The sequence below is a fragment of the Hylemonella gracilis str. Niagara R genome (assembly GCF_000600295.1).
Lineage (GTDB): Bacteria > Pseudomonadota > Gammaproteobacteria > Burkholderiales > Burkholderiaceae_C > Hylemonella > Hylemonella gracilis_A.
Genome location: NZ_JEMG01000001.1, coordinates 2,618,352 through 2,730,962, shown reverse-complemented (window position 1 = coordinate 2,730,962; position 112,611 = coordinate 2,618,352). Strand labels below are relative to the sequence as shown.

The 112,611-nt window shown below is 64.7% G+C and carries 107 protein-coding genes; 64 read left to right on the top strand and 43 right to left on the bottom strand.

The window, feature by feature from the left end:
• The first annotated feature begins 72 nt into the window (after positions 1–72).
• The 7 genes from AZ34_RS12580 (at position 73) to AZ34_RS12555 (ending at position 15,328) form a co-directional block, all read left to right on the top strand.
• On the top strand, positions 73–4,887 hold the full coding sequence (locus tag AZ34_RS12580; RefSeq protein WP_231495526.1) for a beta strand repeat-containing protein: 4,815 nt from the start codon (positions 73–75) through the stop codon (positions 4,885–4,887).
• Positions 4,888–4,970: 83 nt separating this feature from the next.
• The gene (locus AZ34_RS12575) at positions 4,971–5,528 is read left to right on the top strand and encodes a hypothetical protein (protein ID WP_155831811.1); all 558 of its coding nucleotides are present in this window, start codon (positions 4,971–4,973) and stop codon (positions 5,526–5,528) included.
• Between the two features lie 109 nt (positions 5,529–5,637).
• Positions 5,638–6,537 carry an adenylate/guanylate cyclase domain-containing protein gene (locus AZ34_RS12570; RefSeq protein ID WP_051509784.1) on the top strand — a complete coding sequence of 300 codons (900 nt, stop codon included), beginning with the start codon at positions 5,638–5,640 and terminating at the stop codon, positions 6,535–6,537.
• A 17-nt stretch (positions 6,538–6,554) separates the two neighbouring features.
• Positions 6,555–7,367: a PP2C family protein-serine/threonine phosphatase gene (locus tag AZ34_RS12565; RefSeq protein WP_051509783.1), complete on the top strand. Its 813-nt coding sequence runs from the start codon at positions 6,555–6,557 to the stop codon at positions 7,365–7,367.
• A gap of 32 nt (positions 7,368–7,399) precedes the next feature.
• On the top strand, positions 7,400–11,812 hold the full coding sequence (locus tag AZ34_RS12560; protein WP_035608565.1) for a protein kinase domain-containing protein: 4,413 nt from the start codon (positions 7,400–7,402) through the stop codon (positions 11,810–11,812).
• A 26-nt stretch (positions 11,813–11,838) separates the two neighbouring features.
• Positions 11,839–12,012, top strand: a complete 174-nt coding sequence (locus AZ34_RS18400) for a hypothetical protein (protein ID WP_155831810.1) — start codon at positions 11,839–11,841, stop codon at positions 12,010–12,012.
• A gap of 121 nt (positions 12,013–12,133) precedes the next feature.
• Positions 12,134–15,328, top strand: a complete 3,195-nt coding sequence (locus tag AZ34_RS12555) for an efflux RND transporter permease subunit (RefSeq protein ID WP_035608564.1) — start codon at positions 12,134–12,136, stop codon at positions 15,326–15,328.
• Positions 15,329–15,344: 16 nt separating this feature from the next.
• Here AZ34_RS12555 and AZ34_RS17660 read toward each other — a convergent pair whose 3' ends face one another.
• Positions 15,345–16,646: a winged helix-turn-helix domain-containing protein gene (locus AZ34_RS17660; RefSeq protein ID WP_051509781.1), complete on the bottom strand. Its 1,302-nt coding sequence runs from the start codon at positions 16,644–16,646 to the stop codon at positions 15,345–15,347.
• Positions 16,647–16,851: 205 nt separating this feature from the next.
• Entirely contained in the window at positions 16,852–17,817 is a 966-nt protein-coding gene (locus AZ34_RS12545) for a hypothetical protein (protein ID WP_155831809.1), read from the bottom strand.
• Between the two features lie 345 nt (positions 17,818–18,162).
• Here AZ34_RS12545 and AZ34_RS12540 point away from each other — a divergent pair, with 345 nt between their 5' ends.
• The 4 genes from AZ34_RS12540 to ppk1 all read left to right on the top strand — a co-directional run bounded on the left by AZ34_RS12540 (position 18,163) and on the right by ppk1 (position 23,037).
• A complete protein-coding gene (locus tag AZ34_RS12540) occupies positions 18,163–18,846 on the top strand; it encodes a LysE family transporter (RefSeq protein WP_035608560.1) in 684 nt (227 codons plus the stop codon).
• Between the two features lie 203 nt (positions 18,847–19,049).
• Positions 19,050–19,955: a GNAT family N-acetyltransferase gene (locus AZ34_RS12535; RefSeq protein ID WP_035611658.1), complete on the top strand. Its 906-nt coding sequence runs from the start codon at positions 19,050–19,052 to the stop codon at positions 19,953–19,955.
• Between the two features lie 26 nt (positions 19,956–19,981).
• A complete protein-coding gene (locus AZ34_RS12530) occupies positions 19,982–20,878 on the top strand; it encodes a UDP-2,3-diacylglucosamine diphosphatase (protein ID WP_231495587.1) in 897 nt (298 codons plus the stop codon).
• Entirely contained in the window at positions 20,875–23,037 is a 2,163-nt protein-coding gene (gene ppk1, locus AZ34_RS12525; RefSeq protein WP_035608558.1) for a polyphosphate kinase 1, read from the top strand. The genes AZ34_RS12530 and ppk1 overlap by 4 nt, the downstream gene beginning before the upstream one ends.
• Positions 23,038–23,049: 12 nt before the next feature.
• Here ppk1 and AZ34_RS18395 read toward each other — a convergent pair whose 3' ends face one another.
• Positions 23,050–23,613, bottom strand: a complete 564-nt coding sequence (locus AZ34_RS18395; RefSeq protein WP_155831808.1) for a hypothetical protein — start codon at positions 23,611–23,613, stop codon at positions 23,050–23,052.
• Between the two features lie 139 nt (positions 23,614–23,752).
• Here AZ34_RS18395 and AZ34_RS12515 point away from each other — a divergent pair, with 139 nt between their 5' ends.
• Both AZ34_RS12515 and lplT read left to right on the top strand, forming a co-directional pair.
• Positions 23,753–25,654, top strand: coding sequence for a GGDEF domain-containing protein (locus tag AZ34_RS12515; RefSeq protein WP_081767200.1), 1,902 nt, complete (start codon positions 23,753–23,755; stop codon positions 25,652–25,654).
• 26 nt (positions 25,655–25,680) lie between these two features.
• Positions 25,681–27,054 carry a lysophospholipid transporter LplT gene (gene lplT / locus AZ34_RS12510; protein WP_231495525.1) on the top strand — a complete coding sequence of 458 codons (1,374 nt, stop codon included), beginning with the start codon at positions 25,681–25,683 and terminating at the stop codon, positions 27,052–27,054.
• Positions 27,055–27,126: 72 nt separating this feature from the next.
• Here the strand turns inward: lplT and AZ34_RS12505 are convergent, their stop codons facing one another.
• Positions 27,127–28,470 (bottom strand): glycosyltransferase family 4 protein, encoded by a 1,344-nt coding sequence (locus AZ34_RS12505; RefSeq protein ID WP_231495524.1) that lies wholly within the window; start codon positions 28,468–28,470, stop codon positions 27,127–27,129.
• 269 nt (positions 28,471–28,739) lie between these two features.
• On the opposite strand from AZ34_RS12505, the gene AZ34_RS12500 reads away from it, so the two are divergent.
• Positions 28,740–29,381: a hypothetical protein gene (locus AZ34_RS12500; RefSeq protein WP_035608557.1), complete on the top strand. Its 642-nt coding sequence runs from the start codon at positions 28,740–28,742 to the stop codon at positions 29,379–29,381.
• A 128-nt stretch (positions 29,382–29,509) separates the two neighbouring features.
• On the opposite strand, the gene AZ34_RS12495 is transcribed toward AZ34_RS12500, so the two are convergent.
• Positions 29,510–31,204 carry an aminotransferase class III-fold pyridoxal phosphate-dependent enzyme gene (locus AZ34_RS12495; protein WP_035608556.1) on the bottom strand — a complete coding sequence of 565 codons (1,695 nt, stop codon included), beginning with the start codon at positions 31,202–31,204 and terminating at the stop codon, positions 29,510–29,512.
• Positions 31,205–31,335: 131 nt separating this feature from the next.
• Between AZ34_RS12495 and asd the strand changes: the two genes are divergently transcribed.
• The 10 genes from asd (at position 31,336) to AZ34_RS12445 (ending at position 37,843) form a co-directional block, all read left to right on the top strand.
• Positions 31,336–32,202, top strand: a complete 867-nt coding sequence (gene asd / locus AZ34_RS12490) for an archaetidylserine decarboxylase (RefSeq protein WP_035608554.1) — start codon at positions 31,336–31,338, stop codon at positions 32,200–32,202.
• Between the two features lie 309 nt (positions 32,203–32,511).
• Positions 32,512–33,372, top strand: a complete 861-nt coding sequence (locus AZ34_RS12485) for a hypothetical protein (RefSeq protein ID WP_035608548.1) — start codon at positions 32,512–32,514, stop codon at positions 33,370–33,372.
• 31 nt (positions 33,373–33,403) lie between these two features.
• Entirely contained in the window at positions 33,404–33,961 is a 558-nt protein-coding gene (locus AZ34_RS12480; protein ID WP_035608546.1) for a chlorite dismutase family protein, read from the top strand.
• Positions 33,962–34,076: 115 nt separating this feature from the next.
• On the top strand, positions 34,077–34,496 hold the full coding sequence (locus tag AZ34_RS12475; protein WP_035608544.1) for a hypothetical protein: 420 nt from the start codon (positions 34,077–34,079) through the stop codon (positions 34,494–34,496).
• A gap of 73 nt (positions 34,497–34,569) precedes the next feature.
• On the top strand, positions 34,570–35,055 hold the full coding sequence (locus AZ34_RS12470; RefSeq protein ID WP_035608541.1) for an arsinothricin resistance N-acetyltransferase ArsN1 family B: 486 nt from the start codon (positions 34,570–34,572) through the stop codon (positions 35,053–35,055).
• A gap of 14 nt (positions 35,056–35,069) precedes the next feature.
• Positions 35,070–35,534 (top strand): group II truncated hemoglobin, encoded by a 465-nt coding sequence (locus AZ34_RS12465; protein WP_035608539.1) that lies wholly within the window; start codon positions 35,070–35,072, stop codon positions 35,532–35,534.
• Positions 35,535–35,667: 133 nt separating this feature from the next.
• Entirely contained in the window at positions 35,668–36,096 is a 429-nt protein-coding gene (locus tag AZ34_RS12460) for a GFA family protein (protein ID WP_035608536.1), read from the top strand.
• 13 nt (positions 36,097–36,109) lie between these two features.
• On the top strand, positions 36,110–36,592 hold the full coding sequence (locus AZ34_RS12455) for a DUF4188 domain-containing protein (protein WP_035608533.1): 483 nt from the start codon (positions 36,110–36,112) through the stop codon (positions 36,590–36,592).
• A 59-nt stretch (positions 36,593–36,651) separates the two neighbouring features.
• A complete protein-coding gene (locus tag AZ34_RS12450; RefSeq protein ID WP_035608530.1) occupies positions 36,652–37,440 on the top strand; it encodes a helix-turn-helix domain-containing protein in 789 nt (262 codons plus the stop codon).
• 22 nt (positions 37,441–37,462) lie between these two features.
• Positions 37,463–37,843, top strand: a complete 381-nt coding sequence (locus AZ34_RS12445) for a VOC family protein (RefSeq protein WP_035608527.1) — start codon at positions 37,463–37,465, stop codon at positions 37,841–37,843.
• A 77-nt stretch (positions 37,844–37,920) separates the two neighbouring features.
• On the opposite strand, the gene AZ34_RS12440 is transcribed toward AZ34_RS12445, so the two are convergent.
• Both AZ34_RS12440 and AZ34_RS18390 read right to left on the bottom strand, forming a co-directional pair.
• Positions 37,921–38,223 carry a DUF6958 family protein gene (locus tag AZ34_RS12440; protein WP_035608524.1) on the bottom strand — a complete coding sequence of 101 codons (303 nt, stop codon included), beginning with the start codon at positions 38,221–38,223 and terminating at the stop codon, positions 37,921–37,923.
• A complete protein-coding gene (locus AZ34_RS18390) occupies positions 38,213–38,353 on the bottom strand; it encodes a hypothetical protein (protein WP_155831807.1) in 141 nt (46 codons plus the stop codon). The genes AZ34_RS12440 and AZ34_RS18390 overlap by 11 nt, the downstream gene beginning before the upstream one ends.
• Positions 38,354–38,490: 137 nt before the next feature.
• On the opposite strand from AZ34_RS18390, the gene AZ34_RS12435 reads away from it, so the two are divergent.
• From AZ34_RS12435 to AZ34_RS12405, 8 genes are all read left to right on the top strand, one after another.
• On the top strand, positions 38,491–38,904 hold the full coding sequence (locus AZ34_RS12435) for a class I SAM-dependent methyltransferase (protein WP_197026545.1): 414 nt from the start codon (positions 38,491–38,493) through the stop codon (positions 38,902–38,904).
• 7 nt (positions 38,905–38,911) lie between these two features.
• The gene (locus AZ34_RS18000) at positions 38,912–39,304 is read left to right on the top strand and encodes a TfoX/Sxy family protein (RefSeq protein WP_197026544.1); all 393 of its coding nucleotides are present in this window, start codon (positions 38,912–38,914) and stop codon (positions 39,302–39,304) included.
• Positions 39,305–39,429: 125 nt separating this feature from the next.
• Complete coding sequence (locus AZ34_RS12430; RefSeq protein WP_035608521.1) at positions 39,430–39,834, top strand: hypothetical protein; 405 nt, start codon at positions 39,430–39,432, stop codon at positions 39,832–39,834.
• Positions 39,835–39,945: 111 nt separating this feature from the next.
• Positions 39,946–40,401 carry a DUF1772 domain-containing protein gene (locus AZ34_RS12425; RefSeq protein WP_231495523.1) on the top strand — a complete coding sequence of 152 codons (456 nt, stop codon included), beginning with the start codon at positions 39,946–39,948 and terminating at the stop codon, positions 40,399–40,401.
• Between the two features lie 27 nt (positions 40,402–40,428).
• A complete protein-coding gene (locus AZ34_RS12420; RefSeq protein ID WP_035608519.1) occupies positions 40,429–40,806 on the top strand; it encodes a nuclear transport factor 2 family protein in 378 nt (125 codons plus the stop codon).
• Positions 40,807–40,850: 44 nt separating this feature from the next.
• Positions 40,851–41,375: a GNAT family N-acetyltransferase gene (locus AZ34_RS12415; RefSeq protein WP_035608517.1), complete on the top strand. Its 525-nt coding sequence runs from the start codon at positions 40,851–40,853 to the stop codon at positions 41,373–41,375.
• A 31-nt stretch (positions 41,376–41,406) separates the two neighbouring features.
• Positions 41,407–41,931 carry a Rossmann fold nucleotide-binding protein gene (locus AZ34_RS12410; RefSeq protein WP_051509777.1) on the top strand — a complete coding sequence of 175 codons (525 nt, stop codon included), beginning with the start codon at positions 41,407–41,409 and terminating at the stop codon, positions 41,929–41,931.
• Positions 41,932–42,025: 94 nt separating this feature from the next.
• On the top strand, positions 42,026–42,391 hold the full coding sequence (locus AZ34_RS12405) for a hypothetical protein (RefSeq protein ID WP_035608515.1): 366 nt from the start codon (positions 42,026–42,028) through the stop codon (positions 42,389–42,391).
• Positions 42,392–42,522: 131 nt separating this feature from the next.
• Here AZ34_RS12405 and AZ34_RS12400 read toward each other — a convergent pair whose 3' ends face one another.
• From AZ34_RS12400 to AZ34_RS12370, 7 genes are all read right to left on the bottom strand, one after another.
• On the bottom strand, positions 42,523–43,833 hold the full coding sequence (locus tag AZ34_RS12400; RefSeq protein WP_035608512.1) for a citrate synthase: 1,311 nt from the start codon (positions 43,831–43,833) through the stop codon (positions 42,523–42,525).
• An 18-nt stretch (positions 43,834–43,851) separates the two neighbouring features.
• A complete protein-coding gene (locus tag AZ34_RS12395; protein WP_035608509.1) occupies positions 43,852–44,142 on the bottom strand; it encodes a succinate dehydrogenase assembly factor 2 in 291 nt (96 codons plus the stop codon).
• Positions 44,143–44,182: 40 nt separating this feature from the next.
• Positions 44,183–44,887, bottom strand: coding sequence for a succinate dehydrogenase iron-sulfur subunit (locus AZ34_RS12390; RefSeq protein ID WP_035608507.1), 705 nt, complete (start codon positions 44,885–44,887; stop codon positions 44,183–44,185).
• A gap of 32 nt (positions 44,888–44,919) precedes the next feature.
• On the bottom strand, positions 44,920–46,728 hold the full coding sequence (gene sdhA / locus AZ34_RS12385) for a succinate dehydrogenase flavoprotein subunit (RefSeq protein WP_035608504.1): 1,809 nt from the start codon (positions 46,726–46,728) through the stop codon (positions 44,920–44,922).
• Positions 46,729–46,731: 3 nt separating this feature from the next.
• Complete coding sequence (gene sdhD, locus AZ34_RS12380; protein ID WP_035608502.1) at positions 46,732–47,097, bottom strand: succinate dehydrogenase, hydrophobic membrane anchor protein; 366 nt, start codon at positions 47,095–47,097, stop codon at positions 46,732–46,734.
• Between the two features lie 20 nt (positions 47,098–47,117).
• Entirely contained in the window at positions 47,118–47,561 is a 444-nt protein-coding gene (gene sdhC, locus AZ34_RS12375) for a succinate dehydrogenase, cytochrome b556 subunit (RefSeq protein WP_035608499.1), read from the bottom strand.
• A gap of 195 nt (positions 47,562–47,756) precedes the next feature.
• On the bottom strand, positions 47,757–48,521 hold the full coding sequence (locus tag AZ34_RS12370; RefSeq protein WP_155831883.1) for a GntR family transcriptional regulator: 765 nt from the start codon (positions 48,519–48,521) through the stop codon (positions 47,757–47,759).
• Positions 48,522–48,815: 294 nt separating this feature from the next.
• Here AZ34_RS12370 and AZ34_RS12365 point away from each other — a divergent pair, with 294 nt between their 5' ends.
• Genes AZ34_RS12365 through acnB form a run of 3 tightly spaced genes read left to right on the top strand, consistent with a single transcriptional unit; the run spans position 48,816 to position 53,439 of the window.
• Positions 48,816–49,802 (top strand): malate dehydrogenase, encoded by a 987-nt coding sequence (locus AZ34_RS12365; RefSeq protein ID WP_035608493.1) that lies wholly within the window; start codon positions 48,816–48,818, stop codon positions 49,800–49,802.
• A 27-nt stretch (positions 49,803–49,829) separates the two neighbouring features.
• Positions 49,830–50,822, top strand: coding sequence for an HpcH/HpaI aldolase/citrate lyase family protein (locus AZ34_RS12360; protein WP_035608490.1), 993 nt, complete (start codon positions 49,830–49,832; stop codon positions 50,820–50,822).
• A 22-nt stretch (positions 50,823–50,844) separates the two neighbouring features.
• A complete protein-coding gene (acnB, locus tag AZ34_RS12355) occupies positions 50,845–53,439 on the top strand; it encodes a bifunctional aconitate hydratase 2/2-methylisocitrate dehydratase (protein WP_035608488.1) in 2,595 nt (864 codons plus the stop codon).
• Positions 53,440–53,593: 154 nt separating this feature from the next.
• On the opposite strand, the gene AZ34_RS12350 is transcribed toward acnB, so the two are convergent.
• Positions 53,594–54,019: a hypothetical protein gene (locus AZ34_RS12350; protein ID WP_155831806.1), complete on the bottom strand. Its 426-nt coding sequence runs from the start codon at positions 54,017–54,019 to the stop codon at positions 53,594–53,596.
• Positions 54,020–54,140: 121 nt separating this feature from the next.
• Positions 54,141–55,991: a zinc-dependent metalloprotease family protein gene (locus AZ34_RS12345; RefSeq protein WP_081767198.1), complete on the bottom strand. Its 1,851-nt coding sequence runs from the start codon at positions 55,989–55,991 to the stop codon at positions 54,141–54,143.
• Positions 55,992–56,282: 291 nt separating this feature from the next.
• Here AZ34_RS12345 and AZ34_RS12340 point away from each other — a divergent pair, with 291 nt between their 5' ends.
• The 4 genes from AZ34_RS12340 to AZ34_RS12325 all read left to right on the top strand — a co-directional run bounded on the left by AZ34_RS12340 (position 56,283) and on the right by AZ34_RS12325 (position 58,959).
• Positions 56,283–56,651 carry a DMT family protein gene (locus AZ34_RS12340; protein WP_035608484.1) on the top strand — a complete coding sequence of 123 codons (369 nt, stop codon included), beginning with the start codon at positions 56,283–56,285 and terminating at the stop codon, positions 56,649–56,651.
• Positions 56,652–56,749: 98 nt separating this feature from the next.
• Positions 56,750–57,397 (top strand): DUF47 domain-containing protein, encoded by a 648-nt coding sequence (locus AZ34_RS12335; RefSeq protein WP_035608482.1) that lies wholly within the window; start codon positions 56,750–56,752, stop codon positions 57,395–57,397.
• 10 nt (positions 57,398–57,407) lie between these two features.
• Positions 57,408–58,430, top strand: a complete 1,023-nt coding sequence (locus AZ34_RS12330; RefSeq protein WP_035608479.1) for an inorganic phosphate transporter — start codon at positions 57,408–57,410, stop codon at positions 58,428–58,430.
• 58 nt (positions 58,431–58,488) lie between these two features.
• Positions 58,489–58,959 carry a Crp/Fnr family transcriptional regulator gene (locus tag AZ34_RS12325; RefSeq protein WP_035608474.1) on the top strand — a complete coding sequence of 157 codons (471 nt, stop codon included), beginning with the start codon at positions 58,489–58,491 and terminating at the stop codon, positions 58,957–58,959.
• 83 nt (positions 58,960–59,042) lie between these two features.
• On the opposite strand, the gene AZ34_RS12320 is transcribed toward AZ34_RS12325, so the two are convergent.
• Positions 59,043–59,492, bottom strand: coding sequence for an NINE protein (locus AZ34_RS12320; protein WP_035608472.1), 450 nt, complete (start codon positions 59,490–59,492; stop codon positions 59,043–59,045).
• Positions 59,493–59,688: 196 nt separating this feature from the next.
• Here AZ34_RS12320 and rpsP point away from each other — a divergent pair, with 196 nt between their 5' ends.
• From rpsP to ampE, 6 genes are all read left to right on the top strand, one after another.
• Positions 59,689–59,940 carry a 30S ribosomal protein S16 gene (gene rpsP / locus AZ34_RS12315; protein ID WP_035608470.1) on the top strand — a complete coding sequence of 84 codons (252 nt, stop codon included), beginning with the start codon at positions 59,689–59,691 and terminating at the stop codon, positions 59,938–59,940.
• 100 nt (positions 59,941–60,040) lie between these two features.
• The gene (rimM, locus tag AZ34_RS12310; RefSeq protein ID WP_035608467.1) at positions 60,041–60,622 is read left to right on the top strand and encodes a ribosome maturation factor RimM; all 582 of its coding nucleotides are present in this window, start codon (positions 60,041–60,043) and stop codon (positions 60,620–60,622) included.
• Positions 60,623–60,674: 52 nt separating this feature from the next.
• Complete coding sequence (trmD, locus tag AZ34_RS12305; protein WP_035608465.1) at positions 60,675–61,457, top strand: tRNA (guanosine(37)-N1)-methyltransferase TrmD; 783 nt, start codon at positions 60,675–60,677, stop codon at positions 61,455–61,457.
• Positions 61,458–61,578: 121 nt separating this feature from the next.
• Positions 61,579–61,971, top strand: coding sequence for a 50S ribosomal protein L19 (gene rplS / locus AZ34_RS12300; protein WP_035608462.1), 393 nt, complete (start codon positions 61,579–61,581; stop codon positions 61,969–61,971).
• 155 nt (positions 61,972–62,126) lie between these two features.
• The gene (locus AZ34_RS12295) at positions 62,127–62,846 is read left to right on the top strand and encodes a CoA pyrophosphatase (RefSeq protein WP_035608460.1); all 720 of its coding nucleotides are present in this window, start codon (positions 62,127–62,129) and stop codon (positions 62,844–62,846) included.
• Between the two features lie 71 nt (positions 62,847–62,917).
• A complete protein-coding gene (gene ampE, locus AZ34_RS12290; RefSeq protein ID WP_035611638.1) occupies positions 62,918–63,973 on the top strand; it encodes a regulatory signaling modulator protein AmpE in 1,056 nt (351 codons plus the stop codon).
• 24 nt (positions 63,974–63,997) lie between these two features.
• On the opposite strand, the gene AZ34_RS12285 is transcribed toward ampE, so the two are convergent.
• Genes AZ34_RS12285 through AZ34_RS18385 form a run of 3 tightly spaced genes read right to left on the bottom strand, consistent with a single transcriptional unit; the run spans position 63,998 to position 67,464 of the window.
• Positions 63,998–66,463: an ATP-binding protein gene (locus tag AZ34_RS12285; RefSeq protein ID WP_051509772.1), complete on the bottom strand. Its 2,466-nt coding sequence runs from the start codon at positions 66,461–66,463 to the stop codon at positions 63,998–64,000.
• The gene (locus tag AZ34_RS12280) at positions 66,460–67,281 is read right to left on the bottom strand and encodes a DNA-binding response regulator (RefSeq protein ID WP_035608457.1); all 822 of its coding nucleotides are present in this window, start codon (positions 67,279–67,281) and stop codon (positions 66,460–66,462) included. Before AZ34_RS12280 ends, AZ34_RS12285 begins: the two co-directional genes overlap by 4 nt.
• A 3-nt stretch (positions 67,282–67,284) precedes the next feature.
• Positions 67,285–67,464 carry a hypothetical protein gene (locus AZ34_RS18385; protein ID WP_155831805.1) on the bottom strand — a complete coding sequence of 60 codons (180 nt, stop codon included), beginning with the start codon at positions 67,462–67,464 and terminating at the stop codon, positions 67,285–67,287.
• Between AZ34_RS18385 and AZ34_RS12275 the strand changes: the two genes are divergently transcribed.
• Positions 67,463–68,200 (top strand): hypothetical protein, encoded by a 738-nt coding sequence (locus tag AZ34_RS12275; RefSeq protein ID WP_155831804.1) that lies wholly within the window; start codon positions 67,463–67,465, stop codon positions 68,198–68,200. The genes AZ34_RS18385 and AZ34_RS12275 overlap by 2 nt on opposite strands.
• A gap of 34 nt (positions 68,201–68,234) precedes the next feature.
• Here the strand turns inward: AZ34_RS12275 and rsgA are convergent, their stop codons facing one another.
• Both rsgA and AZ34_RS12265 read right to left on the bottom strand, forming a co-directional pair.
• Entirely contained in the window at positions 68,235–69,263 is a 1,029-nt protein-coding gene (rsgA, locus tag AZ34_RS12270; protein WP_035611634.1) for a ribosome small subunit-dependent GTPase A, read from the bottom strand.
• Between the two features lie 17 nt (positions 69,264–69,280).
• On the bottom strand, positions 69,281–70,654 hold the full coding sequence (locus tag AZ34_RS12265; RefSeq protein WP_035608453.1) for a M48 family metallopeptidase: 1,374 nt from the start codon (positions 70,652–70,654) through the stop codon (positions 69,281–69,283).
• Positions 70,655–70,690: 36 nt separating this feature from the next.
• Between AZ34_RS12265 and orn the strand changes: the two genes are divergently transcribed.
• Both orn and AZ34_RS12255 read left to right on the top strand, forming a co-directional pair.
• Entirely contained in the window at positions 70,691–71,278 is a 588-nt protein-coding gene (orn, locus tag AZ34_RS12260) for an oligoribonuclease (RefSeq protein WP_051509771.1), read from the top strand.
• A 260-nt stretch (positions 71,279–71,538) separates the two neighbouring features.
• Complete coding sequence (locus AZ34_RS12255; protein ID WP_035608447.1) at positions 71,539–73,245, top strand: DEAD/DEAH box helicase; 1,707 nt, start codon at positions 71,539–71,541, stop codon at positions 73,243–73,245.
• A gap of 94 nt (positions 73,246–73,339) precedes the next feature.
• Here the strand turns inward: AZ34_RS12255 and AZ34_RS12250 are convergent, their stop codons facing one another.
• The gene (locus AZ34_RS12250) at positions 73,340–73,870 is read right to left on the bottom strand and encodes a hypothetical protein (RefSeq protein WP_035608445.1); all 531 of its coding nucleotides are present in this window, start codon (positions 73,868–73,870) and stop codon (positions 73,340–73,342) included.
• Positions 73,871–73,914: 44 nt separating this feature from the next.
• Positions 73,915–74,361, bottom strand: a complete 447-nt coding sequence (locus AZ34_RS12245) for a helix-turn-helix transcriptional regulator (RefSeq protein ID WP_035608443.1) — start codon at positions 74,359–74,361, stop codon at positions 73,915–73,917.
• 340 nt (positions 74,362–74,701) lie between these two features.
• Here AZ34_RS12245 and AZ34_RS12240 point away from each other — a divergent pair, with 340 nt between their 5' ends.
• On the top strand, positions 74,702–75,226 hold the full coding sequence (locus AZ34_RS12240; protein WP_035608442.1) for a gamma carbonic anhydrase family protein: 525 nt from the start codon (positions 74,702–74,704) through the stop codon (positions 75,224–75,226).
• Between the two features lie 54 nt (positions 75,227–75,280).
• Positions 75,281–76,285: an Hsp33 family molecular chaperone HslO gene (locus AZ34_RS12235; protein ID WP_035608440.1), complete on the top strand. Its 1,005-nt coding sequence runs from the start codon at positions 75,281–75,283 to the stop codon at positions 76,283–76,285.
• Here AZ34_RS12235 and AZ34_RS12230 read toward each other — a convergent pair.
• The 4 genes from AZ34_RS12230 to AZ34_RS12215 form a co-directional block, all read right to left on the bottom strand.
• Positions 76,239–76,733 (bottom strand): ATP-binding protein, encoded by a 495-nt coding sequence (locus tag AZ34_RS12230; RefSeq protein WP_035608437.1) that lies wholly within the window; start codon positions 76,731–76,733, stop codon positions 76,239–76,241. The two genes, AZ34_RS12235 and AZ34_RS12230, sit on opposite strands and share 47 nt — an antisense overlap.
• Positions 76,734–76,762: 29 nt before the next feature.
• On the bottom strand, positions 76,763–77,053 hold the full coding sequence (locus AZ34_RS12225) for a septum formation initiator family protein (protein WP_035608434.1): 291 nt from the start codon (positions 77,051–77,053) through the stop codon (positions 76,763–76,765).
• Positions 77,054–77,122: 69 nt separating this feature from the next.
• Positions 77,123–78,409, bottom strand: a complete 1,287-nt coding sequence (gene eno, locus AZ34_RS12220) for a phosphopyruvate hydratase (RefSeq protein ID WP_035608430.1) — start codon at positions 78,407–78,409, stop codon at positions 77,123–77,125.
• An 82-nt stretch (positions 78,410–78,491) separates the two neighbouring features.
• Positions 78,492–80,177, bottom strand: a complete 1,686-nt coding sequence (locus AZ34_RS12215) for a CTP synthase (RefSeq protein ID WP_035608427.1) — start codon at positions 80,175–80,177, stop codon at positions 78,492–78,494.
• 388 nt (positions 80,178–80,565) lie between these two features.
• Here AZ34_RS12215 and coaBC point away from each other — a divergent pair, with 388 nt between their 5' ends.
• Genes coaBC through AZ34_RS12200 form a run of 3 tightly spaced genes read left to right on the top strand, consistent with a single transcriptional unit; the run spans position 80,566 to position 82,728 of the window.
• Positions 80,566–81,792 carry a bifunctional phosphopantothenoylcysteine decarboxylase/phosphopantothenate--cysteine ligase CoaBC gene (gene coaBC / locus AZ34_RS12210; RefSeq protein WP_035608424.1) on the top strand — a complete coding sequence of 409 codons (1,227 nt, stop codon included), beginning with the start codon at positions 80,566–80,568 and terminating at the stop codon, positions 81,790–81,792.
• An 18-nt stretch (positions 81,793–81,810) separates the two neighbouring features.
• Positions 81,811–82,260 carry a dUTP diphosphatase gene (gene dut / locus AZ34_RS12205; protein ID WP_035608422.1) on the top strand — a complete coding sequence of 150 codons (450 nt, stop codon included), beginning with the start codon at positions 81,811–81,813 and terminating at the stop codon, positions 82,258–82,260.
• Positions 82,261–82,290: 30 nt separating this feature from the next.
• Positions 82,291–82,728 carry a GNAT family N-acetyltransferase gene (locus AZ34_RS12200; protein ID WP_035608419.1) on the top strand — a complete coding sequence of 146 codons (438 nt, stop codon included), beginning with the start codon at positions 82,291–82,293 and terminating at the stop codon, positions 82,726–82,728.
• Positions 82,729–82,760: 32 nt separating this feature from the next.
• Here AZ34_RS12200 and AZ34_RS12195 read toward each other — a convergent pair whose 3' ends face one another.
• A complete protein-coding gene (locus tag AZ34_RS12195; RefSeq protein WP_035608417.1) occupies positions 82,761–84,416 on the bottom strand; it encodes a glucan biosynthesis protein in 1,656 nt (551 codons plus the stop codon).
• A 27-nt stretch (positions 84,417–84,443) separates the two neighbouring features.
• Positions 84,444–85,010, bottom strand: coding sequence for an FKBP-type peptidyl-prolyl cis-trans isomerase (locus tag AZ34_RS12190; protein ID WP_051509769.1), 567 nt, complete (start codon positions 85,008–85,010; stop codon positions 84,444–84,446).
• 53 nt (positions 85,011–85,063) lie between these two features.
• Here AZ34_RS12190 and AZ34_RS12185 point away from each other — a divergent pair, with 53 nt between their 5' ends.
• Together AZ34_RS12185 and AZ34_RS19040 are read left to right on the top strand one after the other, a co-directional pair.
• On the top strand, positions 85,064–86,248 hold the full coding sequence (locus tag AZ34_RS12185) for a JmjC domain-containing protein (RefSeq protein WP_035608413.1): 1,185 nt from the start codon (positions 85,064–85,066) through the stop codon (positions 86,246–86,248).
• Positions 86,249–86,600: 352 nt separating this feature from the next.
• A complete protein-coding gene (locus tag AZ34_RS19040) occupies positions 86,601–86,807 on the top strand; it encodes a hypothetical protein (protein ID WP_035608411.1) in 207 nt (68 codons plus the stop codon).
• A gap of 119 nt (positions 86,808–86,926) precedes the next feature.
• Here AZ34_RS19040 and AZ34_RS12175 read toward each other — a convergent pair whose 3' ends face one another.
• The 7 genes from AZ34_RS12175 to AZ34_RS12150 all read right to left on the bottom strand — a co-directional run bounded on the left by AZ34_RS12175 (position 86,927) and on the right by AZ34_RS12150 (position 92,946).
• On the bottom strand, positions 86,927–87,781 hold the full coding sequence (locus AZ34_RS12175; RefSeq protein ID WP_081767197.1) for a MipA/OmpV family protein: 855 nt from the start codon (positions 87,779–87,781) through the stop codon (positions 86,927–86,929).
• 20 nt (positions 87,782–87,801) lie between these two features.
• Positions 87,802–88,974, bottom strand: a complete 1,173-nt coding sequence (gene bamC / locus AZ34_RS12170; RefSeq protein WP_231495521.1) for an outer membrane protein assembly factor BamC — start codon at positions 88,972–88,974, stop codon at positions 87,802–87,804.
• 64 nt (positions 88,975–89,038) lie between these two features.
• Positions 89,039–89,950, bottom strand: a complete 912-nt coding sequence (gene dapA / locus AZ34_RS12165; RefSeq protein ID WP_035608405.1) for a 4-hydroxy-tetrahydrodipicolinate synthase — start codon at positions 89,948–89,950, stop codon at positions 89,039–89,041.
• A 104-nt stretch (positions 89,951–90,054) separates the two neighbouring features.
• Positions 90,055–90,633, bottom strand: a complete 579-nt coding sequence (locus AZ34_RS12160; RefSeq protein ID WP_051510165.1) for a class I SAM-dependent methyltransferase — start codon at positions 90,631–90,633, stop codon at positions 90,055–90,057.
• A 26-nt stretch (positions 90,634–90,659) separates the two neighbouring features.
• Positions 90,660–91,472, bottom strand: a complete 813-nt coding sequence (locus tag AZ34_RS12155) for an SDR family oxidoreductase (protein WP_035608403.1) — start codon at positions 91,470–91,472, stop codon at positions 90,660–90,662.
• Between the two features lie 111 nt (positions 91,473–91,583).
• On the bottom strand, positions 91,584–91,709 hold the full coding sequence (locus AZ34_RS18920; protein ID WP_269320445.1) for a hypothetical protein: 126 nt from the start codon (positions 91,707–91,709) through the stop codon (positions 91,584–91,586).
• Position 91,710: 1 nt separating this feature from the next.
• Positions 91,711–92,946 carry an MFS transporter gene (locus AZ34_RS12150; RefSeq protein WP_035608400.1) on the bottom strand — a complete coding sequence of 412 codons (1,236 nt, stop codon included), beginning with the start codon at positions 92,944–92,946 and terminating at the stop codon, positions 91,711–91,713.
• A gap of 250 nt (positions 92,947–93,196) precedes the next feature.
• Between AZ34_RS12150 and AZ34_RS12145 the strand changes: the two genes are divergently transcribed.
• Genes AZ34_RS12145 through AZ34_RS12135 form a run of 3 tightly spaced genes read left to right on the top strand, consistent with a single transcriptional unit; the run spans position 93,197 to position 98,810 of the window.
• A complete protein-coding gene (locus AZ34_RS12145; protein WP_035608397.1) occupies positions 93,197–95,179 on the top strand; it encodes a DNA topoisomerase IV subunit B in 1,983 nt (660 codons plus the stop codon).
• A gap of 11 nt (positions 95,180–95,190) precedes the next feature.
• The gene (gene parC, locus AZ34_RS12140; protein ID WP_035608394.1) at positions 95,191–97,569 is read left to right on the top strand and encodes a DNA topoisomerase IV subunit A; all 2,379 of its coding nucleotides are present in this window, start codon (positions 95,191–95,193) and stop codon (positions 97,567–97,569) included.
• Positions 97,570–97,616: 47 nt separating this feature from the next.
• Positions 97,617–98,810 (top strand): FAD-dependent monooxygenase, encoded by a 1,194-nt coding sequence (locus AZ34_RS12135; protein ID WP_035608391.1) that lies wholly within the window; start codon positions 97,617–97,619, stop codon positions 98,808–98,810.
• Between the two features lie 26 nt (positions 98,811–98,836).
• Here the strand turns inward: AZ34_RS12135 and AZ34_RS12130 are convergent, their stop codons facing one another.
• From AZ34_RS12130 to AZ34_RS12110, 5 genes are all read right to left on the bottom strand, one after another.
• Entirely contained in the window at positions 98,837–99,247 is a 411-nt protein-coding gene (locus tag AZ34_RS12130; RefSeq protein WP_035608387.1) for an ExbD/TolR family protein, read from the bottom strand.
• A 38-nt stretch (positions 99,248–99,285) separates the two neighbouring features.
• Complete coding sequence (locus tag AZ34_RS12125; protein ID WP_035608384.1) at positions 99,286–100,014, bottom strand: MotA/TolQ/ExbB proton channel family protein; 729 nt, start codon at positions 100,012–100,014, stop codon at positions 99,286–99,288.
• Between the two features lie 38 nt (positions 100,015–100,052).
• Complete coding sequence (locus AZ34_RS18915; protein WP_051509767.1) at positions 100,053–100,730, bottom strand: energy transducer TonB; 678 nt, start codon at positions 100,728–100,730, stop codon at positions 100,053–100,055.
• A gap of 320 nt (positions 100,731–101,050) precedes the next feature.
• Positions 101,051–102,796 carry a phytase gene (locus AZ34_RS12115; RefSeq protein WP_051509765.1) on the bottom strand — a complete coding sequence of 582 codons (1,746 nt, stop codon included), beginning with the start codon at positions 102,794–102,796 and terminating at the stop codon, positions 101,051–101,053.
• A gap of 61 nt (positions 102,797–102,857) precedes the next feature.
• Positions 102,858–105,149 carry a TonB-dependent receptor plug domain-containing protein gene (locus tag AZ34_RS12110; RefSeq protein ID WP_051509763.1) on the bottom strand — a complete coding sequence of 764 codons (2,292 nt, stop codon included), beginning with the start codon at positions 105,147–105,149 and terminating at the stop codon, positions 102,858–102,860.
• 463 nt (positions 105,150–105,612) lie between these two features.
• Between AZ34_RS12110 and AZ34_RS12105 the strand changes: the two genes are divergently transcribed.
• Both AZ34_RS12105 and AZ34_RS12100 read left to right on the top strand, forming a co-directional pair.
• The gene (locus tag AZ34_RS12105; protein WP_081767196.1) at positions 105,613–106,560 is read left to right on the top strand and encodes a GGDEF domain-containing protein; all 948 of its coding nucleotides are present in this window, start codon (positions 105,613–105,615) and stop codon (positions 106,558–106,560) included.
• Positions 106,561–106,585: 25 nt separating this feature from the next.
• Positions 106,586–107,653, top strand: a complete 1,068-nt coding sequence (locus AZ34_RS12100) for an AraC family transcriptional regulator (protein WP_035608382.1) — start codon at positions 106,586–106,588, stop codon at positions 107,651–107,653.
• A 44-nt stretch (positions 107,654–107,697) separates the two neighbouring features.
• On the opposite strand, the gene AZ34_RS12095 is transcribed toward AZ34_RS12100, so the two are convergent.
• Entirely contained in the window at positions 107,698–108,531 is an 834-nt protein-coding gene (locus tag AZ34_RS12095; protein WP_035608379.1) for a pyruvate, water dikinase regulatory protein, read from the bottom strand.
• Positions 108,532–108,737: 206 nt separating this feature from the next.
• Here AZ34_RS12095 and ppsA point away from each other — a divergent pair, with 206 nt between their 5' ends.
• From ppsA to AZ34_RS18560, 4 genes are all read left to right on the top strand, one after another.
• Positions 108,738–111,140 carry a phosphoenolpyruvate synthase gene (gene ppsA / locus AZ34_RS12090; protein ID WP_035608377.1) on the top strand — a complete coding sequence of 801 codons (2,403 nt, stop codon included), beginning with the start codon at positions 108,738–108,740 and terminating at the stop codon, positions 111,138–111,140.
• A 242-nt stretch (positions 111,141–111,382) separates the two neighbouring features.
• Positions 111,383–111,679 (top strand): hypothetical protein, encoded by a 297-nt coding sequence (locus AZ34_RS12085; RefSeq protein ID WP_035608375.1) that lies wholly within the window; start codon positions 111,383–111,385, stop codon positions 111,677–111,679.
• Positions 111,676–112,257 (top strand): tetratricopeptide repeat protein, encoded by a 582-nt coding sequence (locus AZ34_RS12080; RefSeq protein ID WP_035608374.1) that lies wholly within the window; start codon positions 111,676–111,678, stop codon positions 112,255–112,257. The genes AZ34_RS12085 and AZ34_RS12080 overlap by 4 nt, the downstream gene beginning before the upstream one ends.
• Before the next feature lie 170 nt (positions 112,258–112,427).
• A partial coding sequence (locus AZ34_RS18560) for a DUF4212 domain-containing protein (RefSeq protein WP_035608371.1) occupies positions 112,428–112,611 on the top strand: 184 nt, incomplete at its 3' end.

Sequence of the window (112,611 nt, the reverse complement as noted above, 5' to 3'; positions counted from 1 at the left end):
GGCAACGTGGATCTCCGTGCCGATACGCAAATCACCGCCGCCGGCAACATCAGCGCCGTGAATGGTACGGTCATGTTGTCGGCATCCACGGCCGGTGCTGGGATCTTGCTGGGCAATTTGCCGGCATTCAGTCAGATCCACGCGAATACCCTGCAGATCGGGCGTTCTGGTCAAACGGGCTTGATTTCCCTGGGTGGAAACTTCTCGGCCCACAGCAATCTGACCAATCTCACGTTCGCACAGGCGGTGAGGTTGACGACGGATGTCACGCTGAACACCAGTACAGGCAACGGCAACATCACCTTCAATTCCACGGTGGATGGCACCGTGGCGGGGCAGCAGGGGTTGACGCTCAATGCCGGGTCCGGCGATATCGCCGTGGCGGGTGACATTGGCAACGGAACCCAGCTTGAGTACCTGAGAGTCACTCAGGCCCACGACGCCACTTTCTCGTCGCAGATCAAACTGTCCGGAGATTTCACGCAAACGGCCGGCTCCGGCACCACGGCGCTGGAAGGCGCCTTGACGGTGGGCAGCATAGACCTCAAGGTCAGTCGCTTGACACTGGATAACGTCGCGTTGAACACCACCGGAAATGGTGACATCACCCTCCAGGTGGACGAGATTTTGACGGTGAGTGGCAGCACGAGTTTTAACGCGGGCACGGGCACGGTCACTCTGGCACCCTTCACCAAGAACCGCACGGTGCACATATGCAATAGCAATGTGGCGGGCTCGTGTGGCGGCACGTATGACACCACCTATGACCTGGGCAGCTTGGCCATCACAGCAGGGACCATCGGTTTCGGCGCGGCCGATCATGCCAACGACATTACCCTCGAAGGTATTACCTTCAACTACGGCCTGCAGGTACGCAACAACGCTGACATTATCGTGACCGGTGACCTTACGGGAACGACGGGCAGTTCGTTGACGCTAAATCCGGGCGCCGGCATTACTCGCTTGCAGGGCGGCTCCATCACAACCCAGGGGAATCAGACATTCAATTCCAATGTGCGGTTGAACGGTGATTTTGTTTTGACGGCCACGAATGGCGGCGACGTCAGTTTCAACGGCACCTTGACCGAGTCGACGACTTCCAGTCTGACCATCGCGCAAGCTGAGCACGTGACGCTCGGTGGCAGCGTTACCCTGACCGGCGATTTCGAGGTCACCCAAGCCAGTGGTACCTTGACCCTCAGTGATGGCCTGCAACTGAAAGCCGGTTCGATTCACTTGAACGCCAATGAAATCGACCGTGGGGCGGGCAGCTCACAGATCACGTTGGATACGTCGGACGGCAATGGCGGAACCGGTGGTGACGTGGCGTTGATCACCGACAACCTGACCATCACCAACCTCGATATCCAGGCGGGCAATGGAACCATCACCTTGGCGCCGCAGAACGCCAGCACGGATATGAATGTGTGCAGCAGTGATGCCAGTTCCTGCGGTGGCCCCTTCAATCCCGGTGACGCCGTGTATGACTTGGGCAACACCTTCACCTTCAATTCGGCCGCCACGCTCCAGCTGGGGCAAACCAGCCACAGTGGAGACATCAATCTGTACTCCATTTCGTTGGCCTACGATTTGGCACTCAACACCAGCGGCCTGATCACCTTGATGGGCAATGTCACTACCATCGGTACCCTGGATTTGACGGCGGGTCAAGGCATCGAGGTGGGCGGCGGCGCGCTCCGTTCCTTCACCATCAACAACGGCGGCGTCGTCAACTTCAACTCCGCACTGAATGCCGCCACGGCGAATACGGAAAGTCTGAGCATCGCGACCACGGGCACGGGTTACGCGGTGTTCGATCAAGCGGTGGGCGGAGTCAAACGACTGGCCAACTTCAACGTGAATGGCCAGATCAACAACGGCGCCACGGCACTGAGTATCAACGCCGGCACCATCAACCTCTCCAGCACCTCAACCTTGACCAGCAGCGGTGGCATGACCTTCACGGGCGGGATGAATGCCGCCAATGGCAGCCTGCTGGCGGGCAATGTCAACTTCAATGCCATCAATTTGCAAGGCCATGTCCATAGCACGGGCAGCCAGACTTACAACGGCACCGTGACTCTGGGAAGCGCGACGACCTTGACGGCGCGCAACGCCGGCAACGTGCTGCAAGCCGTCGACTTCAACTCCACTGGCTCGTTGAACGGACTGGGTCAGGGACTTGTGATCAACGGCAACTGGAACTTGCAGACCGCGGCGACCGGCTTGAGCAGCCTGAGCGTGACCGCCACCAGCACGCTGGCAGCCGACGTGACGACCACGGGCGCGCAGACCTACACGGGCGCGGTGTCACTGGCGACTGGCACACGCACGCTGACGGCGGGCAACGGTCAATTGATCGACATGCAAGGCGGTGTGTCAGGCGGCGGGCTGGGCGGCTTGAACATTGCCACGGGCAACTGGAGGCTTGCTGGCAATGCCACTGGGCTGACGAGCTTGAGCGTGACCGGCACGAGTACATTGGCGGGCGATGTCACCACCACGGGCGCTCAGACTTATCTGGGTGCGGTGACCTTGGCTGGCACGGGCACACGCGTGCTGCAGGCGGGCACGGGGCAATTGGTCGACATGCGGGCGGGACTCACGGGCGCTGGACTGGGTTTGGAGATCGCGACGGGCAATTGGAAGTTGACCGGCAACGCAACAGGTTTGGGTAGCTTGCTCGTGGCTAACTCAAGCACGCTGGCGGGGGATGTCACCACGACCGGCAATCAGACCTATTCCGGTGCAGTCACCGTGCAGGGAACGCACACCCTTCAGGCAGGCGCGACCTTGACCTTGAATGACACGGTGACCTCGAACGCAGGCCTCACGCTGAGCGCAACGAACCTGCATGCCGAGGACACGGTGGCCGCTGCGCAGGACTTGACGCTGACCTTGCAGAACAACCTGACGCACGATGCCGATGGCGTGTCCTTCCAGGCGGGCACGGCGGGATCGGGTGTGTTGACCTTGCGGGTCAATCAAGACAACAGTAGCGCGGGTGTCACGCTGGACTTGAACGGGTTGGACCTGTCTGGCACCAGCATCGTGCTCGCGGGCAGTGGTCGTGACACGCTGCAGGGGTATACCACGGGTTCCGGGGCTTGGTCGGTGACGGGCAATGGCAGCGGCAGTCTGACGCATGCGAATTTGGGCACCGGCTCCAACAGCGCCGGCTTCAGCGGCTTTGCCACGCTGGTCGGTAGCGACGACGCGGACACCTTCAATGTCTCGGGGAACCACGCAGGAACCATCCAAGGGCTGGCGGGCAACGACATTCTGCGCCTGTTGGGCTCCGGAACGCTGGGCAGCTTCGATGGCGGCAGTGGCACGGACACCTTTGACATCGCAGGTGCCAGCCATCCCCGCACCGTGGTGTGGGGTCAGGACTTCAGCAACGTGGAAACCTTGGTCGGCAATGGCGATGTGCTGCAAGGCAGCTCCTCCGCTGGCACGACCTGGAGCCTTACCGGGGCCAGCAGCGGAACGATCACCGTGGGCACGGCGGCCAGTTTCTCTGGTTTCACGCAGATCAACAGCGGCACGGGCGGCGAAAACCTGTTCACCTCCAACGGCCAGTACGGCGGCACCGTGCGCTTGGCGGGTGCCAACCGCTGGAACTTCACGTCTGGTGCTCGTTTGACTCAGGGCAACGTCACCGGCAATGGGAGTCTGACGATCGCCCAACGCGATGGGCAGACGAGCAAGAGCAATTTCGCCATCAGCAGCAGTGACTTGTACCTGCCGAACCTCGCCAACTTCACGGGCGACCTGATCATCGGCGGCACCCTCACGCCGCCCAGCCTACCCCTGGGCGGCGGCAGCACGGTGGTGATCAACGCCAACCGGCTCACCGTGGCGGATGCGATTGTCACGGGCGGCAATCTGGTGCTGCTGGGTTCGGACATCGAACTCACGGGGGCGGCCTTGACGAGCAGCGGCAGCAGCAGCCTCATCGCGGGTGGCAGCCTCTGCAATGGGTGCGCCGGTCTGAGCGGCACCGGAGATGTGATTGTCTCGGGGGCCACCACCATGAATGCCAGCAGCGGCCAGGTCATCGCGGCGCGCGGCATACAGAACGCCAGCGCATTGACCCTCAGGTTCAATGGGGGTGACTTCGAATTGGCGGTAGCTTCCGGTCAGGAGGAAACCTCTCAGCCCAGCAGCCTGTCCACCGCGCGCAGTGTGTCCTTGAACGCCAACACGCAAGCCTTCATCGACCGCCTCAACCTCCAACTGGTCAGCGTCTCGGTCAGTTTTGCCAACCCGGCCGCCGCTATCCTGGGCGTGCGCGCGATCGAGGTGATCGACCTCGCCGTGTTCGAGGAGGACTTGACGCTGTTTGGTCGCGTCGGTGAAGGCGTGGCTCTGGCCTTCGCGCAGTGCGAGGAGGTCGAGGGTTGCACCCCCAACGTCACGATGGAGGAGCTGGATACCGTGCTGGGCCAGATCCAGTTGAACATCCAGCAATTGGAAGCGGAGCTGGAGCAGGCCAAGGACCCAGAGCGCCGCAAGCAGATCGAAGCCCTGCTTGGCGAGTACCGTGGCCGTCAAAAGGAGTACACCGCCTACCGCACCGACCTGGCCGATTTCACCGGGTTCGAGGCCCAGTTCGAGGATGAATTTGGCAAGGCGGGTGCGGCCGAGATTGACATGGAAGCGATGGAGCGCGAGGTCAAGGTGGTTGAGACCATCTACACCCGCGTGCGTTTCCTTGAGAACTTGCGGTTCAACCAGGAGCGGCGCAAGCTCTTCGCCGAGCGCACCGGGCTGGACCTGAGTGACCAGCGACTGACCGAGATCATCGACAGCACGCTCAAATCAGCCACCCGGGCCGAGGCCCGCATCGAGGGCATGCTGCTTGGGAAAAACGAGGGCGAATGATGCGCAGGGGTCATCGATCCTGGACTCAGTCGATGGCGGCATTGCCGCCGGGCCTGGTGTTAGTTCTCTGCTGTGCCGTCACCATGGCCGCGGCCCAAAGCAAGACGGCGGTGGGCGCGTTGACCCCAGGGCAGACCAGGGCTCAAGCCGCGACCTCGACCCCGCGAAATGCCCCCGCGCCCGTCGCGAACGGGCAGACGCCCGTGAGCCCGGACAAACCGAAGGAGACGGTGGAAGACCTCGCGACCGAGCTCAAGGAATTGCGAGACGTGCAGATCGGTCTCGTGCTGACATTGGCAGCCTGCGGGGACGAGCCGCACTGTGTTTCAGGTGTCAATCACCAGGAGATCGCCCGCATGCAGGAGCGTTTGCGCAAGGTGACGGAGCAACTGGGCCGGGAAACGTCGCAGACGCAGGAAACATTGCGCGAGGCCCTGCAAACGCTGCAAAAAGAAGCCGACAATCTGCAGGTTTCGGTGGTCAAGGTGGAGACAGAGATCGATGAGACCAAGCTCGAGGGTGATTGGTCCGATCAGTTCGTCTTTGACGACTTCAACGCCGCGCCGGCTGTTCCTTTTCCGAATGAGAAGGTGCCCCTGGTGCGATTCGAGGACGCGGAACAGCCCCTGCCCCTGGAGTAGACCTTACGATCACAAGAAATCCCCGGGGAGTACCCATGGATCAGCAGAGAAGCAAGCGCTAAAGTGAAGAAAGAAAAAACGCAGTCCAGCAATTACAAGGCGACCCACCATGTCCAGTAAAGCCAGCAAGTTATCCATCCTGTTCGCCGACATTTCGGGTAGCACCAAGCTCTACGACGCATTGGGTGATGAGCGTGCCCGCAAGGTGGTGGCGACCACGCTGACGCTGCTGGGGGACGTGGTCGCCCGCTACAAGGGCACGGTGATCAAGACCATCGGTGACGAAATCATGTGCACCTTCGACGACGCCGAAATCGCCACCAAGGCCGCCTGCGACATGCAGGAAAGCCTGGACGAGGCCAACGAGGGTGGCGCGACCGAGGTTCCAGTGAACATACGCATCGGTTACCACTTCGGTCCCTGCATCCAGGAAAACGGCGACGTGCACGGTGACGCGGTCAACGTGGCCGCTCGCATGGCGGCGCAGGCCAAGGCGCGCCAGATCATCACCACGGCCGAGACGGCGAAACTCCTGCCGTCGATGTTGCAAAGCAGCACCCGCTTCGTGGACCATGCCTTCATCAAGGGCAAGGGCGAGATGGAAATCGTGGAATTCATCTGGCAGGAAGACGACGTCACCACCATGTCGGTCGATCTGTCCAAGGTTGCCGTCGGCGCCGGCCATGCCGTGCAACTGCGCCTGGAGTACCGTGATGTCGCCCTGGTACTCAACAGCGCGCGTGAAATGGCGGTGCTCGGGCGCAGCCCCACCTGCGACATCGCTGTGGCCGAAACCCAGGCCTCGCGCCAGCACATCAAGATCGAGTTGCGACGCGACAAGTTCTTCCTGATCGATCAGAGCACCAACGGCACCTGGGTGCAGAGCAGCGGTGTCCAGGTGGTGGTGCGCCGCGAGGAAATACAGTTGACCGGCGAAGGTTTGATCAGTCTCGGGCGCGCGATGGATGACAACCCCCAGGAATTGGTACGCTACAGCCTGCAAGGTTGATCAGGAGGAAAAACACCATGCCCTTGCTGAAAAAAGAAGCTCCCCCGAGTGGAGCCAGTCACAAGCCCGGTGCCCAGGGTTCCGAGCTTGCCCGGTCCTTTGGCATGAGCCACAAGGGGCATGTGCGCCAAGTGAACGAGGATTCCTACCTGGATCTTCCGCAGAAAGGCTTGTGGGTCGTGGCCGATGGCATGGGAGGCCACGAAGCCGGAGATGTCGCGAGCCAGCTGATCGTGGAGAGCTTGCGCCAGGCGCCCCTCAATGGCAGTCTGTCCGACCGCCTGAACGAAATCGAGGACGTGCTGGATCGGGTGAATCGCAGCCTGCTCGAGCGCGGTCGGGCACAGGCGCAGGGTGACCCATCGGCCGCCGCCGGCCGGCAGTCCGTCATTGGCAGCACCATCGCGCTGCTGGCGCTCGAAGACAAGCAGGTCGGTGTGGTCATGTGGGCGGGCGACAGCCGGGTTTACCGTCTGCGCCGTGGCGGCTTGCTGGAGCAGGTGTCCAGCGACCATTCGCAGATCGCCACCTACCTGAAGCAGGGCCTGATCACGCCCGAGGAAGCCAAGACCCATCCAGAGCGCCACATCATCACCCGCGCGGTGGGTAGCCAGGAGGACCTGTTCCTCGAGGCCGATTTGTGTGAACTGGCCTCCGGTGAGCGCTTCCTGCTCTGCAGCGACGGCTTGACCCGCCATCTGAGCGACGCCGAGATCGGGCAATTGCTGGGCGAAGGCACGCCGCAAGAGGCTTGTCAGAAGCTGATCGACCTGACCTTGAGCCGTGGCGCCAAGGACAACGTCACCACCCTGGTGGTGGAGATCGCCTGAGGGCGGACTGAGATAGCACGAGGCAGCACACCATGGTCGATCCCAGGCGTTTGCTCGAGGACCTTGCCCGCGGGGAGCTGGCATTGCCTGAACTGCTGGGGGTGATGCCCGGCCTGGTGCAGCGTCGGGCCTTCACCCTGCAGCAGATGCACGAGGCGCTGGACGAGTACCTGGCCGCTCAGAAACTGAGCGAGGACATGGTGGAGCGCGTCCGCCAGTACCTGCCGGAGACGCAGCCGGGCGATGAGGCAGAGCTGGGCTCCGTCGATGAGGACGACGAGGACGAGGATGGCGCCGCCACCGTCGTGGCCTATGCTCCTTCCCCGGGCTCGACCCCCGATGCACCCCAACTGCCCCCCGAGGACGAGGACGGTGCGGCGACGGTGGTGGCCTATACCCCCGCAGGTGACGCGAGGCCTGACCCTGCCGACGAACAACGCCCGGGCGATGAGGAAGAAGGGGGGGCGACCATCATCGCCTATCCGGGAGGCACGCGTTCCGTGGTTTCCGGCGCCGGCCCGGTCGAAGGCGAGGACGATGAGGCCCCCACCCTCATCAGCAACACGCAGGCGCCCTCAACCACCGGCAGCCACACCTACACGCCGACCAGTCCCACGGGCTACCGGCAGCAGACGCAGCAGAGCACCGCGAGCACCAGCAACCAAAGCTCGCACGCGTCCCAGATTTCCTGGGACGTGCATGGCGCCACCAGCCCGCAGCTCCAGAAACTCGGCCCTGGCTCCATCATCAAGGAGCGCTTCATCCTCGACAAGGTGCTGGGCGCGGGCGGCATGGGCAAGGTGTTCCAGGCGCGCGACCTCTTGAAAGTCGAGGCCAAGGACAGCAATCCCTACGTGGCGATGAAGGTGCTGACCGAAGACTTCAAGGCGCACCCTCAGGCCTTCATCGCCCTGCAGCGCGAGGCCAGCCGCCAGCAGAAGCTGGCCCACCCCAACATCGCCACGGTCTACGACTTTGACCGCATCGGCATGACCGGCACCCAGGTGTTCATCACCATGGAGTTGCTGGTCGGCAAGCCCCTGGACACCTACATCCGCAAGGTGGTGCGGCCCAAGGGCGGCCTGCCCTTCGAGGAAGCCTTTCCCATCATCCAGCAACTGGGCTCGGCGCTGATCTACGCGCACAAGCAGGGCCTGGTGCACTCCGACTTCAAGCCGGGTAATGCCTTCCTGTGCGACGACGGCGTGGTCAAGACCCTGGACTTCGGCATCGCCCGCGCGGCCAGCGGGGGCGACAAGGCCGCCGACAAGAAGGAAGGGGAGAAGGACGGTGAATTCGACGCCGGCTCGCTGGGTGCGCTGACCCCTGCCTATGCCTCGCTGGAAATGCTGCAGGGCAAGGACCCCTCCACCCAGGACGACTTGTACGCCCTGGCCTGCGTGGCCTACGAGCTGCTGACGGGTTACCACCCCTTCAACAAGAAATCGGCCCTGCAGGCGCAGGAGGCCAAGCTGATCCCGGCGCCGATCAAGAATCTGAAGAAACGCCAGATGAAGGGTTTGTGGCACGGCCTGGCTTTCGAGAAGGAAAAACGCACCGCCACGGTGGAACAGTTCCTGGTCGAGCTGGAAGGCAAGGCCAATTGGCACAAGAACCCCTGGGTGCTGGGCAGTGCCTTTTCCATCGTGCTGGCGATCGCGCTCTACAACCCCGTGATCAACTACCTGGACGACAGGCGCATCCAGAACCTGATCGCCGACGTGCAGACCGGCCAGCCCGAGGTGCTGGAGCAGGCCATCGCGCGCCTGCCCCAGTTCAACGTGACCGCGCGCGCGCGCATCGCCGAGGGCGGACGCGAGGTCTTCCAAACTTACTTTCGCCAACGCATCAACGCCGCGATCAACCTGGAAGAGCGCAAGTACGACTTCACCAGTGCCGAGCGTGAACTGCGGCGCATGGCCCTGCTGTTTCCGGATTCGGCCGCGCTGGCCGACCAGACCGCCTACGTCGAGCTGCAGCGCAACCGCTACCTGCACCTGCTGGGCCAGCACCTGAACGCCGCGCTCAAGAGCGAATGGCTGGTGCCAGACCCGAACAATCCGGGCCGCGCGATCACCGAGATCATGGCCACGGTGCAGTCGGTCGCGCCCAAGCATGAACTGCTGCGCGACCCGCGCATCCCCGACGCCTATGCCACCAACGCCCAGGAAGCCATCAACATCGGGGACCTGGACAAGGCGCGCGCCTACCTGGACGAGAGCCTGGCCCGCCTGCCCGACGACATCGACCTGATCAACACGCAAGACCGCTGGCAACGTGCCCGGGACGAGCAGCAGCGCACGCAGCAGATCGCGGCCTTGCAGCGCGCGGGCGCCGGGCAGGCGGACCGGCGCACCCTGCTCGCGCTGGGCCTGCACCAGCCGCTGGCCCAGCAGGGGTTTGGCGCCGACGAGGCGCTGGGCCAACTCGAGCAGCGCCTGGCATCGCCTCAGGACACGCAGGACTGGCAGGCCGAGGTCTTGCAACTCAGCCTCTATCTGGCGCAGCAGCCTGACCTGGGCACCGAGCTGAACCGGCGCTGGAACGCTGCCCGCAACAAGCTCGCCGACGTCTATCTGACACGCATCCAGGCGCTGGAAGCGGCGCGGCGCTACAGCTTGGCCCAGGCCACCGTCGAGGACATTCGACCCCTGCGGCTGGACCCGGCCCGAGTGGGCCAAGCGCGTGAGCGCGTGGATGTGGCCTACAAGAAGTTCCTGAGCGAGCGCGCGCAACAGGCCCAGCAGGCCCGCATCACCGGCTTGCAGAACAGCCTGCTGCTGGAGACGCGGGCCCGCGAGATGGACGCGGCCGAGTCCACGCTGGCCGAGCTGAAGCAGTACCTGAACGAGCGCGACCCCTTCTTCACCGTCACAGCGGCCGAGGCCATGACCGAAGCCTATCTGGAGCTGGCTCGCAACCAGAGCAACGCGGGCGAGTACCAGCAGGCAGTGAAGCTGGCCGAACGCGGCCTCGTGGTGTCGCCCAACGAAATCCGCCTGCAGCAGATGCGCGAGCGCAACGTGGCCGAGTACAACATCATCGCGCTCAACCGCATCTTCGGCGACGCCCAGCATTTCGACACGCCCGCAGCCCAGCGCATGCTGGACGAGGTGCGCAACTTCGTGCCCGACCGTTACCCTGATCTGGAACGCCAGTACACCGGTGCGCTGATCGAGCGCGTGGCGTCCTTGGCCCAGGCAGGGCAGTCCAACAGCCGCTCCCAGGCCGAGAGCCTGGCCACGCGTGCCAGCATCCTCTTTCCGGACAACACGCGGCTGGCGCAGTTGCGCGCCCAGCTAGCCCCGCCGCCCTGGATCGATGGCCGCACCGCGCGCGCAGCGCTGAGCACCGGCCGCCTCAACGAGGCCCAGGGCATGTTGGAGACCGCGCGCAAGCGCCTGCCCGATCACCCGGAGGTGGCCGATTTCGCCAAGGACCTCAAGAGCCGCAAGGACGAGGCTGCGGCCACCTACGCACAGTTCCAGGCCAGCATGGACGCGGGTCAGTACGAGAAGGCGCGCGAGCAGCTTGGTGCGGCGCGCCAGCTCTGGTCCGACAACCCGACCTACCGGGCGGCCATCTCCACCTTGAGCCAGAAGATGGCGGCGCAACGCTGGCAGGGCCGCATCCTGCAGCGCGATGTCGACATCCGCAGCCTCACCAGCAGCCAGGGAGTCACGGGTGCCGACGTGGCGGGCCAGGCCTGGACCCCGATCGAGAGCACCACGCCCTGCACCGACAGCCTCGCCGGCCTGGGGCGCCGGGCGCGCGCCATCTGCTTCGACATGCTGCACGACCGGGTGCGGGGTCCCTTGATGGTGGTGGTGCCGCCCCTGGGCGAGCGGGCTTCCCAGGCCGCCGCGGGCAAGTACTTCGCCGTCAGCAAGTACGAGGTGTCCAACGAGGACTACAACAAGTACTGCTTCTTCAGCGGTCTATGCCCTGTCGACGACCGCAAGCCCAAGACCCTGCCCAAGGTGGGCCTGAGCGACAAGGAGGTGCTGGCCTACACCACCTGGTTGTCCGAGCGCACCGGCAAAACCTACCGCCTGCCCACCCGCGCCGAGTGGCTGCATGCCGCCGGTGCAGGCGGACAGCAGCCACCCAAGGACTACAACTGCATGGTGCGCCTGGGCGGCCAGGTGCTCAAAGGGGATCAGCTCACGGCGGTGTCCAGCGGTCACCAGAACGGCTGGGGGCTGCAGAACTTCATCGGCAATGCCCAGGAGCTGGTGTTCAGCGGTGGCCGTCTGCAGGCCGTCGGCGCCTCCTATCAGGACCCGCACGCCGAATGCGGCCTGAACTTCGTGCGTGACCACACGGGCCGGGCCGACGAAGTCACTGGTTTTCGCGTGCTGCTCGAGAATGTGCAGACGCCGATGCTGCAGGCCGTGGCACCCAACTCGCCCACGGCCTCGGTGCCCGCAGCGACCGCGCCCTGATCGGCATGTACAACGGAGATTCGACCATGACGCACACCAATCTCAAAACGCTGTCGCGCCAGTACGCCAGTGGCATGATCAGCCGGGCTGACTACCGCCGTGCCCGTGCCGAACTGATCGACGCCTTGCACAACCACGATCAGACCCAACCCCAGCGCACCGAGCCAGCCGACACTGAACCTGAGCGTTCGGAGCACTGAAAGCCCGTTTAGCCACTCTGAGTTGGCGCGCGGGATTTACGCTCGCTTCACGATTCGGTGTTAAGTTCGGCCGCTTGCCACCGTTTTCCCGCCACCCGGCGCGCCCCGCCGGTCTGACGCCATGCAACTCGCCGAACTCTCCATCCGCCGACCGGTCTTCGCGACCGTGCTCTCGCTGCTCATCGTGCTCATCGGCGCGGTCAGCTTCTCGCGTTTGTCGGTGCGCGAGTACCCGAAGATCGACGAACCCGTGGTCACCGTGTCGACCTCCTACGCGGGCGCCTCGGCTGAGGTGATCGAATCCCAGGTCACCAAGCCGCTGGAGGACTCCATCGCCGGCATCGATGGCGTGGACGTGCTGACCTCCATCAGCCGGCCCGAGCGCAGCCAGATCACCGTGCGCTTCAAATTGGAGAAGGACGCGGACGCCGCCGCCGCCGAGGTGCGCGACCGTGCCTCCCGCGTGCGCCGCCGGCTGCCCGCCGAGATCGACGAGCCGGTGATCGCCAAGGTCGAGGCCGATGCCTCGCCCGTGATCTGGCTTGCTTTCACCAGCGAAACCCGCAGCCGACTGGAAATCAACGACCTGGTCAACCGCATCGTCAAGCCTCGCCTGCAGACCGTCACCGGCGTCGCCGATGTGGCCATCTATGGCGAGCGCCGTTACGCCATGCGCGTCTGGCTGGACCCGGACCGCATGGCGGGCCATGGTCTGACCACGCAGGACGTGGAGGAGGCGATCCGCCGCAGCAACCTGGAGTTACCCGCCGGCCGCATCGAATCACAGCAGCGTGAGTTCAGCGTCACCTCGCTCACTGACCTCGCCAGCGCCGAGCAGTTCGCCGCCATCGTGATCAAGAGCGTCAATGGCTTTCCCGTCAAGCTGGGCGACGTGGCCCAGGTGGTCGAGGGGTCGGCCGACGAGCGCAGCACCGTGCGACTCAACGGCCGAGACGCCATCTCCGCGGGCGTGATCCGACAGGCCACGGCCAACCCGCTGGACCTCTCGCGCGAGGTGCGTGCCGCCTTGCCACGCGTGCAGGCCGATCTGCCGCCCGACATCCGCATCGACATCGCGAATGACAACTCGGTCTTCATCGACCGCTCGGTCCAGAACGTCTACCAGACCATCCTCGAGGCCGTCGCCCTGGTGGCCCTGGTGGTCTTCGTGTTCCTGCGCACCCTGCGCGCGTCCATCATCCCCATCGTCACCATCCCGGTCAGCCTGGTCGGGGCCTTCGCGCTGATGGCCTTGGCGGGTTTCTCCATCAACACGCTCACCTTGCTGGCCCTGGTGCTGGCGATAGGCCTGGTGGTGGACGACGCCATCGTGATGCTGGAGAACATCTACCGCCACATCGAGGACGGCATGGACCCGTTCTCGGCCGCCATCAAGGGCGCGCGCGAGATCGGTTTCGCCATCATCGCGATGACCCTGACCCTGGTCGCGGTGTACGCGCCGCTGGCCTTCACGCCGGGGCGCACCGGGCGTCTGTTCGTGGAGTTCGCGCTGGCCCTTGCGGGCGCCGTGCTGGTCTCGGGCTTCGTGGCGCTGACGCTCTCGCCCATGATGTGTTCGCTGCTGCTCAAGCACAACCCCAAGCCCAACCGCTTCGATCGCGGCATGGAACGCTGGTTGACCGCGCTGTCCGATGGTTATGGACGCCTGCTGCGCTGGGTGATCACGGCCCGCGCGACTCCCATGGCGCCGCCCGCCACCGGGAGGGCTCTGGGCCAGCTGGGCCTCGCGCCGCGCGCGCGCGCGGCTTGGCTGCCGTCATGGCTCTTGCAGGCGCGCTGGCTGGTGGTCGGCGCGATGCTGCTGTGCGCGCTGGCCATCTGGACCATCTACCCGGCCATGAAGCAGGAACTGGCGCCCATGGAGGACCGCGGCACCATCATCGCCAGCATCAACGCGCCCGACGGCTCCACGCTGGAGTTCACCAATCGCTACGCGCGCATGATGGAGGAGATGGGGCAGAAGCACCCCGAATTCGATCGCATTTTCGCCAACATCGGCAATCCCTCGGTTTCCCAGGGCAGCGTGATCTACCGCACGGTGGACTGGGAGGAGCGCGAGCGCAGCACCCTGGAGCTGGCACGCCAGCTCGGTCCTCAGTTCAACACCTTGGCGGGTGTCAATGCCTTTGCCATCACCCCTCCGTCGCTGGGTCAGGGTTTTCGCGATCGGCCTCTGAACTATGTGATCCAGACCTCCGACAGCTACGAGAACCTCAGTGTGGTGGTGCAGCAGTTCCTGGATGCGATGGCGCGCAACCCCGGCATCATTTCGCCCGACGCCGATCTGCGTCTGAACAAGCCCGAGCTGCGCATCGAGGTGGACCGCGAGAAGGCCGCCGACCTGGGTGTGGGCGTGGACACCGTGGCCCGCACCATGGAGACCATGTTGGGCGGGCGCAGCGTCACGCGCTATAAACGCGACGCCGAGCAGTACGACGTGATCGTGCAAACCCGACCCACCGGTCGCACCACGCCCGAGGACATCGACACCATGTACGTCCGGGGCAAGAACGGCGCGATGATTCCCCTGTCGTCCCTGGTCGTCTCGCGCGAGAGCGTGAGCCCGCGCGAGCTCAACCACTTCGGTCAGCGCCGCAGCGCGTCCATCACGGCCAACCTGGCGCCGGACTACTCGCTGGGCGAGGCGCTGGCCTTCATGGATGCCACGGCGGCCCAGATCCTCAAGACCGGCTACAGCTCCGAGCTCAACGGCACCTCGCGCGAGTTCCGCAATTCGCAGGGCGCGCTGGGCCTGGTCTTCGCACTGGCGTTGCTCTTCATCTTCCTGGTGCTGGCCGCGCAGTTCGAGAGTTTCGTGGACCCCTTCATCATCATGCTCTCCGTGCCCTTGTCCATGGTGGGCGCCCTGTTGGCCTTGAAGTGGAGCGGCGGCTCGCTCAACGTGTATTCACAGATTGGTTTGATCACGCTGGTGGGGCTCATCACCAAGCACGGCATCCTGATCGTGGAGTTCACCAACCAGCTGCGCGAGCAGGGCATGTCGATGATCGACGCGCTGGTGCAGGCCTCTAGCCAGCGGCTGCGTCCCATCCTGATGACCACGGGCGCCATGGTGCTGGGCGCCTTGCCGCTCGCGCTGGCCACCGGCGCGGGCGCTGAAAGCCGGCAGCAGATCGGCTGGGTCATCGTGGGCGGCATGTCCCTGGGCACCTTGCTCACCATCTTTGTCGTGCCCACCATGTACGCCCTGTTCGCGCGCGGTGCCGTGCCCGGCGCCAAGACAGCGGCGGTAGTAGACGATGCGGGGCATTCGGCCGTCGGACCGGTCCAGTGATCGCAGCCGGTTTGGTTCAGGGCGAGGCGCCGTTGTCCTGAACCATCCGGCCCAAACTCCGGAGAATCTCGCGCGTGCTCGGATGCTCCCGCAAGGCCGCGCAAGCCGGCGAGTGCAACAGGCCCGGTAGCCCGCTGTAACGTTGTCGGTAGGCGAGCGTGATTTCCTCGGCTGCGTGGTCCAGTTCGCCCAGTTCGATCAGGGTGGGGACCCGCGCCATGCGTTGGTGCAGGGTGCTGGGGTAGCGGCCGGCAGGCGTTGCATCGAGCACGTGCCGGGCTTCGCTGCGTCTGCCACAGCGGGCCAGCACATACGGTAGATGGACCCGCGCGTAGCGGGGCAGTTCCGCCAGCTCGTGCAGGTCGCGCGCCATGGGAATCAGGGCGCGCCGGGGCGCGAACCTGGCCTGCAAGTCACACCAGGCGCTGGCCACCAGCGTGCTGCCCGGGTGAGCGGCGCGGGCTGCGTCGATCGCCGCCAAGGCACCGTCACGTTCGCCGGCCTGCGCCAGCAGGCGCGCCCACACCACGCGCTCGACGGCGGCATGGGGCCGTTGCGCGAGGATGCGGTGCTGGCAGGGAGGAGCTTGCGCCGCCTGTCCGGTGGCCAGCAGGTGCCAGATGTAGGGTTGCAGTGCGTGGGCTGAGTAGGGCAATTCCTGCAGCGCCGACTGGTGCAGCCGGCTGGCTTCCGCGAAGCGCCAGTCCAGGTCATGCAGGCCGGCCTCGGTGGCGGCCAACAAGGGCGAGTCGGGCGCCAGTGCCCGCGCCAGTCCGACCTGCACCCAGGCCTCTTCGAGGCTGGCCTGCGCCTGCGCGTTCAGGTCGAGCCGGTGGGCCAGCAGGATGGCGTGGGCGCGCAGCACGCGCGCGGGAATGTAGTCCGGCTGCCGCTCCGTCAGCTTGCGCAGCAGATCGATGGCTCGCGCCAGCGGCGTGGCGGTCTGTCGCTGCACCAGGGTGCAGGCATGCAGGTACTGCTCAACCAATTCCGCCGGTGCCTGCGCCGCCTGCAGCAGCGGTTCATGAACACGCGGGCCGGTGCTGGGCGGCAGCAGCCTGTAGCCAAAACCGTAAAGGGCTTCGATCCGGGCCTGCGGCACGCGCCGCCGTAGTTGGCTGATGCAGCGCACCAGGCTTTCGTCCGACACCCATTTCTGGCGCGGCCAAGCCTGTCGGATGATCTCCTCCTTGCTCACCGGCTGGGCCGCGTGGTGCAGGAGCAAGTCGAGGATGGCGCGCTCTTTCGGCGGCAGGCGGGCATGTGCGTTTGCCAGCCACGGGGGTGGGTCATGGGTGGGGAGCGCAGGCTGAGACATGGCGTGGGACGACTCAAGCAGGGGCGGGCGGGGCAATGCGAGGGGGGCTGGTGATGAGCCTTGCGGCCCATGCCTGCCCACGTCGGACCATCGTGGCCTCATGCTAGGGAGCGGGCGCGGCTTTGGGGAGGGTGATCAGAATTTGACGCATCGCGCCGCCACCCGAACTCGCCCGCCTGCGCTGACAGCCAGGCGGGTGATTCAATCAAAACTTGATGTTGGGCCTGAACACGAAAGTCCATTCATCCGCGTCCGGGTCGGCCAGGCGACCGGTGTATTTGCGGCTGTTCTCGTAGATCACGCCCAGGTCCAGGGCCAGCGCGATGCGGTAGCGGGGCAGGGGGAAGTTGCGCCCCACGATCACTTGCTGGCGCATCAGATGCCCGTCGTCGCGGGCGAACTCGGCCATGAACTCGACATTGGCGTTGTTCAGGAAGCTCAGCAGGGCCGAGGTATAGCTCAGGTTGGTGCGCCGCAGGCCGAGGTAAAAAAGATCTCGGATGTCCGGGTTGCCATGCTCCTTGAGGCCGACGCGAAAGCTCCAGCTCAGTTCCTCCTCGCGGAAGGTGCGTTCCCCCTTGAGCTTCCACTCCAGCTCGCACCAGTCGTCGTCGATCAGCACATTGTTGTGGATGTGCTGGTTGCCGCAGGACAGCAGGTAACCCATGTAGCCGCGGTTGCCTTGTTTCTCATCTTCGCCCTCGCGGCTGAATTTCATGGAGCTGCCGATGAAGGCCGAAATCGCCCAAGGCTCCTGGAAGCCCGCGGTCACGCCATCGATGAAGTTGAAGCGATTGCCGCCGCTGGAGCCCAGGTCATAGTCTTCGTAACCGTTCGGGTGCTCGCGCTTGTACCAGGTGCCCAGCACGGGCAGCGGGTTGACGCTGGCTTCCAGCAGCAGCAGGCGCGGACGGAAGGAGTCGTTGAAGAGGCGGCGGTAGACCTCGGTTTCTTCCAGGTAACCCCCGTTGGGTTCCGCCAGGTCGCCCAGGGCGATGTCCACGCCCACATTGCTGTAGTAGGCGTCAAGTTCATAGTGCAAGGCCAGCCGCGAGGCAGGCGTGGGCAGGTTCGACGGCGCTGGCGGTTCCTCGCGTGGCGCGCGGGTTTCCTCGGTACCGGCCTGTGGGGCCGCAGCCAGGGCCATCTCGGACAGGCGCGGTGGTGGCACCGCTTGCGCATGAGCCGTCGGGCCGCACAGCCCAGCCCAAAGCGCCAGACATGACAGCAGCGACAGCCGTACCCGTGGCGTGGGTCGACACAAGAGTCTGGGTGGACAAGGAACGCGGGGCAAGAGGCGCACGGGGGGGACAGCAGCGAAAAAGAGATCACGCGGCGCCTGGGCGGCCGCACGGCGGCGGAGCATAACAAAGGCCATGGGCCTCGCCAGCCGTTCAGTCCCCACTGGGTTTGTTTCCCCCAAGCGCGAGCCCCTGAAGCCCACGCGATGGCAGGTATAGTCCGCGCTTGCGTTTGCGCTCCCGTACTGTTCACTGGCGTTCCTGCCGACTCCTTTGTGTTTGCCCTGTTCCTGACGGCCCTGCTGCTGGGTTTTGTGTTCAACGCCGCGCCGGGCGCGGTTTTCGCCGAAACCATACGGCGTGGCCTGCGTGGCGGTTACCGCGGGGCCTTGCTGGTCCAGGTCGGTTCCTTGACCGGGGACGCGCTCTGGGCGGTGCTGGGTCTGGTGGGTGTGGGGCTGCTGGCGCGTACCGAAGTGCTGCGCACCCCCGTGGCGCTGGCGGGCATCGCCTATCTGCTTTGGCTGGCCTACGACGCATGGCGGGCTTCGCGCGCGGTTACGCAAGAACGGGACGCTGCGCCAGCGGCGGTCGATGTGCCCGACCCCGCGCCTGCGCTGGGCGAACTCAGCTGCGACGCTGAACGTGATGCAGAACGCGAAGCCCTGCGCGCTGGCGCGCTGCTGTCCCTGACCAATCCGCACAACGTGGCTTACTGGGCCGCGCTGGGCAGTGCCATGGGGGCGGCGGGCGTGAGCGATCCCCGGTGGACGGATTACGCCATCTTCTTCACCGGTTTCATGGTGTCGTCCGTGGTCTGGTGTTTTGTTTGCGCGGCGCTGGTGGCGCGCGTCTTCGCGGGCGCCAATGACCGCTGGGCGCGCTGGACCCACCGCGCCTGCGCGCTGGCCTTCCTGCTGCTGGCCCTGTCTTCGGCGCGCAGCCTGGCAGGTCACTGAGCTCCTGACCGTCAGCCTGGCGTGCCCCCGCGCACCAGGCCAGGTCGTCTGCGCCGGAACGGGCTGCTGGCTGCGCATCGGGCCCTGCGGCGGGCCAGTTGTTCTTGCCTTCGGTTGTCATTGAATTGTCATGTTTTGGACATGGCTTCGTCATGGCAGGTGCCCACACTGGTGTCACACAGGATGTACACAACGCAGACACCATGAAAGAACACCCGCGTACGAGCTTCCCGCTGTCACTGCTTCCCTTGGCCTCGAAGATCCCTCGGATTCCCGAGCGCATCACATCAGCCTTCAGCCTGGCCCTGCCCTCCATGCTGGCTCGCGGCCAGCGCTGGTACCGCAAGCCCGCGAATGTCCCCGCAGCCACCAGCCCAGCCATCCAGGTCGTTTGGGCACGTCATCTGGACGAGGTGCGCGCGGCCCAACGCCTGCGCTATGCGGTGTTCGCGGGCGAGATGGGCGCGCGTCTGAACACACCGCTACCTGGCCACGATGTGGACCTCTACGACGACTACTGCGAGCACCTGCTGGCGCGTGACACGGCCACGGGGGAGGTGATAGGCACCTACCGCATGCTCACACCGGCACAGGCCAGGCGGCTTGGGGGCTTCTACAGTGAAAGCGAGTTCGACCTGACCCGCCTGCGCCACCTGCGTGAACGCATGGTGGAGGTGGGCCGCAGCTGCGTGCACCCGGACCATCGAGAGGGCGGCGCGATCATGGGTTTGTGGGGCGAGCTGATCAGGTTCATGGACCGCAACGAGATCGACGCCATGATCGGCTGCGCCAGCATCCCAATGCTGGACCCGGTCAGTGGTGGCATCAACGGAAATGCCGCAGCCAGCATTTGGCGGCAACTCAGCCAGACCCATCTGGCGCCGATTGAGCACCAGGTCTGGCCCCGCCTGCCCCTGCCCGTGGAACAGCTCGACGAGAGCCTGATCGTGGAGCCACCTGCGCTGATCAAGGGGTATCTGCGCCTGGGTAGCAAGGTTCTGGGCGCGCCCGCCTGGGACCCGGATTTCAACTGCGCTGATCTGCCCGTCATGCTGCGCCTGGCCGACATGCCCGCGCGTTACCGCAAGCGCTTCCTGGGGCAGGCATGAAGAGCGCCGCCAGCGAACACCTGCGGATGAACTCGGACGAGCGCGAGGAGTCCGAGGGCAAGCGCCCGCGTTACCGCGCCGTCTTCATTTCCGACCTGCATCTGGGCACGCCCGGCTGTCAAGCCGAGGCCCTGCTGGATTTCCTGCGCGCGAGCAGCAGCGAGCGCCTCTACCTGGTGGGCGACATCATCGACGGCTGGCAGTTGCGTCGACGCTGGTACTGGCCTCAGCAGCACAATGACGTGGTTCAGAAACTGCTGCGTCGCGCGCGCAAGGGCAGCCGCGTCATCTTCGTGCCTGGCAACCACGACGAGTTCGCGCGGCAGTTCCTGGACCACCAGTTCGGCGGCATCGAGGTGATGGAAGATGCCGTGCACGTCACGGCGACCGGAAAGAGTCTGTGGGTCACGCATGGGGATTACTTCGACGGCGTGATCCAGTATGCCAAGTGGCTGGCCTATGTGGGCGACACGCTCTACGAATGGACGCTCAAGCTCAACCGCCACCTGAACCACTGGCGCGCCAAGCTGGGTTTGCCCTATTGGTCGCTGTCGGCCTACCTGAAGCTCAAGGTCAAGAAGGCCGTGAACTTCATCAGCGATTTCGAGGTCGCGGTCGCGCGTGAAGCCAAGAAGCGCGGCCACCACGGCGTGGTCTGCGGCCACATCCATCACGCCGAGATGCGCGAGATCGATGGCGTGCTCTATTGCAACGATGGCGACTGGGTGGAGAGCATGACCGCGCTGGTGGAGCACCACGACGGCCGGCTTGAAATCGTCCACTGGGGTCCGGTGCTGGCTGGACAGATCGCCGATGCGCGCGAAGGCAAGAAGCGCGGCGCAGCCGCTGGTCCGCGAGCCGAGGCGCCAGTCGTGGAAGAGTCCGGCGAGGACAAACTGCCCGTGATGGTGTCGCGGTCATGAGTGCCGCCAACCTGGCCGCCGCCGCCGAGGTGGCCCTGCCTCTGCTGGACCGCGACCACAGCATCCTGGCCTTCAATTGGCGCGTCTTTGACTGGGCCTGCCGCGCCGAGGTGCCCTTGCTGGAGCGCCTTCGTTACCTGTGCATCGTCTCGTCCAATCTCGACGAATTTTTCGAGGTGCGCTCGGAACCGCACCTGATGGCCTGCCAGCGCAAGGACACGCAAGGCCTCTACACCGTGGCCTCCTTCACGCGCTTGTCGACCGCGATCCACGAACTGGTGGACCGCCAGTACGCGCTCTACAACGACGAGCTGATGCCTGCCTTCCGCAAGGAGGGCATCGAGATCGTTTCCCACGGTGACCGCAACCCGGCCCAGCGGCGCTGGGTCAAGCAGTACTTCGAGCAGGATGTGCAGCCTCTGCTGATCCCGGTGGGGCTGGACCCCTCGCACCCCTTTCCGCAGGTGGCGAACAAGTCGCTGAACTTCATCGTGCGCCTGGGCGGCAAGGACGCCTTTGGACGCGAGAACGACATCGCCATCGTCAAGGTGCCGCGCGCCCTGCCGCGTCTGATCCCCATGCCGGACAAACTCTGCGGCCAGGGCAGCCGCAAACGGCGGCTCTTCGTCTCGCTGTCCAGCGTGATCCGCGCGCACCTGGAGGATCTGTTTCCGGGGCGCGAGGTGCGGCATTTCTCGCAGTTCCGCGTCACGCGCCATTCCGATCTCGCGGTGGACGAGGAGGACGTGAAGAACCTGCGCACCGCCTTGCGCCAGGGGCTGGAACATCGCCACTATGGCCAGGCCGTGCGCCTGGAGGTCTCGGCCGGCTGCCCGCAGGACTTGGCCGACTTCCTGCTCGGCCAGTTCGACCTGCCCGAGGGCGCGCTCTACCGCGTGCATGGGCCGGTGAATCTGGTGCGCCTGGGGCAACTGGTCGATCTGATCAACGACCCCCGATTGGAAAAACGCCTGCGCTTCCCGTCCTACCGGGCGAGTTATCCGTCGCAACTGGCGGGCACGGCCCAGGGCGCCGTGGCCGCCTCGGGCGCGGTGGGCGCCATGTCCATCTTTGAGCGCTTGGAGCGCGGCGATGTGCTGATCCACCAACCCTACGAGCGTTTCGACGGTGTGCTCGATTTCCTGCGCGAGGCCGTGAACGACCCACAAGTGCTGGCCATCCGTCAGACCGTCTACCGCACGGGTGCGAATTCGGCCCTGATGGACTTGCTGCGCGAGGCCGTGCGGCGTGGCAAGGAAGTCACGGTGGTGCTGGAGCTCAAGGCGCGCTTCGACGAGGAAGTGAACATCGACTGGGCCGAGCGCTTGGAGTTCATCGGCGTGCAGGTGCTCTACGGCGTGGTGGGGCTCAAGACCCACGCCAAGGCCATGCTGGTCACGCGGCGCGTGCCCGGGGCCCATGGCACACCGACGCTCAAGCGCTACGCCCACCTGTCCACCGGCAATTACAACCCGGCCACGGCACGCTTCTACACGGACTGGAGCCACCTGACCGCCGACCCGCAGATCACGGCGGATGTGGAGCAGGTCTTCATCCACCTGGCGGGTCAGAATCGCCTGCCCAAGCTGCATCAGCTCTGGATGGCGCCCTTCCATCTGCACAAGAAGCTGCTGGAGAAAATCGAAACCCTGAAGGCCGCCGCAGCCGCAGGCCAGCCCGCGCGCCTGGTGGCCAAGATGAACGCGCTGACCGATGAGCCTCTGATCCGCGCGCTCATCGAGGCCGGACGGCAAGGGGTGAAGATCGACCTGATCGTGCGCGGTGCCTGCATGCTGCCGGCCCGCGTGCCCGGTCAGACCGACAACATCCGCGTGCGTTCCATCATCGGACGCTTCCTGGAACATGCGCGGGTGTTTTACTTCCGCCATGGTGATGGCGCGCAGGCCGAGGAGTCCCTCTACCTGGCCAGTGCGGACTGGATGAACCGCAACATGCTGCGCCGCGTGGAGTTGGCCTGGCCCGTGCTGGACCCGGCCCTGCGCCAGCGGGTCATCGACGAAACGCTGACCGCCGCGCTCAAGGACAACGACGGCGCCTGGGAGCTGATGCCCGACGGCCGTTATGAGCGCCTGCAGCCGGCCAGCGGTGCGCCGGCCCTCAGCGTGCAGCGCGCCCTGATGGGACGTTACGGGGCTTGAGTGTTGAGTGGCCTAGGCCTGCGCCTCGGGCGTGGGTTGGGCGGTTTGCTGGGCCTGGGCGGGCTTGGAGGCCTTGCTTGCCTTGGCCGCTTTCTTTGCCTTGCCTGCCTTTGCCTGCTCCGTGGATTGGCCAGGCTTGATCGTCTTGGTCTTCACGGCCTTAGTCTTGGCGGGTTTGGGCGTGGCGCTTGATGCGTCAGCGCGGCTTGGCTCCGGCAGTGCGCGCAGGGCGTCCAGCAGCGTGGCGTCGCCCAACTGACTCAGCGTCAGCAGCCCAGCGCGCAGCAGATGGTTCTTCTTGACCGGCAGACCCAGCGCCGCGACGCGCCGCTTGAGCACACCCAGCGCGGCGGCTTCGTCCTTGGGCAGGCTGTAGCTGTCGTGCACGAGCTTGGGCTTCTTGTCGAGTGCCTTGGGTTTGGCTTTGACCTGGGGCGTCGACTGTGCCGGTTTCTTGGCGGTTTGACTGGCCTTGGGCGCCGAAGCGGATTTCAGGGCCTTGGTTTTCTTGCGGGTCTGGGCGGTGGCTTCGACCGGGTCGGTGGAGGTCTTGTTCGGCTTGGAGGATGGGTTCATGGCGCGGTGGCTCGGAAGTGGGTGGCAAAAGCACGCGGTTATACCGACTCGGTCGTGAAACTGCTACCGTGTTTGAGTGCCTTCATGTATTGGTCATGGGTGTGTCATCTTTTATTCATCATGTTGACCTGATTTCGTCATGCGCGCGGGGCAGTATGAATGGGTGATTGACCAAGTTCACCTCTATGTTCCCGATGCGCTGACGCGGGACAGCGCGGGTTCGCTCGCCGCCTTGATGCGGCAGGGCGGTCTGCACGCGGTGTTCCAGCCCATCGTGGACCTCAAGTCGGCCACCGTGCATGCCCATGAGGCCCTGATCCGCGGCCCGGAGCACAGCCCGTTGCACCGGCCCGAAGCCCTGCTGCGCCTGGCGCAGGAGGAGGGCCTGCTTTACGAATTTGAATTGTTCTGCCTCCAGCTCTCCCTGCGACGCTGGGGCAAGCTGCGTCAGCCGGGGCGGCTCTTCCTGAACATCAGCGCCAACGCGCTGTCGCGGCTGGTGGATGTGGGCGGCACCGCGCTGCTCGCACAAGGCATCCGCAATCTCCAGGTTTCGCCACGCAAGGTGGTGCTGGAGATCACCGAGCACGAGCGGGTGGACGACATGGATGCGCTGGGGGAAGTGTCGCGCACGTTGCAGTCCGAGGGCTTGGCCCTGGCCCTGGACGACTTCGGCGACGGCCGTTCCAGCCTGCGCCTGTGGTCGCAGCTCAAGCCCGACATCGTCAAGATCGACAAGTACTTCAGCCACGACATCCATCGCAGCGCCGATCGGCTCAAAACCTTGCAGGCTTTGCTGCAGATCGCCGATGTGTTTGGTACCTCGTTGGTGGCCGAGGGCATCGAGCACGAGGCTGAGCTGCGCGTGATCCGCGACCTGGGCATCGCCTACGGGCAGGGCTGGTTGCTGGGCCGGCCCGGCACCGAAGTCCGCGCCGAGCCGCCGCGCGAGGCAACCAGCGTGTTGCTCGACAACCGCGTGGCGGTTCTGCCCGAGCAGCGTTACGTGGCGCAGCGCGGCCAGTTGCGGCACCTGTCCATCATTCACGCGCCCACGCTCACGCCCGGGACCAGCAACGATGAGGCGGCAGCGATGTTCCATGCGCATCCGGGTCTGCACGCCATGGCCGTTGTGGAGCCGGATGGCGGCGGCGGGGAACGCCCCGTCGCCATCCTGAACCGCCAGCAGTTCATGGACCACTACGCCACGCTCTATTTTCGCGAGATCCACGGCCGCAAGTCCTGCATCAAGCACGCCAACCGCGAGCCTCGCTTGATCGAGCGCAACTTCGACATCGAGGAGCTGGTCGGCATCCTGACCTCGCAGGACCAGCGCTACCTGAACGATGGATTCATCGTGACCGAGAACGGACGATACGTGGGATTGGGCACCGGCGACCAACTGGTGCGTTCCGTGACCGAGCTGCGGCTGGAGGCCGCGCGCCACGCCAACCCGCTGACCTCGCTGCCCGGCAACATCCCGATCAGCCTGCACATGCAGCGCCTGCTCGACAGCGGCGGCGCCTTCACGGTCTGCTACCTGGACCTGGACAACTTCAAGCCCTACAACGACCACTACGGTTACTGGCGCGGCGACGAGATGATCCGTCTGCTGGCTCGCCTGGCCGCGGCGCACAGCGACCCGCAGCGTGACTTTGTCGGCCATGTCGGCGGAGACGATTTCATGATCCTGTTCCAGAGCGAGGACTGGCGCGCGCGCTGCGAGCGCATCATCGCGACCTTCGCCCGTCAGGCACGTGACCTGTACGACGAAGAGGGGCGCGCGCGCGGCGGCGTCGAGGCCGAGGACCGGCAAGGCGTGCGGCGTTTCTTTCCCTGTACCACGGTGTCCATCGGCGCGGTGCGCGTGGCTGGAGGTGACTACCACGACGCGGAGGAGCTGGCCACCAAGGCCTCCCTGTCCAAGCACGAGGCCAAGTTGGCGGGAGGCTTGCATGTGATGGCCGATGACCTGGCCGCCACCGCTGCAGCTGAACGGCCCACCGTCCACACCAGTCTGGGCGCACGGGCCGATGCCTGAATCGCGGCGCGCGTGAACGGGCTCGCATGACCATGGCCGAGCAGCGCGCACTCACCGATGGACCGCATCCCCCCGCCAGACCCGTGCGCGCGTCCGGCTTGCCACGGGGTTTTGTCTGGCTGATCGCCGCGCAGTTCCTGTCCGCGCTGGCCGACAACGCCTTGCTCATCGTCACCATGGCCTGGCTGCTGGCCCTGGGCGCGCCAGCCTGGTGGGCGCCACTGCTCAAGTTCAGCTTCACCCTGTCCTATGTGCTGCTCGCGCCTTTTGTCGGAGCCCTGGCTGACCGGGTCTGCAAGCGCCGACTGATGGTGGCGATGAACGCCTTGAAGCTGCTCGGCGCCCTGGCCCTGCTGGCCGGCCTGCACCCGCTGGCCGCCTTCGCGCTGGTGGGGCTGGGGGCCTCGGCTTATGCGCCTGCCAAGTACGGCCTCTTGACCGAAAGCACTGCGCCGGCCGCGCTGGTGGCGGCCAATGGCTGGGTCGAGTCGGCCGTGGTGCTGTCGGTGCTGCTGGGCGTGGTGCTGGGTGGCGCCCTGGTGGCGCCGGCCTGGCTGCAATCGAGCTGGGTGCAAGCCGTGGTGGCGGGTGAATGGCTGGCTGGGCTGGGGACTTGCTTGCCTTCGGTGTCCTTGTCGGCCATGCCCACCGACAGCCTGTCCACCCTGCGCACGCTGCAAGTGTCTCTGGGCTGCGTTGTTGCGGTGTATGTGCTGGCGGCGTTCTGCCATTGGGGAATCCGGCCCAGCGGCGCGACCTACGCGCGCCGGGGCGGGGCCTCGCCCCGGCGGCTGTGGATCGATTTCCGCGCCGCCAACCGGCAGCTCTGGCAGGATCGCAGCGGTGGCCTCTCGCTGGCCGTCACCTCGGTGTTCTGGGGCTTGTCCGCGCTGATGCAGTTCGCGGTGTTGCTGTGGGCCACCGGCGTGCTGGCGCTGGGGCTGGACCAGGCCGCCTACCTGCAGGGCACGGTCGCCGGGGGGGTGGTTGTCGGTGCGGTCTGGGTCGCGACCCGCCTGCGCCTGCGCCATGCCTTGCGCGTGCTGGCGTTGGGCCTGCCCATGGGCGCCTTGCTCGTGCTGGGCCCCCTGATGATCGCCGACTGGCGCTGGGCCTTGCCCGTGTTGCTGGCCCTGGGCGCGCTCGGGGGCGTCATGGTGGTGCCCATGAACGCATTGCTGCAGCATCGCGGCCACCGTCTGCTGAGCGCGGGCCAGTCCATCGCGGTCCAGGGCTTCAATGAAAACCTGGGTGTCCTGATCGCCCTGGCCCTGTACGCGGGCTTGATCGCCTTGCAGGTACCGGTGCAGGCGGTGATGGTGTTGACGGGTTTGAGCCTGGCTGGGTTTGTCGGCCTGATGATGTCACGGCGCCGGCGTGGTGCCGTTGCAGCGTCGTAGTCATCCGGCATATCGCCCTCGGGTACCAGCCGCACTGGCAGGTGAGCGGCTCAGGCGCAACTCAAGCGCATCTCAAGCAGGTTCGACTTCAACTTCCGTCTTGCCTTCGACCGTGCTGGACGCGCTGGCGACGCGCAGCGGCGCAATGGCGTTCTTCATCACCGTCTCCACTTGGGCCACGATGCCACTCCAGCCGCAGCGGCGTGCGGTCTCGTGGGCGCGCACGCGCAGTCGCGCGCGCAGGTCGGCGTCCCGCGCCAGGTTGACCAGGTGCCGCATGAAGAGTGCTTCCTCGTCCAGGGGCGCGAGCAGGCCGTTGTGGCCGTGCGTGATGTGCTGCGCGGCGGCGGCGTAGTCGAAGGCCAGCACGGCCAGGCCGCTGGCCATGGCTTCCAGCACCACGTTGCCGAAGGTTTCGGTGCGGCTGGGGAAGGCGAAGATGTCCGCGCTGGCGTAACAGCGCGCCAGGGCCTCGCCCTTCAGCACGCCCGTGAAGATGACCGCGGGGCCGTAAGGTTCCAGCTCGGCCTGCAGTTCAGCGCGCGCCGGACCGTCACCGGTGAGCACCAGCAGCAGCTCGGGTTGCTGCAGCCTGGCCTGCTTCCAGGCGGCGATCAGCAGGTTCAGGTTCTTTTCGTGCGCGATGCGCCCCACGCACAGAAGCACGGGGGCGTCGGCACGCACGCCGGCCTGCTCGCACCATTGCGCGCGCAACTTGGGGTCGCGCCGGGCCGGATGCAGCAATTGGGTATCCACCCCGCGCGCGACGACGTGCAGGCGCTCGAAGCCGCGGGCTTCGAGTTCGTTTGCCAGCTCGCGGGTGGGCACCATGGTGGCTTGTGCCTGGTTGTGGAAGCGCTTGAGGTAGGCCATGATGGGCTTGGCCAGCCAGCCCATCCGGTAGTGCCCGCTGTAGGCATGGAAGTTGGTGCGGAAGTCCGAGGTGACGGGAATGCGCAGCTTGCGCGCCACGCGCAGTGCCGACCAACCCAGTGGCCCTTCGGTGGCGATGTGCACGAGGTCGGGCCGCTGCACCGACCACAAGGCCCGCAACTGGCGGCGCGCCGGAAAACCGATCTGCAGATGCGGGTAGCGCGGGATGGCCATGCCGCGCAGTAGCACGTCGGGCGATTGCGCGTCCGTGTCACCGCCCGATGAAGGTGTCTCGAGCGCGCCCGATGCGACCGCAGTCTTCTCATGTGTCTGACGCGGGCGCACCAGCTGCACCTGATGGCCGCGCTCGCGCAGGCCCTGCACCACGCGTTGCAGGGTCAGCGCGACGCCATTCACTTCCGGCGGATAGGTCTCCGTCACGACCGCCAGGCGCAGCTGCATTTGCGTGGCGGGCAGGTTCTCGATGCAGAGTTCCTGGTACGTCGCATCGGCCATGTCGGAGTCATCGAAGGTGGGCTTCATGCGGGCCATCTTGAGTGCGCGATATTGCAAATTGATGGCGATGGCATGGCATCTGTGTGAATGCGGCGGGCGCGGCGGGGCGGCAAAACAACATTGGGGCACGTCCCGGCGAGAGCATCGCGCAAGCACAGGGCTTGTCATCGTTTTTTCACGCGCAAGGTTGAATATGGCAGGGCTGTTACACCCTGCCGCCTCGCCCTAGGCGGGCATTGAGCGGCAGCACCGTCTGCATCAGCCGGTTTTCCGCAAATCTTCCTTAGGAGTTTTCCGTGTCCTCTTTTCTGCACGATCTCAAGGTACAGCGCTGGGATGACCACCGCTACTATCACCACAGCCGCATCAACCAGTCGCTGCACTTCATCAGCGCCATCTCTTTCCTCGTGGCCTACGGCTTCATGTTCGTGAACCCGGCGGTGTCGGGTCTGATCGGCTGGTTGATTTCCATGGTCACGCGCCAGTCGGGCCACTTCTTCTTCGAGCCGCGTGGTTACGACCATATCAACCAGGTCACCGACGAGTACAAGGAAGAGATCAAGGTCGGCTTCAACATCCAGCGCAAGGTGGTGCTGATGGCGGTGTGGGCTGGTCTGCCCCTGGTGCTGTGGCTGGACCCGGACTTTCTTGGCCTGATGGAGCGTCACGAAGACCTGTCGGGCTTCGTGCTCAACGTAGGCTGGCTCTGGCTCTGGTTGGGCGTGGCTGGCTTGCTGGTGCGCGTGCTGCAGCTGTGGCGCAAGCAGAACCTCTACACCGGCATCGTCTGGGCCACCAAGATCCTGACCGATCCCTTCCACGACATCATGATGTACTGGAAGTCGCCTTATTACCTCTTTGTCAAGCGCGAGCTGATCGACCCCGGCCATCACCTGGCACATGAGGATGAGCACAAGCCGGAGTACGCGCGGGGATGATGGGCGCATGCATCCTGTTCCGGTGAATCCGGGGCGTCAAAAAAGGGCGGCAACTTCGGTTGCCGCCCTTTTTTCTTCTGCCTGATCGGGGGGTGGTCTATGCTCCTTCGCCCGATCAAGCACCGTGTTCAGGCCCGTCCGAACCAGCGCGAGGAGAACTGCCGCAAGGTCTCGCGCAGCACCGTGCGCTTGATGGCCTTGTTGCTCAGTTCATGCATGTCCTGGCTGTTGAGCGTGTGCCACCAGCCGTCCTGCCGCATCAGCCGTGCTGCTTGCACGCAGCGGTCCAGCACGGCGTCGAAGTCGGCCTCGCTGTAGTTCAGGCTGAAGATGAAACGGCCGGTGCCGACCCAGCTCAGGCCCAGGCCCGCGTCGCGCAGGTAGTACTGGTACATCCAGTTGTAGCGCGAAGGGGTGGTGTAGCTGATCGTCCAGATGCTTTGCATGTTGGCGGCCTGCACGGGCAGGCCTTCGGCGGCCATGCGGGCATTGAAGCGCTCGCGCCGCGTGTCCCACGTCGTGTCGAGATTCTGGTAGAGCGCCTGGACTGCGGGCGTCTCCAGCTGACGCAGGAAAGCGTTCATCGCCCCCATCACATAGGGGTGTTCCTTGAAGGTGCCGCGGGCGAAGCAGATGTCGGCGGGTTTGTCCTCGCGGAAGCGCTGCATCAGCGATCGGCTGCCGCAGACCACGCCGACCGGGAAACCACCACCCAGGGTCTTGCCGTAGGTGACGAGGTCAGCCTGCACGCCAAAGTATTCCTGCGCGCCACCGGGCGCGAGGCGAAAGCCCAGGAACACTTCGTCAAAGATCAAGACGATGCCGCGCTGGGTGCAGACTTCGCGCAGCTGCTTCAGCCAGGCGGCGTAGGCTTCTTTCTGCGCCGGGCCGTAGCTGGCGCTGCGGCTGCTGTCGAGCAGGGTGGAGTCACCCGGCGCGTTCTTGTTCGGGTGCAGGGCTTGCAGCGGGTTGACCAGCACGCAGGCGATGTCCTTGCGGGTGCGCAGCACCTTCAGCGAGGCTTCGTGCATCTCTCGCAGGGTGTAGGTTTCGCGTGGGGGCAGGGGGTTGCCGGGGCCAGGTTGCACGTCTTCCCACCAGCCGTGGTAGGCACCCGAGAAGCGCACCAGATGTTTCTTGCGCGTGTGGTAACGCGCGAGGCGCACGGCCTGCATCACGGCCTCGGTGCCGCTCATGTGGAAGGACACGTCGTCCTTGCCGCTGATGGCCTTCAAGCGCTTGACGTTGTCGGCCACGCAGGGGTGCAGCATGCCCAGCACCAGGCCCAGGTCCTGCGTGAGCGCCGCGCCCTCGGCCATGTTCTGCTTGTAGAAATCCACGCCCAGCACGTTGACGCCGTAGGAGCCTGTGAGGTCGTAATAGTGGTTACCGTCCAGGTCGGTCACGGTCACGCCGCTGGCGGACTGCACGAAGGCGCCCGTGGAGATGTGCTGGCGCAGGAAAGGGCTGTACTGGAACGGCACGCGGTAGGCGCCGGTGAAACGCAGATCAGGAATGCCATCGCGCATTTCCTTGGTCAATGCGATGGATTTGGGCGCCTTGGCCTGCAGACGGCCCGCCAGCGCGTAAAAGCCGGCCCGGCGAAGTTGAACGATGGCGTCGGGCGCGCCGTCGCTGTTGAAGAACTGCGCTTCGTCGTAGGCGTAACCCGGCAGCAGGCGCGCCAGGCGCTTGGCCATGCGCGAATGGCCGGTCAGCGAAGGGTGCTTGGCGCGTGAGAGTTCCAGCCTGCGTTTGAGTTTGGGCAGGGTGAGGGCCGCTGCTCCGAGCAGGCCGGCCGTCCAGGCAAATTCTTCCACCATGGTTGTGTTGTTTCCGTGACTGAAACGCCCTTTGTAGGCGGGTAATTTGACAGGCGCGTGAAAACCTTGTGACGTGCCGCCTGTCACCGGTGTTTCGTCGTTCTGCAACAAATCCGCCCTAGAGTCGACGCATGAACGTCATCCACCGCCTGCTGCAGCAGGAAAGCCTGAACTTCGTATTGACCAACCGTCTGCCGCGCGTGGCGCTCACGCGTTTCATGGGGCGCTTCGCCCAAATCCGCAACCCTTTGGTGCGCGTGCCTTCGATTGCCGCCTTCAAGTTCTTCGCCCGTCCGGACCTGGGCGAGGCGAAGCAGCAGAAGTTCGGCAGCCTGCGTGATTGCTTCGTGCGCGAACTGAAGGACGGCGCGCGGCCCTTCGACGCGGACCCTCACGTGGTGTGTGCCCCCAGCGACGGCATCATCGGCGGCCATGGCCGCATCCAGGGAGATGAGCTGCTGCAGATCAAAGGCATGCCCTACAGCCTGACCGAGCTGCTGGGCAACGACGCGGCGGCGGCTCAGCTGGCGCAGCAACACCAGGGCGGCAGCTACGTCACCCTGCGCCTGCGCGCCGGCATGTACCACCGCTTTCACGCGCCCGCGGATTGCCGGGTGCGGCGCGTCACCCACATCCAGGGAGATGCGTGGAACGTCAACCCCATTGCGCTCAAGCGCGTGAAGTCCCTTTACTGCCGCAACGACCGCGCCGTGATCGAGGCCGAACTGCCGACGGGCCTGCAGCTCACCCTGGTGCCCGTGGGCGCCATCCTCGTGGCCAGCGTGCGACTGCACTTCCTGGACCTGAACCTGCACCACGACTACGCAGGGCCGCAGGTGCTGTCGTGTGACGCGGTCCTGCAGCGCGGGCAGGAGATGGGCTGGTTCGAGCATGGTTCCACCATCGTGGTGCTGGCTCCGCCGGGGCTGGCGCTGGTGGAGGGGCTGGCGACGGGGAGTGAGGTGAGGGCGGGGCAGGGGTTGTTGCGGCAGGTTTGAGGTTCAGGATAGAACCCGGTCGATGTTGCGCGGTGGCTGGGCTGCAACGAGGTCGAGTAGCTTGCCGCGTGTTACGTTGGGGTGCGCCTGCTCGAGTTTGCCGCCGTTGTTCATTCTGAAAAAAACGAACACAGAGTTGGAGAGATCGATGCCGAGAGTGACAATAGCTATCGACTTCCCCTTCCGGTTGAGTTAATGAAAAGTTCCTACTTCCCATCGTGGCACTCTATTGCCGTTTTCCGCAAATCGCGGCTCGTTCGGGACTGGGAAATCCATCTTATTTGTTAGGCGCAGATTCCAAGGCATGCCGTGTCGTCGTACTTCCTTTCGGGGGATGCAACAGATCCCGCCTACATTAACGTCCGTGATTCACCGAATCTCGTAGAAGCCAAGGCATTTGTAGAGTCCCTCTGGCTACGGTATCAGGCAATAGCCGATACAAACCACCTTTCCGACGCCCGGAACCACTTCCTGCAGCGCTTCTGGGAGATGTACCTCGCGTGCACGCTCATAGAGCGTGGAATCGAAGTCCACAGGGTTGGGGACGCGGGACCAGAGTTCTACTTCCTGGAGCAAGGGCGACGCGTCTGGGTTGAGGCGGTGGCACCAACTGCTGGCGAAGGTGCCGACCAAGTTCCTGACATCGTGCCTGGTGAAGCCTTCATGGTGCCATCCGAGAAGGTCGTCCTTAGATTCACCAACGCGTACCGAACGAAGTCGCTCAAGTTCCATGATGATGTGAAGAAGGGACGGGTTAATGAAGATGACCTGATCTTGCTCGCCATCAACTCTCGAGGGGTGCCGCACGGTCCATTCGGTGGGGACATGCCCTTCTTCCTGAAAGCATTCCTGCCCTTTGGCAACCTCACCCTAGAAATTGACAGACGAACAAGGCGAGTAGTCGATCGCTATCACAAGCACCGACCGGTGATCATGAAGAAGAATCAGAGCAGCGTCGGAACCGCGGGTTTCCTCGATCCCGAGTCAGGTCCCTTCGTCGGCGTCCTTCACTCGGCCGTAGACTGCGCCAATCAGCCGCTCAAACTCGGCGATGACTTTCACCTGCTGCACAATCCCAGCGCGAGCTGGGGACTGCCCATAGAGCGCTTTGAATGGTGTACCCAGTACGAGTACGCCGAGAACGAGCTTCGTCTGTTGGTCGCTCGCTGATGTCTAACCAGGACAAACCACTTTGCCCTCCATGTCAACTCGATCATTCACATTTGTTGCCGCCAGCACCGGCGAGTGGAGCGTCCGCTCACAAACAACGATCTGCGGGCCCGCCCTGGATCAGCCGGCTGCCATCAGCGTGCTTGCCGGGTTCGATGTGCCATCGAGTTCGATGTGGACGCTCAGAGGCATTACCAGCAACGTCCGGTATGTGGAACAGGGTGAGAAGACCGCGCTGCTGGCCAAGCAGGAAGGCCTGGGACGGCCCGCTGCCACTTTCGCGGCACTGATTCCGATCCGAAAATCTGCTGCCTGGTGGGATCTCACCCAGGACGAGCGCCGCCAGATCTTCGAAGCGCAATCGCAGCACATTGCCATAGGCATGCGTTATCTGCCTGCCATTGCTCGCAGGCTGCATCATTGCCGGGACATCTCGGAAGAGGAGCCCTTCGATTTCTTGACTTGGTTCGAGTACGCTCCCGAGCACGAAGCGCAGTTCGATCACATGCTGCTCGAACTCCGTTCTTCGCCCGAGTGGCGGTATGTCTCGCGAGAAGTTGACATCCGCTTGGTCAAGAACTCGGCCTGACCCTTACAGCAACAAGGGGGCACGAAGAGCAACACCCGGCCATGCTGTTCCGCACTTTTCGGCCCATCTCACCCTAAGCGCAACCAAGCGCTTGCACCAAAGAACCCCGCACACCATGGATGCATCCGCACGTTATCTTGTCTTCCACGGCGCCATGGTCTTGCTCTTTGGCCTGCTCCTGGGCGGTCCTTATGGAAGAGCCATCAATCGGAAAGCGGCGGAGCATGTCATTCACGCATGGCGGGTCGCCCATGCCAGTCTTCCGGTCGGTGCATTGCTCATGCTGGTCATCGGTGCTCTCCTTTCGTCCACGCCAGCTCCGGATGCAATCAAGTGGTTCGTGGCGGCTTCGCTCATCGTCTCGTCTTATGCCTTCTGCGTTTCATTGCCACTGTCCGCGGTCGTGGGGCATCGTGGGCTTGCTTCCGAGGGGCCGTTTTCCGCCAAGGTCGTGTATGCAGGCAATGTTCTTGGCGCTCTCACAGCCCTTGCTGGGTCTTGCGGCTTTGTCTATGCCGCATTCTTGGCCCTGTGAGGGCAACGCCTATCCCTTGCCATATGGACTTCACGGCATCTCTTTGTAACCTGATTCGAAACGTCCTACTGTTGTGATCCGATCTGCACACCCCTCCGACGCCGAGGCCATCGTCGGCATCTACAACCACTACGTCGCCAACACGACCATCACCTTCGAGGAGCTACCGGTCTCTGCCGAGGAGATGCGGCGTCGCGTCGACGTCATCCAGGCGGCGGGGCTGCCCTGGTTGGTGCTGGAAGAGTCGGGGCAGCTGCTGGGTTATGCCTATGCCAGCAAATGGAAAGAACGCTCGGCTTACCGCTACTCCGTTGAAACGTCGGTCTATCTCAAGCATGGCAGCCAGTCTCGCGGCCTGGGCAGCCACCTTTACGAGGCCTTGTTTTCAGCCCTGGCGGAACGCGGCATTCATGCCGCCATGGGTGGCATTGTGTTGCCGAACGATGCCAGCGTCCGCCTGCACGAAAAGATGGGCATGAAACAAGTTGCCCGCTTTGAGCAAGTCGGGTACAAGTTCGGGCAATGGCTCGATGTCGGCTACTGGCAGAAGGTCTTCTGATTGAAGGTGTGCTGATGCAAAACCCTCCCTCACTCTATGCATGGCTCGGCGGCATGGAAGCGCTGTTGTGCCTGACCACGCGTTTTTACGAACGGGTCCCCGCGAATCCGACACTGGCTCCGGTGTTTGCTCACATGAACCCTGAGCACGCGAAGCATGTCGCTGCCTTCCTGGCGGAGGTTCTGGGCGGGCCAGAGGCTTACTCGTCCGACCATGGGGGGCATCCGCACATGATCCGCCAGCACCTGAATCGGCACCTCACCCAGGAGCAACGCCGCGCCTGGCTGGCGTTGCTGCTGGACACCGCCGACGAACTGGGCATGCCCGATGATCCCGAGTTCAGATCCGCGCTGGTGGGCTATCTGGAGTGGGGTTCCCGTCTCGCGGTGCTGAACTCACAAGACGGTGCGGAGGTCAATCCCGATGCGCCCATGCCCAAGTGGGGCTGGGGCGAAGTCAAGGGCCCTTATGTGCCTTAGCGCATGCAGCCAACGCGGCAAGACCTTGGCGTCTTCCTCGCTCAGTTCCACGTTGGCGGGCGCTTGAACACGGGCTGCGTGCGGGTTACAAAAGGCACTGCCGCGCACAATTCAAGAATTACCAGGAGTCCCCATGAAGTTGTTCACCGGTGCTTGCCTCTGTGGCGCAGTGCGTTATCAGATCTCTGCCGACCCGGGCCCGTCCAGGGTCTGCTGGTGCAGGGACTGTCAGCGCATTTCGTCGAACGGGACTGTGAACGTCATTTTCCCCAGCGATGCCATCACGATTTCGGGCACGCCGGGACGCCACGACAAGAAGGCCGACAGCGGCAACACGGTCACCCGGCGCTTTTGCCCCACATGCGGCAGCCATCTCTTTTCCGATTCCAGCGGTCGTCCAGGCCTCACGGTGGTCCGTGTCGGCACCCTGGATGACCCGTCGGCGGTCCAGCCGACCACCAACATCTGGGTTGGGAGCGCGCCCAATTGGGCTTGCGTGGACCAGGCGCTGGAGCGATTCGACGGCCCTCCCGTTGCGGCGGCGGCACCGTCCAAGCCCTGATGCGTGATTGACCATGATCCACAAGGAGCGCTTGACCGCGACGCTGGAAGGTGACTTCGTCGTGTTCCTGATCGGCATGCGGATCAACAAACCCTGGTTGATCCACAAATGGTTCCCGGTCGCCCAGGCCATGCCGCGCATGCTCAAGGAACTGGGCCAGCAGCCCGACCTCGGGCTGCTGCACGCGGAGATGTGGTTCTCGCGCACCATCATCCTGGTGCAGTACTGGCGCTCCATGGAGCAACTCCTGGCCTACGCCAAGAACAAGGACGCCGTGCATTTGCCTGCCTGGCGTGCCTTCAACAAGGCGATCGGCACCGATGGATCGGTCGGCATCTGGCACGAGACCTACAGGGCTTCGGCAGGCAACTACGAGAACGTCTACGTCAACATGCCCCCATTCGGCCTGGGCAAGGCGGGCTTGCTGCAGCCCGCCACGGGCGGCAGGCAGTCGGCCTCGGGGCGGCTGAATGGTGGACGTGGTGGTCCTGATTGACGTCCCACAAGGGTAAAACTGCGCACAGTCGTACGCCCATCGACGATGGAACGAGAACGATGAGCCCAAGCCGTCAACCCATCCATGTCGCCTTGCCCGCCCCGCCACTGCGGACGCATGTCAGCCACTACTGGTTGAGCCTGGACAACCGGGACCCGAGCTTTGCCATCGCGCCAGATGGCTCCGTGGACATGGTGCTGGTGCTGGGCGCGTCGAACTACCGGGTCGACGTGTATGGGACGACCACCCGCAGAACCGAGCTGGCCATCGAGCCCGCTTGTCATTACCTCGGCATCCGCTTCAGGCCGGGCCAGAGCCGCCACTTTCTGGACATGCCGGCCAGCGATCTGACCGATGCGGTGTTGCCTGCCGTGGGGCCTTTAGCCCAGCGTGTGGCTGAGCTGGCCGAGTCGATGGCGAGTGAGGCCGTGTTCAATCGCGTGGACGCGATGCTGTTGGCGCAGCTGCAAAGGCGGTCACCCCGGCACAGTCGCATCGACGATGCCATCCAGCACATCGAGCAGGCGTCCGGCCCCGTGCGTGTGACCGAGTTGGCTGAGCTTTGCTGCAAGAGCCCCCGGCAGTTCGAGCGCAACTTCCTGGAGCTTGCGGGCCTACCGCCCAAGCTGTATTCGGAGATCGTCCGATACCGGCGCGCCTGTGCGCTGCTGGCCCGAGCTGACCTCCCGCTCGCGCACATCGCGGCCAGTCTGGGTTACACCGACCAAAGCCACTTCAGCCACGCCTTTGCGCGCTTCCACGGTTCGCCGCCATCTCGGGCACGCGCGCAGGATGTCGCTTTCTTACAAGACGCTGCGGGCCTCGCTGACCAGAATGGAGGCTTCTGAATCAGCCCGTGAGGAGTGTTGAATGAAATTCTGGTCCGGTGTGGTCACCGAGAAGGTGCGTGAGTCCAAGGATTTTTACGTCCGGCTGTTTGGCTGCGAGGTGTTGTTCGAGGGCGAGGGTGACTGGTTTGTCCTGCTGCAATTGGGCGAAGGCGAGATCGGTTTCATGAAACCCAATATGCCGTCACAGCCGAGCATTTTTCGACCGGCTTTTCAGGGGCAGGGCCTGTGGGTCGCCGTGGACGTGGACGATGTGGACGCAGCGTACGCACGCATCCAGTCCTTGGGCGTCCCCATTGAGATGCCACCGCGCGACGAACCCTGGGGTGACCGCCATTTTGTGGTGGTCGATCCGAACGGCATTGGGGTCGATGTGGTCCAGCATCGGCAGGGCGCAGCCTGACTCCACCTGGCATCGGGAGGAGGGCGCGGCGGCGCAGGCTGCGCGCGCCTGCCTGTGTCAGCTCGAAGGCCACTGGCTCAGGTCGATCGCCTCAAGCGCAGCGGCTTGGTGTTCTCCCGTTGGATGAGTCCCTTGGCTTCCAGATCCAGTTGCGTCGCCTTGAGCCACCATCCGGCCTTGGCGCCTTCGGGAAACAAGGCCTGCGGCAACAAGGGCAGGATTGCGGTCTTGACCTCGGCCCCGGTCATCCCTGGCGACGTGCGGGGCAGCACGGAGATCAGCGCCTCTTTCACGGCCAAGTACTTTGCCTGATCCACGCGCTCCACCCGGCCCGGGGTGTTGATGTTCTCTATCGTTATCTTGTCGTCGTCACTGCGCATCCAGACCTCCATGGACGAAATCGATCTTGGGTACACGAAAGCCCATGGCCGCCCAGGCCCAGAGCAGTCGTGCATAGAAGGAAAGTTTGTCGTTTTCCTGGGCTCCGCCCAGGAGCACGACGTGTGGCACCTGGCAGTTTCGACACAAGGGGATGGTCCCTAGGGTTTTCCTTGATCAGGAGGCGCTGCAAGGCGAGGCCCCTGACCTTTTTGCCTTGCTGATCCTTGTGCATGATCTGGGGCGGTACAGGTATCGAGTTCACAACCATGTCTGAGCGCATCGAACGCTTTGTCGAGTCCATGAACATTCAGCCCGGTGACCGGGTGCTGGAGATCGGTTGCGGGCATGGCCTTGCGGCCACGTTGGTGTGCCAGCGCTTGAGGTCCGGGCGCTTCGTGGCCATTGACCGGTCACGCAAGATGGTCGCCGCGGCCGCGCAGAGAAACAAGGCCTACGTGGAAGCGGGTGTCGCCAGCTTCCTTGAATCGACCTTGGAGCGACTGGATCTTGGGGAAAAACGTTTCGACAAAATCTTCGCGATGCGGGTGCGCTTGTTTCACGATCAGCCCGAACTCGCGTGTGAATTGGCACAGCGCTGGCTGAAGGTGGACGGAAAGCTTTTCTTCGAATACGACGAGCCGATGCAAACTTCACCGACTCGTCGCATCGACGCAGGTTGAACGGGAAATGGCCAAATCAAACAATCGTTTAATCGGTGCGGCGCGCATAGCGCCAAATGCACGGCGCGTGTCTTCGTCTCAATCCCAAGCCACAGTGATGGATCCCGTTGTAGCACTGGCGGCTTTGGCCAACCTTGGACCCAAATCCGCTCAGGTGCTTGTGGCGGCGGGTGTAACCTCGTTCGCACAATTGCAATGCCTGGGATCGGTGGCCACCTACGCCAAGGTCAAACAATGTGATCCGCGTGTCACGCTCAATCTTCTGTGGGCACTTGAAGGCGCTGTTGCCGGTCTTCCCTGGCAAGTCGTAGCCAAAGAACACCGCACCAGCCTCTTGCTGGCACTTGAAGCACTGCAAAATGGCACCACGGATACCTTTGGGGCGGTCGGTTCCGCATAGCGCACCTTCGGACGAACCTCTTGGCACTGCGTAACAAATGTTCCCGATCCTTGCCAGCGCCAATGCCGGTCGAGACAATGAAACCCCAACTTGACCTACCTAACCTAGGCAGAGGAAACCCACCCATGAAGAAAATCGTCGTCGCTGTTGCTTCAGTCATCGTGTCCACTGCGGCGCTGTCGCAGGCGTGCTGGCAGGAATGGGAATACAAAGATCAGATGATCATCAGGGCAGGGAGTTGCAGTGAAAACGTCTCGATTCCAGATTTCGAGCGGGGGTTCTGCAAGTCACGCGTGAAGAGCGATGTGCTGCGGTCGGGGCCCAAGTGCCCGGCGACTGTGAAGACCAAGGAAGGCACGGAAATTGTCAGCCGCCCCGTTGTGGCCCAATGCCTGGGCGTGAAGCCGCCGCTGGCGGGCGGGCAGGCCAACACCTACTACTACGGCGGCGCAGACTTCAAGTCCAGTGAGCCGACCCTCAAGCAGCTGTGCACGGGTTTTGAGGGCAAGTGGGTGGACGGTGCCCGGTGAATCCGGTGTGCCTGTGGGCTTTCTAGGCGTTCAATCTCGCGGCTATTGCACAGAGCTGGTTTTCGGACTCCCTCGTCTGAGGTCTTGGCCCCCATGCCGATGCCGTATCCCATGATGATCATCGCCGTGGCGGGCGCTCTTGCGTCCGCGCTCACTGCCGGGGTTTTCTTCGCCTTCTCCGTCTTCGTGATGCGCGCCCTGGCGTCCATGCCACCTGCTCAAGGCATATTGGCGATGCAGCGCATCAACATCACGGTGATCCATCCGCTGTTTCTGGGCGTGTTTCTTGGGGCTGCGCCGCTGTTGACCGTTGCTGCCTATCGGGCATGGAACTCTCCGCTGTCTTACGCCTGGCTGCTCTCTGCCTTCCTCGTTTACCTGCTCGGTTCTGTGTTCGTGACCTTGGCCTTCAACGTGCCGCGCAACAACCGGCTCGCCAAGCTGGAGGCTGACAGTCCTCAAGCAGCCGAGTATTGGTTGGTCTACCTGCGGGAGTGGCTGCTCTGGAACCATGTGCGTTGCGTGGCCTCGGCTGTCGCAGCGGTTCTCGCCATCGTGGCCGTTTAGTCCCTGAGCCAGCCCAGACCAAGCAACATGCCAACTCCCGAACAAGTGGTCCAGGCCCAACTCGAGGCGTACAACGCCAAAGACATCGAGGCCTTGCTACGCACCTACCATCCGCAAGCGGAGCAGTACACCCTGCATGGCGCTCTGCTGGCGCGTGGGCACTCCGAAATGCGCCCCCGTTTCCTTAGCCGATTCACCGAGCCCGATCTGCATGCCAGTCTGCGCCATCGCGCCGTGGTTGGCAACTTCGTGATGGACCATGAACGTGTCACTCGCAACTTTCCGGAAGGACGCGGTCAGGTGGACATGCTCTGCATCTACGAGGTGCAAGAGGGGCTCATCGTCAAGGCGAGCTTCGCGGTGGCGGAGCCCGTCATCCCGGGGGAGTCGAGCAGTGTCGCTTAGCAGCGTGGTCCGCCAAGCCTGCTGCTGAAGGAAGAGCATCACGCATGCACATTCAAACGCTCACCACCACGGATGCGTCGCGCTATCGAGCACTCATGCTTCATGCGTATGAAGCCGCTGCCGACGCGTTCACTTCAACTGCCGCAGAGCGGGCCGCGGAACCGGAGTCCTGGTGGCTCAGGCGCATCGCCGGTCCCGATTCCTTGAGCACCGTGTGCGGCGCCTTCGAGGGCGATGAACTGGTGGGTGCCGTCACCGTGGAGTTCGCGTCCAAGACCAAGCTCAGGCACAAGGCGCACATCATCGGGATGTTCGTCCTGGCCCAGGCAAGAGGTGCGGGCGTCGGCAAGCAACTCCTCGATGCAGCCTTGGCCGCCGCCCGAGCGCAGCCCGGGGTCAAGGTGGTCACGCTGACGGTCACAGAAGGGAATGTGCCAGCCATTCGGCTGTACGAATCCTGCGGCTTCCAGCCCTTCGGCGTCGAACCCATGGCCATCCACACACCAAGCGGGTTCAAGTCCAAGGTTCACATGTGGCTGCCTCTGCAGTCGGCGGACGGCGCGGACTGACAGTCCGCTGAACCACACAGGAGTCTTCACCATGTCCAACTCTCCCATACGCAAGCCCCAGGTCTGTGTGCTCGGTAGCGCCGAACCGGGCTCCACCGCTTACGAGCTGGCGGGCCAGGCCGGTGCGCTGCTGGCCCGGCACGGCATCACGCTGGTCAGCGGCTGCGGCAGCCCCGCGACCCGCGTGGCCGCGGAGCGCGCAGTCGCTGGGGGTGGGTTGGTGCTCAGCATCGTGCCGCCCGATGAGATGCCCCCGGCCGATTGGCCCGCGACGGTGGTGGTGCCTTGTGGCATGGGCGATGCGCGCAACCTGTTGATGGCGCTGTCTGGCGATGCCTGCCTGGTCATCGGTGGACGCGCCGGCACCATCTCCGAAGTCTGCCTCGCCTGGTTGCACAAGCGTCCACTGCTGCCTTTGGTGGGCTGCGGCGGGTGGTCCGATACGCTGCCATCCAATCCGCCGGACGAGCGCAAGAATTCAGCCATCCTGCCGTGGAGTGGCATGGCGGAACTGGAGAGCCAGCTGCGCGGCTTGCAGCTGATCCGAGTTGCATGAGTACCCTGTGAGTCATGTGGCACGGCACCGGTTCAGCGGCCTTGACGCCGCGCCACCATCGCATGCAGAACAATACTCCAGGCGAAAGTGCAGCATGCTGGAAATCATCGGTGAGTTACTGATTCAATTGATCGGGGAAGCCTTTGTGCAACTCGGGCTCCATTCCCTGGCAGAACCACTGAACCGGCCGCCCAATCCTTGGCTCGCCGCCTTGGGATATTTCTTGTTCGGTGCGATGCTCGGGGGCGGCAGCCTCTGGCTGTTTCCAGGCAATCTGGTGCCGGAGCCATGGCGTGTCGCCAACCTCATCGTCACCCCGCTGGTGGTGGGCGCCATGATCGCGACGATGGGGGCTTGGCGCGCGCGTCGTAGCTTGCCTGTACTGCGCATCGATCGCTTCGCCTACGGCTATCTTTTCGCGCTGGCCTTGGCGATCGTGCGTTATTTCTTCGCCGCGTGATTCCCAGGCTGGCTCGCGCACAGCCTTTTGGCCAAACAAGCAGAAATGAAAAAGCCCGCCGGAACTGGGCAGGCTTTCCTGGGCCACGCAAGCAGCCTGGGCTGCTTGTGATCTGGCGTGACGACCGATGATCAGCGCTTGCTGATGTGCGGCACGTCGCGGCGCGGCGCACCGGTGAAGAGCTGACGCGGGCGACCGATCTTGTACTCGGGGTCACCGATCATTTCGTTCAGTTGGGCGATCCAGCCGACCGTGCGGGCCAGGGCGAAGATGCCGGTGAAGAGGTTGACCGGGATGCCGATGGCGCGCTGCACGATGCCGGAGTAGAAGTCCACGTTCGGGTAGAGCTTGCGCGAGACGAAGTACTCGTCTTCCAGGGCGATCTTTTCCAGTTCCTTGGCCAGGGCGAACAGCGGGTCCTTTTCCAGGCCCAGTTCGGTCAGCACTTCGTTGCAGGTCTGCTGCATGAGCTTGGCGCGCGGGTCGTAGTTCTTGTAGACACGGTGACCGAAGCCCATGAGCTTGACGTTGGAGTTCTTGTCCTTGACCTGCTTGATGAACTCGCCGATCTTGGCCACGCCACCCTGCTTCTGGATGTCGTAGAGCATGTTCAGCGCCGCTTCGTTGGCGCCACCGTGGGCCGGGCCCCAAAGGCAGGCCACGCCGGCAGCGATGGCCGCGAAGGGGTTGGTGCCGGAGGAGCCGCACAGGCGCACCGTGGAGGTGGAAGCGTTCTGCTCGTGGTCGGCGTGCAGGATGAAGATCCGGTCCAGCGCCTTCTCGATCACCGGGTTGACCTTGTACTCCTCGCACGGCGTGGCAAACATCATGCGCAGGAAGTTGCCCGCGTAGCTCAGGTCGTTCTGCGGGTACATGTAAGGCTGGCCGATGCCGTACTTGTAGGCCATGGCGACCAGCGTGGGCAGCTTGGCGATCAGGCGGATGGCCGAGATCTCGCGGTGCTCGGGGTTGTTGATGTCGGTGCTGTCATGGTAGAAGGCCGACATGCCACCCACCAGGCCGGTCAGGATGGCCATGGGGTGGGCGTCGCGACGGAAGCCGCGCATGAAGAACTGCATTTGCTCGTTCACCATGGTGTGGCGGGTCACGAGCTCGGTGAAGTCCTTCTTTTCCGTGGCGTTGGGCAGGTCGCCCTTGAGCAGCAGGTAGCAGGTCTCGAGGAAGTCGCAGTTCACCGCGAGCTGCTCGATGGGGTAGCCGCGGTAGAGCAGTTCGCCCTGATCGCCGTCGATGTAGGTGATGGCGGATTGCGTGGCCGCAGTCGACAGGAAACCCGGGTCATAGGTGAACATGCCGGTCTGGCTGTACAACTTGCGGATGTCGATCACATCCGGGCCGATATTGCCCGAATAGACCGGCAGTTCGATGCTGGGCTTGCCGTTGCTGAACGACAGGGTGGCTTTGTTGTCTGCAAGTTTCATTTCTTGACCTTTCTCTCATCAAGCTGGGGTTCTCAACATCTTCAGCACTTCGCGCACTTCTTCACGATCCATCTCGGGGGCCACGTCCGCCAGCGGCTTGCGGCCCAGGTTCAGGTCGAGCAGGTCGTTGTCGCTCAGCTCCATCAAGGCGGCCAGGCCCGCAGCCTGGCGCACCGTCAGGGATGCTTCATGGTGCTGGAAGAAGCGCTCGATGAACAGATCGTTTTCCAGCAGGCCCCGGCGGCAGCGCCACTTGAGCTTGCTCAGACTGCGTTCATCGATGCGTGGATCTTCCGGCGTCACGGTCATCCTGACTTTTTTGCGTGGGTCTCTCTCGGGTCCGGGACCGTCAGACCGCGCGCGCCACCATCATTTCCTTGATCTTGCCGATGGCCTTGGTGGGGTTCAGTCCCTTGGGGCAGACATCGACGCAGTTCATGATGGTGTGGCAGCGGAACAGACGGTACGGGTCTTCCAGGTTGTCCAGACGCTCGGCGGTGGCCTGGTCGCGGCTGTCCGCGATGAAGCGGTAGGCCTGCAGCAGGCCGGCCGGGCCGACGAACTTGTCCGGGTTCCACCAGAAGCTGGGGCAGCTGGTCGAGCAGCTTGCGCACAGAATGCACTCGTACAGGCCGTTCAGTTCCTCGCGCTCCTCGGGCGACTGCAGGCGCTCCTTTTCGGGCGGCACTTCGTCGTTGACGAGGTAAGGCTTGATGCTGTGGTACTGCGTGAAGAACTGCGTCATGTCGACGATCAGGTCGCGCACCACGGGCAGTCCGGGCAGGGGCTTGAGCACGATGGTGCCCTTGAGCGTTTTCAGGTTGGTCAGGCAGGCCAGACCGTTCTTGCCGTTGATGTTCATCGCGTCCGAACCGCAGACGCCTTCGCGGCAGGAGCGGCGGAAGGACAGCGAGGGATCGACGGCCTTGAGCTTGACCAGGGCGTCGAGGAGCATGCGTTCATTGCCGTCGAGTTCGATCTCGATGGTCTGCATGTAGGGCTTGGCGTCCTTGTCGGGGTCGTAGCGGTAGATGCTGAAAGTACGTTTTTGCATGATGTGAGTCCTTGGGTGCCCTTGCGTGCCGTTCAGAACGTGCGCACCTTGGGCGGCACGGATTCCACCGTCAGCGGCTTCAGGTTGACGGCCTTGTAGGTCAGGCTGTTGCTCGCGCTGTGCCACAGGGTGTGCTTCATCCAGTTGGCGTCGTCGCGGCCCAGCGGGGCCGTGGGGTGGTCGGCCGGGTGCTCGTAGTCCTTGACCGTGTGCGCGCCGCGGCATTCCTTGCGGGCAGCGGCGGAGATCATGGTGGCCTGGGCGCACTCGATCAGGTTCTCGACTTCCAGCGCCTCGATGCGCGCCATGTTGAAGACTTTGGAGGTGTCCTTCAAGCCGATGCCGCCCACGCGCTCGCGGATGGCGTTGATCTTGCGCACGCCTTCGTCCATGCTGGCCTGGGTGCGGAACACGCCCGCGTGCTGCTGCATCGCGGCGCGGATGTCGTTGGCCACGGTCTGGCTGTACTCGCCCTTGGGGTCGGAATCCAGGCGGTTCAGGCGTGCCAGCGATTTGTCGGCCGCGTCCTTGGGCAGTTCCTTGTGGGACTTGGTGCGCGAGGCGAACTCGACGATGTGGTTGCCCGCGGACTTGCCGAAGACCAGCAGATCCAGCAGGGAGTTGGTGCCCAGGCGGTTGGCGCCGTGCACCGACACGCAGGAGCATTCGCCCACGGCGTAGAGGCCGTTGACCACTTCGCGGTCGTTGCCGTTTTGCTGCACCACGACCTGGCCGTTGATGTTGGTCGGAATGCCGCCCATCTGGTAGTGGATGGTGGGCACGACGGGAATCGGCTCCTTGGTGATGTCCACGTTGGCGAAGTTCACGCCAATCTCGTACACCGAGGGCAGGCGCTTGTGGATGGTCTCGGCGCCCAGGTGGTCGAGCTTGAGCAGCACGTAGTCACCATTCGGGCCGCAGCCACGGCCCTCCTTGATTTCCTGGTCCATGGAGCGGGACACGAAGTCGCGCGGGGCCAGGTCCTTCAGCGTGGGGGCGTAGCGCTCCATGAAGCGCTCGCCCTTGTTGTTCAGCAGGATGGCGCCTTCGCCACGGCAGCCTTCGGTCAGCAGCACGCCCGCGCCAGCCACGCCGGTGGGGTGGAACTGCCAGAACTCCATGTCCTGCAGCGGAATGCCCGAGCGCGCCGCCATGCCCAGGCCGTCGCCGGTGTTGATGAAGGCGTTGGTGGAGGCGGCGAAGATGCGGCCCGCGCCGCCAGTGGCCAGCAGCACGGTCTTGGCCTGCAGGATGTGCAGGTCGCCGGTTTCCATCTCCAGCGCGGTCACGCCCACCACGTCGCCCTCGGCGTCGCGGATCAGGTCCAGCGCCATCCATTCGACGAAGAACTGGGTCTTGGCCGAGACGTTCTGCTGGTACAGGGTGTGCAGCATGGCGTGGCCGGTGCGGTCGGCCGCGGCGCAGGCGCGTTGCACGGGCTTCTCGCCGTAGTTGGCGGTGTGGCCACCAAAGGGGCGCTGGTAGATGGTGCCGTCCGGGTTGCGGTCGAAGGGCATGCCGAAGTGCTCCAGCTCGTACACGACCTTGGGCGCTTCACGGCACATGAATTCGATCGCGTCCTGGTCGCCGAGCCAGTCGGAACCCTTGACGGTGTCGTAGAAGTGGTAGTGCCAGTTGTCCTCGGACATGTTGCCCAGCGAGGCGCCGATGCCGCCTTGTGCGGCCACGGTGTGGCTGCGGGTGGGGAAGACCTTGGACAGCACGGCGACGTTCAGGCCGGCGCGCGCCAGTTGCAGCGAGGCGCGCATGCCAGAGCCGCCCGCGCCGACGATGACGACGTCGAACTTGCGTTTGGTGATGGACGAAGAGGTATAGGACATGACTCAGAGGCTCCAGAGGACTTGGAGGGCCCAGCCGGCGCAGCCAGCCAGCCAGACGATGGTGAACACCTGCAGCGACAGCCGCAGCCAGACGGGCTTGATGTAGTCCATCCAAATGTCGCGCATGCCGACCCAGACATGCCAGATCAGCGCGATGACGACGGCGAAGGTGACGACCTTCATCCATTGCGGCGCGAAGATGGCCGCCCAGCTTTCGTAGCCCAGCGGGCCGCTGGTGAACAGTACGCGCGCCAGCAGCAGCAGGGTGAACAGGGCCATGATGACGGCGGTGGCGCGCTGGACGATCCAGTCACGCACGCCGTAATGCGCGCCCACGACGAGGCGCTTGGAGCCGTAGTTGACGGACATGGTGTGTGCTCCTTCTTGACTCAGTACAGGCCGAACAGCTTGGCGCCCAGCACGATGGTCAGCCCGATGGACAGGACCAGTGTGACGACGGCGGACCGACGGCCGAATTCCTTGGTGACTGCGTGCGTGGCGTCCATCCAGAGATGGCGCAGGCCGGCGATGATGTGGTGCAGGTAGGCCCAGATCAGGCCCAGCGTGGCCAGCTTCACGAACCAGCCCGGCACGAAGCCGATGCCCGCGGTGAAGGCGGCCGCGAACTGTTCGTAGGACAACTCGGACGTGGTGGCGGTGTCGAACAGCCAGATGACGAAGGGCAACAGCAGGAACATCAGCGCGCCGCTGACGCGGTGCAGGATGGACACCCAGCCCGCCGCCGGCAGGCGGTAGGTGGGCAGGTCCTTGAGTGCATTGATGTTGCGGAACTCGGGCCGCTGGGCCCGGGAGGGAGTGGCAAGCTCGGACATGGTGTGTCTCTCTTGATGAAAAGAAAAATTCGCTCCGCGATGCACGGGTGGCGGCAAGGGGAGCGAGGTCGACGGATTCTAGGTCAAGGCAGCTCTACTCTGCATTCCCGACTGATTCATTTCGTGCGGGTGAGTACGTGATCCGTTTTGTGCATGGGGGTATCTCGTTGGGGGCTTTCTTGCGACGTGCCCGATTCAATTGAGCACATTGCGGTAGTGGTGCATGTCGGTCAGGTACAGGCCGCGGCGCAGTTCCATCGGGACATCGTTGTAGGTATAGGCGATGCGCTCCACGCTCAGCAGTGGCGTCGAACGGCTGATCTTGAGCAGCGCGCTCTGCGCCGCGTCCGGCAGCACCGCGCGGATTTTTTCCTCGGCGCGCACCATGCGCACGCCGAATTCGGTCTCGAACAGGGCGTACATGGGCCCCAGGTTGTCGCGCAGGCGCTCGGCCGTCAGGCCCTTGAAGGGCGCGCCGGGCAGCCACAGGTCTTCCAGGATGGTGGGGCGGCCCGAGAACGACAGCACCCGGCGTACCTGCAGCACGCCGTCACCCGCACGCAGCCCGAGCGCGCGCGCCACCTCGGCGCTGGCGCGCACCCGCTTGCAGTCGATGACGTGGCGCTCGGCGGGCGTGGCCTGGCGCGGCTCGCCCGCGTCGAAGTCGTCGGGCATCAGGCGCAGAAAGCGGTATTGCACCTGCTGCTCGGCATGCGTGGCGACGAAGGTGCCCTTGCCCTGGCGGCGCAGCAACAGGTTGTCGGCGGCCAATTCATCGATGGCCTTGCGCACCGTGCCCTGGCTGACGCGGTAGCGCGCGGCAAGGTCCAGTTCGCTGGGGATGGCTTCACCCGGTTTCCATTCCCCCGACTGCAGGCTTTGCAGGATCAAGCCCTTGATCTGCTGGTACAGCGGGCTGAACGCGGGCGCCGGCGCGGAGGCTGCCGGCGTCGTGGTCATGCCGTCCGCGGCGTCACCGGCGCTGGGGGGCGTTTGGGAGCTCATGGCAGTGGCAGGGCGGGTGGCGGGCAGGGGGGGTGGGTGGTCGCCCCGTAAACAGGCTTGCGGGGCGGACTTGAACGGTGCCTATCATATCTTATATAAGACATAAGACAAATTGAAACAGCGCTGTTTTCGGGCTACACTTCCAAATGCTTCCCAGCGGTGCCAAGCCTGCGTATTCGAGGCAGAGTCTCGCGACGCCACGGCTGTTTCCGCGTTCAACTTCTTCAACAAAATCCTGGAGTTCCTGCCATGAGCAAAAAGCCTGTTCGCGTCGCCGTCACCGGCGCTGCCGGTCAAATCGGTTACGCCCTGCTGTTCCGCATCGCCTCGGGCGAAATGCTGGGCAAGGACCAACCCGTCATCCTGCAACTGCTCGAAATCCCCGACGAGAAGGCCCAGAAGGCCCTCAAGGGTGTGATCATGGAACTGGAAGACTGCGCCTTCCCGCTGCTGGCCGGCGTGATCCCCACCGGTGACCCGCTGGTGGCCTTCAAGGACGCTGACTACGCCCTGCTCGTGGGCGCCCGTCCGCGTGGCCCGGGCATGGAGCGTGCCGACCTGCTGGCCGCCAACGCCCAGATCTTCACGGCCCAGGGCAAGGCCCTGGACCAGGTGGCGTCGCGCAACGTCAAGGTGCTGGTCGTGGGCAACCCCGCCAACACCAACGCCTACATCGCCATGAAGAGCGCGCCGAGCCTGCCGCGCGAGAACTTCACCGCCATGCTGCGCCTGGACCACAACCGTGCCGCCAGCCAGATCGCCGCCAAGACCGGTGGCAAGGTCGGCGAGATCGAGAAGCTGTGTGTCTGGGGCAACCATTCGCCCACCATGTACGCCGACTACCGCTTCGCCACCATCGGCGGCAAGAGCGTCAAGGACGCGATCAACGACCAGGTCTGGAACGAAACCGTCTTCCTGCCCACCGTCGGCAAGCGTGGCGCGGCCATCATCGAGGCGCGTGGTCTGTCGTCCGCCGCTTCGGCCGCCAATGCCGCCATCGACCACATGCGCGACTGGGCCCTGGGCTCCAACGGCAAGTGGGTCACCATGGGCGTGCCCTCCAACGGCGAATACGGCATCCCGAAGGACGTGATCTTCGGCTTCCCAGTCACGACCAAGGACGGCAAGTACGAAATCGTCAAGGGCCTGGAAATCGACGCCTTCAGCCAGAAGTGCATCGACAAGACCCTGGCCGAGCTGCAAGGTGAGCAGGACGGCGTCAAGCACCTGCTCTGACGCGCTCCCTGTCCATCACGGGCCTCCATGACGCATCCGCGAACCATCCTCCTCGGCGCTCAGGCCGCCACCGGTTTCCTGCCGGTGTGTGACCACTATTGCGGCGTCGAGGCGCGGATGCGCAAGAGCCTGGCCCTGCAGGCCGAACTGACCGAGGAATTCGGTGCCGTCGTTTTCGACGTGACGCTGGATTGCGAGGACGGTGCGCCCGTGGGCGGCGAAGCCGAGCACGCGGCCCTGGTGGCCGAACTGGCCTTGCAGGCCAGTGCGCAAGCCCGCGTCGCCGTGCGTGTACACGCCGTGGACCACCCGGCCTTCAAGTCCGATGTGAAGACCATCGTGGGCAAGGCGGCCCAGCAGCTGCGCCATGTGATGGTTCCCAAGGTGGAATCCGTCGCGGATGTGGAAAAAGCCGTCAAGGCGATCGACAAGGCCGGCGGCAAGCATCTGCCGCTGCATGTGTTGATCGAATCACCCGCCGCCGTCCACCACGCCTACAAGATCGCCGCGCACCCGCGCGTGCAGTCCCTCAGCTTTGGCCTGATGGACTTCGTGTCTGCCCATGGCGGCGCGATTCCCGACGCTGCCATGACGGTACAGGGCCAGTTCGAGCACCCCTTGGTGGTCCGCGCCAAGCTGGAAATCGCCGCCGCCTGCCATGCCCATGGCAAGACACCCGCGCACTGCGTCGTCACCGAATTCAAGAACGCCGAGGCCCTGGGCGTAGCCGCCCGCAAGGCCGCGCGGGAACTGGGCTACACGCGCATGTGGAGCATCCACCCGGACCAGATCCGTCCTATCCTCTTGGCCTTCGCGCCGGAGCAGCAGGACATCGAACGCGCCGCCACCCTCATCGAGGCGGCTGAAAAAGCGCAGTGGGCGCCCATCAGCCACCAAGGCGTTTTGCACGACCGCGCCAGCTACCGCTACTACTGGCAGGTGCTGGAGCGCGCGTTTCGCACTGGCAAACCCCTGCCCGCGAGCGTGTTAAGCCATTTCTCCCAATCAACCAGACCCTGAACTCATCTGACAGGAGCACACCATGTTGCAAGCCTACCGCGCCCATGTCGCTGAACGCGCCGCGCTCGGCATCCCGCCGCTGCCGCTGACCGCCAAGCAGGTGGCCGAACTGATCGAACTGATCAAGAACCCCCCGGCCGGCGAGGACGCCTTTTTGCTGGACCTGCTGACGCACCGCGTGCCTCCCGGCGTGGACGACGCGGCCAAGGTCAAGGCCAGCTTCCTGGCCGCCGTGGCCCATGGCGACATCAAGGTCGGCCTGATCTCCAAGGCCAAGGCCACTGAGTTGCTGGGCACCATGGTGGGTGGCTACAACGTGCACCCCCTGATCGAACTGCTGGACGATGCCGAAGTCGCTGGCGTTGCCGCCGAGGGCCTGAAGAAGACCCTGCTGATGTTCGACTACTTCAACGACGTCGCGGCCAAGGCCAAGGCGGGCAACGCCAAGGCCAAGGAAGTGATGCAAAGCTGGGCCGATGCCGAGTGGTTCACCTCGCGCCCCGAAGTGCCCAAGAAGATCACCATCACCGTCTTCAAGGTGCCGGGCGAGACCAACACCGATGACCTGTCGCCCGCGCCCGATGCCTGGAGCCGCCCGGACATTCCGCTGCACTACCTGGCCATGCTGAAGAACACGCGCCCGGACGCGGCCTTCAAGCCCGAGGAAGACGGCAAGCGCGGTCCGATGAAGTTCATCGACGACCTGAAGAAAAAGGGGCACCTGGTCGCCTACGTGGGCGATGTGGTGGGCACGGGTTCCAGCCGCAAGTCGGCCACCAACTCGGTGATCTGGGCCACGGGCCAGGACATCCCCTTCGTGCCCAACAAGCGTTTTGGCGGTGTCACGCTGGGCGGCAAGATTGCCCCGATCTTCTTCAACACGCAGGAAGATTCCGGCTCGCTGCCGATCGAAGTCGATGTGTCCAAGCTGGAAATGGGCGACGTCGTGGACGTGCTGCCGTACGACGGCAAGATCCTGAAGAACGGCCAGACCGTGGCCGAGTTCAAGCTCAAGAGCGACGTGCTGCTGGACGAAGTGCGTGCCGGTGGCCGCATCAACCTGATCATTGGCCGTGCGCTCACGTCCAAGGCGCGTGAATTCCTGGGCTTGCCCGCCTCGACCCTGTTCCGTCTGCCCCAGGCCCCCGTGGCTTCCAAGGCCGGCTTCACGCTGGCGCAGAAGATGGTCGGCCGCGCGGTCGGCCTGCCGGAAGGTCAGGGCGTGCGCCCGGGCACCTACTGCGAGCCCAAGATGACCACCGTCGGCTCGCAAGACACGACCGGCCCCATGACCCGCGACGAGCTGAAGGACCTTGCCTGCCTGGGTTTCAGCGCCGACATGGTGATGCAGTCCTTCTGCCACACGGCGGCCTACCCCAAGCCGGTGGACGTGAAGACCCACCGGGAACTGCCGGCCTTCATCAGCAACCGCGGCGGTGTGGCTCTGCGTCCGGGCGACGGCGTGATCCACTCCTGGCTCAACCGCCTGCTGCTGCCCGACACCGTGGGCACGGGCGGCGACAGCCACACGCGTTTCCCGATCGGTATTTCCTTCCCCGCGGGCTCGGGCCTGGTGGCCTTCGCGGCCGCCACGGGTGTGATGCCGCTGGACATGCCTGAATCGGTGCTGGTGCGCTTCAAGGGCCAGATGCAGCCGGGCGTGACCCTGCGTGACCTCGTGCACGCGATTCCGCTCTACGCCATCAAGGCCGGTCTGCTGACCGTGGCCAAGGCCGGCAAGAAGAACATCTTCTCGGGCCGCATCCTCGAAATCGAAGGCCTGCCGGACCTGAAGGTGGAACAGGCGTTTGAGCTGTCTGACGCCTCCGCCGAACGCTCGGCCGCTGGCTGCACGATCAAGCTGAACCCCGAGCCGATCAAGGAATACCTCACCAGCAATGTCGTGCTGATGAAGAACATGATCGCCGAGGGTTATGCCGACGCCAAGACCTTGCAGCGCCGCATCGAGAAGGTCGAAGCCTGGCTGACCAAGCCTGAGCTGCTCGAAGCCGACAAGGACGCCGAGTACGCGGCCGTGATCGAGATCGACATGAACGAGATCACAGAACCCATCGTCTGCTGCCCGAACGACCCGGACGATGCCAAGTTCCTGTCCGACGTGGCCGGCACCAAGATCGACGAAGCCTTCATCGGTTCGTGCATGACCAACATCGGCCATTTCCGCGCCGCGGCCAAGCTGCTGGGCGGCCAGCGCGACATTCCAGTCAAGCTCTGGGTCGCGCCGCCGACCAAGATGGACCAGAACGAGCTGATCAAGGAAGGCCACTACGCCGCCTTCGGCACGGCCGGTGCACGCACGGAAATGCCCGGCTGCTCGCTGTGCATGGGTAACCAGGCCCAGGTGCGTGAAGGTGCGACCGTCATTTCCACCTCCACCCGCAACTTCCCGAACCGCCTGGGCAAGAACACCAATGTGTTCCTGGGCTCGGCCGAGCTGTCCGCCATCGCCTCGCGCCTGGGCCGCCTGCCTACCAAGGAGGAATACCTGAAGGAAATGGGCATCATCGACGCCGACAAGGCCAGCGTCTACCGCTACATGAACTTCGACCAGATCGAGGAGTACAAGGAAGTGGCCGAGAAGGCTGCCGCCTGCTGATCCTGTGCTGCGCCCTCTCTCTGAGGCGGGCGCAGGCCCGTCTTCAGGGCCGTGCAGAATGAACAAAGGCCCCAGGGTGTTGCCCTGGGGCCTTTGTTTTTAGGTTTTTGTGGTTCTGGTTGTGGCTTTGCTTGCCGATGCGCTCTTGTGCCGTTTAGGGCAGTCGTTCCAGCATCAGATCGAGGTTGGGCACGTCTTCGGTCGCGATGCCGGGTCGGGTGACGGGCTCGTTCTGCTTCAGAACACGCACGCGCCAGCGTTGACCAGATTCTTCGAAGATCGCGGTGGAAGGCGTCACGGTGCCGGACACAGGCAGTTGTTCTCCGGCCGTGTTCTGGATTACCCACTGGCCCATGCTCTGACGCAGCAGGCGCGCCTGGCCGATCAGCCGCCGTCCCGAGCGTGCGTGTGTCAGCTCGATGCGGTCGGGCGGGGCGTCAGCGCTGCCACCCCAGGTGCGAACTACAGTGGGGCCTGAAGGGTGCTGGTCGTGCGTCACGCTGTCCGGCGGGGGCAGTGAGGTGCTGCTGGTTTCGGCGCTTGGGCTCGTCTGCAGGGTTCCACTGGGTCCAGTGGGCACGGCGGGCAAACTCCTGGGCTTGCCCTGGACAGGGACTGCGGGCGGGTTCGCGACGCAGCCTGCGGTTAGGCTGAGCAGCAGTGCAAGCAGCAGCAGGGGCCGTTGGGCCTCGTGAGTTTGCTTATTTGCCATTGCGTAGCCGTTCGAAGAAGAGTATGGACGGCGGAGTTTCATGGGCAATGGGCTGCTTGTCGGCCGTGATCGGGTTAGCAACCATGGATTTGGTCGATTTGATGATGCTCACGCCTGAGTTGCTGTTGTAGCTCCGCGCGAAGGGGAGTTGGAGATTGCCCCAGTCATTGTGGTCGGTCAACGTTGTGTTGACACTATCCCAAGTCGGGTTCAGATTCCATATTACGTTGGAGTTCGAACTGCCGTTGAGATTCCAGTCGGCGAAGGCGGTACCCCCGGTGCTACCACGACCGACGTTAGCTGACTCTTGCAGACTGGCTTCATTCAAGGCGGTGCCACTGCCATCCGAGAAGTCCATGATGAACTGCGTGGGGGCGTCGCAGGGTGAATTGGGTAGCGAGCACGGCGAGTCGTCAGTGCCATCAATGGTGCCATCGCCCTCTTCCAAGCGCCAACGTAGGTACGCGTCCGGGCCCATAGGGTTGTTGTCCAGGCCATTGAGCTGGTAGAGGTAGTTCATCACGCTCCAGTAGTTGGGCTTGTAGTTGGTGTCCTCATTGCCGCCGTGTTTGAGGCCCAGGTTATGCCCCAGCTCATGCATGATGGTCGAAGCCTGCGTATTGATCAGATAGTTGAGCTTCGCAGTTGGTGTTGTATCGAGATCCCACGCCCCCATTGACACGATGAGGTCATTGCCGACCAGCTCTGCCAAGCCCGAGGAGCCAGCAGTGCCGTCGTTCTTTTGCGAGTTGGCAAGCAGTAGGTAGTGGAAAACCGCGCGACGGCGCAGGTCCATGTACTGGGCTTTGTAGTCGTAGAGACTGCGACGGTTACTTGTATTCCCGTCACATGTATCTTGGTCGAAGGTCACGCACTTCTCGTAGGCCACGACGCTGCTGCCCTGGCCGAGGTTGAAATCCGTGGTCGAGAAGTTGGCGTTGAAGAACGTTCCCACGTCAAAGTGCACTTTGATGTTCTTGGCTGCGAAGGCATCAACCACTTTTTGCAGCGCTTCTTGGCGCGGAATTCCCCCTGGATTGGCGCCGGTCATGTGGTCCACTTCAATGAAGATGTCCTTTTGGCTCGTGCGTGCGCCCATGGTGTAGAGGTCCAGGCCCCCGAAGGTGCCGCCGGACACTTCGGCTGTGTCCGGAATGCCATCGCCATCGGCGTCGGCGCTGTCGCCCATGTCGTTGCGGCCCGCCGGGGTGGCCCAGCTGACACTGGTCCAGTCGCTGGCGCTATCACTGTCCGTGCTGATCGGGTGGCGGCGCACCAAGGATTTGCCGTAGTCGCTCGCCGTGTTGGGCAAAGACGAGGCCGAAGAGCCTATCCATTGGCTGCTGGTCGTCGGGGTTTGGCTGGAAGAGCCAAAACGAACAAAGTCCACGGTGCTGCTGTTCTTCAGGAGTTCGATGAAACCACTGGAAGTCCAGAAGGGCACACGGGTGCCGAAACGGACACGGGCCATCTGGGTACCGCGTTGCACCGAATTGTTGACGTTGCCTGAAATCAGCACATATTCACCGGCCGGCACGAAATAGCTGGGCAGCGTGAAGGTGTAAGCCGTGATGGACCCGCCAGAAGAAGAGTTGATGCTGGTGGACCGCAACTGGTAGCCGGAGAGGCTGATGGCTGAGGCCGTGGGGTTGTAGACCTCGAACCAGCAATCAATGTTGTAGTAGTAGCAGCTGCCTACCTCAGAGATCACGAGGTCCGTCGGCGTTCGTGCGGTGGCTTCACCACCCCCACCCCCACCCCCACCGCCTCCACCGCCGCCGCCGCCTCCACCACCACCGCAGGCCACCACCAGGGCAGCACTCGATGCGAGCAGGGGCAAGACCAGCGCGCGCCTTAATTGCGTGAGACGTGCAAGGCAGGAGCGGTATGAAAAAGGGAGGAGGAGATGCGAAGTCCGAAAAAACGGCCTTGTCGGGCAGGCGTGCGGGGCATGTGCAGGTCTGTGAGCGATGGAGGGTAGGGCGATCTCCATGGGCTTGGCATTCGGCCGGCGGCGCATGGAGGACATCAATGTCTGATGTCCGGGGTATTCTATGAACCGCTCTCATTAATGAATGCTGAATGAACATTCCATGCAGATGCAAATTGTTTCAGCTTGTAAGAACCTCGCATGCCACTCCTCCAATCCATCCCCCTGTCCCTCCAGACCGTGCTGCTGCTGATCGCCAGCAATGTCTTCATGACCTTCGCCTGGTACGGCCACCTCAAAAACCTGGCCACAGCGCCCTGGTACACGGCGGCGTTCGTGAGCTGGGGTATCGCCCTGGCGGAGTACCTGCTGCAGGTGCCGGCCAACCGCATCGGTTTCCAGCAGGCCGGTTTCACCCTTGGGCAGCTCAAGATCATGCAGGAGGTGATCACGCTCGCCGTGTTCGTGCCTTTCGCCATGTTCTACATGCGCGAGCCCTTCAAGCTGGACTACCTCTGGGCGGCCCTGTGCATGGTGGGGGCGGTGTATTTCATATTCCGCAGCGCCTGAGCCCGGCCCGGGCCGGCCTTGCGTGGTGCGGTGCGGTGCCTGCGGCGCAGCGCCGGTTAAACTCGACGTTTTCATCAATTCGTCACAAAAAAGTCACCATGCTGTTTGGAAAACTGATGCCGCGCGACGGCAATTTCTTCGTGAAGTTCAATCAGCATGCGGAGCGCATCGTGGAGGCGGCCCAGGCCTTCGCGCAGCTGGTGGCGAACTATGGCGACGCGCAACTGCGCGAGCAGTACAACCGTGAGGTGGACGAGGCCGAGCACGCGGCCGACCGCATCACGCAGGACGTGAACCGCGCCCTGCACCAGACCTTCATCACGCCCATCGACCGCGAGCAGATCCACACGCTGATCAACACCATGGACGACGTGGCCGATCTGCTGCAGGACGCGGCCGAGACCATGGCGCTGTACGACGTACGTGAGATGACCGACGAGATCGTGCGCCTGACCGAGCTGTGCGTGAAGTGCTGCGAGCGGGTGAAGGATGCGGTGTCGCTGCTGGGCAGCATCGGTGAAGCCAAGACGGCGGAAGCCGCGCTCAAGACCTGCGAGGAGATCGACAAGCTCGAATCCGACGCCGACCGCGTGATGCGCAACGCCATGAGCAAACTCTTCCGTGAGCAGCCCGATGTGCGCGAGATCATCAAGCTCAAGGCCATCTACGAACTGCTGGAAACCGTGACCGACCGCTGCGAGGACGTGGCCAACGTGATCGAGGGCATCGTCCTCGAGAACGCCTGAGGTTCCCGACATGGAGAACCTCACGCATGTGACGCAGGCGGCCCTGTGGCTGATTGTCATGCTGGTGGCCTTGGCCCTGGTGTTCGACTTCATGAACGGCTTTCACGACGCGGCCAATTCCATCGCCACCGTCGTGTCCACCGGCGTGCTGCGGCCCGGTCAGGCGGTGCTGTTCGCGGCCTTCTTCAATGTCGCGGCGATCTTCGTCTTCCACCTCAGCGTGGCGGCCACCGTGGGCAAGGGCATCGTGCAGCCGGGTGTGGTGGACACGAATGTGATCTTCGGGGCGCTCGCGGGCGCGATCACCTGGAACCTCATCACCTGGTATTACGGCATCCCCAGCAGTTCCTCGCACGCGCTGATCGGTGGCATCGTGGGCGCGGTGATCGGCAAGTCCGGCACCGATGCCCTGCTGGCCAGCGGCATCCTCAAGACCGTGCTGTTCATCTTTGTCTCGCCCATGCTGGGTTTCCTGCTGGGTTCGCTGATGATGTTGCTTGTGGCCTGGTTGTTCCGGCGCACCTCGCCCGCGCGGGTGGATGGCTGGTTCCGTCGCCTGCAGCTGGTTTCGGCCGGGGCCTACAGCCTGGGGCATGGCGGCAATGACGCGCAGAAGACCATCGGCATCATCTGGATGCTGCTGATCGCCACCGGCTACACCGCCGCCAGCGAGGCCGCGCCGCCGGGCTGGGTGGTGGTGTCCTGCTACCTGGCCATTGGCCTGGGCACCATGTTCGGCGGCTGGCGCATCGTCAAGACCATGGGCCAGAAGATCACCAAGCTCAAGCCCGTGGGCGGTTTCTGCGCCGAGACCGGCGGGGCCTTCACCCTGTTCTTCGCCACGGCCCTGGGGGTACCGGTGTCGACCACGCACACCATCACGGGCGCCATCGTGGGCGTGGGTTCCGCCCAGCGGGCCAGCGCGGTGCGCTGGGGCGTGGCGGGCAACATCGTCTGGGCCTGGATCTTCACCATCCCGGCCAGTGCCTTTGTGGCCATCGTGGCCTACTGGATCAGCCTAGGCTTGTTCTGATTCTGTTCGTCCTATACATTTGCGGCCACCCACCACCCGCCGCAAGGAAGGACGAACCATGGCAACGCCCGTTGACCTGCTTCAGAACGTCTCGCTCTTCAAGGACCTGTCGGCCGCCGAGCTGCAGACCATCAACGGCATCGCGCAGGTTCAGACCTACGCCGCAGGCGACCAGGTTTTCGCGGAGGGCGACCCGGCGGACGCCCTGTACGTGATCAAGTTCGGTTCGGTGCGCATCAGTCACAGCGCGCGCGACAACGAGGTGGACATCGCGCAGCTGGGCTCGGGCTCGCATTTCGGCGAGATGTCCTTCGTGGACGGTGAACCCCGTTCGGCCACAGTCGAGGTGCTGGAAAAAAGCGAGCTGGTGCGCATTGGCTTTTCGGAGCTGAAAGCCCTGTTCGACAAGCAGCCGGCCATCGCGGTCAAGGCCTACCAGTCGCTGGCCCATTTCCTGTGCCGGCGCCTGCGCGTGACCACGACCGACCTGTCCTTCGCGCGCGAGCGCAAGAGTGGCCGGCATTCCTGAGTGCACGGCCGCCGCCTGTTCATGGCTGCGTGGCGGCGAGGCGGGGTTTGCATGAGGCTGCCATCAACGGCGCCGCCCCATCTTCACTGCGAGATCTTCTGGGCCTCTTCGATCTGGTACTCGAAATAACGCTGGAAGCTGTAGGCGATGGACGACATCAGCGCCGTTGCGCCGACCAGCAGTGAGCACACCACCGCGCCGACGGTCAACCAGCGGGTCTGGCCCGCGCTGTCGTCCGGCGCCACCTGCGGGTTGTGCCGGGCGTTCCATTTTTCGGGTGTGGTCAGGCCATAGACGATGGCCGTCAGCGCGCAGGCCGCGATGCTGAAGCCGAACAGGGGCGTGAGCACCCAGCTCCAACCATCGTCCACGCCAAAGTTCAGCGCTCGCTGGATGCCGTACAGACCCAAAGCCGTCGGGATGGGCATGAACCAGCCCAGGGTGTCTGACCAGCCGTGCAGGTAGAACCGGTGCAGGCCCAGGGGGCCGCCGAGGAAGGCCAGCCAGGCCGCCAGCGTCTTGTTTTTTCTCATGGGGCCGGATTGTGCCGCAGGGCGCGCGGGCGGTGACTAGGCGTGGGTGGCGATAGGGCTATAATTGAAGGCTTTCCGATGTGTCGCTGGCCGGGTGGTCAGTTGCGTGTCTCAAACGTCGGGAGAAACCGGGTCTGTGCGTCGTATCTAGCGTGCAGGCCAAATCGATTCCCCTTTCGAGGGACAAGGACAAACCATGGTCGTGATTCGACTCTCCCGCGGTGGCGCCAAGTCGCGCCCCTTCTTCAACATCGTCGTGGCCGACAAACGCAACCGTCGCGACGGCAAGTTCATCGAGCGCATCGGTTTCTACAACCCGATCGCGACCGAGAAGGAAGAAAGCATCCGTCTTGCGCAAGACCGCCTGAGCTATTGGCAAGGTGTGGGCGCGCAGGCCTCGCCCACCGTGGAGCGCCTGATCAAGCAGGCCGCCAAGAAGGCCGCCTGAGCCTCTGGACCGCTTCAGTCCGCCAGGCCAGATTCCGGCGTCGGGTGCCCGCTTCAGTGGGGGCATGGACATCGGGTCGGTCCGGCGGTCAGTGCAGCCCATGACCACTGCCAAGCCCTTGCTCGCGCTGGAGCCCGCCGAACTGCCGGCGGACGCCATCGAGGTCGGTCGCATCCTGGATGCTTGGGGCATCAAGGGCTGGTTCAAGGTCCTGCCGTACAGCGCCTCGCCCGAGGCGCTTTTTACTTCCAAGCGCTGGTATCTGCTGCCGTCCGAGAAGGGTGCCAAGACCTTCGAAGGCGTGGTACGACTGGCCATCAAGGAAGCCAAGGAACATTCCGACGCGGTGGTCGCCACCGCGCATGAGGTGGACGACCGTTCGACCGCCGAGGCCTTACGCGGCGCGCGCATTTTCGTGGCTCGTTCCAGCTTTCCCACGCCTGACAAGGACGAGTACTACTGGGTCGACCTACTCGGCCTGGAGGTTTACAACCGCGAAGGCGTGCATCTGGGCCAAGTGCGTGACCTTCAATCCACCGGGCCGCAGACCGTGCTGATCATCGCCTGGACCGGGCCTGATGGCAAGGCGGCCGAGCGCATGATTCCCTTTGTGTCCGCCTATGTGGACGGCGTCGATCTGGCCGCGCGCCGCATCGCGGTCGACTGGCAGCCTGACTATTGAGTGGCCAGGGCCTGGAGGTCCTGGCACCGCCGAGCCGTGACGAGGGAGTTCCATGCGTTTCGATGTCCTGACCCTGTTTCCCGAGCTGTTCGCGCCGCTGCTGACCAGCGGCATCACCCGTCGTGCCTACAGCGCGAACGGCGAGGGCGGTGCCATCGACGTGCAACTGCACAACCCCCGCGACCAGGCCCAGGGCAACTACCGTCGTGTTGACGACCGCCCCTTTGGTGGCGGCCCGGGCATGGTCATGATGGCGGAGCCGCTGGCCCGTTGCCTGGCCGCCGCGCAGGCGGCCCGCGTGGCCGCGGCCCGTGCGCCTGGGCCGGTGCTGCTGTTCTCGCCCCTGGGGCGGACCTTGAATCACGCTCAGGTGGAACGTTGGGCGGCCAGTGAGGGCGCGGTGCTGGTCTGCGGTCGTTACGAAGGGCTGGACCAGCGCTTCATCGACACCCATGTGGACGAGCAAATCAGCCTGGGGGATTTCGTGCTGTCAGGGGGCGAGATCGCGGCCATGGCCTTGCTGGACGCGGTGGCGCGCCTGCAACCGGGTGTGCTGGGCGACGCCGAGAGCCATGCGCAAGACAGCTTCAACCCGGCGCTCGATGGTCTGCTGGACTGCCCACACTACACCCGACCCGAAAAATGGGGCCCTTCGGGCCAGGAACGGGGTGTGCCCGAGGTGCTGCTGTCGGGTGACCACGCCCGCATCGCGCGTTGGCGGCGTGAGCAACGCCTGGCACTGACGGCCCGCCTGCGCCCCGATCTGTTGGCGCAGGCTCGCCAGGCGGGGCGGCTGTCGCGCCAGGACGAGGCCTTTCTGTCCAGCCTGCTATAATCGCGGGCTGTCCTGATCCTCTGTCCGGCCGCTGTTTTTGCGGGGTTTGTCGCCCCAGTTGGCGACAACGCGTGAAAACGGCCTTTAGTGCAGCGCGGACACGATCGCAGTGAGGAAACCCATGAACCTGATCCAGACCCTCGAGCAAGAGGAAATCGCCCGTCTGACCGAAAAGTCGGGCAAGACCATCCCCGCTTTCGCGCCTGGCGACACCGTGATCGTCAGCGTCAACGTGGTGGAAGGTACCCGCAAGCGCGCCCAGGCCTATGAAGGCGTGGTGATCGCCAAGCGCAACCGCGGCCTGAACAGCGCCTTCACCGTGCGCAAGATCTCCAGCGGCGAAGGCGTGGAACGTACCTTCCAGACCTACAGCCCGCTGATCGCCAGCATCGAAGTCAAGCGCCGTGGCGACGTGCGTCGCGCCAAGCTGTACTACCTGCGTCAGCGCAGCGGCAAGTCGGCACGCATCAAGGAAAAGCTGGCTTTCAAGACCACGGAAGCTGCGGCGGAGTAAAGACTGCCCGGCCGCGTTAAACCGGCCGATTCCAAAAAAAACCGCCCTCGTGCTTGCCCGCAGGGCGGTTTTTCTTTGGGGCGATCTATTCCGGCTCACGCCAGGTCAGCCCGCATCTGATCTACTCGGCAGGCCCAGTTTGAGGTTGCGTCCCGATGAGCGCGTCCGATCCCACTCCGCTGTCCAGGATTCCGAATTTTGATCCACGCGCGGTGCCCGTGCGCGGCGTGGACCGCCATTTGCCGCCTGTGCCGGCCGAGCGCCTGACCCCCGAGGCGCTGCGGCGGCGCTTCCTCGCGCCGCCGGCCTGGCAACCCGAGGTGCGCGCCGAACCGCGTTTTGTCGAGCGCCAGCCCGCGTCGGCCGCAGTGCTGGTGCCCCTGGTGATGCGGCCCGAACCCACGCTGCTGCTGACCCAGCGCACGGCGCAGATGCGCAACCATTCGGCGCAGATTGCCTTTCCCGGCGGGCGGGTGGACGCGATGGATGCAGACGCGGCGGATGCCGCCTTGCGCGAGGCGCAGGAGGAAGTGGGGCTGGCGCGTGACCAGATCGAGGTGCTGGGCACGCTGCCGACGTACACCACGGGCACGGCCTTCGTGATCACGCCGGTCGTGGCCCTGGTGCGGCCGGGCTACACACTCAAGACCAACCCGGTCGAGGTGGCCGATGCCTTTGAAGTCCCGCTGGCCTTTCTGCTGAATCCGGCCCACCATCGACGGCATGCGCTTGAGTTCGAGGGCGTGGCGCGCGAGTGGTTTTCCATGCCCTGGCCCGATGCCGAGGAGGCGGTGGCCCAGGGCCTCACGGAGCGCTTCATCTGGGGCGCGACGGCGGGCATGTTGCGCAACTTTTACCGTTTCATGGTGGCCTGAGGGGCCTTTTCCGCGCCCGATTCGGTCAGGGGTATGCGACGCCGCGCGATGGCCTCGTTATCATCATGGGCATGAGCTTTTTTTCCCTCTTGCTGGCGTTGCTGATTGAGCAGGCGCGTCCATTGGGACGCGGCAACATCGTGCATGCGCGTGTGCGCGCCTGGCTGCGCTGGGTGGTGCGCAAGTTCGACATCGGCCGTTCGCCCTGGCTGGCCTGGGGCATCGCCGTGCTGGTGCCTGCCATCGCGGTGGGGGGCGTCTACCTTTGGTTGGACAGTACCCTGGGCTGGTTTGGGGGGCTGCTGGCCCTGGCCTGGAACGTCTGGATTCTCTACATCACCCTCGGCTTTCGGCAGTTCAGCTTCCATTTCAGCGCGATCCGGGACGCGCTGGAGACCGGTGACGAGCAGCGTGCCCGTCGCTTGCTGGCCGAGTGGCAGCAGATCGACGCCAGCGAGTTGCCCCCGCGCGAGATCATCCGGCATGTGCTGGAGTTCTCCGTGGTGGCCGCACATCGCCATGTGCTGGGCGTGCTCAGCTGGTTCCTCTTTCTGTCCTTGCTGGGACTGGGTCCGGCGGGTGCCGTGGTCTACCGGCTCAGCGAGTTGATCACCCGCTACTGGCCGCATGTCTCGCGCAAGCAGGCGCCCTGGGTCAGTGAGGCCGTGCTGTCCACCGCCGCTCGCGTCTGGAGCTGGGTGGACTGGCTGCCCGCGCGCATCACCGCCTTCGGCTTCGCGGTGGTCGGGCGCTTTGAGGACGCGGTGGATGCCTGGCGTCGCCACGAGGAATTCAAGCGCATGCAGCAGCGCGAGGCTCAGGACGTGGGGCAAGCCCCCGGCGCGAAGGCCAGGCTGGAGCTGCTGGCCGGCGTGCGGCCTGGCGAGCAATTGGGCGTCAACGCCCGCGCGCAAGACAATGACCATCTGATCATCGCCACCCTGGCGGGTGCGCTCAACGTGCGCCTGGGGCTGTCCGAGGCATCCCGCGCCCGTTTGGGCGAGGGGGTCGATTGGCAGGAACCGCAGCTGGCCCACCTGCGCAGCAGCGTCGGCCTGATCTGGCGCGCAGTGGTGTTCTGGATGCTGTTGCTTGCAATGATGACCGTGGGGCGTTGGCTGGCCTGAGCCCCGTCTGCTCAGGTCGGTACGTCACGGGCCAGGGGCAGGGGTGTTTTGCGCCAAGCTGTCGATCTGGCGCAGCAGGTCGCCGCTGGTCGCGGGCTTGACCAGCATCGCATCAAAGCGCAGATCGGCCGGGCTATCCAGTGGGGGCAGGGGGGGCGCGGCCGAATACAGCACCACGGGCAGTTGGGGGCGCAGGGCGCGTACCTGTGCCAGCAGTTGCCAGCCGTCCATGCGCGGCATCATCTGGTCTGTCAGCAGCAGGCCGTAGTCTTGTGCCTGCAGCAGCTGCAGGGCCTCCAGGCCGTCCGATGCCGTGGTGACTTCAAAGCCATAACCGCCTAGCAGGTCGGCGAGCTCGTCGCGGTTGGTGCGCAGGTCGTCCGCGACGAGGATACGGCGCCCCTGGCCCTCCACCGACGCAGCATGGCTTTCGACGAAGACCTTCTGGATGTCGCTCTCGTCGGCCAGGGCCAGGTCCAGCACGAAGCTGAAGCGGCTGCCTTGGCCAGGCGTGGATTCCAGCTCCAAGCCCGTGCCCATGCCGTCGAGCAACTGACGCACGATGGTCAGGCCCAGGCCCACCCCGTCCACGCCTTGCGCGTTGGCGCCGCGTCCGAAGGGCTGCATCACCTTGTCGCGCTCGCTTTCGGCGATGCCCTGACCCGTGTCGCTGACCGAGAAGCGCAGGCGCGTGCGACCGCCGCGCGGTTCTTGCGCGCTGCCCGCCAAGGCTTCGACCCGCAGGCGGATGGTGCCCTGGGTCGTGAACTTGGCTGCGTTGCCCAGCAGGTTCAGCAGTACCTGGCGCAGATGCCGGAAGTCGGCCCGCACGGCCAGCGGCAGGTCGACCGGGATGGTGGTCTCGAAGTGGTTGTGCTGGCGCTGGGCGAGCAGGCGGCCTTCCTGTTCCAGCTCATGCAGCAAGGCGTAGAGGTAACCGGGTTCGGTGTGGATCTCCGGGCCTTTCAGATCCTGGCGCGCGAACTCCAGCAGCTCGTCGATCAACTCCATCTGACGACGCGCGCTGCGCTCGATGTGCCGCGTGGTCTGGGCTTCGAGCGTGGTGGCCGATTGTGTGATGTTGATGATGCCCGCCAGCGGCGAGCGCAGGTCGTGGCTGATGCGCGCCAGCAGGTTGCGTCGGGCGTCCAAAGCTTCCCGCAACTGGCCGGTGCGCTGCGCCACGGCGGTTTCGAGTCGTTCCACTTCGCCGCGGCGCTGGCTGTCCAGCGCGGCCTGGGCGCGTTGCTCGCGACGGCGACTGCCCAGCACTTCCAGCACCATGGTAGCGGCCAGCCAGACCGCGCCATTCAGGGTGCCCGAGAGGTTCTGGGTGTAGGAGGATTGCCAGACGAGGCTGCCCAGCAGTTCCAGCGCGGGAGGGAACTGTGGCGCCCAGGGCACGCTCTTGTCGAGATGAAAGACGTATTGCGATAGCAGCTGCACGGCCATGATGTGCATGCCCAACCAGGCCATGAACTGGTGGCGGTGGCCATGAACGAGCACGGCCACGAATGCCACGATCACCCACAAGCCGATGCTGGTCAGTGAGGGCGCCGCGTACCAGCCAAAGATGCGCGTGACGATGTAGAACGCCACCAGCGCCCCGATCATCAGAGTCCAGATGCGTGGCAGGCGGCCCAGCCCATACAGCTGCCGCACATAAATCATGAAACCCGTGATGCCAATCACCCCCGTGATCGCCGCGCAAGCCTCGGTGTAGGGCAGCAGGGCAGGGAAATAGAACAGGTAGCCGTTGGCAATGCAGACGAAGAGCGCGTTGAAGAAGGCGCCGACCGACAAGGCCAGCAGCATGCTGGAGCGCAAGATCCAGCCGACGGTCAGGCCCACGGCCACCACCAGCAGCACGATGCCCTGCGACAGGCCGTCGATGATGTGCGTCGTTTGCTGCGTTTGCAGCCAGGCCGCGTCGGAATAGAGCTGAGGGTTGAGCAGCAGCACGCTGTGGGTGCTGGAGACACGGGCCAGCACGCGCACCGTTTCACCGGCTTGCAGGTCGAGCAGGAACACCGGTTGGCGCTGCGCCACGGTCCAGGTCCGCAGCGGATACGCACCGCCAGAGCGTTGGCTGTGCCATTGCCCGTCCGCGCGCAGCACATGCACTTGCTGGTCCTCGACGCTGGGCTTGGCCAAGTTCAACCAGCGCCGGCAGGGCTGCTGGCCCGGGTTGCCCAGATCCAGCGTCAGCCAGACAGCGGCCTGGGTGTAACGGGGCAGTGCCTGCGGGTTCAGCGCAGTGAAGGCGGTCACCGGCAGGCGCGCAATGTCCTCGGCGGTGAGCTGGCCTGTGCGGTCCACGAAAACCTGCACCAAGCCGCCCAGCATCTGCTGCTCCTGGGCGCAGGCCGGCACCGGGGCTGGGGACTGCTGCGCGGCGGCCGCGAAGCAGGTGCTCAGCAAGACCAGGGGCAGGCCCAGCCGCAATCCCAGTCGCAGGCAGGTTGCAGCCAGCCGCTGGCGCCTGGTCATGCCGGCTTGTCCTTGTTGCGTGCCTGCAGCCGGTAGTCGCTGGGCGTCATGGATTGTTGCTCGCGGAAGGCGGTCGAGAAATTGGCCGCGCTTTGGTAACCGGTCAGCTCGGCAATGTCCTGGATTTCCAGGTCGCTGTTCACCAGCAGGTCTTTGGCCTTCTGCAACCGCAGCTGGCGCGCGAAGGCGAAAACCGTGCTGCCCGCGCGCTGGCGAAACACCTGGGACAGGCGTTTGTCATGGGTGCCGACGGCAGCGGCGATCTCGGTCAGGCCGGGCAGGTCGGCCAGGTGCGTTTCGATGAAGCGCATGGCCGCGCGCAGCAGGGCCTCGTCCGCATCGGTGGGTGAGCTCACCTCGGGTTCTGGCGGGGCCGACGTCTGGGCTTGTGGTGCGGATGCCGGTGGTTTGCCGCGCCGTGCCAGCTGCAGATGGATACGGATGCGCGCCAGCATCTCCTGCGGCTCAAAGGGCTTGGTCACATAGTCCACGCCGCCTTGCGTCAGTCCGGCCAGGCGTTGGTCGGCCTGGTGCTGGGCAGACAGGAAGATGACCGGGATGTCCTGAGTCTCTGGCGCGGCGCGCAGCCGTCGCAGCAAGGCCATGCCGTCCATGCCCGGCATGGAGATGTCCAGCACGATCAGATCGGGTTGCAGCGCGAGGGCGCGCAGATGGCCGCGGTGGGGTTCCGCCGCCAGAGACACCTGCCAGCCCTGCTGCCGGATCAGGCTCACCAGAGCGCGCAAGGCTTCGGGTTCATCGTCGATCAGCAGGATATGGGGCTGATCCGGGGGCGAGGCGGGTGCGGCGACGGACATGGTTCAAATGAGAGTGATTCGCCAGCAATTCAGGGGCAAATCATCGGATGTAGCCGGATGTAAATGTAACAACTGCCGGATTTCCTTTGCGGCAAAAGCAAAGTCCGCTGCGCCAAAGATGCCTTTCGCCTTGGCAGGCGATCCTTCGTCCATCGGTTTGTCCCTTGGAGAGATGAGCATCATGCTGCAGAACCTGCGTACCCTGTCCTACCAGCAACAATTTGACGACCTGGCGCTGGCCGCCAAGTGCTACCACCTCGAGGGTGGCGAGCTCGAGGCGCTGCTCCTGCAAGGTCTGGCCCAGGCCCACCTCGGCCAGCACGCGGAGGCCCGCAAGCTGCTGGACCCGGTGCTGGCGCGGCGTCACGAACTGAGTTTCGAGGCCCAGGCCGATCTGGGCGCGGCGCTGCTGCAACTGGGCGAAACCGCGCAGGCCGACCTGCTGTTGCGCGCGGCGGCACGCCAGATGCCTCAGCAGGTACCGCAACAGGCTTATGCGCAGGCGAACCTGGCTTGGCTGGCGGAGCAAAAAGGCCGCGCCGAAGAGGCGCTGGAAGGCTATCGACAGGCTTTTGCTCAGATGCCGGGCCTGGTGATGGTGTGGTCCAGCCTGGTGCGCCTGCTGTTGGACATGCGCCTGGCGGGTGAGGCGCAGGAGGTGCTGGAGCATGCCCAGGCTGCGTTTCTGGAAGCGCAGTCCCAGCTCGATGAGACGGTTGCCTTGCAGCAAAAGGCCAGCCTGGATCTGCTGCAGTGGGAAATCTGGTGCGCCACCGGGCAATACACGGCGGCTGAGAGCTGGCTGAGTGACCGTGTGGCCGATCTGGACGAGGCCGATGTCTTTCGCGAGACCCTGATCCGATCGCGCCAGGCAGGCGCCTTGCAGCACATGCCCGCGCGCAGCGCGAGCCTGCACTGAGCGGCGATGGGCGCCGCAGCCAGTGGGGCGGCGCTCAGTACCGGGGCGGCATGGACAGTTCGGCATGCAGTTCACGGTAGATACGATAGCGGCTGGATGTGACAGGCGGATCAGCCCCAGTCAGGTCCATGGGGGCTTCGGGCTCGGGGCGGGGACCAGTGGCGGGCTCGCCAGTCGGTTCGACGGCCGCGATGACGGCGCAGCCCGGTTCATGCAGGTGGGTGCAGTTGTAGAAGCGGCAGCTGTCGGCGTACACCCGCAGGTCGGGCATCAGTCTGGCCAGTTGCGCGGCTTCGATGTGGTGCAGGCCGAATTCCTGAAATCCTGGTGAATCGATCAGCGCCGTGCGCGCCATGACGTCGTTCGCCTGTGGGTCTTGCACCCAGTACCAGCGTGTGTGGGTCGTGGTGTGCTTGCCGCTGTTGAGCGCGCTCGAAATCTCGCCTGTCTGGGCCTGCGCCCCGGGTGCGAACAGATTGATCAAGGTGCTCTTGCCCGCGCCCGAGGGGCCGAGCACCAGCGTGGCTCGGCCTCGCAAATGCTGACGCAGGGCCAGCACGCTGTCCTGCGTGGCCCCGCTCTTCAGGTTCAGGGGCAGCACGGTGTAGCCCATGCGCCTATAGGCGGCCAGCCGTGCCCAGGCGCGGGCATGCGCGGTGCTCAGGTCGCTCTTGTTCAGCGCGATCAGTGGCGGGATGCCTGCTGCTTCTGCGGCGATCAGGGCCCGTGCCAGCTGGCTTTCGGAAAACTCCGGCTCGGCTGCGATCAGGATCAGCACTTGGTCGATGTTGGCCGCGAAACTCTTGCTGCGCAACTCGTCCTGACGGTGGAACAGATTGCGGCGAGGTTCGATGGCCTCGATGCTGCCTTCGTCGCCGGTCGGAAGCCAGCGCACGCGGTCGCCCACCACGGCATCGTTCTTCTTGCCGCGCGGGTGGCAGATCAGGCGTCGGCCATCGGGGCCTTCCGGGCTTTCGACCAGCAGATGCCGGCCATGGCTGGCCACCACCAGACCTGATGCCAGCGCCTGCGCAGCCGTGGCAGCGCGGCCCGGCCCTCGAATGGCCTTGTCGCCGCCGCTCAAGCCGCGCCTTGTGCGTGCATGTCCAAGCCCAGCCGCGCCAGCCGTTGGCTGGCGGGCGGGTGGGAGTAATAAAAGGCCACGTAGAGCGGGTCGGGCGTCAGCGTGGCGGCGTTGTCTTCATAGAGTTTGAGCAGAGCGCTGGCCAGGTCGGCGCGCTCTGCCTGCCGTGCGGCATAGGCGTCGGCCTCGAACTCATGCTGGCGCGAACCGCGCGCCATCAGGGGCGTGATGAAAAAGCTGAACACCGGCGCGACCAGGAGGAAGAGCAGCAGGGCCAGGGCGTCGTTCGACGCACCCAGCGCGGACGCGAAACCCTGAGCGACCTCCGCAGGCAGCGAGGACAGGGCCGCCCCCAGGGCCGGCGCCAGCATTGTCAGGCTGGGCGTGACGCCCAGGCCGGTGTAGAACCAGGCCTGCTGGGCCAACCAGCCCAGCAGGGCAAAACCAGCCAGACTCATGGTGAACATCATCACGATGCGCTTGAGGATGTGCTTGTGCTTGAAATGGCCCAGTTCATGGGCCAGCACGGCGTCCACCTCGCCGGGGCTGAGCTTGTTGAGCAAGGTGTCGAAGAACACCACGCGCTTGGCCCTGCCGAAGCCGGTGAAGTAGGCGTTGGCGTGCGCGCTGCGGCGGCTACCGTCCATCACGTAAAGCCCTTGGGCCTGGAAACCGCAGCGCTGCATCAGCGCCGTCACGCGCTCCTTCAGCGACGCGTCTTCCAGGGGCTGAAATTTGTTGAACAGCGGTGCGATGAAGGTCGGGTAGATCCACAGCAGCAGCAGGTTGAAGCCCATCCAGGCGCACCAGGCCCAGAGCCACCACAGCGCGCCGGTGGTGCCCATGAACCAGAGCACCAGCGCGGCGATGGGCAGGCCGATGGCCGCGCCCAGCACGCTGCCCTTGACGAGGTCGCTCAGCCAGAGCTTGAAGCTCATCTTGTTGAAGCCGAAGCGCTGTTCGATCACGAAGGTCTGGTACAGCGAGAAGGGCAGTTCGATCAGCCCGCCCACCACGACAAAGGCGGTGATCAGCGCGAGCTGCTGTCCCATGCCCGCCCCCATCCATCCGAGCAGCGCCTGGTTCAGTGCGTCCAACCCGCCCAGCAAAGTCCAGCCCAGCAGCACCGCGCTGGAGAAAGCGCTTTCCAGCAGACCGAAGCGCAACTTGGTCACGTTGTAGTCGGCGGCCTTCTGGTGCGCGGCAAGGCTGATGGCGCCGGCATAAGCGGCGGGAACGGTGCCCCGGTGGTGGGCGATGTGCCGGATCTGCCGCGCGGCAAGCCAGAATTTGGTCAACAGGCCCAGCAGCAGTGCCGTGGCGAACAGCAGGGTCAGGGCAAAGGACGGAGAGAAGGTGGAGGCATCCATGGCCGCGAAGTTTAGGGGATCGGGGACAATACGGGCATGAGTGACGCCGTGCATGCCCCGAATTCCCCTGAGACTTTGAAGAAATCAGACCAGAACCTGGTCTGGATCGACTGCGAGATGACGGGGCTGGACCCCGAGAAGGAACGGCTGATCGAAATCGCCGTCATCGTCACCGGGCCGAACCTGGAACCGCGCATTGAGGGGCCGGTGCTGGTGATCCACCAGAGCGACGAGATCCTGGACAAGATGGACGCATGGAACAAGGGCACCCACGGCCGTAGCGGGCTGATCGACAAGGTGAAGGCGTCCACGCTGACCGAGCAGGAGGCCGAGGAGCAACTGCTCGCCTTCATCAAGCAATACGTGCCCAGGAGCGGCACACCCATGTGCGGTAACACCATCAGCCAGGACCGCCGTTTCCTGGTGAAGTACATGCCCAAGCTGGAAGCTTGGTTCCACTACCGCAACCTGGACGTGAGCACCTTGAAGGAGCTGGCCAAGCGCTGGCGGCCCGAGGTCTACAGTGCCTTCAAGAAGGCCCAGAAGCACACGGCCTTGGCCGACGTGCACGAGTCCATCGACGAACTCACGCACTACCGCACCCATTTCCTGAAGCTGGTCTGAAGGGCCGCGCCAGCACCAACCCGCAAGACGTGCGATAATCCGCCTTGCGCCGTCTTTTCGAGGGCGCTGACGCACATCTCCTCATCACACACTGGACGTGAGTGCTTCTTCGGAAGACCTCCTTGAGAAATGTCCAGCCATGCCGACCGGCATGGATGCCCGTTTGATGGTTGATGTCTCTTAACCATTGAACGGGGTGCACCGCAACTCAGGCGGTGCGCCATGCCGCCTTGTTTTGCGGCTTTCCGTGTGAGCATGACATGACCGACACCCTGAATGTGACGGGCGAACTCGTTTCCGAGAACGCACCCGTCGAATCCACCCTTTCCGAAACTACCGTGTCCAACGGCTTCGTGGAACTCGGTCTCGCGCCCGAGCTGATCCAGGCCGTGGCCGACTTGGGCTACACCCAGCCCACGGCCGTGCAGCAACGCGTCATTCCGCTGGCCCTGCCGACGGACGATGCCGCGCACCACGGCTACAACGACCTCATGGTTTCCAGCCAGACCGGCAGCGGCAAGACGGCGGCTTTCTTGCTGCCTGTGCTGCACACCTTGATCCAGCAGCAGACCGAGGCCGCCGCCAAGGAGCGCGAGGACTACGAGCGCGCCTGCGCTGACGCCGCCGCCAAGGGCGAACCGGCGCCGAAGCGCAACAAGCGCAAGGACCCGACCAACCCGCGCAACTTCAAGGCCGCCACGCCGGGCGCCCTGGTGCTTTGCCCCACGCGAGAGCTGGCGCAGCAGGTCGCCCACGATGCCATCGAACTGGTCAAGCATTGCCGCGGCTTGCGCATCGCTAACGTGGTGGGCGGCATGCCCTACCAGTTGCAGATCGCCAAGCTGCAGAACGCCGGCCTGGTCGTTGCCACGCCGGGTCGCCTGCTGGACCTGCAGCGTTCCATGCAGATCAAGCTGGACCAGGTGCAGTTCCTGGTCGTCGACGAGGCCGACCGCATGTTGGACCTGGGTTTCACCGACGACCTGGCCGAGATCAACGCCCTGACGGCCAACCGCCGCCAGACCATGATGTTCTCCGCCACCTTCGCGCCGCGCATCCAGCAGCTCGCCATGCGCGTGATGCACGACAACGGTTCGCAGGTCAAGAAGGTGCAGATCGACGCGCCGCACGAGAAGCACGCCAACATCAAGCAGGTGCTGCATTGGGCGGACAACTTCGCGCACAAGCGCGCCCTGCTGGACCATTGGCTGCGGGACGCCAACATCGACCAAGCCATCGTCTTCGCCAGCACGCAGGTGGAATGTGACGGCCTCGCCGCCGATCTGCAGCAGGCCGGCTTCGCGGCCGTGGCCTTGCACGGGGCGCTGAGTCAAGGTCTGCGCAACCGTCGCCTGATGGCGCTGCGCAGCGGCCAAGTGAAGTTCCTCGTCGCCACCGACGTCGCCGCGCGCGGCATCGACGTGCCGACCATCACCCACGTCTTCAACTTCGGCCTGCCCATGAAGGCCGAGGACTACACGCACCGCATTGGCCGCACGGGGCGCGCGGGTCGTGACGGCATCGCGGTGACCATCGCTGAATTCCGCGATCGCCGCAAGATCGGTGACATCGAGTTCTACACCAAGCAGCCTTTCAAGGCCGAAGCCATTCCAGGCCTGGAGCCACAGCAGCGCATGCCCTCGTTCCGCCCTGAGCGGGGTGACGGCAGGGGTGACCGGGGCGATCGCCCGGGTCGTTCCGACCGTGGTGGCGGTTTTGGCCGAGGCAGCTTCGGCAAGGGCCCCGGCGCGGGTCGTCCGGAAGGCGCGCGCGGCGCGGGCGCTGGTCGGCCGGAGTTCGGCGGCAAGGCCCATGGTTTCGGTGATCGTCGTGAGCGCGGTTTTGCTGACAAGGATCGTGGTGGTCGGCCTGAGGGCGGGCGCCCGGCTTTTGGCCGGCCGATGGGCGATGCGCCGCGCGGCGGCGGCAGTGGCAAGCGCCCGTTCGTGGCGCGTGCGCCGCGCTGAAGTGGCTGTTCCGGCATCGTGGAGCCGGTAAGAAGAAAAGGGGCGCTTCATGCGCCCCTTTTTGCTATCTGTCACCAAGCGTCTTGCTGGCGTTTTATTCGAGTCGCAGGTAGTTGCAAGACAAGGCCCAGTCGAACCAGTTGCACATGAAGCCGTCGTCCTTGGCCAGGACCAAGCGGCGGCCTGCGGGCGGCACCAGCCAGGCGCGCGCGTTTTCAGGGGGCAGGCCATAGGTGATGGTGACGCCGCCACCTGCAGCATGCCCCTGGGTTTCGGAAATCGCGGTGTATGGCAGACGGATTTGCGAGCCTTCATTGCAACGCAGATCCAGCACGCCGCCCGTGCTGTTGGTGTAATTCATGGTGCCCAGACAATCCAGGGCAGGGTCAGTGTCGTTGCTGAGTTCGATCGTGGCGCGGCGATCGGTGTAGAGCACGACCTTGCCTATCAGCAACCGGTCGCCAATGACGGCCAGTGCGAGCGAAGGCGTGGCCATTGCGCGCATGGTCTTGTTTTGCATCCAGGCACAGCCACCCAGGACGCCACTCAGCGCGACAGCGGCGAGCAGCAGCAGGCGGGAGGTGGGACGCGAGACAGCAGGGTGGGTGGATAGGACGCGAGACATGGTAGGGGGCTTTCTGGCGGATGCACCACGTGAATCAAATTTCTTCACACCTCGGCCATTTCGGCCAACTTGGCTGCCGCGCCGCGTTTGCCCAGCTTGCGGATGGTCGCGATGTTCTGCAATTGGCTGGCGCGGGGGCGGGCTTGGCCCTTTTCCCAATGGTAGATGGTCTGCTGCGTCACACCGATCAGCTTGCCCATGTCGGCTGCCGACAGGTCCAGCTTCTTGCGCAGGGTGGCGAAACCCGAGGCGCGAAAACGCAGCTTGGGATTGCCGTCGTCCTCCCCCGCATCTCTCGCGGGGGCCGGAGCGCGTCCACCCCTGGCCTGCTTGGCCAGTTGGCGCTGCTGGTCCTTGAGTTGCCGTTTGAGCGCGGCGAGCTCGGTGCGGTAGCGGGAGGAGGCTTTCTGGAGTGCCTGCAGTTCGGCGCGGACTTCCTTGCGCGCGAGACGGACGATTTCGGCTTTCAACAGGGAAGCGAGTTGGGCCATGGGGTGTGGGCAGAAAAGTGAAGGGAGGTGTGCTCTGATTCGGATGCGCTGCACCGGCTTGCGCGAGGCGGTGGGTGCACGCTGCGTGAGGGATGATTTCGAGTTATGTTGGGCCTGATGCGTTGCGGCGGAGGTCTAGGATACACCACGAGAAAATGCGGTAGCTTGTAAAAGCAGGGCTTAGGCCTGCTTTTCCTGCTGCTTTTGCAACGGGTGTCTGGTTTTTGTCGCGCTTTTGGGCTTCATACAATCCCGTCGGCGTTGTTTGGACCATCGTTCTTGGTTGCGGGTCGCTTGCGCATGCCGCGCGACCTGCTTTATTGGAAGTGGAAGGGCAGTCATGGCAGTTTATGAATTGGACGGGCATGCCCCGACACTGGGACCCCAAGCCTGGGTGGCCGACAGCGCTCAGGTGATTGGCAAGGTGACGCTGGGGGAGAACGCCAGTGTCTGGTTCGGCACCGTGGTGCGTGGGGACACCGAACACCTGTACATAGGCAAAGGCAGCAATGTGCAGGATGGCTCCGTGCTGCACGCGGACGCGGGCGTGCCCTTGCACATCGGTGATGACGTGACCGTGGGCCACAAGGTCATGCTGCACGGCTGCACGATCGGGGATGGATCGCTGATCGGCATCGGGGCCATCGTGCTCAACCACGCCCGCATCGGCAAGAACTGCCTGGTGGGCGCGGGTGCATTGGTGACAGAAGGCAAGGAGTTCCCCGATGGCAGCATGATCCTGGGCAGTCCGGCCAAGGCCGTGAAGCAGCTCAGCCCGGAACAGATCGCGGGGCTGCGGCGCATTGCCCAGCACTATGTCGACAACGCGGCCCTGTACCGTCGGGGCTTGAAGAAAATCGCTTGAACCGCATCTGTGCGGATTACCCCTGTATCCCTAGACCTCTGATTGAACGCCAGCGTGTCCGAACTCCACAAATTCCTGTTTGAAGGCCTGCCGGTGCGCGGCTCCCTCGTCCGCCTGGACGCCGATGCCTGGGGCGAGATCCTGCGCCGCCGAGCGCAACACCCTTCGGGCGCGCTGGACGGTGCAACCTCCGGCGCCTATCCTGCGCCGGTGCAGAACCTCCTGGGCGAGATGGCCGCGGCAGCGGTGCTGATGCAGTCCAGCATCAAGTTTGATGGTGCCCTGATCCTGCAGGTGTTCGGTGACGGTCCGGTCAAGCTGGCCGTGGCCGAAGTGCAGTCTGACCTGCACCTGCGCGCCACGGCCACGGTGCAGGGCGAGGTGAGCGCCGAGGCGCGACTGCCGGACTTGCTGAATGTGCAGGGGCAGGGACGATGCGCCGTGACCCTGGACCCCAAGGGCCGCCAACCGGGCCAGCAGCCTTACCAGGGCGTGGTGCCGCTCACCGACGCCGATGGTCGTGGCATGCGCACGCTGTCCGAAGCGCTGGAGCACTACATGCGCCAGAGCGAGCAGCTCGAAACCACGCTGGTGCTGGCCGCCGATGACAAGGTGGCTGCCGGCCTGCTGATCCAGCGCCTGCCCGTGCAAGGGGCTGGCAACCTGGAGGGCGAACAGGGCGTGGAGCAGGCTGCTGAAATGCAGGAGCATTACAACCGCATCGCCACGCTGGCGGCCAGCCTGAAACGCGAGGAACTGCTGACGCTGGATGTGGACACCATCCTGCACCGCTTGTTCTGGGAGGAGCGCCTGCAACGCTTCGAACCGCAGCGGGGCGATCAGGGGCCCCGCTTCGCCTGCACCTGCAGCCGCGAGCGCGTGGCCGGCATGATTCGCGGGCTGGGCCACGAGGAAGTGCGCGAGATCGTGGCCGAGCAGGGCGCGGTGCAGGTGGACTGCGATTTCTGTGGGGCCAGCTACCGTTTCGATGAAATCGACGCGGCCCAGTTGTTCACCCAGGCGGAAGACCGTCCGCCTTCGAGTTCGACGGTGCAGTAGCGTCAAGGCGCGGCGCGGCGAGTCCGGTGAACAAGCGGAACTCGCAATCCGGGTCCGCGCAGCGCTCGCAGGTGCCGCGCCATCGACCCTGGCTCTGATGCAAGGGCACGTCCTGCGGGAACAGCAACTGCATGGCCGCGCGCAGACGCTGTGTTCCCAGCCCATAGACCACGCCATAGCTCCGACCGGCGTGGCTCAGCCAGGTGCGCAGGCGGACGTCCTCGGTGCGGCGGCTCGACTGGGCGGTCGCATCTTGTGCTGAGTCCGGCGAGGCCGGTGCGTCGGTGGCAGTCGGCCAGTCCAGACCCATCAACAGCACCTGGTCCCAATCTGTGGCGGCGTCCAGTTCGGGTGCATCCAGGAAAACATGTCCAGGTTCATGCCACGCGAGCGCTCGCGCCAGCCAGCTCTTGCCGGTGCCGGCCGCGCCGAGCAGGGCGACTTTCATGCGCGCGTCAACCTCCGTGATCCGTGAAGCTACTTCTCGATTTGCACGTAGATCTCGTTGGGCTTGACCATGCCCAGATCTTGCCGAGCCTTTTCCTCGACCATGTCCAGGCCGTCCTGCAGGTCTTGCACTTCGGCCGCCAAGCGTTCGTTCTGCGCGCGCGCCTCGGCGTTGCGCTGGGTCTGCGCTTCCAGCTTGCCAGCCAGGGTCGCGACCTGGGGCACGCTGCCCCGGCCGAACCACAGCTGCGCGTGCACGATCAGCAGCAGGGCCACCAACAGCAGCGGCAGCAGACGGGAGGGGCGAGGCGGTCGTGCCATGGGGAATCGTGCCTCGCCGTCAGGTCTGGGTGTTAGCGTGTCCGCATGCCGGCTCTGAAGCAAGCCGGCTTACTTCAGGTTGTAGAAGGCCGCGCGGCCTGGGTACACCGCCACTTCGCCCAGATCTTCCTCGATGCGCAGCAACTGGTTGTACTTGGCCATGCGGTCGCTGCGTGACAGGGAGCCGGTCTTGATCTGGCCCGCGTTGGTGCCGACCGCGATGTCGGCGATGGTGCTGTCCTCGGTTTCGCCCGAGCGGTGGCTGATCACGGCGGTGTAGCCCGCGCGCTTGGCCATCTCGATGGCGGCGAAGGTTTCAGACAGGGTGCCGATCTGGTTGATCTTGATCAAAATGGAGTTGGCAATGGACTTGTCGATGCCTTCCTTCAGGATCTTGGTGTTGGTCACGAAGAGGTCGTCACCCACCAACTGCACCTTCTTGCCCAGGCGCTCGGTCAGCGTCTTCCAGCCATCCCAGTCGCCCTCGGCCATGCCGTCCTCGATGCTGATGATGGGGTACTTGTCGCACCAGGTGGCCAACATGTCCGTCCATTCTGGGGCGGAGAGCTTCAGCCCGCCTTCGCCTTCCAGCACGTACTTGCCGTCCTTGTAGAACTCGCTGGACGCGCAGTCCAGACCCAAGGCGATCTGCGAACCAGCTTCGTAGCCGGCCTTGGCGATGGCTTCGAGGATGAGCTGGATGGCCGCTTCATGGTTGGCCACGTTGGGCGCGAAGCCACCTTCATCGCCCACCGACGTAGGCATGCCCTTGGCATCGATGATTTTCTTGAGGGCGTGGAACACCTCGGCTCCCCAGCGCAGCGATTCGCGGAAGCTGGTCGCGCCCACGGGCAGGATCATGAACTCCTGCAGGTCCAGGCTGTTATTGGCGTGCGCGCCGCCGTTGATCACGTTCATCATGGGCACGGGCATCTGCACCGCGCCCATGCCGCCGAAGTAACGGTAGAGCGGCAGGCCGGCTTCTTCCGCCGCCGCGCGGGCCACGGCCATGCTGACGGCCAGCATGGCGTTGGCGCCCAGTCGGCTCTTGTTGTCGGTGCCGTCCAGGTCAATCAGCGTCTTGTCGAGGAAGGACTGCTCGGCCGCGTCCAGGCCCAGCACGGATTCGCTGATTTCGGTATTGATGTGCTCCACGGCCTTGAGCACGCCCTTGCCCAGGTAACGGCCCTTGTCGCCGTCACGCAATTCGATGGCTTCACGCGAACCGGTGGAAGCACCCGAGGGCACGGCCGCGCGGCCCATGGTGCCGCTTTCCAGCAGCACGTCGCATTCCACCGTGGGGTTGCCACGGCTGTCCAGGATTTCACGACCGACGATGTCAACGATGGCGCTCATGGTGTCTTCTCTTTACTCGAAGTTGAAAAACGGTGGAATGGCTGAAGTGGGCGGCGCGTGAACCGGATAGCGGGTTCTCCGTTCAGGCCACGGCTTTCAGCGCCGTGCTCGGGGCACCGTTCCCGTCGGCGCTCTGACGCAGCAGGGCGGCTTTGACGAAGGAGTTGAACAACGGGTGCCCGTTCCACGGGGTGGATTTGAACTCGGGGTGGAATTGCACGCCCACGAACCAGGGGTGCTGGGTCTGCGGCAGTTCCACGATTTCCGTGAGCTGCTCGCGTTGCGTCAGCGCGGAGATCACCAAGCCCTTTTCACGCAGCGTGTCCAGGTAATTGACGTTGGCCTCGTAACGGTGGCGATGGCGTTCGGTCACCACATCGCCATAGATGCTGTGCGCCAGGGTGCCCTTGACCACGTCCGAACTCTGCGCGCCCAGGCGCATGGTGCCGCCCAAGTCGGAGTTGGCGTCACGCTTCTTGATGGTGCCATCCGCGTCCTTCCACTCGGTGATCAGGGCGATGACGGGGTGCGCGCAGCCGGGTTCGAACTCGGTGCTGTTGGCGTCCTTCAGACCGGCGACATGGCGCGCGAACTCGATGGTGGCGACCTGCATGCCCAGGCAGATGCCGAGGTAAGGCACTTTGTGCTCGCGGGCGTAGCGGGCCGTGCTGATCTTGCCCTCGATACCCCGCTTGCCGAAACCGCCGGGCACCAGGATGGCGTCGTACTTCGCCAACTGGCCCACCGTGTCGTCGCTGATGGTTTCGGAATCGACGTGTTCGATCTTCACCCGCACATGGTTCTTCATGCCCGCGTGGCGCAGGGCCTCGTTGACGGACTTGTAGCTGTCGGACAAGTCCACGTACTTGCCGACCATGGCGATCGTGACTTCGCCTTGCGGATGCTCGACCTCGCGGACCAGCGCATCCCAGCGCTTCAGGTTGGCGGGCGGGGTGTTGATGCGCAGCTTGTCACAGATCAGGCCGTCCAAACCCTGCTCGTGCAGCACGCGCGGCACCTTGTAGATGGTGTCCACGTCGGGCATGGAGATCACGCCCCAGTGCGGCACATTGGTGAAGAGGCTGATCTTCTCGCGTTCGTCGTCGGGGATGGCGCGGTCGGCGCGGCATAGCAGCGCGTCGGGCTGGATGCCGATCTCGCGCAGCTTCTGCACCGTGTGCTGGGTGGGTTTGGTCTTGAGCTCGCCGGCGGCGGCGATCCAGGGCACGTAGGTCAGGTGCACGAAGGCCGCGTTGTTGGGCCCCAGGCGCAGGCTGAGCTGGCGCACGGCTTCGAGGAAGGGCAGGGACTCGATGTCGCCCACCGTGCCACCGACTTCGACGATGGCCACGTCCACCGCGTCGGGCGTGCCCACGCCCGCGCCGCGCTTGACATACTCCTGGATCTCGTTGGTGACGTGCGGAATGACCTGCACGGTCTTGCCCAGGTAGTCGCCGCGGCGCTCTTTTTCGAGCACGCTCTTGTAGATCTGGCCGGTGGTGAAGTTGTTGCTGCGCTTCATCCGTGTTTCGATGAAGCGTTCGTAGTGGCCGAGGTCCAGGTCGGTTTCTGCGCCGTCGTCGGTGACGAAGACCTCGCCGTGCTGGAAGGGCGACATGGTGCCCGGGTCCACGTTGAGGTAGGGATCGAGCTTGATGAGGGTGACTTTGAGGCCGCGCGATTCAAGGATCGCGGCGAGAGACGCGGAGGCGATGCCCTTGCCCAGGGAAGACACCACGCCGCCGGTGACGAAGACGAATTTGGTCATGTCGAGTCGAACCGTGCAGGGTTCGATGAGCAGGTAAAGCGAGATTATAGGCGTGGTGGATGGGCACCTTTTTGTAGAAAGGCGGATGCCGCGTTGGGGTTGGGGCGGGCGCGCGATTTCGGTGATGGCGCTTGGGGCGGGTATGAGGCCACAGCGTGACGACCAGTGTCGTCACGCATCGTGCATCTGATTTGCGATAACGTGTTTGAGCGTCGCGCTGCAAGCGCGAAGCGAGTTGTTATCGCTGTGGCCTCATACCCACCCCAAGCGCGAAGTCGGCGTAGCCGACCATCACCTCATGAGCGCGCCCGCCCCAACCCCAACGCGGTATCCATCCCCCAGTCAATCGGATGCGGGGCACAGACGGGAACTGCTACATTCCCGGGCCATGAACGAGCTTGCTGGAAAACACATCGTCCTGGGCCTCTCCGGGGGCGTGGCCTGCTACAAGTCGGCGGAACTGTGTCGATTGCTGATCAAGGCGGGAGCGACCGTGCAGGTCATCATGACCGAGGCCGCCGCGCAGTTCATCACGCCGGTGACCATGCAGGCGCTGTCCAACCGCCCGGTGTACCTTTCTCAGTGGGATGCACGCGAGCCGAACAACATGCCCCACATCAACGCGACGCGGTGGGGTGAGACACACGCGGACGCCATCCTCGTCGCGCCAGCCAGCGCCGATTTCATCGCTCAGCTGGCGCAGGGCCGCGCCAGCGAACTGCTGGGCCTGATGTGCCTGGCGCGCCCGATCGACAAGGTGCCGCTGCTGCTGGCCCCGGCCATGAACCGCGAAATGTGGGCCCACCCCGCGACGCAGCGCAACCTCGCCCAGGTGGCCGCCGATGGTGCCACGCTGCTGGGTGTGGGGAGCGGCCTGCAGGCTTGTGGCGAGACGGGTGACGGCCGCATGCTGGAACCTGTGGACATCCTGGAAGACCTGATCGCTTTCTTCCAGCCCAAGCTGCTGCAGGGTCGACGCGTGCTGGTCACAGCCGGGCCGACCTACGAGGCCATCGACCCCGTGCGCGGCATCACCAATCGATCGAGCGGCAAGATGGGGTTTGCCATCGCCCGCGCTGCGCGCGAGACCGGCGCCGATGTGACCCTGGTGGCTGGCCCGGTCAGCCTGCCCACCCCGCGCGGCGTGCGGCGCGTGGACGTGCGGTCTGCGCAGGAGATGCTGCAGGCTGTGCAGCCAGAAATTGCGATTGCTTCTGTTTTTGTAGCGACCGCCGCCGTGGCCGACTGGCGACCCGCCAGCGCCTCGACCCAGAAGATCAAGAAAGACGGCAGCGGCAAACCGCCGGCCTTGGAGTTCATCGAGAACGCGGACATCCTGGCCGGCGTCGCACAGGATCCGCGGGCGAAGAGCGGGGCCTTGTACTGCGTCGGCTTCGCCGCGGAAAGCCACGACCTGCTGGCCCACGCCCAGGCCAAGCGCGCGCGCAAGCAGGTGCCCTTGCTGGTGGGCAATATCGGCCCGGCCACCTTTGGCCAGGACGACAACGCCTTGCTACTGGTCGATGAGGCCGGCACGAAGGAACTGCCCCGGGCCGACAAGCTCACCTTGGCGCGTCAACTGGTGGCCGAGATTGCTCGGCGCCTGAAGACGTAGAACTTTTCCCTGACCCTCATGCACATCGACGTCAAGATCATCGACGCGCGCCTGCGCGATCAACTTCCCGCCTACGCCACGCCCGGCAGCGCCGGCCTGGACCTGCGCGCCTGCCTGGACGCACCGCTGACCCTCGCGCCCAATGCCTGGCAACTGGTGCCCACCGGCATGGCCATCCACCTGGCCGACCCCGGGTATGCCGCGCTCATCCTTCCGCGTTCGGGACTGGGCCACAAGCACGGCATCGTGCTGGGCAACCTCGTGGGCCTGATCGACAGCGATTACCAGGGCCAGTTGATGGTCAGCGCCTGGAACCGCAGCGCCACGGCCTTCACCATCGAGCCCATGGAGCGCATTGCCCAACTGGTCATCGTGCCCGTGGTGCAGGCGCGTTTCAATCTCGTGGACGAATTCGCCGCTGAAACCGAACGCGGCGCGGGTGGCTACGGCTCGACAGGCAAGCGCTGAGCCGTACGCAGAGCATCCAATGGACAGGCCATGACACTGCGCATCGCTCCCGTCCAGCCTGGAGACCGGTCCGCCTGGGAGCACCTCGCGCGCGGCTACAAGGCTTTTTACAACACGCCCACTACGGATGATGAGTACGCCCGTGCCTGGACCCGCCTTTTGAATGAGGATGGCATCCACGGTTTGGGCGCTTACGTGGACGGCGAGTTGAGGGGGGTGGCCCACTACCTCTTCCACGCCAACACCTGGGCGCCCTCGGTCTGCTATCTGCAGGACCTGTACACCGATCCCTCGGTGCGGGGACAAGGCGTCGGTCGCGCACTCATCGAGGCCGTGGCGGCGCGGGCCCGGGAACAGGGCGCCGCGCGTTATTACTGGCTCACGCAGGCGAACAACACCACCGCGCGTGCCCTGTACGATCAGTTGGCCCACCACGGCGGTTTTGTCCGCTACGACTACCCGCTGTGAGGTCCGCGACCAGCGGGTCTGCGGGAGGAGGTCTACACCGGGTGGTACTGGTACAGCCAGGTTTCCGACAGGGTCTGGCCGGCCTGACGCAGGTAGAGGCGCATGTCCACCGGCTCCTGTCCGTTCACCGTGAGGTCGAAGACGGCGCGCCAGTGGCCTGAGACGCCGTTGGGCACGGCTTCGCAAAAGACGTTGCTGAACGTTCCGCGCGAGGCGCTGAGCACGGCCTCGGGCTTGACGCCAAAAGGCAGTTGACCCAGTGGTCCGCCCAGGAACTCGACCACGAACTTGCGCACACCGCGCGGGCGTGGCTTGCCCGGTTCACCTCCATGGCCCAGGCGCGTGGCGACGCAGTGCGCCAATTCCTTGCGCGGCGCCGCAGGTTCGTCCGCGCGCCAGTGCAGACGGTACTTCAGGCGGTGGCTGCTGCCGGCTTTGGCTGTGGCATGCGGCACCCACATGGCGACGATGTTGTCGTGGATCTCGTCGTCGGTCGGGATCTCGATGAGCTGCACGCTGCCCGCACCCCAGTCGCCCAGCGGTTCGACCCAGAGGCTGGGGCGGCGGTCGTAGGCCACGCCGTCGAGGTAGTGGTCGAAGTTGCGGTCCCGTTGCAGCAGGCCGAAGCCGCGCGGCGTGCGGTCGGCAAAGGCCGAGGCCATGGTGCGCTTCGGGTTGTTCAGCGGGCGCCAGATGCGTTCGCCGCTGCCTGTCCACAGGGCCAGTCCGTCGGAATCATGCACCTCGGGCCGCCAGTCCACGGCGCTGGCCTTGTCCGTCTCGGAGAACCAGTACATCGAAGTCAGCGGGGCCAAACCCAAGCGAGCCACATCGCGGCGCAGGAAAAGCGCGCAGTCGATCTCCATCAGTACCGCACCGTTCTTGCCCGTGTCGCGCCGCAGGTCGAAGCGGTAGGCGCCGCTGATGCTGGGTCCGTCCAACAGGGCGAACACTGTGACGGTGTTGTCCCCCGGCTTGCCCGAGGGCGGCAGGAACCAGAAGTGGGTGAAGGCCGGGAATTCCTCCGGCTTGCCGGCCTGCGCCACGTCCAGGGCCACGCCGCGCGCCGACAGGCCGTATTGGTAGAGGTCACCGATGGCGCGGAAGTAGGAGGCCCCCAGAAAGGCCACCCAGTCGTTGTTCTGCCAGGGCAATTGCTTTTGCGCCTCGGCGCCACCCAGGCGGCTTTCCTGAAAGCGAAAGCCCGCGAAGCCCGCGCCGGCCGGAAGCTCGCGCGCTGGGCTGTCGGCTGGCATGTTGAAGTAGGCCGGGTTGTAGAGCAGCTCACGTGCCTGGCCCCCAGTGGAATCCAGCAAGTGCATGTGCACCGGGGTCTGGAAGTAACGGCCCAGGTGGAAGAAAGTGAGTGGGAAGGAGCCTTCCCCGCCACTGGATGGGCTCGTGAACAAGGCGAACTCGGGCTTGTAGCGTAGCTTGCCGTGCGCGTCGTAGTCGATGCGTTCCAGCACATGGCGCGACAGCGCGGGCGGCGGGGTGTAGGCCTTGTCCGCGAGCGCGCGAGCACGCTTGACCAAGCCCTCAAAGGAAAAGTCCTGCGCTGGTCCATACTGCAGTTGTGGCGGAGTTGTCGCCCAGGCTGGATGGGATAGCGCACTCCAGGCGCCCAGGGCGCCTGCGCCCACCAGCAATTGCCGGCGGTTCAGGGTCGGGTCTGTGTCCTTGCTCATGTCCTGTGTCGGTCTGCCTGTACCCGCTTAATGCAGAGAGTTGCCACCGTCGCCCTGCTCGTGCAATGGCGCGATCCGGAAAAAACCCGTGCCCGCCGTGCCGCGTCCGATTTCTTCCTCGGTCGCCTCGCGCACGCCTTCCACCTTGAGCTTGAGACGCAGGGCGATGCCCGCGAGCGGATGGTTGCCATCCAGCACCACGTGGTCAGGGTAAATTTCGGTCACGGTGTAGAGCGCGTCGCGGGGCGCGTCCGGGTTGCTGCCCGCGGGCAGGGCATGGCCTTCCAGGGTCATGCCTTCTTCCAGCTCGGCGGGAAAGAGCGCGCGTTTTTCCAGGAAGATCAGCTGGTCATTGAAATCACCGAAGGCCTCCTCGGGTTCTAGGTGCACCGCGACGCTGGCGCCCCTGCCATGGCCTTGTAGGGCCTGCTCGATCTTCTCGAACAGGTCCTGGCCGCCGATCAGGAATTCGACAGGGTCATCGAGTACGTCGAGTTCCTCGCCCAGGGTGTCGGTCAAAGTCCAGGTGAGCGCGACCACGCATTGCGGCGTGACGGCGTCCAGGCGCTTGTCGTTCGGATGGTCTGTGTTCATGGGGGACAATTGTCGCCCAAGCTTTTTTGTCCCGTGCCTGTGAAAGCCTACTCATGGATGTGAACTTGCCGCTGACCTTGCTGGGCGGCATTAGCCCCGCCGTCTTCATGCGCCGTTATTGGCAGAAGAAGCCCCTGCTCGTGCGTCAGGCCGTGCCCGGCATGCGTGCCTTGCTTTCGCGCGCGGAGCTGTTCGCGTTGGCGGGGCAGGAGGACGTGGAGTCCCGTCTGGTCACGCTGGAGAGGCGCGGCCGCAAGCAAAGCTGGGGGCTGCGGCAAGGTCCTTTCGAGCGGCGTGCATTGCCCGCGCTCAAGCCGGGCCAAGGCGAGGCTTGGACCCTGCTGGTGCAAGGCGTGGACCTGCACGACCAGGCCGCGCACCAGTTGCTGCAGCAGTTCCGCTTCGTGCCCGACGCGCGCCTGGACGATCTGATGATCAGCTACGCGGTGGAGGGCGGTGGCGTGGGGCCGCATTTCGACAGCTATGACGTGTTCCTGCTGCAGGCCCACGGCAAGCGGCACTGGAAGATCGGCAGCCAGCAGGACCTGAAACTCAAGGCCGGCGTGCCGCTGAAGATCCTGGCTGACTTCCGGCCCGAGCAGGACTTCGTGCTGGAGCCCGGCGACATGCTCTACCTGCCGCCGCAGTACGCGCACGACGGCGTCGCGGTGGAGGGAGATTGCATGACTTACTCCATCGGTTTCCGTTCGCCGAAGGCGGGCGGCTTGGCGCAGGAGCTGCTGCAGCGCCTGGCCGAGGATGCGGCCGAGGGCATGGATGCATCAATGGCCGATGCGCTCTACCGCGACCCGACGCAGCCGGCCGTAGATGCGCCTGCCAGCGTGCCCGGGCCCTTGTTGCGTTATGCGAGGCAGGCGGTGCAGCAGGCTTTGCGCGATCCGCAGGCGCTGGCGCGTGCGCTGGGGGAAATTCTGACTGAGCCCAAACCGCAGGTGTGGTTCGAGGCATCGTCACTCGATGCTGCTGAGGGCAGGTCGGTTGCGGCCTTGGGCATGCAGCTTGATCGGCGCACGCGCATGCTCTACGACGAAGCCCATGTCTACATCAATGGCGAGAGTTACTTCGTCTCCGATGAGGACGGGGGGCAAGACGCGCACTTGTTGCGTCGCCTGGCCGACGAGCGCCGCTTGAGTGCACTCGACCTGCGCAAGATCAGTCGTGGGGCCCGCGACCTGCTCGCCGAATGGCAGGACGCAGGCTGGTTGCACCGTGGTTGAAGGGGCGAAATGCCAAGAAACATCCCCGGGGGATCTGATCCATTGCGCATGTTGGTGCAATTCCATTTAATTCGAGCGGTTTTTTCGTCAAAATCTCCGATCTGAGTGCATGGAGTCGCCCCCAAAATTGCCAGTCACCCAAGGGTAATCACGAATTTATTTTGCTTGCTGGTAAAAAAATCGTGCAAGTCTGCCTAGAATTCGCCCCAATCCGGGTCGTGTGAGCGGGCCGGATTACCAGCGTGGTGCATTGATGGGGGTTCATCCGACCTGCCATGTCAAGGGTGCTGCATTGGGTGAAATTTTTTTGTTGCCGCTCTTTGTTTTATCTACTTTGTTGATTCCATCCATCATGAAAAAGTCTCTTGCTCTGATCGCCGTGATTTCCGCCGTGGCCCTGGCTGCTTGCGGCAAGAAGGAAGAAGCCGCTGCTCCTGCTGCCGCCCCGGCTGCTGAAGCGCCCGCTGCTGCTCCGGCCGCTGCTCCCGCTGACGCCGCTGCTGCTCCCGCCGCTGCCCCGGCTGCCGCTCCCGCTGCCGCCGAGCCGGCCAAGAAGTAAGCTTCAGCCGCGTCAAGCGCAGGCGCCCATGGCGCCAGAAAGCAAAAGCCACCGCAGAGATGCGGTGGCTTTTTATTTGGGCTGTGCGCGCGGCGGCGCAAGGGATGGCCGTCCAGCGTCTAGAAGCGGTATGTGAGTGCCGCGATGAGCATGGTGTTGCGGCGTTCCTGCACCAGGGGGCTGTCCGTCGCCTCGCCTTGCCACCAGGTCTGCCCAACCATGAGCAGGCCGGTGGTCGTGGGCGAGAAAAGCTGGATGAAACCCAGCGAGAGGCGCAGGTCCCGCAGCCCGCCATCGGCCTGGTACTCGGCGTAGTGGCTCGACACCGATTGTGCAGGCGTGACCCCGAAGTAGGTCTGCATGTAGTTCTGGTTGGCCCAGGCCACGGACAGGCCCAGATTCATCAAGCTGCGCTGCGCCAGGCGCCTGCCCCAGCCCAGACCCAGCTCGGCCTGCCCGCCCCTGTGATCCTCGCCAGCCCCGTAGCGTAGGTGAGTTCGGGCGCTCAAGCCTCCGCCCAGCCAAGTGCCCAGGCGCTGATGCGCGAAGGCGCCCAGCTCGGCCTCACGGTCCACGTCGCCCATGCCACGCAGCGCTGAATCGTCGCTTTCCTCGCGATCGGGCGAGACGCCCAGGTGCAGGCCCACGCGACGACCGGGTTCCAGCGTCCAGGCATGCCCAAGGCCGTTGAGCCCATCGATGAACCAGCCATTGGCCCAGCGGTAACTGAGGTAGGGCAGGACGCGCAGGCGGTTGTTTTCCGCGCCCATGTAACGCGGGGTGCTGAGCACGGCCAAGCCGATCTGCCCGCTGTCCACGCCGGCTTGGCCGTCACCCCCTGTGTCCCCGAATTGGGCACGAACCAGGGGCGCGGTCAACAAGGCCAGCGCGGCCAGCAGGGGTGCCATGCCTCGCCGACTGAAGAGGCGCAGGGGCATCGCGGACTGGCGTCCACGGGCTCCGCGTGTGTCCATGCCCTGCCTTCGCTCGATGTTCAATGCAGGTCGTCCACGATCACCTGCAGGATGTTGCGCGCCTGTTCCGACGTTTCGGGTACACCCTCGGCGTTGAGCACGGCGACCGTGCTGAGGTTCCCCTCGGCACGCACGGTGATACGGTAGCGGCGCGGGGTCTTGTCCAGTGGCTTGGCGCCGCCGAAGGTCCGCGCCCACCATCCGGGTTCTTCCTCGCCGGGCTTGGGCGGCTGCACATAACGCACGTAGTAGATGCCCTGGCTGCGGTCGCGGTCCTCCACCGTGAACCCGCTGCGGTCCAGCGTGAGGCCGACACGACGCCAGGCGCGGTCGAAGGGCTCACGCACGGTGGCCACGGGCTGGCCGTTGCGTTGCTCAAGCTGCGCGGTCTTGGGGGCAGCCTGGGCCGGATCATTCGAGGCGGCGAGCTGACGGTCCGCCTGCGTTGCGGCCTGTTCAGCGGGCGCGCCGAGCTTGAGCATCAGGCGGCGCAGCATCTCGATTTCCAGTTCCGGATCCGAGGCGCGGGGCTGCCAGGTGGTCTTGCGTGAACCGTCCGGGTTGCTGCTGTTGTCGTCCCGGTAGACCTCTTCCAGACCGCGATGGCTGATGTAGATCTCGGTGCTGGTGCTGCCATTGGGACCTGCGACCCGCTCGACGCGGGTGCGGTAGGTGTCCAGCGTGCTGGTGGACATCACGGGACCCAGCAGCTTGCTCAAGAAGTTCTGCGGCAGCTTGGCGCGGTTCTCGGCCCACTCGGTTTCCATGAGACCGAGCTTGGGATCGTCCAGGGAGAGCTTGAGCCCGGTTTCTTCCCAAAAGGCGCGCAGCTTGGGCCAAATCTCTTCGGGCGTCATGCCCGTGGCGACCAGCCAGCGCGTGCCGCCCTGGCCGTCCAGGCGCAGGCCGGGCGGGTTGGGGGCCACGGTTTGTCCCAGGGGCGCCCGCGACGAGGTGCCGCTCAATCCCCCACCATAGGTGCTGGCGCTGACGGTGGCGCCGGGCAAGGTATAGCGCGTGTCCTGCGGCAACTGCGTCAGGTCGGGCGGCACCGACAGCGGTGTGTTCTGGACAGCGGCGCCGTAGTCCACCTTGTCGCCCTCGAGCGCGGCACAGGCGGCAAGCAGCAGGGTCGACAGCAGAAGCAGGCCCCGCTGCAGTGCGCGGGAACGAAGAGGAGCAAGGGGGTTCAAAGGATTTTCCTTCTTGGGAGCAGGCCGGCGGCGCCGGACCCACGTCACACAGCCGTGGTGTTGTTCAGAGCAGGCCGGCGGCACGCAAGGCGCCTTCCACGGCGGTTTGGCCGCTGGCCGACAAGGGGGTCAGGGGCAGGCGCAGGGCGCCGCCGCAGCGGTCCATGCGCGCCAGCGCCCATTTGACGGGGATGGGGTTGGGTTCGACGAACAACTGGCGGTGCAGGGGCATCAGGCGGAACTGAATTTCCATCGCCCGCTTCACGTCGCCAGCGATCGCGGCCGCGCAAAGCTCGTGCATCAGGCGCGGCGCGACGTTGGCCGTCACGCTCACATTGCCATGGCCGCCGCACAGCATCAGCGCCACGGCGGTAGGATCGTCACCGGAGTAAATGGCGAAGTGCTTGTTGAGTTCCTTCGTGACCTTGGGCACTTCGCGGATCAGCCACTGCGCGCGTTCGATGTTGCCCGTAGCCTCCTTGATGCCGACGATGCCGGGCACCTGGGCCAGGCGCAGCACCGTGTCATGCGCCATGTCGGCCACGGTGCGGCCGGGCACGTTGTAGAGCACGAGGGGCAGGTCCACCGCCTCGGCGATCTTCTTGAAGTGCTGGTACTGGCCTTCTTGCGTGGGTTTGTTGTAGTAGGGCACAACCTGCAGTTGGCAGTCGGCGCCGACGTTCTTGGCGAACTTGGCCAGTTCCACGGCTTCGGCCGTGGAGTTGGCGCCGCAGCCCGCCATGATGGGCACATGCTTGGCATGCGTGCGTGCCTGTTCGACCGAGACGCGGATGATTTCGCAGTGTTCCTCGACGCTGACCGTGGGCGATTCACCGGTGGTGCCGACCACGCCGATGCAGTCCGTGCCTTGCGTGATGTGCCAGTCGATCAGGGAACGCAGCGCGGGGTAGTCGACGCTGCCGTCGTCGTGCATCGGGGTGACGAGTGCCACGATGCTGCCAGTGATGGGGGTCATGTCGGACTGGAAGGAGAGGTTGGTCGTTTGGGGAAGACGCCTGGAGCAGGTCTAGCCTGTTGAAGGCAAAGGGCTATTTTACGGTCCCCGGACCAGGGTCCCGACTAATCCCGCACGGCCGCGACGCGCTGCACGCAGCGCATCGGGTCGTTCAGCGTCACATCTTCGTAGGCGACCACGCGCAGCGGCGGGGTGCCGGCCGCGCACGCCGCCAGCAGTTCGCCGGGGTGCAGCAGGAAATCAGGGTTCGAGGGTTTGCCGTGCCGTTCGTTGCCCCGTGCGAAGGTTTCGTAGATCAGCGCACCGCCCGGGGCCACGCTGCTCACGATCGTCGGCAGCAGTGCGCGCCAGAGGTAGTTGGTGACCACCACGCCAGCGAAGAATTGGCCGGACAGGGGCCAGGGCCCGTTCTCCAAATCGGCGTCGATCAGTTGGGCGGGTGGCACGGCCGCGCGTGCGTTGGCCAAGGCCATGGAGTCGCGATCCACGCCCACGACCGGATGGCCGCGTTCATGGAAGAAGCGCAGGTGGCGTCCGCGGCCGCACGCCAAGTCCAGGACCTGGCCGTCCTGCGTGCCGGCGGTATGGCCCATAGGCACCAGGTGCGCCCAGCGTCGCACCCATTCGGAAGGGGGCTGCAGTGGGGAGGGCGCCAACGGGGCGCACGCCGTGGCAGGCGCCATGACCAGCGTGGCCGAGGGCGTGGTCTTCAACGCGGTTTGACCTCATCCTTGAGCGCGGCCAGCGCCATTTTTTCCACCAGGCCGGGCGCGAGCAGCTTGAGGAAGCGCCCGAGTTTGCCCTTCGTCGTCATCACCACCTCGCGCTGGCGGCGTTCCATGCCACGCAGGATCAGGCGCGCGCATTCTTCCACGCTCATGGCCCCTTCTTCCTTCAGGCCGCTGCTGCCTGCAGCCTCGCCCCGGGCGTTGTAGCCATGGTGGCGGATGCGCGTGGCCACCACCCCAGGGTAGGCCGTGGTCACGCTCACGCCGGTGGGTTTCAGTTCGGCGCGCAGCGCCTCGAAGAAGCCGCTCATCGCGAACTTGCTCGCGCTGTAGGCGGTGCGGCCCGGCACGCCGACCAAGCCCGCGAGCGAGGACACGGCCACGATGCGGCCGCGCGTAGCCAGCAACTGCGGCAGCGCCGCGTGTGTGCACCAGACACTGCCCCAGAGGTTGACGCGCATCAGGCGCTCGTACCAGCCCAGGTCTTCGGCCCGTACCTCGGCGAACAGGGCCTGGGCCGAGACGCCGGCGTTGTTGATCAGCACGTCGATGCGTCCGGTCTGCCGCACGGCTTCGGTGGTCAGCGCGCGGCACTGGGCTTCGTCCGACACATCCGTGGGCACGACCAGGGCCCGCGCACCCGCCTGGCGGCATTGAACGGCCACGGCTTCCAGGGCGTCACGCTGGCGCGCGGCCAGCACCAGGGTGGCATCGGCGCCGTGGGTCGTGGCCAGTTGGCGCGCCAGTTCGGCGCCAATGCCGTCGGAGGCACCGGTGATCACGAGGGTCTGCATGGCGGACGGTCTCCTGGGTGTTGTTGTGTCATGTACCGGCCGGGCCGTTCGGATGGACCGTGGTGTCGGGCTCGGGGTTACGGATTGGATGCGCGGGCTTGGAATGGAGGCTTAGAAGCAGGCCCAGACCTGGTCGGCCAGCGTCACCATGAAGTCGGGTCGCAGGTAGAGCGCGAACGCCGCCGCCACCGCCGCGAGCGCGGCGGCCCAGATCAGCAGACGGTGCAGGCGGGTCATGTCAAGCGCCTTGTGTGGCCGGGGCACGGCGCTGGATGGCGGCCTCGCGCACCGGCAGGTTGATCAGCGCTGCGAACACACCCAGCGCGATGCTGATGTACCAGACCACGTCGTAACTGCCCGTCTTGTCGTAGAGGTAGCCACCCAGCCAGACACCGAGGAAGCTGCCGATCTGGTGGCTGAAGAAGACAAAACCGCTGAGCATCGAGAGGTGCGCCACGCCGAAGATCTGCGCGATGGCCGCGTTGGTCGGCGGCACGGTCGAGAGCCACAGCAGGCCCATGACCGCTGCGAACAGGTAGACACTCGTGGGCGTCAGTGGCGCCAGCAGGAAGACGATGATGGCGATGGAGCGGCCGAAGTAGATGAAGGCCAGGATGTTTTTCTTGGCCAGTTTCTGGCCGAGTTGCCCTGCCGTGTAGGTACCGAAGATGTTGAACAGGCCCACCAGCGCGAGCGCGTAGCTCGCGACCTGCGGCTGCAGGCCGTTGTCCTTCAGGTAGCTGGGCAGGTGCACGCCGATGAAGACGACCTGGAAACCGCAGACGAAATAACCGGCCATCAGCATCACGAAGCTGGGGTAGCCGAAGGCTTCGCGCAGGGCCTGCACGATGGTCTGATCGCGTTTGGGGGGGGCGCCCTTGGCGAAACCCGGCTCGCGCAGCAGCAGGCCCAGCGGCACGATGAGCAACGCGATCAGCGCCAGCAGCACCAGCGCCTGCTGCCAGCCAAAGCTGGCGATGAAAATGCCTTCGACCGGCACCATGAAGAACTGCCCGAAGGAGCCTGCCGCTGCCGTGATGCCCATGGCCCAGGAACGCTTCTCGGCGGGGATGTTGCGGCCGATCACGCCATAGATCACGGCATAGGTGGTGCCGGCCTGCGCCATGCCAATCAGCACGCCGGAGGACAGGGCGAACAGCAAGGGCGTGTCCGCGTAGGCCATGCCCGCCAGGCCGAGGGCGTAGAGCAGGCCGCCGACGAGGATGACCTTGAGCGCGCCGAAACGGTCGGCCAGCATGCCGGAGAAGATGCCCGCGATGCCCCAGGCCAGGTTTTGGATCGCGATGGCGAAGGCGAAGGTCTCGCGCGTCCAGTTTTGGGCTTGGGTGACGGGTTGCAGCCAGAGCCCGAAGCCGTGGCGGATGCCCATGGACAGCGTGACGATGGCGCCACCGCAGATCAGCACCTGGGCGAGGGTAAGTGGTTTGGGAAGGGCGGATGAGGCGGAGTTCATGGCCGGAGTCTGTTGTGTGTTTGTTCTTGGGTGCGCTTGGCTTGCTGACGCTGTGGGCTTGAGCCGGGTGTTTCGCCCGGAACTGTAGCCTTTTTGGCGGATCCGTGTCGTCGCGTGCAGGACGTACGGGACGTGAAACAAAACAGGGCTTGAGGCCAAGCACAGGGAATCGGCGGGGGCGGTGGCTGGATGCGCATCCAGTTGGCATGCGTCCTGCCACTACAATCGCGCGCAAAAAGCGAGCAAGCCCATGGCGACCAAACCTAACCCTGAATATTCCGAAGGCTCCATCCGCGTCCTCAAGGGGCTGGAGCCGGTCAAGCAGCGGCCGGGCATGTACACCCGCACCGATAACCCGCTGCACATCATCCAGGAGGTGCTGGACAACGCGGCCGACGAGGCCCTTGCCGGGCACGGCAAGCGCATCGCCGTCATCTTGCACGCGGACGGCTCGGTCAGCGTGGAGGACGATGGCCGCGGCATCCCGCACGGCCTGCATCCAGAGGAGAAGGTGCCGGTCATCGAGATCGTCTACACCCGCCTGCACGCGGGCGGCAAGTTCGACAAGAGCTCGGGCGGGGCCTACAGCTTCTCGGGCGGCCTGCACGGCGTGGGCGTGTCCGTGACCAACGCCCTGGCGAAGAAGCTCGTCGTCACCAGCTTTCGCGAGGGCAAGGCTGCGAGTATCGGTTTCGCGGGCGGCGATGTGGTGGAAAAACTCTCGACGCGCGCGCTGCAGGCCGGCGAGCGCAAGCAAGGCACCACGGTGCGCGTCTGGCCCGACGCCAAGTACTTCGAGTCTGCCGCCTTGCCCATGGGCGAACTCACGCATCTGCTGCGCAGCAAGGCCGTGCTGATGCCGGGTGTCACCGTCACGCTGACCGTGGAGAAGGGCAAGGACGCCAAGGCCTCCGACACCCAGACCTGGCTCTACAAGGGCGGCCTGCGCGACTACCTGATGCAGACGCTGACCTCCGACCCGGTGATCCCGCTCTTCGAGGGCGAGGGTTACGCCGAGGACAACGACAGCTTCGCCGAGGGCGAGGGCGCGGCCTGGGCCGTGGCCTTCACCGAGGACGGCGCGCCTGTGCGCGAGAGCTACGTCAACCTGATCCCCACCAGCGCGGGCGGCACACACGACAGCGGCCTGCGTGATGGCCTGTTCAACGCCGTCAAGAGCTTCATCGACCTGCATTCCCTGCTGCCCAAGGGTGTGAAGCTGCTGCCCGAGGATGTGTTCGCACGCGCCAGCTACGTGCTGTCGGCCAAAGTGCTGGATCCGCAGTTTCAGGGCCAGATCAAGGAGCGCTTGAATTCACGCGACGCGGTGCGCTTGGTCAGCAGCTTCGTGCGGCCCGCACTGGAGCTGTGGCTCAACCAGCATGTCGAATATGGCAAGAAGCTGGCCGAGCTGGCCATCCGCGCCGCGCAGACGCGCCAGCGCGCGGGCCAGAAGGTCGAGAAGAAAAAGGGCAGCGGCGTGGCCGTGTTGCCAGGCAAGCTGACCGACTGCGAAAGCAAGGACCTCGCGCACAACGAGTTGTTCCTGGTCGAGGGTGACAGCGCGGGCGGCAGCGCCAAGATGGGCCGCGACAAGGAAAGCCAGGCCATCCTGCCCCTGCGTGGCAAGGTGCTCAACACCTGGGAGGTCGAGCGCGACCGTCTGTTCGCCAACACCGAAATCCACGACATCTCGGTCGCCATCGGTGTGGACCCGCATGGCCCGAACGACGAGCCCGATTTGAGCGGCCTGCGCTACGGCAAGATTTGCATCCTCTCCGACGCCGATGTGGACGGCTCGCACATCCAGGTGCTGCTGCTCACGCTCTTTTTCCGCCACTTCCCCAAGTTGATCGAGACCGGCCATGTCTATGTGGCGCGCCCACCGCTGTTCCGCGTGGACATGCCCGCGCGCGGCAAGAAGCCGGCGGCCAAGGCCTACGCGCTGGATGAGGGTGAGCTGACCGCCATCCTGGATAAGGCCGCCAAGGAAGGCGTGGCCAAGGAACGCTGCCAGATCAGCCGCTTCAAGGGCCTGGGCGAAATGAATGCCGAGCAGCTCTGGGAGACCACGCTCAACCCCGATACCCGTCGCTTGCTGCAGGTGCAGTTGGGCGGCTATGACACGCGCCAGACCGAGGACGAGATCACCAAGCTCATGGGCAAGGGCGAGGCCGCCGCGCGCCGTGAGCTGATGGAGTTGCACGGCGATGCCGTTGAAATCGACGTGTGAGTAGAAGCATCATGAGCACTGAAACCATCGATCTGAACCAGGGCGAAACCGGCGACAGCCTCTGGCTCGCCAACTACGCCCAGCGCGCCTACCTGGAATACGCGCTGTCCGTCGTCAAGGGCCGGGCCCTGCCCGATGTGAGCGACGGGCAGAAACCGGTGCAGCGCCGCATCCTCTACGCCATGGAGCGCATGGGCCTGGGCTACAGCGGTAACACGGCCGCCAAGCCTGTCAAGAGCGCGCGCGTGGTCGGTGACGTGCTGGGTCGTTTCCATCCGCACGGTGACCAGGCGGCTTACGACGCGTTGGTGCGCATGGCGCAGGACTTCGCGCAGCGCTACCCGCTGATCGACGGCCAAGGCAACTTCGGCAGCCGCGACGGCGACGGCGCGGCGGCCATGCGCTACACCGAGGCGCGCCTGGCCAAGATATCCACGCTGCTGCTTGACGAGATCGACGAGGGCACGGTGGACTTCATGCCCAACTACGACGGTTCCACCGAGGAACCCAAGCAGTTGCCCGCACGCTTGCCCTTCACGCTGCTCAACGGCGCCAGCGGCATCGCCGTGGGTCTCGCGACCGAAATTCCGAGCCACAACCTGGGCGAGGTGGCCGCGGCCTGCGTGGCCCTGATCAAGTCGCCCAAGCTCAAGGACGAGGAACTGTTCGAACTGTTGCCTGGCCCGGACTATCCCGGCGGCGGGCAGATCATCAGTGCCGAAGCCGACATCGCCGAGGCCTACCGCACCGGGCGCGGCTCGCTCAAGGTGCGCGCGCGCTGGAAGATCGAGGAGCTGGCGCGTGGCCAATGGCAACTGGTCGTGACCGAATTGCCGCCCGGCGTCAGCACGCAGAAGGTGTTGGAGGAAATCGAGGAGCTGTCCAACCCCAAGGTCAAGACGGGCAAGAAGTCCGTGACGGCGGAGCAGGCTCAGCTCAAGGCCGCGCTGCTGTCCGTGCTGGATGGCGTGCGCGACGAGTCGAGCAAGGACGCACCCGTGCGCCTGGTCTGCGAACCCAAGACCAGCAAGATCGAGCAGAGCGAACTCATCACCACGCTGCTGGCCCACACCAGCCTGGAAACTTCCGCGCCGATCAATCTCACCATGGTGGGGCTGGACGGCAAGCCGGTGCAGAAGTCCATGCGCCAGATGCTGGAGGAATGGATCACCTTCCGCCAGCAGACCATCGCGCGGCGCTCGCAACACCGCCTGGGCAAGGTGCAGGACCGCATCCACATCCTCGAAGGGCGGCAGACCGTGCTGCTCAACGTGGACGAGGTCATCAGGATCATCCGCAACTCGGACGAACCCAAGCCCGCGCTGATCAAGCGTTTCCGCTTGAGTGACCGGCAGGCCGAGGACATCCTCGAAATCCGCCTGCGCCAATTGGCCAGGCTGGAAGCCATCAAGATCGAGCAGGAACTGGACGAACTGCGCGGCAAGGAAAAAGAACTCAAGGACATCCTGGGCAGTCCGGCTGCCTTGCGCAAGCTCATGGTCAAGGAGATCGAGGCCGACGCCAAGGCCTTCGGGGACACGCGCCGCACCTTGATCCAGGCCGAGAAGAAGGCCGTGGCCGAAGTGAAGGTCGTTGATGAGCCGGTCACCGTCGTGGTGTCGCAAAAAGGTTGGGTGCGCGCGCGCCAGGGCCATGGGCATGACCCGGCCAGCTTCGCCTTCAAGGCCGGTGATGGCCTCTACGGCACTTTCGAATGCCGCACGGTGGACGTGATGCTGGCTTTCGGCAGCAACGGCCGTGTCTATTCCGTGCCGGTCTCGGCCTTGCCCGGCGCGCGCGGCGACGGTCAGCCGCTGACCACGATGATCGAGCTGGAAGCTGGCACGCAGCTGGTTCACTACTACGCGGGTCCGGCCTCGGCCTGGCTGCTGCTGTCCACCTCGGGTGGCTACGGTTTCCTGGCCCAGGTGGAGAACATGGTGTCGCGGCAGAAGGGCGGCAAGGCCTTCATCAATTGCGGCAGCGACGGCACGCCCGACACGATCTGCCGTCCCTCGATGGCGCACGCGCCCAACCCTTCCACGGGTGTGGTCGCGAGCGCGACCGAGGGCGGCCTGTACAGCCCGGCCAGCCACGTGGCGTGCGTGTCCACCGGCGGGCGCATCCTGAGCTTCCAGATCGGCGAGCTCAAGCCCATGCCCAGTGGCGGGCGCGGCCTGATGCTGATCGACCTGGAGCCCAAGGACACGCTCGCTGGCGCAGCGGCCTACACCCGCAGCGTGCGCATCGAAGGCCTGGGACGCGGTGGCAAGGAACGCGACGAGACGCTGGAAATTCGCAGCCTCAACAACGCCAAGGCGACGCGTGGCCGCAAGGGCAAGGCGGCGGACCTGGGCTTCAAGCCAACCGGTGTCACTCGGGTCGAATGAGGCGCCGCGCCAGCGGTGCAAAGCGTGTCCGGTGGAGGGGATGACGGGTGTTGCCTGATGTCTTGATCGCGGGCGGTGGCATTGGTGGACTGGCCGCCGCGCTGGCCTGTCGCCGCGCCGGCTGCCGGGTGCGCCTGTACGAGCGTGCGGCGGAATTCAGTGAGGTCGGTGCTGGCATCCAGCTCGGTCCCAACGTGGTGCGTGTGCTGCAGGGCTGGGGGCTGGAAGCCGCCCTGGCCCAGGTGGTGGCCCGTCCGGACCGCGTGTGGGCGCGGCGCGCGGCGGATGGCGCGACGTTGGCCAGCCTGCCGCTGGCGGATTTTCCGCAGCGTTACGGCGCACCTTACCTCTGCATCCACCGCGCCGATCTGCACGAACTGTTGCTCAACGTTCTGCAGCGTGAGCAGGCGGACAGCCTCTGGCTGCACGCTGGCCGCGCGCTCGAGACTTACGAGGCTTCCGCGGATTCCGTGCGCGTGCGCTTCGAAGATGGGCTGGAGGTGGAGGGTGATCTGCTGATCGGCGCAGACGGCCTCTGGAGCCGGGTGCGTGCCCAACTGCTGGGCGACGGGCCACCGCGCGGTACCGGTCATCTGGCCTACCGCGCCCTGGTCCGGCAGGCCGAACTGCCTGCGGCCTTGCGCAGCACCTGCGTCACGGTCTGGCTGGGGCCGGGCCTGCATGTGGTTCAGTACCCGGTGCGCGGTGGCGACTGGCTCAATGTCGTCGCCATCGTCGAAGGGGCTGCGCCTGCGGACCCGGCACACTGGGACCACGCGGCCAGCACCGCCGAGCTGCAGGCGCGTTTGGTGGACGCTTGCGCACTCTTGCGTGAGCTGGTGGCGGCCGTGCCGTCCTGGCGTCTGTGGGCCTTGAACGACCGCCCGCCGGTGCAGGGCGCTGCCCAGATGGCGCAAAGTCGCGTGGCCCTGTTGGGCGACGCGGCTCACCCCATGCGGCCCTACCTGGCTCAGGGCGCAGGCATGGCGATCGAGGACGCGGCCGAGCTGGGCCGCCTGCTGGGTCAGGCGCGTGAGCTCGGTGCCCTGATCGACACCCCTGTGCTGCTACAGCGCTACGCGCTCAACCGTTGGCAGCGCAATGCGCAGGTGCAGGCGCGCGCCGCGCGCAACGGGCGCATTTACCACCTGCGCGGCCCCGTCGCCTGGGTGCGGGACGCGGGCTTGCGCCTGCTGGGCGCCAAGCTGATGGACCAGCCCTGGTTGTACGGTGGGGGCTGATCACGCGCGACGGCAAAACCCGTCGCTTATTTGACCGGCTCCGTCACGAAGCCGATTTTTTTCAGTCCCGCCTGTTGGGCGATGGCCATGGCCTTGGCCACATGCTCGTAGCGCACCGCCTTGTCGCCACTGATGTGCAGGTCGGGCACGGGTTCGCGCTGGGCCTCGGCCTGCAGCACGCCGGGCAGTTCGGCGGCCGTGATGGGGCTGCCGTTGAGGTTGTATTCACCCGCCGCGTCCACGGCCAGGCGCAGGGTTTCGGGCTTGATCTCCTCGCGCTGGCTGCTGGCCTGCGGCAGGCTGACCTGGATGGAGTGGTTCATCACCGGCACGGTGATGATGAAGACGATGAGCAGTACCAGCATGACGTCCACCAGGGGCGTCATGTTGATCTCGCCCATCACCTCGTCGCCGTCGTTGGAGCTTGAAAAGGACATGGCGCTGATATTTCAGATGCGGGGTGCGAAGGCCACGTTCAGGCCTTCTTCATGGAGACGACCTTCTGCTTCGCGTGACTGTGCACGCGCGCGCCGGTCACGAAATAGGCGTGCAGGTCGTGGGCGAAGCTGTTGAGCTGGCCCAGCACGGCCTTGTTGCCGCGCACCAAGGCGTTGTTGCCCAGCACGGCGGGGATGGCCACGGCCAGGCCGAAGGCCGTCATGATCAGCGCCTCGCCGATGGGGCCGGCCACCTGGTCGATGCTGGCCTGGCCGGATGCGCCGATGGACAGCAGGGCGTGGTAGATGCCCCAGACGGTGCCGAACAGGCCGATGAAGGGCGAGGTGGAACCCACGGTGGCCAGCACCGCCAGGCCGCCCTGCAGCTTGGCGCTCGCGTGGTCGATGCTGTTGCGCAGGCTGCGCGTGACCCAGTCGCTCACGTCCAGGCTGTCGTGCAACGTTGCCTTGGCGTTGCGGTGGTGCAGCGCGGCCTCGCGACCTTCCTCGGCCAAGGCGCGGAAGAAGTTGTCTTGCGGGCGCTTGTCCTTCGGTAGGTTGAGACGGTTCAGGCCCTCGGCCAAGTCGGCGCTGTGCCAGAAGTCCTCGGTCAGCGCGGCCTGCTTGCGGCAGCGCATCAGGTCCAGGGCCTTGAGCACGATGACCACCCAGGAGGCGATGGACATGCCCAGCAGCAGCAGGGCCACGCTGCGCGTGATCCAGTCCCCCTGGGCCCAGACGTGGGACAGACCGAATTGCGAATCCATAGACAAAACTCCAGAAGAAAAATGGAACAGGTCGCGCCTTATTGCTCAAGCACGAAGTTGATCGGTACGTTGAACCACATGGCCTCGGCCTGACCGTCCCGCTTGCCAGGCAGGAAACGCCAGCCGCGCACGGCGGAGACCGCCGTGCGGTCCAATCGCACGAAGCCACTGGATTTGCCCAACTCCGCCCGCAGCACCTCGCCTTTGGTGCCGATGAGCACGCGCACGATGACCTGGCCTTGTTCGTTGAATCGGCGGCTGACCTCTGGATAGGCAGGGTGCTTGTTATAGAGGTAGCTGGCGTCGACCGAAGGCTGTTCGGTACGTTGCGGTGGAGGCGGCGCTGCCGACTCCTGCGCCACCACGGGGGTCTCGATTGGCGCTGCTTCGGTTTGTGGTGTTTGTGGCTGGGGCGTTTCCTGCACCAGTTGGGACGGTGTGTCCTGCACGGGTGGCGTGGGCTGCACCTGTTGCGGCGGCTGCGGCGGGGTGGGACGCGGCTGGGGTTTGGCCGCAGATTGCGGCTGGGGCGCTACCGTGGGTGTGGGTGGCGCCACGATCTCGCTCACCAGTTCGCCATTCACCAGGGTTTCTGTCGAACCTGGTGGGGAGCCGCTTTGCTGGAGTAGCCAGATTGCGCCAGCATGGGCAAAGGCGACGAGCATGGCGACGTGAAAACGCCGGTCATTCAGGAAAGTCAACAGGCTGTGGCGCATTGCGGGCCACCGCGACGCGATGCGCGAAAAATGATGCGTTGTTCGCGACGGTGTCCGGTGCCCAGGCCCGCGCGCGTCAACTGCCCCAGCGCGACGGGCTTGGGGTGTGTCAGCCAGCATGGCGGGGCGTTGAAGTCCGGGATTCACGGGTACGGGCAAAAACAGGGTGGGCAGGAGACGAAAGAAGCGTGACGGTCAGGCGAGGGAAAAGAAAAAAACAAGTACGGCATGCCTTCCGAGGCCAGACCAACCCAGGAGGCCCAGGCCACAAAGCGGCACCGCCAGCGCACATTATATGAATAAGAATTATTCCTAACAAATTAATTGAGGCCCAGTGCTTGCGCGATGGTGCGCCAAGCGATGTATTTGAAGTTTTGGGCGCCGTCGGGCAGGCGCTTGTAGCCGTCCTGCACGACCAGCATTCCTTGATCGTAGGCGCCGCTCAGACGAACCGGGCTGACTTCCAGGCCATCGGTTTCGGAGGCGCCGTCGATGCCTGCCTGTGCGTTGATGCCGATGCGGAAGGCGCCGCGCACCTTGTGGGGCGGCAGCGCGTCGAGCACCACGTAGCTGTTGTTGCCCTGGCTGGAGGCAATGAGGTAGGACGCCTGGCTGTTCGCGCTGCGGTAGATCGCCAAACCTTCCACGTCAGCCACCAGCCACGGCCCCACGCCGAGGATGAGCTGCGCCGACTCCCGGCGATCTGTGGCGGTGGGCAGGGTCCAGATACCGCGTTTTTCCTCGCCGAAGAACAAGCGCCCTTGGGCGTCGTCTGCCACACAGCCTTCTGGCTGGCTGCGGGTGCTAAAGACGCGCAGACGCTCACCTGCGTAGCTGATCTCGCTGCCTTGCTGCTGTCGCGTGATGCGGATATGTTCGAAACGCCCACTCTTGTCGTTGACGAAGGCCTCCAGTCCGCCTCGCGGCGTGCGGTGCAGGCACATGCCGTAGATGTCCTTCAGTCCGGTCGCGATGCGCGCGGCTTCACGTGCCTGGCCCTGTGCGTCGATCTCGAAGACCACCAGCGTGTTGTCGTCGCGCTGCGTGGCCACCGCCAGGTCCACGGCGGTCTCGTTCGTGGATGGACCGATGTGGAGGTTTTGCCGCACGTCCACGTTGTTGAGCCTACCCGACTCGATCAACTGCATTTGTCGGCCTTGCAGGTCATAACTCAGCAGGCCTTGTTTCTTGTTGGTGCCGAGAATGCGCGAGCGTGTCGGATCGCCGGGGTGGATCCAGATGGCGGGGTCATCGGCGGCATCGCCGCTGCGGGCCACCGGATCGGTCTGCGCACTGGGCAGGACGTAGGGCAGGCGGGCCGTGGCCGAGGACCAGGTCGGCAGACGATCCGCGGGTGGTAGCTTGGCGCCCAACCAACGGCGTCGCGGCACACCTTCACCGTCGGCGGCGTAGGCCCAGAAACCGCGACCGGTTTCGGTTCCTTCCTCGATCAGGATCAACCCGCGTTGGTCGTCGCCCCGGCAGCTTTCGGCGTTGGGGGGCAGTGCCAGGTGGCGCAGCAGGCGCGGCGCGCCCTGGGCGTCCGGCAGGGGCAACAACCATTGCTCGGCCAGACCGTCCTTGGCGATCATGAACAGGTGGTCCAGCCCCTGGCCATCGCGGTACAGGCACATGGCCTCCAGCGCATAGTCCACCGGCTCGAAGCGGTGGGCCAATTGCAGGCGGAAGTCCTTGATCGTCAAGAGCAGCGGCTGCTGGTGATCGCTGTCAAAGACGACGGCCCTCGCGGCCCTGGTGTTGCCGCTCGGCCGAAGGTCGAGGTGCTCGGCTCTCACGGGCAGGCGGTCGCGCTCGCGACCCGTGGCATCCAGCAGGCGAACCGTCTGTGGTTCGACCACCAACCAGCCCCCCTCTGCGCTGCCAGGCAAGGCCATCGATTCCTCGGCGGCGGCCAACACCTGGGCGACGGCCGGTGTGGCCGTGGCCAAGGGCGTGCTTGCGTTGGCCGAGAAGCAGCTCAGGGCGGTAGTGAGTGCCCCCAGGATGCGGGCGCTCGTGGAGCGGGAACGGGGTGTGCGCTCGTCGTGCTGACGGTGAGGTGCCATGGTTCGTCTGTTGGGTCGGTGGAATCAGAGCCATTGAAGGTGAAGGTTCGCAGCCTTCGGATCAGAATGCGTAGCGTGCCACGAGCTGAATGCGCGGACCGGCTTTTTCGGTCTCAATCTCGTATTCGTCGTAGACACGGTCTTTCTGGTCTTGTTCGCTGGCGAATTTGTGGAAGACTTCCTTCTTCTCCGCGTCCAGCAAATTGGCACCCGACAGGCGCAAGGAGAAACTCTTGCCCACGCGCTTTTCCACGAAGACTTCCAGATCGGCGTCGTACGTGGTAGTGCCCTCTTCGTTCAGCATGCGGCTCTTGGCTTCGCCCTGTTTGCGGTAGCTGGCGCCGAAGCTGCTTTCCAGGCTGGGCAGGTTCTGGATGAAGCCGATGTTGTAGAGGCTTTTCGCCTGGTTGTTGAAGCGGCGCTTGCCCATGAAGTCCTCGGTTTCGCTGTCCAGCGCCGAGTAGTTGAAGAACACGCCGGTGTCGGGCAGGCCCAGCGCGCTCAACGGGGTGGAGAGGTCCAGCTCCACGCCCCAGACCTTGCCGTCGCCCGAATTCTTCACGGTGTAGACGAATGTGCCAGGGCCTGCCGAGCCTTCTTCGCCCGTGTTGACCAATTCGATCAGGTCTTGCACTTGGCGGTAGAAAACATTGATGCCGACCACGCCGCGCTTGCCCAGGCGGCGCTCGAAGCCCAGATCAAGGCCGTTGGCGGTTTCGGGGTCGAGCCTGGGGTTGCCGCGGAAGTCGCTGTCGTCCTCGTATTCCTCTTCCAGCGTGCCGTTGAGCAGGTCATTGAAGTCCGGACGGCGCACGGTTCGGGCCAGCGAGAGGTTGACGCGGTTGGTCTCGTCCAGCGCGTATTGAAGGTGCAGCGAGGGCAGCACCGTGTTGTGATCGTTGTCGACCTTGCCGTCGTCAACGGATTCAACCGTCACCTTGGTCGTTTCATAGCGCAGGCCTGTTTCCCAGCCCAGCGCCCCCCTTTTGCCCGAGAGCATCAGGTAGGGGTCGGTGCGCCGCTCGGTGATGGTGTTCTTGATGGCGTCGTCTACTTCGTATTCCACCGGATCAGGCGCCGTGTGTCCAACGTCCGCCTCGTCTTCCCATTCGTATGGGGTGTACTTGGTGATGCGGTTCTTGTAGGCGTAGTCCAGGCCGAATTCCATGTCGGCGAAACCCATGGGGCGCTTGTGCGCGAGGTGCAGGCCAGTCTCGGCGTCTTGCGAGTCGAAGACGGTTTTTTCCGCTGAGCTTTCCACCCAATCCCATGCCGGGCCGTTCTCGTACTTGTGCTCTTCCTCGCTTTCGATGTTCTTGTCCTTGAAACGCGCGTAAGTGAGGCCGATCTCCGTGGCACCACCCGCCATGTCGAATTTGTATTCCGCGCCCAGGCCCCAGTTGGTCTGGTCCCAATCCGTCAGGCCGGGAACCCTGGCGTATTCATCTGCGTCGGCGAACGTGGGGGCGTTGTACTCGGTGGAGACTTCTTTCTGTTCGCGGTCGGTCTTGACGTAGAAACCATCGACCTTGAAGCGTCCGCTGTCGCCGACATCGGCGGTGTAGGACGCCGTGGCTGAATAGTCCTGACCGTCGCGCGTGTCGGTCTGGTCTTCCGCGTCCTTGAAGGCGCCACCGGGTTCGGCCCAGCGGTCGCTGCGCTTCTTCTTGGGGTTGTAGCGGTCCTGCACATTCAGGCTCACCAGGATGCGGCCCCCCAGTGCCTCGCCCGCGGACACCAGACCGACCGTGGGTTTGTTTTCACCGTCGTCGTAATGTGTGGCGCCCACGCGGATGTAGCTGCCGTCGAATGCATAAGCGTCGCGCAGCACGATGTTGATGGCGCCGGCCATGGCGTCGCCGCTGCGGTTGGCGCTGGCGCTGCGCCGCACTTCCACGCGCTCGACCATCTCCGCCGGGATGCGGTCCAGCCAGAAGGAGCGGTCATCGCCTGCGCCAGGAACTTTCTTGCCGTTGACCAGCACCTGCGTGTAAGCCGGCGCCAGGCCACGCAATTGCACCGCGTCGTACTCCAGCACGTCACTCACGAAGGTGGCGCTGGAAACGCGCTTGACCATGTCGCCCGCGGTGGAGGGTTCAAAGCGCTGGAAATATTCCTGACCGTAAGTGAGCGTGGGGGCGATGTCCTCGGTGCGGTCGCGGTAGGCGATGTCACCGCGCACCACCACGGATTCGAGGGTCTTCATCACGGTGGGGTCGCTGGCCTGGGTTGCGGTGGCCTGTTGGGCATGGGCTGCAAGCGCGCCAAGCGCGAGCAGGACGGCGGTGGCTACGCGCGTGGGGCAGCCGGGAAAGGATGCAAGGGGTGACAGCAGGCGGCGGTGCATGGACATGGTTTCCTGGAAGAGGTGTTGGGTTGGGGAGGTACGCAAGCCGGCGGGAGACTAGGTGGGGCGCATGGCAGATCCGTGACAGCAAGGCCCCGTGGGACGTCCGCCGGACGGTCAGGCACGCACGCGACTGCCTTGCTGAGCTGATTGGCCCGTGCGGATCCGTGTGGTGCCATGGCGTTCTGGTCGCTCGCTCAAATACAACTCTCAGTCATGTCCCCCAGTCCGCCGTGAGCTGTTTGAACCCCCACCCCCAAACGGGCGCACATGTGGATGTGGTCCAGGCCCTGGCACTGTCCCGGGTGATGGTGAGCCCGCCGCGGCGGCGGGCGGGTCTGCATCGGCGAGACGCGTGGATGCGTGGCTGGTGCGTGGATGTCTGACCTCGCCATCAAACTGTCACGCATGGCACGCAGGATGCCCGTCTGCTTGCCCGTCTTGTCCCTCGTCTTTGGAGTTCTGGTCCATGTCCTCGCGTTACCTGCCCGCCGTCTGGGCCCTGCTGGGCGTGGCGCTTTGTTGCGCAGCCCTTTATGGTGGATGGGGTGAGTGGCGATCCGCCGAGTCTTGGAAATGGATGGACATCGCGGCGGAAGGTGGCACTGCGCTGATGTCGGCGCTGTGGGCGCTGTTGATCCTGAGCAGCCGACCAGGCGGACGGGTGACGGCTCAGCTCGCCGGCGGGCTGGCACTCATCATGCTGGGGGCCTGGGCCGATTGCCTGGACGAGTTTTTCCGCTTGCCGACGACGCAGTACCTGGACAACGCCATCGAGGCCCTGGTGCCCATCGGCATGTTGATCCTGACCTTGGGCCTGTATGGCTGGCGGCAGGAGCAGTTCACGCTCAACGAACACATGCAAAAGCGCGAGCGTCTGTTCCGTGACCATCGCGCCTTCGACCGACTCACGCAACTGGCCGGCGCGGACTACCTGCGGCGCCAGATCGCACTCGAACAGGCGCGGCACCCAGGGCAACCCGCCAGTCTGGTGCTGCTGGACCTGGACGAGTTCCACCGCATCAACCACCTGCATGGCGCGCGCGAGGGTGATCGATTGCTGCAGGCGGTTGGCCATCTGCTGCTGCTCAACCTGCGGCCGCAGGATTTGCTGTGCCGTTACGCGGGTGACCGCTACGCGATCCTGCTGCCCGCCACGGACCAGGCCCAGGCGGCTCAAGGGGCCGCGCAGCTGCGGCAATGCTTGGGTCTGCTCGCCCACCATACGCGAACCGGCTTGCGCGTCGCGGTGTCAGCGCGGGTGGTGTGCGCGCAGTTGGCCGGGGAGCCACGGCAATTGCTGGCGCGCCTGGACGCCGCGCTCGAGCGTCCGGAGTCCACGGCCAAGGTGTCGTCTGCTGCGGCGGTGGGCCTGGGAGTCACAAGCGCCGCGATTGCTTCGGGAAACGCGGTCTGACCGCCTGGTGTCGGGGACCGTCGTCATGCATGCCAAGGCCACGCCATGCGTGGTGTACCAGCGGCAGACCCGCTTCATCCAGGCCAGGCATCAGGCTGTTCCATTGCTGGAGCATGCGCGGGCGCGTGATCTGGAGGCTGAAGTTCTGCTGCGCGGCACGGGCCTGCGCGCGGGGGATTTGTTGCGGGCCGAAACCTTGTTGAGCCCGGACGACATCGCGCGGATGCTGTCCAATCTGGAGAGTGCCTTGCCCGCGGCCGACACGGCTTTCGTGCTGGGTAGCGAGTTGCTGCCTGGGCATCACGGCGAGCTCAGTCACGCGCTGTCGCGGGCCGTTCACCTGCGCCAGGCACTGGAGATTCTGATCACGCATCAGGGTTTACTCAGTCCTTTGCTGGTTCCGCACCTGCTGTTGCTCGACGAGGAGCAAGGCAAGGCGGCGGCCTCGGGCGATGAGGGGGGCTGGGTCGTGCTGCATTGGACGGACGCCGGCCTGCCCGTGGTCTTGCGGCCGTTTTTGATCGACATGATGATGGCCGCCGTCAGCGGCATGAGCCGGTGGCTGAGTGGGGAGCGCCTGCCCTGGCGCTTTCGTTTCAACCGCACGCAACCCGCTCACCTGGAGCAATACCGGGTGCAACTGGGGCCGGACGTGCGGTTCAACGACTACCTGGATGCCATGTACCTGCCGCGGGACTGGTTGGAGCGGCCTTGGCCGCGCGGCAGCGCGATGGCAGTGTCGGCCGCTCTGGCCGGGGTCCAGCATGCCGATCGCCCACGTGGCCTGCTGTCGGCTCTGTACGATTGGTTGCATGAACGCGCTCGCCTGGCGCCTACGCTGGAACAGGCGAGCAGTGCCTTTGGCGTCAGTCCGGCCACCCTGAAGCGCCAATTGGCCGCGCACGGCACGCATTTTCAAGCAGAGCTGGACCAAGCCCGGGCACATGCGATCTGGCCCTTGATCCGACGCGGTTGCGACAATGAGCAGATCGCGGCTTGGCTGGGATTTCACGACGCCAACAACTTTCGCCGTTCCTTCAAGCGCTGGACGGGTCTGCCGCCCTCTGGTTGGCGCGAACGCTGGGGCGTTTGAATGGTGCGGCGTCGGAGCGCCGACCTGAGTGTTCCCTCTCGAGGTCAGTAAGCCAGCCGCTCCGGCTTGATCTCCTGCAGGATGGTGGTTGCGATTTCCTCGATGCTCTTGGTGGTGGTCGAGAGCCAGCGGATGCCGGTGCGGCGCATCATGGATTCGGCGGCCGCGACTTCGTAGCGGCAATTGTCCAGGCTGGCGTACTTGGAGTTGGGGCGGCGTTCGTTGCGGATCTGGGCCAGGCGTGTGGGGTCGATGGTCAAGCCGAAGAGTTTTTTCTTCAGGGGCGTCAGCGCGGGGGGCAGTTGCTGGCGGTCAAAGTCTTCGGGGATCAGCGGGTAGTTGCCGACTTTGAGCCCGTACTGCATGGCGAGGTAGAGCGAGGTCGGCGTCTTGCCACTGCGCGAGACGCCTACGAGGATGACGTCCGCGCTGGACAGGTTGTTGTTGGATTGCCCGTCGTCGTGTTCCAGGCTGTAGTTGATGGCCTCGATGCGGTCGTTGTAGGCCTGGCTCTTGCTGATGTCCGAGAAACGCCCGATGCGGTGGTTGGAGGTCAGGCCCAGCTCTTCCTCCAGCGGATGGACGAAGGCGCCGAACATGTCCAACATCATGCTTTGATGGGTGTCCGAACAGGCGCCGGCAATGATGGTGCGCACTTCCTCATTCACAAGTGTGGTGAAGACGATAGGTTTTTTCCCCTCGACTTCGGCCGTGTGCCGGATTTGGCGCACCGCCTGGTGGGCCTTCTCGGCGTTGTCCACGAAGGGCAGGCGCACATGGCGGAACTGCGCTTCGAACTGGGCCAGCACGGCGTTGCCGAAGGTTTCAGCGGTGATGCCGGTGCCATCGGATATGAAGAAGACGGTGCGGTTGGGCATGGTGAGGTGGGGGCGGGCGTAAGGGGAAAGGGATGGGGCGGCTGGCCGACTCCCTTAGAATGGTGGGCGGTCTTGAACGGCTGCCCTGAATTCTTCCACATGTCCCTCGCTGCAAGTTCCCGCCCGACAAGAAGAAATACAAAGGTCATCGGAACGTCGTCAGTCTTCGGACATGCCCCGGTTTTTAAACTCTGGAGTATTCCACCATGTCTGAACGTTTCAGCCCGACCGCCCTGGTCGTACCGTTCGAAAACCTAAGGATGAGCGACGTCGAGGTCGTGGGCGGCAAGAACGCCTCACTCGGCGAAATGATTTCCCAACTGCCGCAGGGCGTGCGCGTGCCCACCGGCTTCGCGACCACCGCCCACGCCTTCCGCCAATTCCTGGCCCATGCCGGCCTGGCCGACAAGATCAGTGCCAAGCTCAAGGCGCTGGATGTGGAAGATGTGCGAGCACTCGCCGCCACGGGCGCCGAGATCCGCGCCATGGTCGAAGCCCAGCCCTTCCCGGCCGACCTCGAGCAGGCCATCCGCGACGAATTCGCCAAGCTGTCTGCGGGTAATCCCAAGGCTTCCTTCGCCGTGCGTTCCTCCGCCACGGCCGAAGACCTCCCGGACGCCTCCTTCGCTGGCCAGCAGGAAACCTTCCTGAACGTGACGGGCATCGACGAGGTGCTGCACAAGATGAAGGAGGTGTTCGCCTCCCTCTACAACGACCGCGCCATCAGCTACCGCGTGCACAAGGGTTTCGCCCATGACGTCGTGGCCCTGTCAGCCGGCGTGCAGCGCATGGTGCGTTCCGACCAGGGCGCGGCCGGCGTGATGTTCACCATCGACACCGAGTCCGGTTTCAAGGACGTGGTCTTCATCACCTCCAGCTACGGCCTGGGCGAGACGGTGGTGCAGGGCGCCGTGAATCCCGATGAGTACTACGTTTTCAAGCCCACGCTGAAGGCCGGCAAGAAGTCCGTGGTGCGCCGCAACCTGGGCTCCAAGCTGATCCAGATGGTGTTTTCTACCCCCGAGGAAAAGAAGGCCACGGGCAAGTTGGTCCAGACCATTGACGTGCCGACCGAGCAGCGCAATCGCTACTCGCTCACCGATGCCGAAGTGGAGCAACTGGCCAAGTACGCCCTGATCATCGAGGAGCACTATGGCCGTCCCATGGACATCGAATGGGGCAAGGACGGCACCGACGGCCAGCTCTACATCCTGCAGGCTCGCCCCGAGACGGTGAAAAGCCAGTCCGAAGGCAAGTCGGAGATGCGCTACAAGCTCAAGGGCGACCAGGCCAAGAAAAGCCGGGTGCTGGCCGAAGGTCGCGCCATCGGTCAGAAGATCGGCACGGGCCCGGTGCGCATCGTCCAGTCGTCCGCCGAAATGGACAAGGTGCAGCCCGGTGACGTTCTCGTCACCGACATGACCGACCCGAACTGGGAGCCGGTGATGAAGCGCGCCAGTGCCATCGTGACCAACCGCGGCGGGCGCACCTGCCACGCGGCCATCATCGCGCGCGAGCTGGGCATTCCGGCGGTCGTGGGCACCGGTGATGCGACCGAGAAGGTCAGTGACGGCACCCTGGTGACCGTGGCCTGCTCCGAGGGCGACACGGGCTACATCTACGACGGCCTGCTGGACACCGAAATCACCGAGGTCAAGCGCGGCGAGATGCCGGGCATCCCCGTGAAGATGACGATGATTGTCGGCACGCCTTCGCTGGCCTTCGAGTTCTCGCAGATTCCGAACGCGGGCGTGGGTCTGGCTCGCCTGGAATTCATCATCAATACCAACATTGGCGTGCACCCGCAGGCCATCCTCGACTATCCCAACGTCGACGCCGACCTCAAGAAGGCCGTGGAGTCGGTGGCTCGCGGCCATGCTTCTCCGCGCGCCTTCTACGTGGACAAGCTGGCCGAGGGCGTGGCGACGATCGCGGCGGCCTTCTACCCCAAGCAGGTCATCGTGCGCCTGTCTGATTTCAAGAGCAACGAGTACCGTAAGCTGATTGGCGGCAGCCGCTATGAACCCGAGGAAGAGAACCCGATGCTGGGCTTCCGCGGTGCCTCTCGCTACATCAGCGAGGACTTTGCCGAGGCCTTCGCGATGGAGTGCGCGGCCATGAAGCGTGTGCGCGATGAAATGGGCCTCACCAACGTCGAACTGATGGTGCCCTTCGTGCGCACCATCGGCCAGGCCAAGAAGGTGATCGACCTGATGGGCAAGAACGGCCTCAAGCGCGGCGAGAACGGCCTCAAGGTCGTGATGATGTGCGAGGTGCCTTCCAACGCCATCCTGGCCGACGAGTTCCTCGAGCACTTCGACGGTTTCTCCATCGGTTCGAACGACATGACCCAGCTCACCCTGGGCCTGGATCGCGACTCCGGCATGGAGTTGTTGGCTGTCGATTTCGACGAGCGCGATGCCGCCGTGAAGTTCATGGTGGAGCGCGCCATCGTCGCTTGCCGCAAGCAGAACAAGTACGTCGGCATCTGCGGCCAGGGGCCCAGCGACCATCCCGATTTCGCGAAGTGGCTGATGGAAAAGGGCATCACGTCCATTTCGCTCAACCCCGACTCGGTGGTGGAAACCTGGCAGAAACTGGCCAGCTGAGATCGATCCGAATCCGATCCAAGCCACGCTCTGCGTGGCTTTTTTTTGCCCGTGGGCGGAGCTGCCCGGCCCCGGGGATTTTTCGGGAAAACCCGCCCATAGGAAAACCCCGTCTGGCATCCCGGGGCGATTCCCGCGACCATAGCCGGTGTCGCGCAAGTGAATAGCCTGTAATTTGTCGTAAATGAGGGGCTGTTTGCGAAATTTGCGCCTGGGATCGGATCATCCGGGAACTGTTTCACATGCTGACAGCCACGCTGTACATCAAATTGATCGCTGAAATCGCACTCATGGCCCTGCTGGGGCAGTGGGTGTTGGGCTTGCTCGCGGGTGCGCGCAAGCAACAGAACTTTTTTTATCAGGCCCTGGCAGCCATTGGCCGTCCTTTCGTGTGGCTGGCGCGCCATTTGTCGCCCCGCGTGGTGTTGGACCAGCATGTGCCGCTGGTGGCCTTTCTGATGCTGCTGTTCATTTGGGTGGTTGCGACCTTGTACCGCATCCAGACCTGCGTGCAGATTGGCGTGGAGCTGTGCAAATGAGCCAGCACTTGTCTTACCTGTTCCTGAAGTGGCAGGCCATTGCTTTGCTGCTGTTCAACCGCCGAGAGGCCGCCTTGCGCTGCTTTGCGGCCATGCTCGCGCTGCGACCGGATGATCGGTACGCCTTGGCCAGCCGGGCCCATGTGTTCGCCCAACAAGGGCGCATGAAGGAAGCCCTGGCCGCCCAGGAGCAATTGGTCCGCGAAGGACACGCGCCCCTGGCCGCCGACTGGTTCAACCTTGGGTATCTGCTGGAAGAGTCCGGCCAGCCCGAGCGCGCCGAACAGGCATTGCGTCGTGCGTTGGAACTCGACCCCAAGATGGACCGTGCCTGGTATGGCTTGGCGCTGGTGCTGATCCAGGCCCGTCGTTACGACGAAGCGGTGGCGGCCTTGAAGAAAAACACGGAACTGCAACCCATGAGTCCGTTCGGCTGGTACCAGCTGGCGCGGGTTCATGTGGATCGGCACGAGCCCGAGGAGGCGGCGAAGATCATTCGCCACCTCCACGGATTCGAACCCAAGGTCGCTGCCCAACTCGAACGCGAAACCGGACTGCGCGTGTCGCCGTCCGCCTGATTCGTCGTGTGCGTTGGGCAGTGTCCTGCCCCGGTGGCGCTGCCCGCGTTGCGCGGGGGCGCCGCAGTAGTGAGAGTCGCAACCAGGTTTGCAGGCCACGAGGAGACATGTGTGGCGGTTGCAACATCGTTAGCAACTTGCCCGCGAGGGCGTTTTGGAGGTAGATCAGCATGCAATTGACCGATGCGCATCGCCAGTACTGGCGTAAGAACCTCAATATCACGGCAATCCTGCTGGCGATATGGTTCGTCGTGACCTTTGTGGTCGGGTACTTCGCCCGTGACCTGAACTTCACGTTTTTTGGCTGGCCTTTCAGCTGGTGGATGGGTGCGCAGGGCGCGCTGGTGATCTATT

Bases quoted from the DNA above. Each gene is read 5' to 3' on its own strand.
- AZ34_RS12215 (WP_035608427.1), bottom strand. From the start codon at position 80,177: ATGACCAAATTCGTCTTCGTCACCGGCGGCGTGGTGTCTTCCCTGGGC.
- AZ34_RS12455 (WP_035608533.1), top strand. From the start codon at position 36,110: ATGATCCACAAGGAGCGCTTGACCGCGACGCTGGAAGGTGACTTCGTC.
- AZ34_RS18400 (WP_155831810.1), top strand. From the start codon at position 11,839: ATGACGCACACCAATCTCAAAACGCTGTCGCGCCAGTACGCCAGTGGC.
- AZ34_RS12495 (WP_035608556.1), bottom strand. From the start codon at position 31,204: ATGGTGGAAGAATTTGCCTGGACGGCCGGCCTGCTCGGAGCAGCGGCC.
- AZ34_RS12465 (WP_035608539.1), top strand. From the start codon at position 35,070: ATGCAAAACCCTCCCTCACTCTATGCATGGCTCGGCGGCATGGAAGCG.
- AZ34_RS12160 (WP_051510165.1), bottom strand. From the start codon at position 90,633: ATGGCGCCTGCCACGGCGTGCGCCCCGTTGGCGCCCTCCCCACTGCAG.
- AZ34_RS12335 (WP_035608482.1), top strand. From the start codon at position 56,750: ATGCTGTTTGGAAAACTGATGCCGCGCGACGGCAATTTCTTCGTGAAG.
- AZ34_RS12200 (WP_035608419.1), top strand. From the start codon at position 82,291: ATGACACTGCGCATCGCTCCCGTCCAGCCTGGAGACCGGTCCGCCTGG.
- AZ34_RS12255 (WP_035608447.1), top strand. From the start codon at position 71,539: ATGACCGACACCCTGAATGTGACGGGCGAACTCGTTTCCGAGAACGCA.
- AZ34_RS12480 (WP_035608546.1), top strand. From the start codon at position 33,404: ATGTCAACTCGATCATTCACATTTGTTGCCGCCAGCACCGGCGAGTGG.
- AZ34_RS12245 (WP_035608443.1), bottom strand. From the start codon at position 74,361: ATGGCCCAACTCGCTTCCCTGTTGAAAGCCGAAATCGTCCGTCTCGCG.
- orn (WP_051509771.1), top strand. From the start codon at position 70,691: ATGAGTGACGCCGTGCATGCCCCGAATTCCCCTGAGACTTTGAAGAAA.
- AZ34_RS12565 (WP_051509783.1), top strand. From the start codon at position 6,555: ATGCCCTTGCTGAAAAAAGAAGCTCCCCCGAGTGGAGCCAGTCACAAG.
- AZ34_RS12450 (WP_035608530.1), top strand. From the start codon at position 36,652: ATGAGCCCAAGCCGTCAACCCATCCATGTCGCCTTGCCCGCCCCGCCA.
- AZ34_RS12530 (WP_231495587.1), top strand. From the start codon at position 19,982: ATGAACTCGGACGAGCGCGAGGAGTCCGAGGGCAAGCGCCCGCGTTAC.
- AZ34_RS12280 (WP_035608457.1), bottom strand. From the start codon at position 67,281: ATGTCCGTCGCCGCACCCGCCTCGCCCCCGGATCAGCCCCATATCCTG.
- AZ34_RS12095 (WP_035608379.1), bottom strand. From the start codon at position 108,531: ATGCCCAACCGCACCGTCTTCTTCATATCCGATGGCACCGGCATCACC.
- AZ34_RS12320 (WP_035608472.1), bottom strand. From the start codon at position 59,492: ATGAGAAAAAACAAGACGCTGGCGGCCTGGCTGGCCTTCCTCGGCGGC.
- dapA (WP_035608405.1), bottom strand. From the start codon at position 89,950: ATGACCCCCATCACTGGCAGCATCGTGGCACTCGTCACCCCGATGCAC.
- AZ34_RS12370 (WP_155831883.1), bottom strand. From the start codon at position 48,521: ATGACCACGACGCCGGCAGCCTCCGCGCCGGCGCCCGCGTTCAGCCCG.
- AZ34_RS18915 (WP_051509767.1), bottom strand. From the start codon at position 100,730: ATGCGCCACAGCCTGTTGACTTTCCTGAATGACCGGCGTTTTCACGTC.
- AZ34_RS12515 (WP_081767200.1), top strand. From the start codon at position 23,753: ATGCGCGCGGGGCAGTATGAATGGGTGATTGACCAAGTTCACCTCTAT.
- AZ34_RS12395 (WP_035608509.1), bottom strand. From the start codon at position 44,142: ATGACCGTGACGCCGGAAGATCCACGCATCGATGAACGCAGTCTGAGC.
- coaBC (WP_035608424.1), top strand. From the start codon at position 80,566: ATGAACGAGCTTGCTGGAAAACACATCGTCCTGGGCCTCTCCGGGGGC.
- acnB (WP_035608488.1), top strand. From the start codon at position 50,845: ATGTTGCAAGCCTACCGCGCCCATGTCGCTGAACGCGCCGCGCTCGGC.
- AZ34_RS12330 (WP_035608479.1), top strand. From the start codon at position 57,408: ATGGAGAACCTCACGCATGTGACGCAGGCGGCCCTGTGGCTGATTGTC.
- AZ34_RS12230 (WP_035608437.1), bottom strand. From the start codon at position 76,733: ATGAAAGTCGCCCTGCTCGGCGCGGCCGGCACCGGCAAGAGCTGGCTG.
- AZ34_RS12420 (WP_035608519.1), top strand. From the start codon at position 40,429: ATGCCAACTCCCGAACAAGTGGTCCAGGCCCAACTCGAGGCGTACAAC.
- AZ34_RS19040 (WP_035608411.1), top strand. From the start codon at position 86,601: ATGAAAAAGTCTCTTGCTCTGATCGCCGTGATTTCCGCCGTGGCCCTG.
- rplS (WP_035608462.1), top strand. From the start codon at position 61,579: ATGAACCTGATCCAGACCCTCGAGCAAGAGGAAATCGCCCGTCTGACC.
- AZ34_RS12390 (WP_035608507.1), bottom strand. From the start codon at position 44,887: ATGCAAAAACGTACTTTCAGCATCTACCGCTACGACCCCGACAAGGAC.
- AZ34_RS12340 (WP_035608484.1), top strand. From the start codon at position 56,283: ATGCCACTCCTCCAATCCATCCCCCTGTCCCTCCAGACCGTGCTGCTG.
- AZ34_RS12505 (WP_231495524.1), bottom strand. From the start codon at position 28,470: ATGAAGCCCACCTTCGATGACTCCGACATGGCCGATGCGACGTACCAG.
- trmD (WP_035608465.1), top strand. From the start codon at position 60,675: ATGCGTTTCGATGTCCTGACCCTGTTTCCCGAGCTGTTCGCGCCGCTG.
- AZ34_RS12275 (WP_155831804.1), top strand. From the start codon at position 67,463: ATGCTGCAGAACCTGCGTACCCTGTCCTACCAGCAACAATTTGACGAC.
- eno (WP_035608430.1), bottom strand. From the start codon at position 78,409: ATGAGCGCCATCGTTGACATCGTCGGTCGTGAAATCCTGGACAGCCGT.
- AZ34_RS12265 (WP_035608453.1), bottom strand. From the start codon at position 70,654: ATGGATGCCTCCACCTTCTCTCCGTCCTTTGCCCTGACCCTGCTGTTC.
- AZ34_RS12240 (WP_035608442.1), top strand. From the start codon at position 74,702: ATGGCAGTTTATGAATTGGACGGGCATGCCCCGACACTGGGACCCCAA.
- lplT (WP_231495525.1), top strand. From the start codon at position 25,681: ATGACCATGGCCGAGCAGCGCGCACTCACCGATGGACCGCATCCCCCC.
- AZ34_RS12145 (WP_035608397.1), top strand. From the start codon at position 93,197: ATGGCGACCAAACCTAACCCTGAATATTCCGAAGGCTCCATCCGCGTC.
- AZ34_RS12460 (WP_035608536.1), top strand. From the start codon at position 35,668: ATGAAGTTGTTCACCGGTGCTTGCCTCTGTGGCGCAGTGCGTTATCAG.
- AZ34_RS12430 (WP_035608521.1), top strand. From the start codon at position 39,430: ATGAAGAAAATCGTCGTCGCTGTTGCTTCAGTCATCGTGTCCACTGCG.
- AZ34_RS12405 (WP_035608515.1), top strand. From the start codon at position 42,026: ATGCTGGAAATCATCGGTGAGTTACTGATTCAATTGATCGGGGAAGCC.
- AZ34_RS12110 (WP_051509763.1), bottom strand. From the start codon at position 105,149: ATGTCCATGCACCGCCGCCTGCTGTCACCCCTTGCATCCTTTCCCGGC.
- sdhA (WP_035608504.1), bottom strand. From the start codon at position 46,728: ATGTCCTATACCTCTTCGTCCATCACCAAACGCAAGTTCGACGTCGTC.
- AZ34_RS12575 (WP_155831811.1), top strand. From the start codon at position 4,971: ATGGCCGCGGCCCAAAGCAAGACGGCGGTGGGCGCGTTGACCCCAGGG.
- AZ34_RS12400 (WP_035608512.1), bottom strand. From the start codon at position 43,833: ATGAAACTTGCAGACAACAAAGCCACCCTGTCGTTCAGCAACGGCAAG.
- AZ34_RS18395 (WP_155831808.1), bottom strand. From the start codon at position 23,613: ATGAACCCATCCTCCAAGCCGAACAAGACCTCCACCGACCCGGTCGAA.
- AZ34_RS18920 (WP_269320445.1), bottom strand. From the start codon at position 91,709: ATGACCCGCCTGCACCGTCTGCTGATCTGGGCCGCCGCGCTCGCGGCG.
- ppk1 (WP_035608558.1), top strand. From the start codon at position 20,875: ATGAGTGCCGCCAACCTGGCCGCCGCCGCCGAGGTGGCCCTGCCTCTG.
- AZ34_RS12105 (WP_081767196.1), top strand. From the start codon at position 105,613: ATGTCCTCGCGTTACCTGCCCGCCGTCTGGGCCCTGCTGGGCGTGGCG.
- AZ34_RS18385 (WP_155831805.1), bottom strand. From the start codon at position 67,464: ATGATGCTCATCTCTCCAAGGGACAAACCGATGGACGAAGGATCGCCT.
- dut (WP_035608422.1), top strand. From the start codon at position 81,811: ATGCACATCGACGTCAAGATCATCGACGCGCGCCTGCGCGATCAACTT.
- sdhD (WP_035608502.1), bottom strand. From the start codon at position 47,097: ATGTCCGTCAACTACGGCTCCAAGCGCCTCGTCGTGGGCGCGCATTAC.
- AZ34_RS12360 (WP_035608490.1), top strand. From the start codon at position 49,830: ATGACGCATCCGCGAACCATCCTCCTCGGCGCTCAGGCCGCCACCGGT.
- AZ34_RS12125 (WP_035608384.1), bottom strand. From the start codon at position 100,014: ATGGATTCGCAATTCGGTCTGTCCCACGTCTGGGCCCAGGGGGACTGG.
- AZ34_RS12365 (WP_035608493.1), top strand. From the start codon at position 48,816: ATGAGCAAAAAGCCTGTTCGCGTCGCCGTCACCGGCGCTGCCGGTCAA.
- AZ34_RS12425 (WP_231495523.1), top strand. From the start codon at position 39,946: ATGATGATCATCGCCGTGGCGGGCGCTCTTGCGTCCGCGCTCACTGCC.
- AZ34_RS18000 (WP_197026544.1), top strand. From the start codon at position 38,912: ATGGCCAAATCAAACAATCGTTTAATCGGTGCGGCGCGCATAGCGCCA.
- AZ34_RS12080 (WP_035608374.1), top strand. From the start codon at position 111,676: ATGAGCCAGCACTTGTCTTACCTGTTCCTGAAGTGGCAGGCCATTGCT.
- AZ34_RS12190 (WP_051509769.1), bottom strand. From the start codon at position 85,010: ATGAACACAGACCATCCGAACGACAAGCGCCTGGACGCCGTCACGCCG.
- AZ34_RS12295 (WP_035608460.1), top strand. From the start codon at position 62,127: ATGAGCGCGTCCGATCCCACTCCGCTGTCCAGGATTCCGAATTTTGAT.
- rimM (WP_035608467.1), top strand. From the start codon at position 60,041: ATGACCACTGCCAAGCCCTTGCTCGCGCTGGAGCCCGCCGAACTGCCG.
- AZ34_RS12440 (WP_035608524.1), bottom strand. From the start codon at position 38,223: ATGCGCAGTGACGACGACAAGATAACGATAGAGAACATCAACACCCCG.
- AZ34_RS12560 (WP_035608565.1), top strand. From the start codon at position 7,400: ATGGTCGATCCCAGGCGTTTGCTCGAGGACCTTGCCCGCGGGGAGCTG.
- AZ34_RS12580 (WP_231495526.1), top strand. From the start codon at position 73: ATGTTGTCGGCATCCACGGCCGGTGCTGGGATCTTGCTGGGCAATTTG.
- AZ34_RS12285 (WP_051509772.1), bottom strand. From the start codon at position 66,463: ATGACCAGGCGCCAGCGGCTGGCTGCAACCTGCCTGCGACTGGGATTG.
- AZ34_RS17660 (WP_051509781.1), bottom strand. From the start codon at position 16,646: ATGTCTCAGCCTGCGCTCCCCACCCATGACCCACCCCCGTGGCTGGCA.
- ampE (WP_035611638.1), top strand. From the start codon at position 62,918: ATGAGCTTTTTTTCCCTCTTGCTGGCGTTGCTGATTGAGCAGGCGCGT.
- AZ34_RS12445 (WP_035608527.1), top strand. From the start codon at position 37,463: ATGAAATTCTGGTCCGGTGTGGTCACCGAGAAGGTGCGTGAGTCCAAG.
- AZ34_RS12570 (WP_051509784.1), top strand. From the start codon at position 5,638: ATGTCCAGTAAAGCCAGCAAGTTATCCATCCTGTTCGCCGACATTTCG.
- sdhC (WP_035608499.1), bottom strand. From the start codon at position 47,561: ATGTCCGAGCTTGCCACTCCCTCCCGGGCCCAGCGGCCCGAGTTCCGC.
- rpsP (WP_035608470.1), top strand. From the start codon at position 59,689: ATGGTCGTGATTCGACTCTCCCGCGGTGGCGCCAAGTCGCGCCCCTTC.
- AZ34_RS12130 (WP_035608387.1), bottom strand. From the start codon at position 99,247: ATGTCCTTTTCAAGCTCCAACGACGGCGACGAGGTGATGGGCGAGATC.
- asd (WP_035608554.1), top strand. From the start codon at position 31,336: ATGAACGTCATCCACCGCCTGCTGCAGCAGGAAAGCCTGAACTTCGTA.
- AZ34_RS12115 (WP_051509765.1), bottom strand. From the start codon at position 102,796: ATGGCACCTCACCGTCAGCACGACGAGCGCACACCCCGTTCCCGCTCC.
- AZ34_RS12535 (WP_035611658.1), top strand. From the start codon at position 19,050: ATGAAAGAACACCCGCGTACGAGCTTCCCGCTGTCACTGCTTCCCTTG.
- AZ34_RS12225 (WP_035608434.1), bottom strand. From the start codon at position 77,053: ATGGCACGACCGCCTCGCCCCTCCCGTCTGCTGCCGCTGCTGTTGGTG.
- parC (WP_035608394.1), top strand. From the start codon at position 95,191: ATGAGCACTGAAACCATCGATCTGAACCAGGGCGAAACCGGCGACAGC.
- AZ34_RS12100 (WP_035608382.1), top strand. From the start codon at position 106,586: ATGCATGCCAAGGCCACGCCATGCGTGGTGTACCAGCGGCAGACCCGC.
- AZ34_RS12150 (WP_035608400.1), bottom strand. From the start codon at position 92,946: ATGAACTCCGCCTCATCCGCCCTTCCCAAACCACTTACCCTCGCCCAG.
- AZ34_RS12155 (WP_035608403.1), bottom strand. From the start codon at position 91,472: ATGCAGACCCTCGTGATCACCGGTGCCTCCGACGGCATTGGCGCCGAA.
- AZ34_RS12435 (WP_197026545.1), top strand. From the start codon at position 38,491: ATGTCTGAGCGCATCGAACGCTTTGTCGAGTCCATGAACATTCAGCCC.
- ppsA (WP_035608377.1), top strand. From the start codon at position 108,738: ATGTCTGAACGTTTCAGCCCGACCGCCCTGGTCGTACCGTTCGAAAAC.
- AZ34_RS12555 (WP_035608564.1), top strand. From the start codon at position 12,134: ATGCAACTCGCCGAACTCTCCATCCGCCGACCGGTCTTCGCGACCGTG.
- AZ34_RS12175 (WP_081767197.1), bottom strand. From the start codon at position 87,781: ATGGACACACGCGGAGCCCGTGGACGCCAGTCCGCGATGCCCCTGCGC.
- AZ34_RS12475 (WP_035608544.1), top strand. From the start codon at position 34,077: ATGGATGCATCCGCACGTTATCTTGTCTTCCACGGCGCCATGGTCTTG.
- AZ34_RS12195 (WP_035608417.1), bottom strand. From the start codon at position 84,416: ATGAGCAAGGACACAGACCCGACCCTGAACCGCCGGCAATTGCTGGTG.
- AZ34_RS12325 (WP_035608474.1), top strand. From the start codon at position 58,489: ATGGCAACGCCCGTTGACCTGCTTCAGAACGTCTCGCTCTTCAAGGAC.
- AZ34_RS12415 (WP_035608517.1), top strand. From the start codon at position 40,851: ATGCACATTCAAACGCTCACCACCACGGATGCGTCGCGCTATCGAGCA.
- AZ34_RS12185 (WP_035608413.1), top strand. From the start codon at position 85,064: ATGGATGTGAACTTGCCGCTGACCTTGCTGGGCGGCATTAGCCCCGCC.
- AZ34_RS12410 (WP_051509777.1), top strand. From the start codon at position 41,407: ATGTCCAACTCTCCCATACGCAAGCCCCAGGTCTGTGTGCTCGGTAGC.
- AZ34_RS12085 (WP_035608375.1), top strand. From the start codon at position 111,383: ATGCTGACAGCCACGCTGTACATCAAATTGATCGCTGAAATCGCACTC.
- AZ34_RS12250 (WP_035608445.1), bottom strand. From the start codon at position 73,870: ATGTCTCGCGTCCTATCCACCCACCCTGCTGTCTCGCGTCCCACCTCC.